At 46.1% G+C, this 115,343-nt stretch carries 96 protein-coding genes, 1 other RNA gene and 1 other annotated feature (2 of these 98 running past the window's edge); of the genes, 84 read left to right on the top strand and 13 right to left on the bottom strand.

Features of this window, described 5'->3' with window-relative positions; translation table 11 throughout:
* A protein-coding gene (pepF, locus tag ACYVD3_RS04185) for an oligoendopeptidase F (protein ID WP_460641248.1) crosses the window boundary here: on the top strand, positions 1-1,693 show its 3' portion. It extends 92 nt beyond the left edge of the window; the window shows 1,693 of its 1,785 coding nt (coding positions 93-1,785); its start codon lies off the left edge, out of view; it ends in the stop codon at positions 1,691-1,693.
* A gap of 34 nt (positions 1,694-1,727) precedes the next feature.
* Positions 1,728-2,501, top strand: a complete 774-nt coding sequence (locus ACYVD3_RS04190; RefSeq protein ID WP_460641249.1) for a nitroreductase family protein — start codon at positions 1,728-1,730, stop codon at positions 2,499-2,501.
* Between the two features lie 82 nt (positions 2,502-2,583).
* On the opposite strand, the gene ACYVD3_RS04195 is transcribed toward ACYVD3_RS04190, so the two are convergent.
* On the bottom strand, positions 2,584-2,997 hold the full coding sequence (locus ACYVD3_RS04195) for an Hsp20/alpha crystallin family protein (RefSeq protein WP_460641250.1): 414 nt from the start codon (positions 2,995-2,997) through the stop codon (positions 2,584-2,586).
* Between the two features lie 451 nt (positions 2,998-3,448).
* On the opposite strand from ACYVD3_RS04195, the gene ACYVD3_RS04200 reads away from it, so the two are divergent.
* The 30 genes from ACYVD3_RS04200 (at position 3,449) to rd (ending at position 37,447) form a co-directional block, all read left to right on the top strand.
* On the top strand, positions 3,449-4,105 hold the full coding sequence (locus tag ACYVD3_RS04200) for a YkgJ family cysteine cluster protein (protein WP_460641251.1): 657 nt from the start codon (positions 3,449-3,451) through the stop codon (positions 4,103-4,105).
* A gap of 54 nt (positions 4,106-4,159) precedes the next feature.
* Positions 4,160-5,077 carry an orotidine-5'-phosphate decarboxylase gene (pyrF, locus tag ACYVD3_RS04205; protein ID WP_460641252.1) on the top strand — a complete coding sequence of 306 codons (918 nt, stop codon included), beginning with the start codon at positions 4,160-4,162 and terminating at the stop codon, positions 5,075-5,077.
* A 10-nt stretch (positions 5,078-5,087) separates the two neighbouring features.
* Positions 5,088-5,864 (top strand): dihydroorotate dehydrogenase electron transfer subunit, encoded by a 777-nt coding sequence (locus ACYVD3_RS04210; protein ID WP_460641253.1) that lies wholly within the window; start codon positions 5,088-5,090, stop codon positions 5,862-5,864.
* Entirely contained in the window at positions 5,865-6,767 is a 903-nt protein-coding gene (locus tag ACYVD3_RS04215; RefSeq protein WP_460641254.1) for a dihydroorotate dehydrogenase, read from the top strand.
* A 31-nt stretch (positions 6,768-6,798) separates the two neighbouring features.
* Positions 6,799-7,476: an orotate phosphoribosyltransferase gene (pyrE, locus tag ACYVD3_RS04220; RefSeq protein WP_460641255.1), complete on the top strand. Its 678-nt coding sequence runs from the start codon at positions 6,799-6,801 to the stop codon at positions 7,474-7,476.
* 168 nt (positions 7,477-7,644) lie between these two features.
* A complete protein-coding gene (locus tag ACYVD3_RS04225; RefSeq protein WP_013272290.1) occupies positions 7,645-7,794 on the top strand; it encodes a hypothetical protein in 150 nt (49 codons plus the stop codon).
* Between the two features lie 82 nt (positions 7,795-7,876).
* Positions 7,877-8,374: a VanZ family protein gene (locus tag ACYVD3_RS04230; RefSeq protein WP_460641256.1), complete on the top strand. Its 498-nt coding sequence runs from the start codon at positions 7,877-7,879 to the stop codon at positions 8,372-8,374.
* Positions 8,343-8,663, top strand: coding sequence for a calcium:proton exchanger (locus ACYVD3_RS04235; protein ID WP_460641257.1), 321 nt, complete (start codon positions 8,343-8,345; stop codon positions 8,661-8,663). The genes ACYVD3_RS04230 and ACYVD3_RS04235 overlap by 32 nt, the downstream gene beginning before the upstream one ends.
* 5 nt (positions 8,664-8,668) lie before the next feature.
* A complete protein-coding gene (locus tag ACYVD3_RS04240; protein ID WP_460641258.1) occupies positions 8,669-10,744 on the top strand; it encodes an aminopeptidase in 2,076 nt (691 codons plus the stop codon).
* 222 nt (positions 10,745-10,966) lie between these two features.
* Positions 10,967-12,802, top strand: a complete 1,836-nt coding sequence (locus ACYVD3_RS04245; protein WP_460641259.1) for a methyl-accepting chemotaxis protein — start codon at positions 10,967-10,969, stop codon at positions 12,800-12,802.
* 246 nt (positions 12,803-13,048) lie between these two features.
* Positions 13,049-13,567, top strand: a complete 519-nt coding sequence (gene purE, locus ACYVD3_RS04250) for a 5-(carboxyamino)imidazole ribonucleotide mutase (protein WP_460641260.1) — start codon at positions 13,049-13,051, stop codon at positions 13,565-13,567.
* A gap of 23 nt (positions 13,568-13,590) precedes the next feature.
* On the top strand, positions 13,591-14,616 hold the full coding sequence (gene purM, locus ACYVD3_RS04255) for a phosphoribosylformylglycinamidine cyclo-ligase (RefSeq protein WP_460641261.1): 1,026 nt from the start codon (positions 13,591-13,593) through the stop codon (positions 14,614-14,616).
* The gene (gene purN / locus ACYVD3_RS04260) at positions 14,610-15,212 is read left to right on the top strand and encodes a phosphoribosylglycinamide formyltransferase (protein ID WP_460641262.1); all 603 of its coding nucleotides are present in this window, start codon (positions 14,610-14,612) and stop codon (positions 15,210-15,212) included. Before purM ends, purN begins: the two co-directional genes overlap by 7 nt.
* On the top strand, positions 15,209-16,483 hold the full coding sequence (gene purD / locus ACYVD3_RS04265; RefSeq protein ID WP_460641263.1) for a phosphoribosylamine--glycine ligase: 1,275 nt from the start codon (positions 15,209-15,211) through the stop codon (positions 16,481-16,483). The genes purN and purD overlap by 4 nt, the downstream gene beginning before the upstream one ends.
* Positions 16,484-16,821: 338 nt before the next feature.
* Complete coding sequence (locus ACYVD3_RS04270) at positions 16,822-19,518, top strand: GH36-type glycosyl hydrolase domain-containing protein (RefSeq protein WP_460641264.1); 2,697 nt, start codon at positions 16,822-16,824, stop codon at positions 19,516-19,518.
* 9 nt (positions 19,519-19,527) lie between these two features.
* A complete protein-coding gene (locus ACYVD3_RS04275) occupies positions 19,528-19,944 on the top strand; it encodes a cupin domain-containing protein (protein WP_460641265.1) in 417 nt (138 codons plus the stop codon).
* 59 nt (positions 19,945-20,003) lie between these two features.
* The gene (locus tag ACYVD3_RS04280) at positions 20,004-21,740 is read left to right on the top strand and encodes a cache domain-containing sensor histidine kinase (RefSeq protein WP_460641266.1); all 1,737 of its coding nucleotides are present in this window, start codon (positions 20,004-20,006) and stop codon (positions 21,738-21,740) included.
* The gene (locus tag ACYVD3_RS04285; RefSeq protein ID WP_460641267.1) at positions 21,715-23,283 is read left to right on the top strand and encodes a response regulator; all 1,569 of its coding nucleotides are present in this window, start codon (positions 21,715-21,717) and stop codon (positions 23,281-23,283) included. The genes ACYVD3_RS04280 and ACYVD3_RS04285 overlap by 26 nt, the downstream gene beginning before the upstream one ends.
* Before the next feature lie 104 nt (positions 23,284-23,387).
* Positions 23,388-24,698: an ABC transporter substrate-binding protein gene (locus ACYVD3_RS04290; RefSeq protein ID WP_460641268.1), complete on the top strand. Its 1,311-nt coding sequence runs from the start codon at positions 23,388-23,390 to the stop codon at positions 24,696-24,698.
* Positions 24,699-24,901: 203 nt separating this feature from the next.
* A complete protein-coding gene (locus ACYVD3_RS04295; protein WP_460641269.1) occupies positions 24,902-25,795 on the top strand; it encodes a carbohydrate ABC transporter permease in 894 nt (297 codons plus the stop codon).
* A 14-nt stretch (positions 25,796-25,809) separates the two neighbouring features.
* A complete protein-coding gene (locus tag ACYVD3_RS04300) occupies positions 25,810-26,631 on the top strand; it encodes a carbohydrate ABC transporter permease (protein WP_460641270.1) in 822 nt (273 codons plus the stop codon).
* 7 nt (positions 26,632-26,638) lie between these two features.
* The gene (locus tag ACYVD3_RS04305; RefSeq protein WP_460641271.1) at positions 26,639-29,749 is read left to right on the top strand and encodes a hypothetical protein; all 3,111 of its coding nucleotides are present in this window, start codon (positions 26,639-26,641) and stop codon (positions 29,747-29,749) included.
* A 146-nt stretch (positions 29,750-29,895) separates the two neighbouring features.
* Positions 29,896-30,261, top strand: coding sequence for a Na-translocating system protein MpsC family protein (locus ACYVD3_RS04310; protein ID WP_460641272.1), 366 nt, complete (start codon positions 29,896-29,898; stop codon positions 30,259-30,261).
* 368 nt (positions 30,262-30,629) lie between these two features.
* A complete protein-coding gene (locus tag ACYVD3_RS04315; protein ID WP_460641273.1) occupies positions 30,630-32,507 on the top strand; it encodes a DUF4914 family protein in 1,878 nt (625 codons plus the stop codon).
* A 140-nt stretch (positions 32,508-32,647) separates the two neighbouring features.
* A complete protein-coding gene (locus ACYVD3_RS04320) occupies positions 32,648-33,322 on the top strand; it encodes a GntR family transcriptional regulator (RefSeq protein ID WP_460641274.1) in 675 nt (224 codons plus the stop codon).
* Between the two features lie 275 nt (positions 33,323-33,597).
* Positions 33,598-34,680, top strand: coding sequence for a mannonate dehydratase (gene uxuA, locus ACYVD3_RS04325; protein WP_460641275.1), 1,083 nt, complete (start codon positions 33,598-33,600; stop codon positions 34,678-34,680).
* Positions 34,681-34,693: 13 nt separating this feature from the next.
* On the top strand, positions 34,694-36,307 hold the full coding sequence (locus ACYVD3_RS04330; protein WP_460641276.1) for a mannitol dehydrogenase family protein: 1,614 nt from the start codon (positions 34,694-34,696) through the stop codon (positions 36,305-36,307).
* Between the two features lie 103 nt (positions 36,308-36,410).
* Entirely contained in the window at positions 36,411-36,752 is a 342-nt protein-coding gene (locus ACYVD3_RS04335) for an arsenate reductase family protein (RefSeq protein WP_460641277.1), read from the top strand.
* Between the two features lie 36 nt (positions 36,753-36,788).
* A complete protein-coding gene (locus tag ACYVD3_RS04340; protein WP_460641278.1) occupies positions 36,789-37,133 on the top strand; it encodes a cupin domain-containing protein in 345 nt (114 codons plus the stop codon).
* 155 nt (positions 37,134-37,288) lie between these two features.
* Positions 37,289-37,447 (top strand): rubredoxin, encoded by a 159-nt coding sequence (gene rd / locus ACYVD3_RS04345; protein ID WP_460641279.1) that lies wholly within the window; start codon positions 37,289-37,291, stop codon positions 37,445-37,447.
* Between the two features lie 152 nt (positions 37,448-37,599).
* Here rd and ACYVD3_RS04350 read toward each other — a convergent pair whose 3' ends face one another.
* Both ACYVD3_RS04350 and ACYVD3_RS04355 read right to left on the bottom strand, forming a co-directional pair.
* On the bottom strand, positions 37,600-39,684 hold the full coding sequence (locus tag ACYVD3_RS04350) for a sodium-translocating pyrophosphatase (protein WP_460641280.1): 2,085 nt from the start codon (positions 39,682-39,684) through the stop codon (positions 37,600-37,602).
* A gap of 251 nt (positions 39,685-39,935) precedes the next feature.
* Entirely contained in the window at positions 39,936-40,901 is a 966-nt protein-coding gene (locus ACYVD3_RS04355) for an N-acetylmuramoyl-L-alanine amidase family protein (RefSeq protein WP_460641281.1), read from the bottom strand.
* A gap of 139 nt (positions 40,902-41,040) precedes the next feature.
* Here ACYVD3_RS04355 and ACYVD3_RS04360 point away from each other — a divergent pair, with 139 nt between their 5' ends.
* The 5 genes from ACYVD3_RS04360 (at position 41,041) to ssrA (ending at position 47,620) form a co-directional block, all read left to right on the top strand.
* Positions 41,041-42,003 carry a tRNA dihydrouridine synthase gene (locus ACYVD3_RS04360; RefSeq protein WP_460641282.1) on the top strand — a complete coding sequence of 321 codons (963 nt, stop codon included), beginning with the start codon at positions 41,041-41,043 and terminating at the stop codon, positions 42,001-42,003.
* Positions 42,004-42,289: 286 nt separating this feature from the next.
* On the top strand, positions 42,290-44,548 hold the full coding sequence (locus tag ACYVD3_RS04365; RefSeq protein WP_460641283.1) for a ribonucleoside-diphosphate reductase subunit alpha: 2,259 nt from the start codon (positions 42,290-42,292) through the stop codon (positions 44,546-44,548).
* A gap of 48 nt (positions 44,549-44,596) precedes the next feature.
* A complete protein-coding gene (locus tag ACYVD3_RS04370; RefSeq protein WP_460641284.1) occupies positions 44,597-45,640 on the top strand; it encodes a ribonucleotide-diphosphate reductase subunit beta in 1,044 nt (347 codons plus the stop codon).
* Between the two features lie 107 nt (positions 45,641-45,747).
* Positions 45,748-47,082 carry a H2O-forming NADH oxidase gene (gene nox / locus ACYVD3_RS04375; RefSeq protein WP_460641285.1) on the top strand — a complete coding sequence of 445 codons (1,335 nt, stop codon included), beginning with the start codon at positions 45,748-45,750 and terminating at the stop codon, positions 47,080-47,082.
* Between the two features lie 195 nt (positions 47,083-47,277).
* Positions 47,278-47,620: a transfer-messenger RNA gene (gene ssrA, locus ACYVD3_RS04380) on the top strand.
* A 169-nt stretch (positions 47,621-47,789) separates the two neighbouring features.
* Here the strand turns inward: ssrA and ACYVD3_RS04385 are convergent.
* Positions 47,790-49,322, bottom strand: a complete 1,533-nt coding sequence (locus ACYVD3_RS04385) for a S8 family peptidase (RefSeq protein ID WP_460641286.1) — start codon at positions 49,320-49,322, stop codon at positions 47,790-47,792.
* Positions 49,323-49,767: 445 nt separating this feature from the next.
* Between ACYVD3_RS04385 and ACYVD3_RS04390 the strand changes: the two genes are divergently transcribed.
* The 12 genes from ACYVD3_RS04390 (at position 49,768) to ACYVD3_RS04445 (ending at position 60,606) form a co-directional block, all read left to right on the top strand.
* Entirely contained in the window at positions 49,768-49,995 is a 228-nt protein-coding gene (locus tag ACYVD3_RS04390) for a hypothetical protein (RefSeq protein WP_460641287.1), read from the top strand.
* Positions 49,996-50,027: 32 nt separating this feature from the next.
* Positions 50,028-50,657, top strand: coding sequence for a hypothetical protein (locus ACYVD3_RS04395; RefSeq protein ID WP_460641288.1), 630 nt, complete (start codon positions 50,028-50,030; stop codon positions 50,655-50,657).
* Positions 50,658-50,892: 235 nt separating this feature from the next.
* Complete coding sequence (locus tag ACYVD3_RS04400; RefSeq protein ID WP_460641289.1) at positions 50,893-51,396, top strand: MarR family winged helix-turn-helix transcriptional regulator; 504 nt, start codon at positions 50,893-50,895, stop codon at positions 51,394-51,396.
* A 4-nt stretch (positions 51,397-51,400) separates the two neighbouring features.
* A complete protein-coding gene (locus tag ACYVD3_RS04405) occupies positions 51,401-53,140 on the top strand; it encodes an ABC transporter ATP-binding protein (RefSeq protein ID WP_460641290.1) in 1,740 nt (579 codons plus the stop codon).
* Positions 53,140-55,011, top strand: a complete 1,872-nt coding sequence (locus ACYVD3_RS04410; protein ID WP_460641291.1) for an ABC transporter ATP-binding protein — start codon at positions 53,140-53,142, stop codon at positions 55,009-55,011. The genes ACYVD3_RS04405 and ACYVD3_RS04410 overlap by 1 nt, the downstream gene beginning before the upstream one ends.
* Before the next feature lie 128 nt (positions 55,012-55,139).
* Positions 55,140-55,301 carry a hypothetical protein gene (locus ACYVD3_RS04415; RefSeq protein WP_460641292.1) on the top strand — a complete coding sequence of 54 codons (162 nt, stop codon included), beginning with the start codon at positions 55,140-55,142 and terminating at the stop codon, positions 55,299-55,301.
* A gap of 230 nt (positions 55,302-55,531) precedes the next feature.
* The gene (gene rsxC / locus ACYVD3_RS04420) at positions 55,532-56,854 is read left to right on the top strand and encodes an electron transport complex subunit RsxC (RefSeq protein ID WP_460641293.1); all 1,323 of its coding nucleotides are present in this window, start codon (positions 55,532-55,534) and stop codon (positions 56,852-56,854) included.
* A gap of 11 nt (positions 56,855-56,865) precedes the next feature.
* Positions 56,866-57,789 (top strand): RnfABCDGE type electron transport complex subunit D, encoded by a 924-nt coding sequence (locus ACYVD3_RS04425; RefSeq protein WP_460641294.1) that lies wholly within the window; start codon positions 56,866-56,868, stop codon positions 57,787-57,789.
* A 1-nt stretch (position 57,790) separates the two neighbouring features.
* The gene (locus ACYVD3_RS04430; protein WP_460641295.1) at positions 57,791-58,405 is read left to right on the top strand and encodes an RnfABCDGE type electron transport complex subunit G; all 615 of its coding nucleotides are present in this window, start codon (positions 57,791-57,793) and stop codon (positions 58,403-58,405) included.
* 11 nt (positions 58,406-58,416) lie between these two features.
* Entirely contained in the window at positions 58,417-59,211 is a 795-nt protein-coding gene (gene rsxE / locus ACYVD3_RS04435) for an electron transport complex subunit RsxE (protein WP_460641296.1), read from the top strand.
* A 12-nt stretch (positions 59,212-59,223) separates the two neighbouring features.
* Positions 59,224-59,802, top strand: a complete 579-nt coding sequence (rsxA, locus tag ACYVD3_RS04440; RefSeq protein WP_460641297.1) for an electron transport complex subunit RsxA — start codon at positions 59,224-59,226, stop codon at positions 59,800-59,802.
* Between the two features lie 15 nt (positions 59,803-59,817).
* Positions 59,818-60,606, top strand: a complete 789-nt coding sequence (locus ACYVD3_RS04445; protein WP_460641298.1) for an RnfABCDGE type electron transport complex subunit B — start codon at positions 59,818-59,820, stop codon at positions 60,604-60,606.
* A gap of 106 nt (positions 60,607-60,712) precedes the next feature.
* On the opposite strand, the gene uxaC is transcribed toward ACYVD3_RS04445, so the two are convergent.
* Together uxaC and ACYVD3_RS04455 are read right to left on the bottom strand one after the other, a co-directional pair.
* Positions 60,713-62,116, bottom strand: coding sequence for a glucuronate isomerase (uxaC, locus tag ACYVD3_RS04450; protein WP_460641299.1), 1,404 nt, complete (start codon positions 62,114-62,116; stop codon positions 60,713-60,715).
* Between the two features lie 29 nt (positions 62,117-62,145).
* Positions 62,146-63,147: a LacI family DNA-binding transcriptional regulator gene (locus ACYVD3_RS04455; protein ID WP_460641300.1), complete on the bottom strand. Its 1,002-nt coding sequence runs from the start codon at positions 63,145-63,147 to the stop codon at positions 62,146-62,148.
* A 215-nt stretch (positions 63,148-63,362) separates the two neighbouring features.
* Between ACYVD3_RS04455 and ACYVD3_RS04460 the strand changes: the two genes are divergently transcribed.
* The 9 genes from ACYVD3_RS04460 (at position 63,363) to ACYVD3_RS04500 (ending at position 73,832) form a co-directional block, all read left to right on the top strand.
* A complete protein-coding gene (locus ACYVD3_RS04460; RefSeq protein ID WP_460641301.1) occupies positions 63,363-64,124 on the top strand; it encodes an IclR family transcriptional regulator in 762 nt (253 codons plus the stop codon).
* Positions 64,125-64,234: 110 nt separating this feature from the next.
* Complete coding sequence (locus ACYVD3_RS04465) at positions 64,235-64,882, top strand: bifunctional 2-keto-4-hydroxyglutarate aldolase/2-keto-3-deoxy-6-phosphogluconate aldolase (RefSeq protein ID WP_460641379.1); 648 nt, start codon at positions 64,235-64,237, stop codon at positions 64,880-64,882.
* A 97-nt stretch (positions 64,883-64,979) separates the two neighbouring features.
* Complete coding sequence (locus ACYVD3_RS04470) at positions 64,980-66,011, top strand: PfkB family carbohydrate kinase (protein WP_460641302.1); 1,032 nt, start codon at positions 64,980-64,982, stop codon at positions 66,009-66,011.
* A 70-nt stretch (positions 66,012-66,081) separates the two neighbouring features.
* Entirely contained in the window at positions 66,082-67,107 is a 1,026-nt protein-coding gene (locus ACYVD3_RS04475; RefSeq protein ID WP_460641303.1) for a sugar kinase, read from the top strand.
* Positions 67,108-67,471: 364 nt separating this feature from the next.
* On the top strand, positions 67,472-68,788 hold the full coding sequence (locus ACYVD3_RS04480; protein ID WP_460641304.1) for an ABC transporter substrate-binding protein: 1,317 nt from the start codon (positions 67,472-67,474) through the stop codon (positions 68,786-68,788).
* Positions 68,789-68,927: 139 nt separating this feature from the next.
* The gene (locus ACYVD3_RS04485; RefSeq protein WP_460641305.1) at positions 68,928-69,851 is read left to right on the top strand and encodes a carbohydrate ABC transporter permease; all 924 of its coding nucleotides are present in this window, start codon (positions 68,928-68,930) and stop codon (positions 69,849-69,851) included.
* Positions 69,852-69,863: 12 nt separating this feature from the next.
* Positions 69,864-70,715, top strand: a complete 852-nt coding sequence (locus ACYVD3_RS04490) for a carbohydrate ABC transporter permease (protein WP_460641306.1) — start codon at positions 69,864-69,866, stop codon at positions 70,713-70,715.
* A 10-nt stretch (positions 70,716-70,725) separates the two neighbouring features.
* A complete protein-coding gene (locus ACYVD3_RS04495; RefSeq protein ID WP_460641307.1) occupies positions 70,726-71,859 on the top strand; it encodes a LacI family DNA-binding transcriptional regulator in 1,134 nt (377 codons plus the stop codon).
* A gap of 29 nt (positions 71,860-71,888) precedes the next feature.
* Positions 71,889-73,832: a glycoside hydrolase family 127 protein gene (locus tag ACYVD3_RS04500; RefSeq protein WP_460641308.1), complete on the top strand. Its 1,944-nt coding sequence runs from the start codon at positions 71,889-71,891 to the stop codon at positions 73,830-73,832.
* A gap of 71 nt (positions 73,833-73,903) precedes the next feature.
* Here the strand turns inward: ACYVD3_RS04500 and ACYVD3_RS04505 are convergent, their stop codons facing one another.
* From ACYVD3_RS04505 to ACYVD3_RS04515, 3 genes are all read right to left on the bottom strand, one after another.
* Positions 73,904-74,677 (bottom strand): ABC transporter ATP-binding protein, encoded by a 774-nt coding sequence (locus tag ACYVD3_RS04505; protein ID WP_460641309.1) that lies wholly within the window; start codon positions 74,675-74,677, stop codon positions 73,904-73,906.
* Positions 74,670-75,554: an ABC transporter permease gene (locus ACYVD3_RS04510; protein ID WP_460641310.1), complete on the bottom strand. Its 885-nt coding sequence runs from the start codon at positions 75,552-75,554 to the stop codon at positions 74,670-74,672. Before ACYVD3_RS04510 ends, ACYVD3_RS04505 begins: the two co-directional genes overlap by 8 nt.
* A gap of 122 nt (positions 75,555-75,676) precedes the next feature.
* The gene (locus ACYVD3_RS04515) at positions 75,677-76,771 is read right to left on the bottom strand and encodes an ABC transporter substrate-binding protein (RefSeq protein ID WP_460641311.1); all 1,095 of its coding nucleotides are present in this window, start codon (positions 76,769-76,771) and stop codon (positions 75,677-75,679) included.
* Between the two features lie 98 nt (positions 76,772-76,869).
* Positions 76,870-77,114: a binding site (T-box leader), on the bottom strand.
* Between the two features lie 333 nt (positions 77,115-77,447).
* Here ACYVD3_RS04515 and ACYVD3_RS04520 point away from each other — a divergent pair.
* A complete protein-coding gene (locus ACYVD3_RS04520; RefSeq protein ID WP_460641312.1) occupies positions 77,448-77,960 on the top strand; it encodes a cysteine hydrolase family protein in 513 nt (170 codons plus the stop codon).
* A 93-nt stretch (positions 77,961-78,053) separates the two neighbouring features.
* Here the strand turns inward: ACYVD3_RS04520 and aroA are convergent, their stop codons facing one another.
* From aroA to aroF, 3 genes are read right to left on the bottom strand one after another with little or no spacing between them, the layout of a single operon-like run.
* On the bottom strand, positions 78,054-79,331 hold the full coding sequence (aroA, locus tag ACYVD3_RS04525; RefSeq protein ID WP_460641313.1) for a 3-phosphoshikimate 1-carboxyvinyltransferase: 1,278 nt from the start codon (positions 79,329-79,331) through the stop codon (positions 78,054-78,056).
* Between the two features lie 14 nt (positions 79,332-79,345).
* Entirely contained in the window at positions 79,346-80,443 is a 1,098-nt protein-coding gene (locus ACYVD3_RS04530) for a prephenate dehydrogenase/arogenate dehydrogenase family protein (protein ID WP_460641314.1), read from the bottom strand.
* The gene (gene aroF / locus ACYVD3_RS04535) at positions 80,440-81,456 is read right to left on the bottom strand and encodes a 3-deoxy-7-phosphoheptulonate synthase (protein ID WP_460641315.1); all 1,017 of its coding nucleotides are present in this window, start codon (positions 81,454-81,456) and stop codon (positions 80,440-80,442) included. Before aroF ends, ACYVD3_RS04530 begins: the two co-directional genes overlap by 4 nt.
* 430 nt (positions 81,457-81,886) lie before the next feature.
* Here aroF and ACYVD3_RS04540 point away from each other — a divergent pair, with 430 nt between their 5' ends.
* The 17 genes from ACYVD3_RS04540 to ACYVD3_RS04620 all read left to right on the top strand — a co-directional run bounded on the left by ACYVD3_RS04540 (position 81,887) and on the right by ACYVD3_RS04620 (position 103,690).
* The gene (locus ACYVD3_RS04540; protein ID WP_460641316.1) at positions 81,887-82,873 is read left to right on the top strand and encodes a reverse transcriptase family protein; all 987 of its coding nucleotides are present in this window, start codon (positions 81,887-81,889) and stop codon (positions 82,871-82,873) included.
* On the top strand, positions 82,873-84,462 hold the full coding sequence (locus tag ACYVD3_RS04545) for a response regulator (protein WP_460641317.1): 1,590 nt from the start codon (positions 82,873-82,875) through the stop codon (positions 84,460-84,462). Before ACYVD3_RS04540 ends, ACYVD3_RS04545 begins: the two co-directional genes overlap by 1 nt.
* 15 nt (positions 84,463-84,477) lie before the next feature.
* A complete protein-coding gene (locus ACYVD3_RS04550) occupies positions 84,478-86,283 on the top strand; it encodes a sensor histidine kinase (protein ID WP_460641318.1) in 1,806 nt (601 codons plus the stop codon).
* Between the two features lie 201 nt (positions 86,284-86,484).
* Positions 86,485-87,912 (top strand): ABC transporter substrate-binding protein, encoded by a 1,428-nt coding sequence (locus tag ACYVD3_RS04555; RefSeq protein ID WP_460641319.1) that lies wholly within the window; start codon positions 86,485-86,487, stop codon positions 87,910-87,912.
* A gap of 73 nt (positions 87,913-87,985) precedes the next feature.
* On the top strand, positions 87,986-88,906 hold the full coding sequence (locus ACYVD3_RS04560) for a carbohydrate ABC transporter permease (protein ID WP_460641320.1): 921 nt from the start codon (positions 87,986-87,988) through the stop codon (positions 88,904-88,906).
* A gap of 10 nt (positions 88,907-88,916) precedes the next feature.
* Positions 88,917-89,783: a carbohydrate ABC transporter permease gene (locus ACYVD3_RS04565; RefSeq protein ID WP_460641321.1), complete on the top strand. Its 867-nt coding sequence runs from the start codon at positions 88,917-88,919 to the stop codon at positions 89,781-89,783.
* Between the two features lie 4 nt (positions 89,784-89,787).
* Complete coding sequence (locus tag ACYVD3_RS04570) at positions 89,788-92,226, top strand: hypothetical protein (protein WP_460641322.1); 2,439 nt, start codon at positions 89,788-89,790, stop codon at positions 92,224-92,226.
* A complete protein-coding gene (locus ACYVD3_RS04575) occupies positions 92,204-93,268 on the top strand; it encodes an acyltransferase domain-containing protein (protein ID WP_460641323.1) in 1,065 nt (354 codons plus the stop codon). The genes ACYVD3_RS04570 and ACYVD3_RS04575 overlap by 23 nt, the downstream gene beginning before the upstream one ends.
* Before the next feature lie 21 nt (positions 93,269-93,289).
* Positions 93,290-94,219, top strand: coding sequence for an N-acetylglucosamine kinase (locus ACYVD3_RS04580; RefSeq protein WP_460641324.1), 930 nt, complete (start codon positions 93,290-93,292; stop codon positions 94,217-94,219).
* Between the two features lie 47 nt (positions 94,220-94,266).
* Positions 94,267-94,626: a DUF7832 domain-containing protein gene (locus tag ACYVD3_RS04585; protein WP_460641380.1), complete on the top strand. Its 360-nt coding sequence runs from the start codon at positions 94,267-94,269 to the stop codon at positions 94,624-94,626.
* Between the two features lie 113 nt (positions 94,627-94,739).
* Positions 94,740-94,892, top strand: coding sequence for a hypothetical protein (locus ACYVD3_RS04590; protein WP_460641325.1), 153 nt, complete (start codon positions 94,740-94,742; stop codon positions 94,890-94,892).
* A gap of 82 nt (positions 94,893-94,974) precedes the next feature.
* Entirely contained in the window at positions 94,975-95,406 is a 432-nt protein-coding gene (locus ACYVD3_RS04595) for a hypothetical protein (RefSeq protein WP_460641326.1), read from the top strand.
* Positions 95,407-96,074: 668 nt separating this feature from the next.
* The gene (locus ACYVD3_RS04600) at positions 96,075-98,177 is read left to right on the top strand and encodes an elongation factor G (protein WP_460641327.1); all 2,103 of its coding nucleotides are present in this window, start codon (positions 96,075-96,077) and stop codon (positions 98,175-98,177) included.
* A gap of 486 nt (positions 98,178-98,663) precedes the next feature.
* A complete protein-coding gene (locus ACYVD3_RS04605) occupies positions 98,664-100,007 on the top strand; it encodes a citrate transporter (RefSeq protein WP_460641328.1) in 1,344 nt (447 codons plus the stop codon).
* Between the two features lie 130 nt (positions 100,008-100,137).
* Complete coding sequence (locus ACYVD3_RS04610; RefSeq protein WP_460641329.1) at positions 100,138-102,267, top strand: hydantoinase/oxoprolinase family protein; 2,130 nt, start codon at positions 100,138-100,140, stop codon at positions 102,265-102,267.
* A 16-nt stretch (positions 102,268-102,283) separates the two neighbouring features.
* Positions 102,284-102,931 (top strand): hypothetical protein, encoded by a 648-nt coding sequence (locus ACYVD3_RS04615; protein WP_460641330.1) that lies wholly within the window; start codon positions 102,284-102,286, stop codon positions 102,929-102,931.
* Between the two features lie 12 nt (positions 102,932-102,943).
* The gene (locus tag ACYVD3_RS04620; RefSeq protein WP_460641331.1) at positions 102,944-103,690 is read left to right on the top strand and encodes a GntR family transcriptional regulator; all 747 of its coding nucleotides are present in this window, start codon (positions 102,944-102,946) and stop codon (positions 103,688-103,690) included.
* Positions 103,691-103,714: 24 nt separating this feature from the next.
* Here ACYVD3_RS04620 and ACYVD3_RS04625 read toward each other — a convergent pair whose 3' ends face one another.
* The gene (locus ACYVD3_RS04625; RefSeq protein WP_460641332.1) at positions 103,715-105,670 is read right to left on the bottom strand and encodes a sigma 54-interacting transcriptional regulator; all 1,956 of its coding nucleotides are present in this window, start codon (positions 105,668-105,670) and stop codon (positions 103,715-103,717) included.
* A 233-nt stretch (positions 105,671-105,903) separates the two neighbouring features.
* On the opposite strand from ACYVD3_RS04625, the gene ACYVD3_RS04630 reads away from it, so the two are divergent.
* The 8 genes from ACYVD3_RS04630 to ACYVD3_RS04665 all read left to right on the top strand — a co-directional run.
* A complete protein-coding gene (locus ACYVD3_RS04630; protein ID WP_460641333.1) occupies positions 105,904-107,583 on the top strand; it encodes an ABC transporter substrate-binding protein in 1,680 nt (559 codons plus the stop codon).
* 89 nt (positions 107,584-107,672) lie between these two features.
* Positions 107,673-108,593: an ABC transporter permease gene (locus ACYVD3_RS04635; RefSeq protein ID WP_460641334.1), complete on the top strand. Its 921-nt coding sequence runs from the start codon at positions 107,673-107,675 to the stop codon at positions 108,591-108,593.
* Positions 108,594-108,608: 15 nt separating this feature from the next.
* Positions 108,609-109,487, top strand: coding sequence for an ABC transporter permease subunit (locus ACYVD3_RS04640; protein ID WP_460641335.1), 879 nt, complete (start codon positions 108,609-108,611; stop codon positions 109,485-109,487).
* A gap of 18 nt (positions 109,488-109,505) precedes the next feature.
* Positions 109,506-110,501 (top strand): ABC transporter ATP-binding protein, encoded by a 996-nt coding sequence (locus tag ACYVD3_RS04645; protein ID WP_460641336.1) that lies wholly within the window; start codon positions 109,506-109,508, stop codon positions 110,499-110,501.
* A complete protein-coding gene (locus ACYVD3_RS04650) occupies positions 110,498-111,487 on the top strand; it encodes an ABC transporter ATP-binding protein (protein WP_460641337.1) in 990 nt (329 codons plus the stop codon). Before ACYVD3_RS04645 ends, ACYVD3_RS04650 begins: the two co-directional genes overlap by 4 nt.
* A gap of 24 nt (positions 111,488-111,511) precedes the next feature.
* A complete protein-coding gene (locus ACYVD3_RS04655) occupies positions 111,512-112,600 on the top strand; it encodes a M42 family metallopeptidase (RefSeq protein ID WP_460641338.1) in 1,089 nt (362 codons plus the stop codon).
* 34 nt (positions 112,601-112,634) lie between these two features.
* Positions 112,635-113,372 (top strand): gamma-glutamyl-gamma-aminobutyrate hydrolase family protein, encoded by a 738-nt coding sequence (locus tag ACYVD3_RS04660; RefSeq protein ID WP_460641339.1) that lies wholly within the window; start codon positions 112,635-112,637, stop codon positions 113,370-113,372.
* Between the two features lie 575 nt (positions 113,373-113,947).
* A protein-coding gene (locus tag ACYVD3_RS04665) for a YjjI family glycine radical enzyme (RefSeq protein ID WP_460641340.1) crosses the window boundary here: on the top strand, positions 113,948-115,343 show its 5' portion. 101 nt of this gene lie beyond the right edge of the window; the window shows 1,396 of its 1,497 coding nt (coding positions 1-1,396); the start codon lies at positions 113,948-113,950; its stop codon lies off the right edge, out of view.

Raw genomic sequence — 115,343 nt, forward strand, 5'->3', positions numbered from 1 at the left:
AACAGAAAGCTCGCTTTCAGGTTATAAGCGTTACGAAGGACATCTGGCCGATTCCGGCGAGATGCTTTTTTCCTGCTTAAGGTTTGACGAGGAGATGTCCCTGAACATAGAAACATTGTTTGTCTACGGAAAACAGAAATCCGATGAAGATACGGGCAATGCCAGATATCAGGAATTTTCCTCCAGGGCAAAGTCCCTTTCTTATGAGGCGGCCGGGCTGTCCTCCTTTTTAGTACCGGAAATCCTGGCCATACCCCAGGAGACCCTTTCTGAGTACCGGAAGAATACGCCTGAGCTTAAGCGTTACGACAGGACCTTTGAAATTATCTTAAAGAAAAAGGCCCATACTCTGTCAGCCCCTATGGAAGCCCTGCTGGCAAAGTCCATGGAAGCCACCTCCGGCTCTTCGGAGATCTTTCATATGTTTAACAATGCTGATGTGAAATTCCCCGAAATCATGGATGAAAAGAATCAGCCCATAAGGATCACCCATGGAAATTATATTGCACTCATGGAAAAGCAGGACAGGAGTGTGAGAAAGTCCGCATTTGAAGCTCTGTACGGCGTCTACGGGCAGTTTGTCAATACCCTGGCAGCCACCTTTTCTTCCAATATAAAACAGGCGGCCTTTTATGCCAAGGCAAGAAATTATCTTTCAGCCAGAGCCCATTCCCTTGGGGAAAATGAGATTCCGGAGGACGTGTATGACAATCTTATAAAGGCGGTTCATGAGGAACTTCCCTTTCTCCATGAATATATATCCATCAGAAAAAAGGCCCTTGGAGTAGAAGAACTTCATATGTATGACCTTTATGTGCCCCTGGTTTCAAGGGAAGAACGTAAAATCACCTTTGAAGAAGCAAAGGCCATGGTTCTGGAAGGCCTTAGACCTTTGGGGGAAGAATATTTATCTCTTTTAAGAGAAGGGTTTGATAACCGGTGGATCGATGTATATGAGAATGAGGGAAAGCGCAGCGGTGCTTATTCCTGGGGAGTTTACGGGATCCATCCCTATGTGCTGTTAAACTTTAACGGGACATTGGACAGTGTTTTCACCCTGGCTCATGAGATGGGGCATGCCCTCCACAGTTGGTTTTCCGATAAAAACCAGACTTATGTTGATGCAGGCTACAAGATCTTTGTGGCAGAGGTGGCTTCTACCTGCAATGAAGCACTGCTCATCCGGCACTTATTGGAAATTACGTCAGATAAGAAGGAACGAGCCTATCTTGTAAATCATTTTATGGACAGTTTCCGGGGCACTCTTTACCGGCAGGCCATGTTTGCAGAATTTGAAGCGGAGACTCACCGCCGGGCAGGGGAAGGCGAGGTTCTTACCGGGGAAGTCCTTTGCAGGATATACCAGCGGCTGAATCAGGAATATTTTGGCCCGGATATGGTGGTTGATCCGGAAATCGGTTATGAATGGTCCAGGATCCCCCATTTTTATACACCGTTTTACGTATACCAGTACGCTACAGGTTTTTCGGCAGCCATTGCCATCAGCAGCAGGATTCTCAAAGGAGATGAGAATGCGGTCAAAGGCTATTATGAATTTTTAAGCGGCGGAAATTCCATGACTCCCATAGACCTTTTAAAGCTGTGCGGCGTTGACATGGGGACGGCAGAGCCGGTAAAGGATGCGTTGAAGGTATTTGCCGGACTTTTGGAGGAAATGAGCCGGCTTATTTAGGTCTGATTGTTGGATAGAGGAGAGGGGAGCAGGTATGAATCTGTATCAGATGATATTTAAAAGAAGATCCATCAGGAAATTTAAGAAGGAACCGGTGCCGGACCAGTTGATAAAGGACATTCTTTTTTTCGGGGAAAATGTACCAAGGCTTCATGGGGATATTCAGATCAAAATGGAGATAAGTGAAAATCTGGATGACCATCTGCCTGTCAAGGGGCTGTGGAAGGTGGAAGCTCCTTATTACCTGGTATTTTATTCCGAGGAAAAGGAAGGATATCTGGCAAATGCAGGATATGTAATGGAACATGTTCTTTTGTATATGACAGGAAAGGGGCTTGGAACCTGTTATCTGGGAAACACCAAGGTTCCGGAGCCTGGGCCGTCAGGAATGAAGCAGGTGATCGTAGTTGCCTTCGGCTATCCCAAGACCCTGCTTTACCGTGACCCTGCAACGGCCAAGCGGCTTCCTTTAAAGGAATTGTGCGTGTTTAAGGAAGAAGCCGGGGAATCCATGAAGAATATTTTAAGGGCTGTCCGCCTTGCTCCGTCGGCCATGAATACCCAGCCCTGGCGTTTTATCATATATCATGACAGAATTTATGTTTTTTCCTGCAGGGAATTTCTGCCGTCGTCTGCTCTTGCATCCATGCGGGAGATCGGCACAGGGATCATGCTTTCTCATCTGACCATTGCTGCGGAAGAAATGTGGATGAATGTGAAGCTGGAAGCAGAGAAAGCCATGGAGAAAAAGTCTTATAAAAGCGGTGCCTATGTGACTACGGCATTTTTTAATGAGTATAAAGTCTGATCAACTTCTTTTACTGGTACAGACAAAAAGGGAAGGTCCTCTATTTGAGACCTTCCCTTTTTGTCCATGTTCAACAGGTGTTTTATTCAATGGTGATGTAGTGGTTTTCCTCAATCTGCTTTGGAGCTTCTTTTGGTACGACCAGCTTTAAGATGCCGTTTTCAAAGGCCGCCTTGATATCTTCCTGCCTTAAGCCGGAGCCTACATAAAAGCTTCTTTTCACAGAGCCGCTGTAGCGTTCCCGGCGGATATAATTTTTCTGGTCCTTTACTTCGTTTTCGGAAACAGTGTCCGCGTAAATGGTCAGATATCCTTCTTTTAATTCGGCCCGTACATCTTCCTTTTTATATCCCGGAAGCTCCATTTCAATGACATAGCTGGTTCCGTCATCCTCAATGTCTGTCTTCATGAGAGCCTGTCTGTTGTGATAGGCATCCGTGAAAAATGGATCATTGAAAAATTCATCAAATAAGTTGTTTCTTCTGGTTAATAACATAAAAAGTTCCTCCTTTTTTGAATTATTTATATGCCACCGGTATTTCCGGTGTCTTTTTGTTTGTTATACATGTAATATAACACACGTTATCAGCACTGTCAAGAGGTGAGTGCTAATTTCTTATAAGTGATGAGCCGAAGGAATACACTTGCATATTCCTTTAACCAATGCCGCGTTAACGAATAAAAAAGAGAGAAATCCCCATTGAATGTGGGAACAAGAGATGGTAGAATAACCATGTTTGTTAAAAAGAAAGTTGAAAAAACACCCTGCGGGTATACCTTTACACCCGATAAAGCGGGGTGGGCACTGCCCAAAGAGCATGGGCGGAAATGAGGAAACACCCTGCGGGTATACCTTTATGCCCAAAGAGCATGGGCGGAAATGAGGAAACACCCTGCGGGTATACCTTTATGCCCAAAGAACATGGGCGGAAATGAGGAAATCATTCATGAAACGGGAAATCCATTGGAAAGAGATATCAGATGGAAAATTATATGGTTTAAACGATATGGTAAAGGCGGACTGCGGTGACTGCACGGGCTGTTCGGCCTGCTGCCAGGGGATGGGGCAGTCCGTCATCCTGGATCCCCTCGACTGCTTCCGGCTGACAGAAAATCTCCGCTGTACCCTGGAGGCGCTGCTGGATCATAATCTGGAGCTCAATGTGGTGGATGGGATCGTACTTCCCAATTTAAAAATGGGAGGAAAAGAGGAAAGGTGCGGGTTTCTGGATCATGAGGGACGATGCGGGATCCACAGCTTCCGTCCCGGTGTCTGCCGTCTGTTTCCCTTAGGGCGGATCTATGGAGAACAGGGGTTTCAATATTTTCTCCAGGTACATGAGTGCAGGCGGGAAAGCAGGGCTAAGGTAAAGGTGCGCAAATGGATCGATACCCCTGATGTAAAAAGGTATGAGAAGTTTGTGTCTGACTGGCATTTCTTCCTGAAGCGGCTGGAAGGAAAGATTGAGGAAAACGGGGACCAGATATATGCAAATAAGGTCAGCATGTATGTTTTAAAACAGTTCTATCTTACGCCTTATGACAGGGAGCAGGATTTTTACGATCAGTTTGGCAAAAGGCTTGAAGCCAGTTCCTTCTTATGATAGAATTGGAAAGAATAGAGAAAAACAAGGGCGAAGAGATCCAAGGAGGAAGCTATGATCAGGCAGTTAATAGACAAAATTCAGAAAACAAAGGCACCGATCTGTGTAGGTTTGGACCCGATGTTAAACTATATACCGGAGCATGTAACAAAGAGGGCGTTTGAAGAATTCGGTGAAACCTTAGAAGGCGCTGCGGAAGCTATCTGGCAGTTCAATAAAGAAATCGTTGATCATGTATATGATCTGATCCCATCCGTTAAGCCTCAGATCGCCATGTACGAGCAGTTTGGCATCGAAGGCCTGAAAGCGTATACAAAGACTGTAAACTATTGCCAGGAAAAGGGGCTTTTCGTCATTGGAGATGCTAAGAGAGGAGACATTGGTTCCACCTCAGCCGCTTATGCTGCGGCTCACATCGGCCATGTGAAGGTTGGAAACAAAAGCTTTTCTGCTTTCGGTACAGATTTCCTTACGGTCAATCCTTATTTGGGGACCGATGGCGTGAAGCCCTTTGTGGATGTGTGCAGGGAAGAGGACAAGGGCCTTTTCGTTCTGGTGAAAACCTCCAATCCTTCCAGCGGGGAATTCCAGGACAGGCTGATCGACGGAAGACCATTGTACGAGCTGGTTGCAGAAAAAGTGGTTGAATGGGGAGCGGACTCCATGGATGGCGTTTACAGCAATGTAGGGGCTGTTGTGGGAGCTACTTATCCGGAGATGAGCAGGATTCTCCGAAAGCTCATGCCCAACACCTATTTCCTGGTGCCTGGATACGGCGCCCAGGGGGGAACGGCAGAGGATTTAAAGCCCTGCTTTAATGAGGATGGCTTAGGAGCCATTGTAAACTCCTCCAGAGGAATCATTGCAGCTTATAAATCTGAAAGCTACGCCCGGTTTGGCGGGGAGCATTTCGGTGAAGCCTCCAGACAGGCGGTCATTGACATGGTTTCCGATATCAACAGGGTATTATAGGAGAGAGGTAATGGCAAAAGTTAAGGAAAACGCAGTGGTTGCAAGCCAGACATGGCTTGGCGATGATGTATACAGTATGTGGATCGAGACAAAAGAAATTACTGCCCAGGCAGCGCCGGGACAGTTTGTTGACTTATATACAAAGGATGGATCAAAGCTTATGCCCCGCCCTATCAGCATTTGCGAGATTGATAAGGAAAAGGGTCTTTTAAGGCTGGTATACCGGGTCGTTGGAGGGGGAACGGAAGAGTTTTCCCATTACAAGGCAGGGGACACCATTGAGATCCTGGGGCCCTTGGGCAATGGATTTCCACTGGAAGCCGGAGAAAAAGGGAAAAAAGCTTTTTTGATCGGCGGGGGAATCGGGATTCCTCCCATGCTGGAGCTGGCAAAGCATTTGCCTTGTCAGAAGCAGGTGATTCTTGGATACCGGGATGCCTTGTTTTTAAATGAAGAATTCTGTCCCTATGGGGATACCTATGTTGCCACTGAGGATGGAAGCGCCGGAACAAAGGGAAATGTCCTGGATGCCATCCGGGAGCATGGCTTAAAAGGGGATGTGATCTTTGCCTGCGGTCCTACTCCCATGCTTAAGGCGCTTAAGGCTTATGCTTTTGAAAATGAAATGGAATGTTATCTTTCTTTAGAGGAAAAGATGGCCTGCGGCATTGGGGCCTGCCTTGCCTGTGTCTGTAAAAGTTCCCAGGTAGATGAACATTCCATGGTCAATAACAAGCGTATCTGCAAGGATGGTCCGGTATTTAAGGCTGAGGAGGTAGAATTTTAGATGAATACGAAAGTGAATCTGGCCGGAGTGGAGCTTAAGAATCCGGTTATGACTGCTTCCGGCACCTTTGGTTCCGGTGAGGAATACAGCGAGATGATCAATTTGAATCATTTGGGAGCTGTGGTTACAAAGGGTGTGGCCAATGTGCCATGGCCTGGTAACCCGACGCCCAGAATCGCGGAAACCTACGGAGGCATGATCAATGCCATCGGCCTGCAGAATCCGGGAATGGAGGTCTTCATTAAGAGAGACATTCCGTTTTTAAAGCAGTACGATACGAAAATCATTGTCAATGTCTGCGGAAAGACCACAGAGGATTATATCCAAGTTGTGGAGAGGCTGGCAGATGAGCCGGTGGACATGCTGGAGATCAATATTTCCTGCCCCAACGTCAAAGAGGGAGGAATTGCCTTCGGGCAGGATCCAAAAGCAGTGGAAGCCATAACAAGGGAAGTGAAAAAGTATGCAAAGCAGCCGGTTATTATGAAGCTGAGTCCCAACGTAACGGACATTGGGGTAATGGCAAAGGCGGCTGAAGCCGGAGGCGCAGATGTGCTGTCCCTTATTAACACCTTAACCGGTATGAAAATCGACATTAACCGCCGCACCTTTGCGGTGGCCAATAAAACAGGAGGCTTATCAGGCCCGGCCATTAAGCCCATTGCGGTGCGCATGGTATATCAGGCGGCCAATGCGGTAAAACTTCCCATTATCGGCATGGGCGGAATTATGAATGCAGAGGATGCAGTGGAATTCATTCTGGCAGGAGCTACGGCTGTTTCCGTGGGAACGGCCAATTTCCGGAATCCCTATGCAGCGGAAGAGGTAGTCAGTGGCATAGAAGATTATATGAAGAAATATCAGATCGAAAACATCAGGGAACTGATAGGGGCTGTACGGTAATCCCATGATTTTGAATAGAGAGGATAAAAAAATGGAACAGTATAAGCAGGAATTTATTGAATTTATGGTGGACAGCAATGTCCTGAAATTTGGCGACTTCACACTGAAAAGCGGAAGAAAATCTCCGTTTTTTATGAACGCAGGCTCCTATGTGACAGGGGCACAGCTTAAAAAGCTGGGAGAATATTATGCAAAGGCCATCCACGATAATTTTGGGGATGATTTTGATGTCCTGTTTGGACCTGCTTATAAGGGGATCCCATTAAGCGTTGCCACTTCCATTGCCTTTCATGAGCTGTACGGAAAGGAAATCAAATACTGCTCAAACAGAAAAGAGGAGAAGGATCACGGCGGTGATGCAGGCATCCTTCTTGGAAGCCCCATTAAGGATGGAGACCGGGTTGTGATCATTGAGGATGTGACCACCTCGGGAAAATCCATTGAAGAGACCTTCCCCATCATCAAGGGCCAGGGAAATGTGGAGATCTTAGGACTTATGGTTTCCTTAAACCGTATGGAAAAGGGAAAAGGAGACAAGGGAGCCTTGGATGAGATTCAGGAAAAGTATGGGTTTAAAGCGGCTGCCATTGTTTCTATGGCAGAGGTCATTGAACATCTGCATAACAGGGAGTACGATGGAAAGGTTATGATCGATGATGCCATCAAAGGGGCAATTGACGCTTATTACCAAGTCTATGGCGTAAAATAGCCCCTTCCAGGGATACCTTTATACCCAAAGAGCATGGGCGGGAATAAGGAAACCCCTTCCAGGGATGCCTTTATGCCCAAAGAACATGGGCAGGAATAAAGAGACCCCTTCCAGGGATACCTTTATGCCCAAAATGCATGGGCAGGAATAAAGAGAGGAGAGTTTGATATGGAAAGAGTTTATAAGACGATGAGAAATATTGGAGCCTTAAACATTGCTGTTGGGATTGTAGTGACCGTGATCGGACTTGCAGCCGGAACCGTATCAATTATAAACGGAGCGCTTCTGCTGAAGAGAAAATCTGAAATCACATTTTAACTGTTATTATTGGAGAGGATGCTGCTAAAAGGGTGTGGCTTTATGCAGCCTCTCCCTTTTTCCGCGTATAGATGGAGCTGTTATGATTAAAAATACGACTAAACGGCAGAAAATGGGTTGGGTAATCTTCATATTTTACCTGATCTTTTTGGCATACTTTTTATTTTTTTCCGATTATTTTGGCAGGGGCAGCCATGCTCAGGAGGAATATGCATACAATCTGACCCCATTTAAGGAAATACGGCGTTTTATCATTTACCGCCATGTGGTTGGAATGGAGTCCTTTCTGCTGAATATCGTAGGCAATATTGTGGGCTTTATGCCCTGCGGTTTCTTTCTTCCTGTCATCAGCCGCAGGAGCCGCCGCTGGTTTAATACGGTGCTGTTAAGCTTTCTCTTCAGCTTAAGCATCGAGACCATCCAGCTTGTTTTCAAGGTTGGCAGCTTTGATGTGGATGACATGATACTGAATACACTGGGAGGTATCTTAGGGTACATCCTGTATAAAATCGTTCAGCACATAAGAGTAAGAGTTAGGAGGAAAAGGCGTGCAAAAGCAGAAAAGAGTGTCCTACATTAGAAAGTCCTTTGCAAAGCGAAGCTTTCTCTCTCTGGGACTTGCGATTGGGGCATTGGCCCTCGGGATCATCGGAATTGTCAGCTCTGTAATGGCAGAAGGCCAGGCACAGCTTAATGTGGCGGCCGTCTGCTTCTGCAGCCTGATGATTTCCGTTTTTTCACTGATTTACGGTGTCCTTTCTTTTTTTGAAAGGGAAAAAAAATACATACTGTCTAAGATTGGGATGGGGATCAGTTTGAGCCTGATCATTCTTTGGGCAGTTCTCATCATTATAGGAATAAAGGGGTAAAAATTATGGATTATCGAGTGATGTTTCAGCAGGAAAATGAGAATATTATGGAACGTTTTGAGCTGTCCATGGAACGGATCAGGCAGATGGCATCAGAGCGTACCGTGGAGGAACCGTACCGTGATTATTTTGCCAGGACGGCATCCTTTATCGGCATGATGGAGGAGTATCTCCGGTTCCTTGAGGCCGGAGATCAGAAGACCGCTTCTGCAGAGGTCTTAAAAGAATGGAACCAGAAGCTTTATCAGGATATTTTACCCGGCCATTATGAAGAAAGCTATGCAAACCCGGCGTATGCAGTATCAAAACTGGGAGAAGGTTACGGCCAGCTTCTTTCGTATTTGTATAAGGAGATACGGGGAGACATTGTTTTCGTCCATGAGTGGAGGCTTATTGATTTTACCATTTTAAATGAAACACTGATTGAAATTTACAATATGTTTGAAGAGGGAATCCCTGAGGTTTCCGCAATAAAAGAAGTGATTTACTGGTTTGTCAGCGATTATACGGATCATACAGTTACCTTCCGTGTCAGGGAAGGACTTGATCCCACCCTTTCTTTTGCCGTGGATATCATCCGGGAGAATGATTTAGGGGATCTTCGGTATTTGTATTATTTTGGAGAGTATATTTCCGACTCAGAGTTAAAAACTGCAGAGTTTTTAAACTCCCTTCCTGAGGAAACGGTGCGCCTTATGGCGGATACCTATACAGAAGGGTACCGCAAAGGCTTTGAGGTGATGGGAAGGGATTTAAAGAAAAAGAGTGCAGTGCAGATCCGCTATGAGCTGGGCTTTGAGCGTATGGTGAAGTATGCCATGGAGAATTTTGAGAAGCTTGGCCTTAAAGTGATCCTTTGCCGTGCGGCCGTCTGGATGGTCAACACCAATGCCGGCCGGAAATCCGGTTATTACAGCACATCTCCCAACAGGCAGTATAATTATGACCACCGTTATGATGATGCCCTTTATTTAAACAAAGCGTTTAAGGACCGGAAGGCAGCGGTTTTAAAGGTGGCTTATGAAACCTACAAAGAGCAGGCGGCAGCCTTTGCCGGTCCTGCGGTCCTTGAAACCTTTGGAAAAGAAGGCTTTGAGCCGGTAAATAAGCCGGAAGCCAACCGTCTGGATGTCAGACAGGAAAAGCTTTCAGCGGAAATGTCCAATGAGACCTCAAGAATCCTCAATCAGTATGTGCCTGGAGATGAGACCAGCTTTACCATCATTGCTTTCCCGGTGCCTGAAATCGGAGAGGATTTTGAAAAGATCTTCGAAGAAACCATTGCCATCAACACCCTGGATTACGAAAAATATAAGGCGATCCAGCAGGCGGTTATTGATGTTCTGGATGAGGCGGAATATGTGGAGGTGACTGGAAAAGGAAACAACAGGACCCGTCTTAAGGTGGCTCTTTATCCGCTGGCAGACAGGGATAAGGAAACAAAGTTTGAAAACTGTGTGGCTGATGTAAACATTCCCCTTGGAGAGGTGTTCACATCCCCAAGGCTTACAGGAACGGAAGGGACTCTGTCAGTCAGTTCCGTGTATATTACGGATTTCCAGTTTAAAGATCTTATCATGACTTTTGAAAATGGCATGATAAAAGATTATTCCTGCAGCAACTTTGAAGATCCGGATGAGGGAAAGGCGCTGGTAAAACAGGTAATCTTAAAGAACCACGACACCCTTCCCATGGGGGAATTTGCCATAGGCACCAATACTACGGCTTACGCCATGGCCAGAAAATTCGGAATCATTGATAAGCTTCCCATTTTGATCGTGGAAAAAATGGGACCTCATTTTGCAGTGGGCGACACCTGTTATAGCTGGGCGGAGGAAAGCCCGGTTTATAACCCCAACGGCAAAGAAGTGATCGCAAGAGATAATGAAGTATCCATGCTGAGGAAAGAGGATCCATCAAAGGCTTATTTTAGCTGTCATACGGATATAACCATTCCTTATGCGGAGCTGGATAAGATAGAGGCTGTCACGGCTTCGGGAAAACGGATATTGATCATTGACGACGGAAGGTTCATATTAAAAGGCACGGAGGAATTAAATATCCCTTTATCTGAGGATTAATTGCGAAAAAGTTTGAAAAAACGAAAAAATATGCAAATATTTGACAAATTATATGAAAATGCTTATATAATAAAAGTGCTTGCCGATAAAATATACGAAGGTTAAGGTTGAAAGAAAAACTTCTTTCAACCTTAAATTTATGAATCAGGCGGATATGCCTGCATATTCCGTTGATTCATTGGTATATAAAAATATGATAGATAAAGTGAATGGAGGACAAAGGTGAAGAGTTTAAAGATTGGTGTAAGAATTGGACTTGCTTTTGGAGCTATTCTGATGCTGTTTTTAATAGTTTCCACCATTTCTGTGGTAAGCTTAAGACAAAGCAACGGTAAATTTGTGGATTTTTTTAATAATGGACACCAGGTCAGTGTACAGGTTCTTGAGATGAGACGTGATATCCAGTCTGCGGCAAAGAATGTAGGGTATGCCACCATGAGCCTTGATTTAAAGACTACCGGAGGTTATGTGGATGCTGCGGAGGCAGATCTGGAGGATTTCCAGAAAAGAATGCAGTTCTTAAAGGAAAACTACCGGGGGGACCAGGCCCTGGTGAGCAGCGTTGAAAAAACCTTGAATGAAGCCCTGCCTTACAAGGACAAGGTGTTTGGCCTGGCAAGGGAAAATAAGACCAGACAGGCGGCGGATATATTCTTTGAATCATTAGACCCTTATTTCACCAAGGTTCAGGAAGATCTGGTCAGGATCAGTGATTCCGCCAATGAATATGCTGATGATAATTATGAGAACGCTCAGAAGCTGGTAGGGATCACCCAGACCACAGTGGTTGCTTTGCAGATCCTTGCCGTACTGGTTACCTTGGGCTTTTCCCTTTTCACCACCAGGAGCATCGTGGCACCTGTAAAAGAGATCGAAAAGGCGGCAGAGGAAATGTCAAAGGGAAGTCTCCATGTCCTTTTAAATTACCAGTCAAAGGATGAGCTTGGCTCCTTGGCCGACAGCATGCGGGCCACCATTTCCAATATTGGAAACATGATTGATGATATCAGCAGCCTGCTGGGAGCGCTGGCAATGGGTGATTTCCAGGTTGGCTCCAAGCACCGGGAACAGTATGTCCTGGATTATGAACCCATTCTTCTGGCTATGCGGGGAATCAGGAACAACTTAAGCGAAGCCCTTTTCCGCATTAACCAGTCGGCCGATCTGGTGGCCAATGGTTCGGAGCAGGTATCCTCCGGCGCCCAGGCATTGTCTCAGGGAGCTGCGGAACAGGCTTCTTCTATCCAGGAGCTTGCTGCTGCTGTTAGCGATATATCAAACCAGATAAACACCAATGCCCAAAATGCAAAAGAGGCACGTTTTAAGTCAGAAGAATCAGCCGGGAACGTATCAAAGAGCAATGAGAAAATGTCTGAAATGAACCGGGCTATGATGGAGATCAGCGATAAGTCCAATGAAATTGGAAAGATCATAAAGACCATTGAAGATATTGCTTTCCAGACCAATATCCTGGCATTGAATGCGGCTGTTGAGGCCGCCCGTGCCGGGGAAGCAGGAAAGGGCTTTGCGGTTGTGGCTGATGAAGTGCGTAATCTTGCAAGCAAATCAGGAGAAGCGGCAAAGAACACCACCCTGCTCATTGAGGAAAGCATGCAGGCGGTGGAAAACGGAACCAGGATTACCGCTGAGACGACACAGGCTATGCGGGCGGTTGTGGAAGGCAGCCAGCGGATTAATGCGATCATTGAGGAGATCGCATTGGCTTCTGACAAACAGGCAGTGGCAGTTGACCAGGTGGCTCAGGGAATTGACCAGATATCCTGTGTGGTTCAGACCAACTCTGCCACAGCGGAACAAAGCGCCGCAGCAAGTGAGGAGCTGTCAGGTCAGGCCCAGATCATGAAGGGACTTGTCCAGGGCTTTAAGCTTTATGACGGAGAGAAGGAAGAAAAGGCGCCTCAATCCAAAGCAAAAACAAGATCCAGGGATTTTCAGCCGGAAATTCAGGTTTACGGAGGAGACCAGGAGGACCCGGTTCTCACCATTGATCCTGTTTATTTTGAAGAGCAATCCTCATTTGGAGGCGGAAAGTATTAACCATACATAGTCAGGCGGGAGGGCCGGGAAAGAGGAAATTATCTTTCCGGTTTTCCCGCCCTTTTTGTATCCTTCTGGGGAGACATAAATTTTTAAAGAAAAACCATTGACGCAGCAGAAAAAAGCTAGTATTATATTGATAAGCGTGAGTTAATTAATATGCAATATTTATTAGTTAAACTAATAAATTCCATTACTGCAAATAATGAGTAATCACAACAAATAAAATCAAAAGGAGAATTTACTATGGCAAAGGTATCCATTGTTATGGGAAGTGATTCTGATATGCCTGTTATGGCTCAGGCGGCAGATGTTTTGAAAAAATTCGGGGTGGAGTTTGAAATGACTGTGATCTCTGCCCACAGGGAACCGGATATATTTTTCGAATATGCCAAAACGGCGGAAGCAAGAGGCGTGAAGGTCATCATTGCCGGGGCAGGCAAGGCAGCCCATCTTCCCGGAATGTGTGCCGCCCTGTTTTCCATGCCTGTGATCGGAATTCCCATGAAGACCTCAGATCTTGGCGGCGTGGATTCTCTTTATTCCATCGTTCAGATGCCTTCCGGAGTTCCGGTTGCCACTGTTGCCATTAACGGAGGAACCAATGCGGGGATCCTTGCGGCTAAGATTTTAGCAGTGAGTGATGAAGCACTTTTGGGAAAACTGAAGGAATACTCGGAAAATTTAAAAAATGAGATTGCACAAAAAGCGGAAAAGCTGGATCAGGTCGGTTATGAGGAATATTTATCCCAGATGAAGAAATGAGAAAGTCGGAGGCGAGGAGAAAAATGGATTATAAGAATGCCGGAGTGGACATTGAAGCCGGATACAGATCGGTGGAATTGATGAAAAAGCATGTGCAGGAAACCATGAGGCCGGAGGTTCTTGGAGGGATCGGAGGATTTTCAGGGGCATTTTCCATGTCAGCCTTTAAAAATATGGAAAAACCCACCTTGGTGTCAGGAACCGACGGAGTGGGCACAAAGCTGAAGCTTGCATTTTTAATGGACAGGCACGATACCATTGGAATCGACTGTGTGGCCATGTGTGTCAATGATATCGCCTGTGCTGGCGGTGAACCCTTATTCTTCCTGGACTATATTGCCTGCGGAAGGAATTACCCGGAAAAGATCGCTCAGATCGTAAGCGGTGTGGCAAATGGCTGCAAACAGGCCAATGCCGCCTTGATCGGCGGTGAGACAGCGGAGATGCCTGGGTTTTATCCGGAAGATGAGTACGATCTGGCTGGCTTTTCAGTAGGTGTGGTGGATGAGAAGGATCTTATCACCGGGGCTGACGTTAAGGAGGGGGATGTGCTCATTGGAATGGCTTCTTCCGGCATTCACAGCAATGGATTTTCCCTGGTGCGCAAGGTGTTTGACATGACAAAAGAAAGCCTGGACACTTATTATGAGGAATTGGGGAAAACTCTTGGCGAGGCGTTAATCACTCCTACCAAGATCTACGTAAATGCCTTAAAACGTGTAAAAGAAAGCGGAGCCGTGATCAAAGCCTGCAGCCACATCACAGGAGGCGGTTTTTATGAGAACATCCCCCGTATGCTTCCGGAAGGCATTCGTGGGGTGGTTGAAACCAGCAGCTATCAGGTGCCTGCCATCTTCCGTCTGCTGGCAAAAAAAGGCGCTATTGGGGAAGAAACCATGTACAATACCTATAATATGGGAATCGGAATGGTTCTTGCAGTGAGCCCGTCAGATGCGGATACAGTCATGGAGGCCATCCGCAAGGCAGGGGAGATTCCATACGTCATCGGCCGTACGGAAAGAGGAGAGAAGGGCGTGACTTTATGCTGAGAATCGGCGTGTTGGTTTCCGGCGGGGGAACCAATCTTCAGGCGGTTTTAGATGCCATAGACTGTGGAAAGATCACCAATGCGGAGGTAAAGGTGGTCATCAGCAATAACCGGAATGCTTATGCCCTGGAACGGGCCAGGAATCATGGGATTGAAGCTTTCTCCATTTCTCCCGGGGATTTCAAGGGGAGAGAGGAGTTTTACGAAGCCCTTCTTTTAAAGGTAGACCAATACTGCCTTGACTTAATCGTCCTTGCCGGATATTTGGTTACTGTTCCAGAGGCCATGATACAAAAGTACAGGAACCGTATCATCAACGTTCATCCTTCCCTCATCCCGTCTTTTTGCGGAAAGGGGTATTATGGACTTAAGGTCCATGAAGCTGCCCTGGCCAGGGGCGTGAAGGTTACGGGAGCTACGGTCCACTATGTGGATGATGGGATGGATACGGGGCCGATTCTTTTGCAGAAGGCAGTTGAGGTTCTGGAAGGAGATACGCCGGAGATTTTGCAGCGGCGTGTCATGGAAGAGGCGGAATGGCTGATCCTTCCAAAGGCCATACAGCTTATTGCAAACGGACAGGAGGAACCGGAATGAAGGTCTTGATCATAGGCGGCGGCGGGCGTGAGCATGCAATCGCATGGAAAATATCCCAAAGCCCTAAGGTTGACAAATTATATTGTGCCCCAGGAAATGCAGGAATCAGGGAAATTGCGGAATGCGTGGACATTGGTGTCATGGATTTTGACAGGCAGGTGGCTTTTGCCAGGGAGAAGGAGATCGATCTCACCGTCATAGGCCCGGATGATCCTCTGGTGGCAGGAGCGGTGGATGCCTTTGAGGCAGCAGGGCTTCGGGTGTTCGGTCCCCGGAAATCTGCGGCTTTGCTGGAAGGCTCCAAGTCATTTTCCAAGGATCTGATGAAGAAATACGGGATTCCCACAGCAGGATACCAAGTCTTTGATTCCCCGGAGGCAGCTTTATCCTATCTAAAGACAGCCCAAATGCCCATTGTTTTAAAGGCTGACGGCCTGGCTTTGGGAAAGGGAGTTTTAATATGCAGCACAAGGGAAGAGGCTGAAAACGGAGTGAAGGCTCTGATGCTTGATAAGCGCTTTGGCTCTGCAGGGGACCGGATCGTGGCGGAAGAATTCATGATTGGCCGGGAAGTATCGGTGCTTTCCTTTGTAGATGGAAAGACTGTTAAAATTATGACATCCGCCCAGGACCATAAGCGGGCAAAGGACGGGGACCAGGGCCTTAATACAGGAGGAATGGGAACCTTTTCTCCAAGTCCGTTTTATACGGAAGAGGTGGATGCGTTCTGTAAAGCCTATATTTATCAGGCCACTGTGGATGCCATGAAAGCAGAGGGCCGGGAATTTAAGGGAATCATATTCTTTGGACTGATGCTGACGGAAAAAGGCCCCAGGGTTTTGGAGTACAATGCCAGGTTCGGGGATCCTGAGACACAGGTGGTGCTTCCGCGGATGAAGAATGACATTGTGGAGGTTTTTGAAGCCTGCATTGACGGGACTTTGGACCAGATTGACCTGCAGTTTGAAGAAAACGCGGCGGTCTGTGTGGTCCTTGCGTCAGAGGGATATCCGGAGAAGTATGAAAAAGGATTTCCCATTGCAGGGCTGGAAGCATTTAAAGGCCAGGATGGATATTTTGCCTTTCATGCCGGAAGTAAATTGGATGGCAACGGAACTGTGGTGACCGACGGCGGAAGAGTGCTGGGAGTGACGGCAGTTGGCATGGATTTAAAAGAGGCCGGGGAACATGCCTATGAGGCGGTTAAATGGGTCTCTTTTGAGAATAAGTATATGAGGCGGGATATTGGCAAGGGGATTGAGGAAGGATAAAAAATCCCATGGTCAGATCGTTCTCAGAGTATGTTTGATGCAGAGCTTCATTGTGACGGGTAAGGGTTACCATCAGCAGATGATCTGCTGTGGGATATGGAAAAACAGTGACAGCAGGACAAAAACAGGCAGCGGCAGCCTGTTTTTGTCCTGTTTTTCATATAGCAGGAAATGTCTCTGGGATTCCCTGCTATATGAAAAAACCTTTGCTATGGATGCACACTTTCCCTGAGAAAGTAAAAAAAGTTACCTATTCAGCAAAATATTTAAATTCAGTAATCCATCCACTTGGGATATACTTTAAGAAACTTACCGGTATGAAAGGATGGGAAATTGGGATGAAATATGAATTTAAAGGAAATCAGGGCGATTTTTATATGGAAAATCCGGATCTGACCAGCTATTTATACTTTCCACTGGCAAATGAGTCCGGGGTAATGAGCTGCGTATCCCCTGATCTGGGAGGGGACAGCAAGATGGACCAGAATTCCTTTTTAATGCCTCCAGTCAGTTGCGAAAATCTACATAACGACAAATCCTCCAGAAATGTATGGTGCAGGATTGACGGCACCGTAGTATGGTCCCTGACCGGCCGTTCCTCCTGGCAGCAGGCCCAGATGTTTTCCGAAAACAAGGAGCCAATGGCTGTGGAAGCAGGCTTCATGCATCATAAGATCACAAGAACTTCAGAACAGATAGGAATAAAAGGTGAAATCAGCAGCGTTGTGCCGTCCACCGGAGAGAGTGTGGAGCTGATGAAGATCCAGATTGAAAATACCTCTTCCCAATATAAAAACTTTCAGGTAGTCACAGCCATTCCCCTCTATGCCCGTTCCGCGGATAACATCAGGGACCACCGGCATGTGACGGCGCTTCTCCATAGAATTAAGACAAAGTCTTCCGGAGTCATTGTGACGCCTGCCATGACCTTTGATGAACGGGGCCATAAGTGCAATCACCGGGCTTACGGCGTGTTTGGCGGCAGTGAATCCCAGGGGCCTGTGGGATATTATCCGGTTTTGGAGGATTACATCGGAGAAGGGGGCAGCCTTGAAAACCCAAAAGCCTTGCATGAAAACCCGCTAAAGCCTCAGAACGAGGATTTTGAGACCGGAGGCTATGAAGCCCTGGGAGGGCTTTGCTTTCAGGAATGCAGGGTGGGGCCTAAGGAAAAAATAACCTATGTTGTGGCTCTGGGCTATGGAAATACGGAAGAAGAGCTGATACAAAACTGCGGCCAATTTCTTAGTGAAAGGGCATTTGACAGATCCTGGGAACAGACCGCAGAATATTGGAACCACAAGGTGAACGTCAGATTTAAAACGGGCAATCCTGTTTTTGACCTCTGGATGCGGTGGGTAGGCTTTCAGCCCATGCTGCGGAGAATTTACGGCTGCTCCTTTTTGCCCCATCATGACTATGGGAAAGGCGGACGTGGATGGAGAGATTTGTGGCAGGACTGCCTGGCCCTGCTGATGATGAATCCGTCAGGAGTCCGACAGATGTTAATTGATAATTTCGGCGGAGTGCGGATGGATGGAACCAACGCCACGATCATCGGAAGCGGGCAGGGAGAGTTTATTGCAGATAGAAACAACATTACAAGAGTCTGGATGGATCATGGAGTCTGGCCTTTTTTGACTACGGAATTGTATATCCATCAGACCGGGGATCTTGGGATTTTGCTGGAAAACAACAGCTACTTTAAGGATATGCAGGTGTGCCGCGGGGAGGAAAAGGATCTCCAATGGAAAACAGAAGACGGGGAATTGCTGCGGGATGGCCGGGACCAGATTTATTCAGGAACAGTCCTGGAGCATCTTCTGGTCCAGAATCTCACATCCTTTTATGATGTGGGAGAACACAACCATATGAGGATCAGGGGCGCAGACTGGAACGATGCGCTGGATATGGCTTCCCAGAGGGGAGAGAGCGTGGCTTTTACCTGTATGTATGGATATAATTTAAAAGGTCTGGCCGGCTTTTTAGAAGCGCTGAAAGCCCAGGGAGCAGAGGAATTTGAAGTCGCCCAGGAAGTTAGGAACTTGCTGTCAGAGGACCGGGCTGTTTATGATGACATCAGGAGGAAGCAGGAAATACTCAACGGTTATTGCAGAAGCTGCTCTCACCGTGTTTCGGGAAAAAAGGTGATCATAAAGGGCGAGGAATTACAGGCGGATTTATTGGCAAAAGCCTCCTGGATTTATAATCATATAAGGGAAACGGAATGGATTGATTCCAAGGAAGGGTATGGCTGGTATAACGGATATTATGACAATTCCGGAAACAAAGTGGAGGGTGAAACAGAAGCAGGGGTGCGCATGATGCTCACCAGCCAGGTGTTTTCTCTCATGTCAGGAGTTGCAGCGGATCCCCAGGTCAAGGAGATTGTAAAGGCTTCCCATACCCTCCTGTACCGAAAGGAAATCGGAGGATACCGGCTGAATACGGATTTTAACGAGGTAAAAATGGATTTAGGCAGGATGTTTGGCTTTGCCTACGGACATAAGGAAAACGGGGCGGTATTCTCCCATATGGCCACTATGTTTGGAAATGCCTTGTATAAGCGAAATGCATCAAAGGAAGGGTACCATGCCCTCCTGTCCTTGTTTGACCATTGCAGCGATTCTGAAAAGAGCAGGATATACCCGGGAATTCCAGAATATGTGGATGCCAGGGGAAGAGGAGTGTATCACTATCTCACAGGGGCCGCCAGTTGGTATCTGGTTACGGTTGTCACTGAGATGTTTGGGATCAGAGGACATTATGGAGATCTGGTTTTTAAACCTCAGTTGTTAAAAGAACAGTTTGATGAGCACCATCAGGCCTGGGTATCCATGGTGTTTGCCGGAAAAAGTTTAAAGGTCATTTACAGGAATCCCCGGAATTTAGACCCGGATGCCTATGGGATAACCGGTGTTACGGTGAATGGAGTTCCCTGTCATCACCTTAATGGAGATTGGGGGATTGAAAGAGAGAAGCTTTTAAAATTACCGGACCAGGAGCTTCATACCATTACGGTTGAGCTGAATTAGGAGGGCAGAATGGAAAAAGAATTAATTGAAATCGTGAAGATCCAGCAAGAGGGATATACTCCTCTTGTTGATTATCAGACATGGAGAGTGGCCGTGCTGCGGCATTGCGATGACGTGAAAGTGGAACGTCTGGACTCCATGCAGAAACATCTGGAAACCGATGAGGTGTTTGTATTGCTGGAAGGAAACTGTGTGCTGATTTCAGGCGGGGACGGAGACCGGCCGGGAGAAGTGAAGTACGTAAGAATGGTAAGAAACCAGCTTTATAATGTGAAAAAAGGCGTCTGGCATACTCATGCCCTGGATGAGGAAGGAAGCGTCCTTATTATTGAGAACCAGGATACCTGTGATAAGAATTCATCTACAGAGATCTTAAGCAGGGAGCAGATCCAGATGATTCAAAAGCAGGTCTCCTTCTCTCTTTGACATTTTCCGGCGGAACCGCTAGAATAAAGGTATTAAAATCGTTTTAATGGGAGGCGGCTATGGCTGGTTTGAGGTTTTCGTGGAACAATATGAGGATCAAGACAAAAATCCTGATTACATATTTGACAATCTTATTATTATCCTTTGTGATCACCTTTTCCGTCATATCCGTCATTAACAGCTCCTATACGAAAAATGAGATTTTCAATGCGGGCACACAGACGGTCAGCGCCCTGAAAGGAAATCTGTCCCTGATCTTTGATAATGTGACCCAGTTTTCAAACCTGATTTATTTTGATAAAAATGTTCAGGAGGCATTGAGAAATGTTAATAATGCAGCCATTGACCCATCCATCCAGAGGACGATCAAGCAGAGCCTGGTCAATATGATCCTGTCGGGGGAGTATATTTCCAGCGTCCTGATCATGGATTCTTACCATAATGTATACAGCTCCTATAAAAAGACCCCCAAAGGCATTCACGGGGATAAGGCGCTGGAGTCTGAGTGGTACCGGCACCTTGGGGAACACAGGGGGAATGGGTTTTTCATGAAAGGCAGCGAGGGAGTCATTGAATTTTACGGAGATACCCCATACATAACCTATATCCGGGAAATCCGGGATGAAAATACATATAAGCCTTTGGCTGTCCTGCTGGTTACGGTCAATGAGGAAACCATACGCAATTACTTTAATGGGGTAAGCAAATCCCATGACAGCGACTTTTATATTTTAGGGGATCAGGATGAATACATTGTTGCTCCCCAAAACGACGGGCAGCTTTCAGGGGAGAACCGGCTGGTGATCACCCAGGATATCGGCATAGAAAACTGGAAGCTGGCCGGATCGTTTCAGATGGATAATATGACGGCCCTGGCGCCCTATTATTCCACGGTCATCCTTCTGATCATGTGCATCAATGTGGCCTTTGTATTTTTCTGTTCCATTATGCTTACCCGTTTTATCTTCCATCCTCTGTTAAAGGTGGAAAGCCATATGATGCTGGTGGAAACAGGGCAGTTTAACGAAATGGAAGTGGGTCCCCAGAAAAATGAAATCAATAATCTAAAGCGAGTATTTAACCATATGACAAGGTCCATCAAAAACCTGATTATAAAGGTAAAGGAAGAAGAACAGATCATTGCAAAGGGGGAACTTGACCTGCTCCAGGCCCAGATTAATCCCCATTTTCTGTATAACACCCTTGATGCGGTATCTGCCCTTGCCCTTATGCAGGATTATGACAATTGCTTTAAAATGACTCAGGCCTTAGGCAGCTTTTACAGGAACAGCTTAAACAGCGGAATGGATTTCATAACGGTAAAGGATGAGATCAGTTGTATAGAAAGCTATCTGACCATTTTAAATATCCGCTATGACAATGAAATAAAGCTGGAAGTGGATGTGGAAGAAAAGGAAAAGGAGTGCAGAATTTTAAAGCTGCTTTTACAGCCTTTGGTGGAAAATGCCGTCCACCATGGAATCAAGCCAAGGGAAGGAAAGGGCACCATTTCCATCAAGGTCTTTTCCGATGAGGATGAAATCATATTTCTGGTGTCCGATGACGGGGTGGGAATGAGTGAGGAAAAGATCGAAGAGATTATGGAAGGCAGGACAGTGACAGGCAAGTCTGGATTCGGCCTTTATAACCTGATGCAGCGGATTACTCTTTACCATGGAATCAAGCAGCCGGTTCTCATACACAGTGAAATCGGAAATGGTACGGAAATAGCAGTAAGAGTGAAGCGTATGGAAACGAAGGGGTTGGAACATGCAGATCAAAGTGCTGATTGTTGATGATGAAAAACTGGAACGTGTGCTGATCAAACGGGGATTTCCGTGGGAAGACCATGGATTTTCGGTCATTGGGGAGGCCTCTTCCGGCATGGAGGCATTGGAATTTATCAAGCACAGAAAGCCGGAGCTGGTATTGACCGATATCAGCATGCCTCATATGGATGGCTTAGAGCTTGCGGAACATATTTCGGCTCTTGATGAGAACGTTCATGTAATTATGATCACCGGATACCGGGAGTTTGAATATGCAAGGCGGGCAGTCAAACTGGGGGTGGAGGATTTTCTCTTAAAGCCGATTGATATGAATGAGCTGAAAGAAATCACCCTTAAGATCAAGGAAAAAATCAAAAAGGAAAAGACCCACCAGCAGGAAGTGGAGTTGCTGAAGCAGAGCGTTTCTGCCGACCAGGACATTTTAATGGAAAGCTTCTTTCAAAGGCTGGTGGAAAAACGGGCCGGTGAAGAGGAAGCGGCGAAAAAGCTCCTTGCCTATGGCTGTGAAGCGCTGCTGGAAGCGTGCTGCTGTCTTAACATCCACTTAAAGGAAGAAGCGGAAGGGGAAGGAGACGGCAGGCTCCATAAAAGGGCTATGGACCTCCTTGGGGATAATCCCATTGCAGGGACCATATCCTTTCTTCACTATATGAAAAATATCGTGCTGTTTTGTACCGGCGAAAGTTTAAATAACAGCGGAGAAATTGCCCGGCAGATCCATCTTAGGCTGGAGGAAAACCATATTGATTCCACCATTGGGATCAGCCGCATCCATGCGGGCCATGCCGGAATTGCAACGGCCTTTGCTGAGTCGGAAAATGCCCTCAGCGCATCGGTGCTGTTAGGGGGAAACCGGATCATCACTTATGAGGAATATCTTCGTGTTATGGAAAAAAATCCGGATAAGCTGGTGTTTGATTGGGAGGATTTCCTTTTTTCCCTTACCAACGGAATTTCCGACAGGGTATCTGCAGCAATGGAAGACTATATAAACGGGATCAGAAATTCCAGGGTAACAGAAGTAGAATATTTAAGGCTTATGACTATGGATTTAATGTCCAAGGCGGGCAACACCCTTAATAAGTATGGAGACAGCTTAGAGCAGCTCATAGGAGAAGAAAAGCTGTATGAATCCATACGGTCCATACAGACGGTGGAGGAATGCCGCCAGTTTTTAGAAGAATACATCCCTGTCATTTTAAACTATCACAACAGCAAAAAAGCAAAGCAGGGAAATAAGGTGGTAAACGAGGCCCTGGATTATATCAACAAAAACTTTTGTGATCCAGGCTTGTCTCTCAAAACGGTGGCCTCTGTGGTCTTTTCTAATGAAAGCTACTTAAGCAGGGTGTTTAAAAAAGAGGTGGGACAGAGCCTGATCGAATACGTTTTGAAAAAAAGGATAGAAGAGAGCATCCGCCTCCTTAATACGACGGATTTGAAAGTATATGAAATAGCGGAAAAAGTAGGGTTTCGGGATTCCCATTACTTTAGCATCTGCTTTAAAAAGCATGTAGGCGTAACTGTAAAGGAATTTAAGCAAAGATAGTAAAATTTCTAACCTTTTGGGTCAAAATATTAAATTGAGTAAAAACGGGAGTTTCAGTATACTAAGATCAGCATGAAACAAAGAAAACCCAGGAGGAGTTTGAGATGAAAAAAAGAATGTTAAAAAGGGTTTCAGCCGTGGTATTGACGGCAGCCCTGGCAGCAGGAATGACAGGGTGCGCAAGCAAAGGCAGCGCCTCTGTGGAAGGCGGTTCCGGATCTGGAAAGGTGGTATTAAATGTCTGGCACCAGTGGTCCAATGATACCAATGAATTGAAGAAAAAATATGACGAGGTGGTTTCTGCTTACATGGCGGAAAATCCCAATGTGGAAATCAGCAGCCAGACCCTGGATACGGAGGCCTATAAGACTAAAATCTCTGCAGAGTTTGCAGGAGATGCAAAGGGAATCGACGTTTTCTATTACTGGGGAGCCGGAACAGCAAGAAAGCTGGTCAATGCGGATAAATTGCTTCCTCTGGATCCTTATATCACAGATGAGGTCAAGGGGAAACTGCTGGAGGGATCTACGGCAGCCTTTGAATACAATGATAAAACCTATTCTCTGCCTTCCTTTTCCTGGTACATGACCTTATATTGCAATAAGGACTTGTTCGATCAGGCAGGTGCAGAGCTTCCGGATACCTATGACAAGCTGGTTTTAGCAGTTGAAAAGCTGTCAAAGCTTGACGGGGTAACACCTTTGGCCTCCGGGGCAAAGGATGGGTGGAATGCGGCATTTATCTATCAGGCACTGGCGCTGCGTACCGTGGGGGCAGAGGGAATCAATAAGATGCTCTCCGGAAAAGCTCCGTTTGAAGGAGATGGGTATGAAGAGGCTTCCAATAAAGTGCAGGAATTATATAAGATGGGTGCGTTTGGAGCAAATCCACTGGAGCAGAGCAATGATGACGCCAATGCAGCTTTTGGAACAGGAAGGGCTGCCATGAGGCTTATGGGAAGCTGGTTTGCAAACAGCATTTATTCAGATAAAACCGTTACCATCAAACCGGAAGATGTAGTGGCAATGAAAATCCCCATGATCACCGGCAAAGGAAATGAAACTGACTACTGCGGCGGCTTTGTAGAATCTTTCTGGGTAAATAAAAATACAAAGAACCCGGATGAAGCGGCAAAATTCGCAATCTACATAAATGAAAAAATGGGAGAGGCTGCTTACGAGACAGGAACAGGTTTCAGCGCCTGGAAAACAGAGGTGGATGAAAAAGGCTTGAATCCTCTCTTCATACAGATCAAGGATCTTCTTTCCCAAGGAAAGACTTCCGTTCTTGCCTGGGATACTTCACTGGATGCAGAACCTGCCACCATTCACAATGAACAGGTTCAGACACTGTTCGCTCCCAATGCTGACATCAGTGAGTTTATAAAAGAGCATGAAGCGGCTATCAATAAGTAAGTAAGAGCAAAGGGGTATCGCTTACGGAAACAGGCGATCCCCCTTTTTTGTCCAAATATTGTTATACCATGGGCAAAAATAAGGAAACACCCTACGGGTATACCTTTATGCCCAGAGACCATGGGCAAAAGTATGGAAACACCCTTCGGGTATACCTTTATGCCCAGAGACCATGGGCAGAAATAAGGAAAGGAAGATTGATCATGAATAAAATGTTGGGGAAAAAGAGTTATGTGGCCTGCTTTGTGCTGCCTGCGCTCATTCTGTTTGTCAGCTTTACTATTATACCGCTCTTTATTTCGGGAACCTACAGCCTTTTTCAGTACGACGGCATCGGGACAATGGAGTTTATCGGACTTGGAAATTATATAAGGATGTTCGGTGAGGACCGTTACTTTGTAAAAGCCATTTTAAATTCCCTCCTTTTAGTAGGTGCCTCCTTGTTCATTCAGTTGCCCATCTCCCTTTTTCTGGCCATGGTTCTGGCAAGGGGAGTAAAAGGAGAAAAATTTTTCAGAACCGTTTACTTTTTGCCGGTGGTAATATCCAGTATGGTAATCGGCCAGCTATGGATGAAGATGTTTAACAGCGAATACGGGCTTTTAAACCACTTGATCCGGGCCCTGGGAGCCTCTGATTTCAAATACTCCTGGCTTTCAAATCCCAAAACCGCATTTTTCTCCACCCTGGTTCCTGCTGTGTGGCAATACATCGGCTACCACTTATTGATCTTTTATGCGGGAATCAAGTCCATTTCCCAAGACTATTATGAGGCGGCCCAAATTGACGGAGCCAGTAAGTGGCAGGTGAATACCAGGATCACCCTGCCCTTGCTGGCTCCGGTGGTCAAGACCTGCGTCATATTTTCCATCACCGGCTCCTTAAGGGCTTTTGACCTTATTTACGTCATGACAGGAGGCGGGCCAAACCATGCCAGTGAAGTGCCCGCAACCCTGATGTACAATAATTTATTCCGCAGGGGCCTATATGGCTATGGAAGCGCACAGGCATTTTTTATTGTAGTGGAGTGTCTGCTTTTTACCTTTATAGTCAGCAGACTGTTTAAAAAAGCAGAAGAAAATGCATCTGCAATATAAATGGAGGCAGTCATATGAAAATGAAAAAAAAGATAAAATTTTTGCTGCTGTGCCTGATCGCACTGACTCAGATTTTTCCCTTATACTGGCTTTTAACCTTTTCCTTAAAAAGCAATGGAGAAATTTTTGGAGAAAACATCATAGGGATTCCCCAGGTCTGGAGATGGGAAAACTATGGAAATGCTTTTACCCAGACCAGCCTGATCCGGTATTTTTTAAACTCCGTATTCTATTCCATGGTAACTGTTGCCGTTGCCGGACTGCTGTCTGCCATGGCTGCTTATGCCATAGCCAGAATGAGATGGAAGCTTAAATCCCTGGTGTTCGGAGCCTTTGCATTGGGGATTATGATCCCGGCTCAGGCAGCCCTTCTGCCCCTGTTTCAGGTCCTTGACAAGACAGGATTAAAGGGAGGGTATCTGGGACTCCTCATTCCTTATATTGCAGGGGCGATTCCCATGAGCATTATGATATTAATCGGATTTTACAAAAGCATTCCCATGGAAATTGAAGAGGCTGCCTGCATTGACGGCTGTGGGATTTTCCGGTGCTTTGGAGCCATCATACTTCCCATCATCAAGCCGGCTCTTGCCACTGCCTCTATTTTCACCTTTTTAGGGACATGGAACGAGCTGATGCTGGCCAATACCTTTGTGGACAGCGACCGGTACCGGACTCTGCCAGTAGGAATTATGTCCTTTGCAGGCCAATATTCCACGGATTGGGGGCTTATCGGAGCGGGCATGGTAATTGCCACACTGCCCACCATTGTCATTTACTTTTTGCTAAGCAATCAGATCCAGGACAGTCTGGTTGCAGGCGCAGTGAAAGGATAGCAGGATAATGTTTGATTCAAAAGGAAGATTTATCATAGAAGATTATCACAGGAAGCCGGTATTTTCCAGCTTTTTGCCCGGGATCAGCGGGATTTACGGGATCCCTCTCTGGTGCTTTTATACCAACCGGGGTCAGGCAATTGCAAGCTTTGGGGTAGAAAACAAGAATCATTCCATTATGGAATTTTACCCGGCCCATCAGGCCTATCAGATGGTACGGAACATGGGCTTTCGCACCTTTATCAGACTGGGAAATGAAGTATACGAACCTTTCCGCCAGGATACCGTGAAAACCCGAATGTATGTGGGCATGAATGAGCTGGAGTTGGAAGAGATCAATGAAGAAAAAGGGTTAAAAACCAATGTTCTCTATTACACCCTTCCCGATGAAACAGTTGCCGGTCTGGTGAGAAGGGTTACCGTAAAAAACATCTCCAGGCAGCAGATGCGTCTGCAGGTCTTAGATGGAATGCCTGGAATCCTTCCTTATGGAATCGGGCTAAAAGAAATGAAGGAAATGGCCCAGACCATGAAAGCATGGATGCAGGTGGAGGACGTGGAAAAGAGGAGGCCTTATTACCGGGTGCGGTATAGCACCGGGGATTCGGCAGTGGTTTCCAGGGTGGAAAAAGGAAACTTTATGCTGTCCTGTTCAGAGTCCGGCCAATTGCTGCCCATGATCGCTGATCCTGAAGTTGTGTTTGAATATGATACGGCATTTGAACAGCCCATGGGATTGATCCGGCACAGCCTTGTGGAACTTATGGAAAAAAAGCAGATCACCCAAAATCTTGTGCCTTGCGGCTTTTCCGGCCTGATCAGGATTCTTTCTGCCGGGGAGGTCATGGAGTGGAACAGTGTGACAGGCCAGGCGTCAACCAAAAAGATCCTGGCAGACTATGGGTCACGGACCCTGGACAGGAACTATTTTCAGGATAAATACAACCTTGCGGCAGAAAAGACACGGGAACTGGGAAGCTTTATTGACACGAAAACCTCTGATCCGGTTTTTGACGCCTACTGTAAGCAGACCTATGTGGATAACGTACTGCGGGGCGGATTTCCCATAAAAACAGGAAAGGACGCTGTCTTTTACGTGTATTCCAGGAAGCATGGGGATATGGAGCGGGATTATAATGACTTTTCCATGATTCCGGAATATTACTCCCAGGGAAACGGAAATTTCAGGGATGTAAACCAGAACCGGAGAAGCGATGTTTTGTTCACGCCCTACGTGAAGGACCACAACATCAAGCTGTTTTTTAATCTGCTCCAGTTGGATGGATATAATCCGCTGGTGGTAAAGCAGGTTGCCTATGAGGCTCTCCGGACGGATAGGATACTGGAGCATGTGGAAGAGGGCGGCAAAAGCCTTATGAAAGCATTTTTTCAGAAAGAGTTTTCGCCGGGAAGCCTGTTTGCTTTTCTGGAACAGAATTCCATTTCCCTGGATTGCAGCCGGGAAGAATTCCTAAGTACGGTGGTGGACCACAGCACGGCAAGATTTCATGCTGATTTTGGCGAAGGATATTGGACTGATCACTGGACGTATCACCTTGATCTGATTGAGTCCTACCTATCCGTTTATCCTGAAATGGAAGAATACCTGCTGTTTTTTGATAAAAGCTACACGTATTATGAATCAAGGGCAGCAGTGAAGCCCCGGTGTGAGCGTTATGTGAAGACAAAACAGGGAATCAGGCAGTACCATGCCCTTTATGAGGACCGGAAAGAAGAGGTCTTAAAGGAAACCGTTTCCATTGATTATGGTAAGGGAACGGTTTATATCACAAACCTGATGACAAAGCTGGTGGTGCTGGCCGCCAATAAAACCGCTTCCTTAGACATGTCCGGTTTAGGCATAGAAATGGAAGCAGGTAAGCCGGGCTGGTATGATGCCTTAAACGGCCTGCCCGGCCTGTTGGGCTCCTCCATGGCGGAAACCTTTGAGCTGTACCGGCTGCTGAACTTTATGGAAAGCGCTCTGGATAGGTTTGAAGAAACGGTTACGGTACCGGCTGAACTGTATGATTTTATCAAAGGTCTGGATAAAACCTTTACCTGCTACGAAGAAGGCGGCAAGACCAAGCTGTGGGTATGGAATGAGTGCAACGGTTATAAGGAGCGCTACAGAGCGCTTACTGCCAAGGGGGTCCGGGGAAATGAGATCTCCATGTCCGGGGAGATTTTCAGGGGAATTCTTGGGAAGTGGATCTCCTACGTGGAAGAGGGCATAAAGTCAGCCTGTGGGAAAGACGGGAAGATTCCCACCTATTACACCCATCTGCTTGAGGGCTATGAAATGGATGGGAATCATATCATTCCTGAAAATCTGCGGGTCACCCCTTTGCCTTTATTTTTAGAAGGGTTTGTCCGGTATATGAAACTGCCGGCATCAAAGGAAGAAAAACAATTCCTTTATCAAAAGGTTAAGCAGACCGGGTTATACGATTCTAAATTAAATATGTACAAGGTCAACGAATCCCTGGAAAATGCCTCCTTTGAGATCGGAAGAGCAAAGGCATTTTCCCCGGGCTGGCTGGAAAATGAATCCATCTGGCTCCATATGGAATATAAGTATCTGCTGGAATTGCTCAAATCAAAATTATATGAGGAATTTTTCCGGGATTTTTACAATGCCTGCATTCCCTTTCTAAATGAAAATACATATGGAAGAAGTCTCCTGGAGAATTCCTCCTTTATCGTAAGTAGCGCAAATGCCGATGAGAAGCTTCATGGAAGAGGTTTTGTAGCGAGACTCAGCGGTTCCACAGCCGAATTCTTGCAGATGTGGCAGATCATGATGTTTGGAGAAAAGCCCTTCCGAATGGTGGGAGGACAGCTTTGCTGTTTTTTTGAGCCGGCGATTCCCGGGTATCTGATCCCGGAGGAGAAAACCGTGGAAGCCAGATTTTTAGGAAAAACAAAGGTGGTCTATAAGTTCTTCCAAAAGCAGGATATGGTTCCAGGTTCCTATCACATTGAAGGGATGGAGCTGGAATATTGGGATGGACAGACGGAAGTAGTGAAGGAAGCAGGTCTGTCTGGCGCTCCTGCCGTAAAACTGAGAAGTGGAATGGTGAAATCACTTGTTATAATGACTGGAAAGGCAAATTAACCCTCACAGGGTCCTATTATGGGATATTTTGGAAGTATTTCATATGAAACTTCTTAAAATAAGAAAAAGAAGAGGATTTGCGTTTATGAAAAAACCATTGACATGACCGGTTTTTCATGATATTGTATCTGACAGGTGATGCAAGTATGACAAAGGGTCAGTTAGAAGCCAGGATTAGTGAAATCGTCAGTAAATTTGAAGTTGAATATATGGGAAGAGGTCCAAAGACCATCCGTACCTATATTTTAAGTGACATGATCATTGTCAGATTAATAGGGTTTTTAAGCCCTTCTGAGAAAAAGTTGGCGGAAAGTTCACAGGGCGTTGAATTACTAAAAAAGGTCCGTATTTCATTATTTGAGGGTGGCAGAGAATATCTTGATAAATTATTAGCAGGTGTTATGGATGCCACAATTGTCAGTACTCACTCTGATATCAGTACGAAAACAGGTGAAAAAATCATTGTCATTACTGTTGATAGGAATTTAGAAGAGCTTTATACAGTTAAATAACACCGGAAGACGTCACAAAGTAGAAAAAACATTCTAAGTTGTAAGTAAGCCGATATCCATGAATTGGATATCGGCTTTATATATATCACGGAGGGAGGCGGTAAATGGAAAAAACACAGCAATGACGGGAAATCCCGGGGATTTACCCATTATAGCAGAAGGTATCCGGCATGAGACGGTAAAGGATTTTCTGGAAAACCACAGAATGATCCCATGCCTGGAATATTAAAATAGAAACTATGTAATACTTAATAAAATTGGGAAACAAAGGTTGAAGAAGATCATTATTAATTACATGGTTTGTGCCGCCCCATGTTCGGTGCAAACTTTAGATGTGCATAAGGGCGTGCGCAGGAACGGAGGAAAATATGCTGGAATCTTTACGTGATATGAATTTACCGGAGTATGTACAGGATATACTGGTTCAGTCAAAAGGTGTGGTCATTCCAAAGACAAGGGAAGATTTGCTGACGCTGGCAATGGGGAATGAAGAAAATTCTGAATTTCGCATTGAATATGAAGTAGAAGGCAAAGGCACAGTATTGGAAGCAACCGCTGCAAAGTGTAAAAACGGTGTTGTAGTCAATTATACAGACGACTATATGAGAAGGCGTGATCCGGACTGTCTGCTGATTGCAGATGAGAAGCCAACAGATAAACCCAGATACGAAGAGGTTTATCACTCTGATTTCCAGTCCCTGAGAGATGAAACCTTTGGCTGGCTGAAAAATCAGGAGTTGATTTTTTTCCCATTTAAGTCAGGCGGACTTGAATATGGATACGATTCCATCCTGATCGCACCGTTAAACGCAGGTTTTTTTGCTGCCGGACTTGCAGATTTACAGGGTTTTTTAAATATTGACGAGATTTCTTCTGATTTTAAGCCAAGAGCGGTAGTTTTCCTGGCGCCCCCATTCAGGCATACTCATTTTGACGGAAAGCAGATCGTGGTTCATAACCGTCTGGAGGAAATTCATGAAGTTTATTCCTATAATCTATATCCAGGCCCAAGTGCCAAAAAGGGTATTTACGGAGTTCTTCTCAATATCGGAGAAGAGGAAGGCTGGGTAACGGCTCACGCATCAACGGTAAAAGTGATTACCCCATATGACAATGAGATCGTCATCATGCACGAAGGCGCCTCCGGAGGCGGAAAAAGCGAAATGATTGAGGACATCCACAAGGAAATGGATGGCAGGGCCATATTGGGCAGAAATACGGTGACAGGTGAAAAGAATTACCTGGTATTAAATGAAACATGTGATCTGATACCGGTCACTGATGATATGGCATTATGTCATCCCAAAATGCAGAATGACAGCAAAAAGCTGGTTGTCAAGGATGCGGAATCCGCATGGTTTCTGCGGTTGGATAATATTAAATGCTACGGTACTTCCCCCCAATATGAAAAAATACTGATTCAGCCGGAAGAGCCCCTTATTTTCTTAAACATGCAGGCAGTGCCTGGCGCCACCTGCCTGGTTTGGGAACATACCCTGGATCAGAACGGAAAGCCTTGTCCCAATCCCCGTGTTATTTTACCGAGAAGGCTGGTTCCCAAGGCCATTGACATGCCAGTGGAAGTGGATGTGAGAAGTTTTGGCGTGCGGACCCCTGCCTGTACAAAGGAAAACCCCACCTACGGTATTCTTGGAATCCTCCACATACTGCCTCCGGCCCTGGCCTGGTTATGGCGTCTGGTTGCCCCCAGGGGATTCAACAATCCAAGCATTATCGATTCTCTGGAAATGACCAGTGAAGGAGTAGGCTCTTATTGGCCCTTTGCAACCGGTAAAATGGTGACTCAGGCAAATCTGCTTCTTGATCAGATTTTACATTCAACCAATACCCGGTATGTTCTGATCCCCAACCAGCACATCGGCGCCTATGAGGTGAGTTTTATGCCCCAGTGGGTTGCCAGGGAGTATATTGCACGCAGGGGCAGCGCTAAGTTTAAACCGGAGCATCTGGTAGAAGCCCGCTGTCCGCTTATGGGCTTTGGCCTTGATTCCTTAAAGATTGACGGCCAGTACATCAGAAGAGCATTTTTAAGACCGGAAACCCAGCAGGAGGTAGGAACCCAGGGGTACGATGCCGGAGCAAAAATATTGACAGAATTCTTTAAGCAGGAGCTGATGAAATATTATACGGATGATTTAAATCCATTAGGAAAGCAGATCATTGATATGTTTCTGGCAGGAGCCACTGTTAAGGAATATCTGGAAATCATTCCTATGAGATATTAAAATTACCCTTGCAGACAGATTTGTAGTGGCCCGGAGGCTTAAGCTTCCGGGCCACAGCGTACTTGTATACTAGTGCTTGACAATGACAGGGATTTCGCTTATTCTATGTATAAACAGAATTTGAGAAAAGAGGTCATGGTATGCGGTTGACAGAACGGTATTCCAAAGAGACAGGAAGGGAATATGCCCTCAGGATGTTAAAGGATAATATCATACATCTCGATCTGATTCCCGGAAGCATGCTGAGCGAAAATGAACTATCTTCAGAAATGCATTTGTCCCGGACCCCGGTGAGGGAGGCCTTGATTGAGCTGTCAAAGGTGAAAATCGTGGAAATCTACCCTCAAAAGGGAAGCGCGGTGGCTTTGATCGATTATAATCTGGTGGAAGAGGCTCGTTTTATGCGCAATGTCCTGGAATGTGCGGTGGTGGAGCTGGCCTGCAAGATGGCAGGGGAAGAAGCGGTCATGGAGCTGAGGGAAAATGTGAAGCTTCAGGAGTTTTACATGGAGAACCGTTCTCCTGAGCGGCTTCTTAATCTGGATGATGAATTTCACCGGCTGCTGTTTCACATAACCGGCAAAGACCAGGTTTATCAGCTCATGGACAGTATTACCATTCATTTTGACCGGATACGCAGCATGTCCCTGATGGCGGTAAAGGATTTGAAAACAATTTCCGACCATCAGGCCATCGTGGAGGCCATTGCTGCAAAAGACGGAGAAACAGCAAAAGAAGTGATGGAAAAGCATTTATCCAGATATAAAATCGATGAGGAAGCCTTACGGAAAGAATATCCCGGGTATTTCCGGTGATTTTATTTTGCGCCAGCAATAGGCCCAATGAAAAAAGCGGTAATAAAAGATGAAAAGGCATTTATCTTTTATTACCGCTTTTTTATGTGCAGATCTGGCAGGATCATTGAGAAATATCCGGTTTTTGTGCACAACATACAAAAAAAAAATAAATATTTATAGAAAGTGCTGATTGAACTACTAGTATACTAGATATATACTAAAAGCAGGATTAAAAAGCCATAATAATAGCATTGAAAAAAGAATTAGGAGCAAGGAAACGGAGGTATTACACCATGAAAATGATTATGCGTTGGTTTCCCTTTGGGGATGACAGCGTGACCCTTGACCAGATCCGCCAGACACCGGGAGTTTCCGGCGTGGCGACTTGTCTGCCCAAGGTGCCTGTGGGAGAAGTCTGGCCCCTGGAAACCTTAAAAGCCCTGAAAGAGGAGATCAAAGAGGCAGGCCTTGAGATGGAAGTCATCGAAAGCGTCAATATCCATGAGGATATAAAGAAAGGCCTTTCTACCAGAGACAAGTATATTGATGCTTATATTAAGACCTTGGAGCATTTAAGCATGGCAGGTGTTAAGTGTCTCTGCTATAATTTTATGCCGGTCATGGATTGGGCCCGGAGCGATCTTGCATTTCCGGCAGAAGACGGAAGTTATGTCATGGCTTACCGTCATGATGAAGTGCTTCAGATGAACCCGGAAAAGATGGCAAAGGCCATGGAGGGAAAAGCCAGAGGATTTTCCCTTCCAGGCTGGGAACCGGAGAGGCTTTATGCCATGGCCCTTGATATTGAGTTTTACCAGTCAATGACAAGGGAGCAGTATTGGGATAATATGAAATATTTTCTGGATGCAGTGGTTCCCTATGCGGAAAAGTATGACATTAAGATGGCAATTCATCCCGATGATCCGCCATGGCCTCTTTATGGGCTTCCAAAGGTCATTACCAACGCGGAAAATATCAGGACATTTCTTGCCTTAAACACCAGTCCCCATAATGGGCTGACCTTATGTACCGGCAGCCTGGGAAGCGATTTAAACAATGACCTTCCTGCCATGATGGGGGAGTTTGGAGCCATGAAGCGGATTCATTTCGCCCATATCAGGAATGTCCGTCATATTTCGGAAAAGGATTTTGATGAGGCTGCACATCTTTCTTCCTGCGGAGATTTAGATATGTTTGCCATTGTAGAGGCACTGTATGAGTCCGGCTTTGACGGATATATCCGGCCGGATCACGGCCGTATGATCTGGGGAGAACAGGCCCGTCCCGGATATGGTTTATACGACCGGGCCATTGGAGCAAATTATCTCTTAGGTCTTTGGGAAGCCATTGATAGAACCCATAAAAACAGAAAATAGGAGGCATGGATTAATGAAACTGAATCGGTCCTGTTTAACAAACCGGGAAGCCTGGGAAAAGGCTTCTGTAAAGCTGCCGGAATTTGACTGGGAAAAAATGACAGAGATCACGGACAAGTCGCCGAAATGGATCCATTTTGGGGCAGGGAATATTTTCCGTGGATTTATCGCAGTGCTGCAGCAGCGCCTGCTGGAGGGCGGCCTTGAGGAAAGCGGCATCATAGCGGCAGATACCTTTGATTATGATATTATTGATAAAATATATACTCCTTTTGACAATATGACCATGATGGTCAGCTTAAAACCGGACGGAACCATGGACCGGGAGGTGATTGCCAGTGTTGCCAGAGGCGTAAAGGCCGATGTGGGCAATGAAAAGGATTTCGGATATCTGGCGGAGGCTTTTAAAAATCCGTCTCTTCAGATGGTAAGCTTTACCATTACGGAAAAAGGATATGCCCTGGCAAACTTCCGGGGAGAGCTTTTTCCGGTGGTGGAAAAGGACATGGAAGAAGGACCGGAAAAAGCCTGTCATGCCATGAGCGTAGTAACTGCTCTTCTTCTTAAGCGGTATCTGGCAGGAGGCTTTCCTCTGGCATTGGTCAGCATGGACAATTGCAGCCATAACGGGGAGAAGTTAAAGGACAGCATCGTTTCCATTGCAGGAGCATGGACGAAAAAAGGGTATGCTCCCGAAAGCTTCCTTTCCTGGATTCTGGATGAAAATAAGGTATCCTTCCCCTGGTCCATGATCGACAAGATCACTCCCCGGCCTGCAGAGGTAGTGCAGAAGCTGCTGGAGGAGGACGGGATCGAAGACATGGCGCCTATCATCACCAGTAAAAATACGTATATTGCGCCCTTTGTCAATGCAGAGATTCCTCAGTATCTGGTAGTGGAGGACCGTTTTCCAAACGGACGCCCTGATCTTGAAAAGGCAGGGGTATACATGACGGACCGGGATACGGTAAATAAAACAGAGCGAATGAAGGTTACCACCTGCTTAAATCCCCTGCACACGGCCCTGGCGGTGTTTGGCTGCCTGCTGGGATATAACAGCATTGCCGCAGAAATGAGGGACGAGGATTTAACAGCTCTTGTGGAACGGATCGGCTATAGGGAAGGCCTTCCGGTGGTTACGGATCCTGGGATCTTAAGTCCGGAGGATTTTATCAGAGAGGTTATTGAATACCGTCTGCCCAATCCCTTTATCCCGGATGCTCCCCAGAGAATTGCAACCGATACCAGCCAGAAGATCCCCATCCGATTTGGAGAAACCATAAAGGCTTATCTGGCGGATGATACCCTTGATGTGCAGACTCTGACGGCTATCCCCCTCTCCATTGCCGGCTGGCTCCGTTATCTCCTGGGCGTGGATGATGAGGGAAATCCCATGGAAATCAGCAGCGATCCCATGCTTTCGGAATTAAAGGAACAGTTAAAGGGAATTAGGCTGGGAGAAAAACCTGATGGAGAGGAAGGGCTTGAAGAGATCCTGTCCAATCCCCTTCTTTTTGGAACGGATTTGGTTAAAGCGGGTCTGTCAGGAAAGATCGAAGCCATGCTTTATGAAATGCTTAAAGGTCCCGGAGCGGTGAGAAAGACTTTGCATCTATATGTAAAATAAGATTTTGAAAATGGGGAACCGCTGATTATGGATTGAAATCAGCGGTTCCCTGTGTTAAAATGGGCCTATCAAAAGGACAGTACCAGAAAGGCGGACAAGGCCCATGAACATACAGATTTTTGGAACCAAAAAGTGCTTTGACACCAGGAAGGCAGAGCGCTATTTCAAGGAACGGGGAATCAAGTACCAGTTTATTGATATGAAAGAAAAAGGAATGAGCAAAGGCGAGTACCAGGGTGTTAAGCAGGCCGTGGGAGGACTTGAGGCTATGCTTGATGAAAACTGCAGGGACCAGGAAACCCTGGCTCTTATCAGATACATTGCCGGTGAGGATAAGGATGAAAAGATCCTGGAGAACCAGCAGGTATTAAAAACCCCTATTGTCAGAAACGGAAGGCTGGCTGCGGTTGGATACCGGCCGGAGGTTTGGAAGAATTGGAACTAGAATTTTGATGTAAACAAAGAACAAGGAGAGAACGGAATGAGAAAACCAGAGAAAGATCAAAAATGGGTATTCAATCAGGAGATAGAAGGAGAACAGGCAGCAGAAGGTGTTGTCAGAAAGATTCTGGCATACTGTGATGGTTTGATGTGTGTGGAAAACAAGTTTGAGAAGGGGGCAGTGGGAAAACTTCACAGCCACCCTCATACCCAGATCACCTATGTTGCCAGCGGAAAGTTTGAGTTTACCATAGGAGATGAAACAAAGGTTGTAGAAACTGGAGACAGCCTTTTAAAGCAGGATGGAATTGTTCATGGCTGCCTATGTCTTGAAAAGGGGATCTTAGTGGATATTTTTACGCCTATGAGAGAAGATTTTCTATAAATAACAGGTTCTCAGAAGATGGAAAGGCTGAAAGAAGAAATCCTTCTTCCCTATCCACTGGGATATAAATATGGGACATGTGAAATAAATCTATTGATAAAAATGGTATAATATGCTATAAAGAAAGCACATTGAAATTAAAGGAGGTGATAGGGATGGGAAAGTATGTTTGTGAACCATGCGGATATGTGTACGATCCTGAAATCGGTGATCCAGATTCTGGCATTGAGCCAGGTACTGCATTTGAAGATTTACCCGAAGATTGGGTTTGCCCAGTTTGCGGAGTTGGTAAGGACATGTTTGTTGCGGAATAAGATTGCGGCATTTGCCGAATGAATATGCAGGCATATTCGTACGGTTCATTGCTTGCACAAATAAAAACCTTCAAGCCCGGCAGGTAATCTGCCGGGCTTGAAGGTTTTTTTCCAGTATCATGAATCATACTTGGGTGAGTATGCAGCTTTCATTATAATAAATGGAAGGTCAGAACAAGTGATGCAAATACAATGGAGACCATGGAAGTGAGTTTTATCAGAATGTTGATGGATGGCCCGGAAGTATCCTTGAAGGGATCGCCCACGGTGTCGCCTACTACAGCAGCTTTATGCTGGCTGCTCCCTTTTCCCCCATGTGCGCCCTGTTCAATATACTTCTTTGCATTGTCCCATGCTCCTCCGGAGTTAGCCATCATAACAGCAAGAACAAACCCCGTAACAGTATTGCCGGCAAGAAGAGCTGATACACCTTCCGGCCCTAATAAAAAGCCAATAGCAATTGGAATGACAACCGCTATCATGGCCGGTGCAATCATCAGCTTTTGAGCGGATCTTGTACACATATCAACGCAGGAAGCATAATCCGGTTCCGTTTTTCCTTCCATAATTCCAGCTATGGTCTTAAATTGACGGCGGACTTCCAATACAATGGATTGTGCGGCTCTGCCTACGGCATCCATGGTGAGTGCTGCGAATAAAAACGGTAATACACCGCCAATTAACAGTCCCACCAGTACTTTTGGATTGGTTATGGTGAGATCCAGATTTAATTCCGGTTGGATTTGATGTACTTTGTCAACATAGGAAGCGATCAGCGCAAGAGCGGTCAGGGCTGCGGAGCCGATGGCAAATCCTTTTCCTGTGGCAGCGGTGGTATTGCCAAGAGAGTCCAGGGCGTCTGTTCTCTGTCTTACGGAAGCATCCATATGTGTCATCTCGGCAATGCCGCCGGCATTATCAGCAATTGGTCCGTAAGCATCCGTAGCCAGTGTAATGCCTAAGGTGGACAACATTCCTACAGCAGATAAACCGATGCCATAAAGTCCAAGGTTAAAATCATTGGCACCACCGGAACAATAGTAACTTACAAGTACAGAAATACTTACAATGACGACCGGTGCAACAGTAGAAAGCATGCCAAGGGACAATCCGCTGATGATGACGGTTGCTGCTCCTGTTTCACTGGATTGTGCTAATTTTTTGGTTGGACTATATGAATCAGATGTGTAATATTCTGTGATCGCCCCGATTAAAACTCCTGCAATCAATCCTGAAAGAACAGCAGCATAAAGTCCCATTTGACCGGGAAGCAGCAGCTTTATGATGAAAAACGCTGCAATAATAATGATTGCCGCACTAATATAGGTACCGGTCCTAAGAGCCTTGAGAAGATTCTTCTGAGAGGCACCTTCCCCTGTCTTGACAAAAAAAGTACCAATGATGGAGGCTATAACACCCAGCGCCGCCAGCAGCATGGGGATGGACACGCCCTTGATCCCGTATCCTGCAGCAACGGCAAGAGCCGCTGTTGATACGATGGAACCTACATAGGATTCATAGAGATCAGCGCCCATTCCGGCTACGTCCCCTACATTATCCCCTACATTATCGGCAATAACAGCCGGATTACGGGGATCATCTTCGGGAATACCGGCTTCCACCTTACCCACAAGATCAGCTCCCACATCGGCAGCCTTGGTAAAAATACCGCCTCCAACCCTGGCGAAAAGGGCCATGCTGGATGCGCCCATTCCAAAGGTCAGCATATTCGCTGTTATTTCTGTAATCCGTTGGTCTGCTGGAAGATGATGAAAGGCTCCGTTTAAAATGAAATACCATATGGAAAGATCCAGAAGACCAAGTCCAACCACGGTAAATCCCATGACTGAACCGGCAGAGAATGCCACCTGGAGCCCCTTATTCAGACTTTTTGAAGCTGCTTCTGCAGTTCTGCAGTTAGCCATGGTTGCTGTCCGCATACCGATGAATCCGGACAGACCTGAGAAGAACCCACCCGTTAAAAATGCAAATGGGGTAAAAAAGCTTAAGAAACCGCTAAATGCCATAATTAATAAGATACAAAAAACTGCAATAAAAAATATAGCAACCCCTGAATACTGGCGTTTTAAGTAGGCGTTGGCCCCTTTTCTTACAGCTTCAGAGATCCGGGCCATTTCCGGGGTGCCCTCCGGTTGCTTTTTAACACGACGGTACATGATCCAAGCAAAAATAATCCCCAACAATGACCCCATTGATACAAAATAAATTGCATCCATTTACTCATACCTCCTAGTTTATTTTTGATGATTCCATTATAGTACAGTTTAATGTGAATTTCCAACAAAGATGCCGTTAATTTTCGTTAAAAAAAGTACGATTTGACCAATGGGAATCAATGGATTTGGGTAAGCTAAAAACCCCCTGATCCTCATGAGTGAGGGCAGGGGGTTTGAAGACGCCGGCAGTACTTTTTATGGACAAGTTTTTTGTTATGGATTCTAAACCCTGAGGCTTAGGCCGGCAGCTTTCAGCTCACGCCCGGTCCCTTGCTTTCAGAAACAGGAGGAAGGGTTGCAGTTCCTGCATTCTGGCTGTTGGTATCCTGGGGTGTCTGGGATTCCTGAGCTGTTTGATTTGCCTGGGCTGTCTGGGTAAATGTCGATTTTCCCGCTTTTTGCAGATATTCCATGATCCCTTTTGCATCGGCCTCTCCCAGTGCCTTATACTGTTCTTCCGTTGACAGGAACAGGGTCAAGTCGCTGGTGTGGTTTATAAAGCCGTGTTCAATGATAAAGCCTCGGATCCCGTACATTTGAGAATAGCGGGGAATGGCATAATAATCGGCCTGGCTTCCGTCAGGAAATAAGGTTCCGTTCTCTGAATCCCGGAGGAGCAGTCCCCGGTTGTGAAGCCCCAGAGTGTTTAACTGCTTTAAAATGGTATTGGCGGCTTCCTGGGACTGGAGGGCCAGGTCGTTGTTATAGCGGCCGGTCCTGGGAGCCATGGAGCTGGCTCCGTAAGCATTTTTCACCGTACCGTTCCCCAAAGCCGAGTCCACATGCTGGCTTACAAAAAGGTCCGCTTGCACAGAGGCGGCAAAGGCAGCCCGCTGATCCAGGGCGACAGTTGTTTCCACACTGTCCTTTGTTAAGTAAACCGTATAGTTGGAAAACTGTTCCAGATACTGCTTTGTGTAGGACGCGATCTTCATGGTGATCTCATCTTCATAATAGGTGACTCCGTTATATTCAAAGTGGCATCCGGAATAATGTCCGCCGGTTTTGCCGTGGCCAGGGTCCAGGACTACCACAAAGTTGGAGGTGCCTCGTACGCCTGGTCCGATTTGAGGGGCTGTTGTTTTGGTTACGGGAGGTGCAAAGGCCGGTCCGGTTTCTTCTTCTGCCCATGAGACGGAAGAGGAAGTGGCCGATATAAGGACGGCAAGTAAAAGGGCCTTTGCGGCTGCAGGAAATAAGTTCTTTAATTGTGTCATGATTGATCCTCCAGAATAATGGCATTTTATCTTGTATTATAACACTTCCCGGCAGATTCTGTAAATGGCCTTCTATGAATTTGTCAATTATTGTGGTAAAATGTACCGATATAAAATAACAGATAACGGAGACTAAAACATGAAGTATTATTTTGCCCCCATGGAGGGGATCACCGGCTATATTTACCGGAACGCTCATCATATGTTTTTTAATCAGATAGATGTGTATTTTACTCCTTTTATTGTGCCGACCCAGAACCGGAAGTTTACCTCCAGAGAGAAAAAAGATTTTCTGCCGGAGAATAACAAGGGATTTCATGTCATTCCTCAGATTCTCACCAATAAAGGAGATAATTTTATATGGGCGGCAAAGGAGTTGAAGCAATACGGATATGAGGTAGTGAATTTAAATTTAGGCTGCCCCTCTCCTACGGTGGTTTCCAAGGGCCGCGGATCAGGCTTTCTTGGGGAACCGGACTTACTGGAGGCTTTCTTTGACCAGATTTTTTCTGAGCTGGACATGAAAATTTCCGTAAAGACCAGGATCGGAATGAACAGTCCTGAGGAATTTGGAAGGCTTATGGAAATTTATAACAAATATCCCCTAGAGGAGCTGATTCTTCATCCCCGGGTCCAGAAGGACTTTTATAAGAATGAACCTAACTGGGAGGTTGTGAAAGAGGCGGTTTCCTTAAGTAAAAATCCTTTATGCTATAACGGAAACCTGTTTTCCGTGGAAGATTATAAGAAATTCACCACGTTCTTTCCCTCTGTAGACCGTGTCATGCTTGGGAGAGGGCTGGTGGCAAATCCAGGCCTTGCAGGGGAAATAAAGGGCAAAGGAAACATGGAAAAGGGACAGTTAAAGGCTTTTCATGATGAGGTTTTAAGAGGATACGAAGAGATCATCTCCGGGGACCGCAATGTCCTGTTTAAGATGAAGGAGGTGTGGGCGTATATGATCCAAATGTTTGAGGGCGGCGAAAAACATGGAAAAAAAATCCGTAAGTCCCAGCACCTTGGAGAGTACCGGGCAGCAGTGGACAGCCTGTTTGGTGAGCTGGATTTCAAGGAGTCCGGAGGGGCTTTTGACGGAAAATAAGAATAAAATCCATGCTTATAAGAAAAACATAAAATGATCATAAATTTTTTTAATGAATCAATTGGCATTTTAAGCTTGAACTCTTACTTTGTGAGGCTTCAGGCGTTTTTTTATGCTTCATTTCACGGCCTTTACTTTCGTGGTAAAAAAGAAGAAAATATTTAAGAAGCGAATATTTAGTATGTCAATGGTTGAAATTAACTATATGTTGTGGTATATTTTTACATGTGAGATTTAATAACAGTTATTGGTATTAATATAAATCGTGGAATGGCGGGAATTTTAAATGGATAAGAGAAACGGAAAACAGGAAATTCTGGAATACTTTGAAGAGGTGCCTGAGCTGGAGGGGGTTTTGGAAAAAATCCGGCAGGAGTGGGATTTTGCGCCATATGGTCTGGAACACCTCTCCGTAAAATTTACAGGATTCTGCAAGAAAAACATGAGCCTTGAAGATCGCCTTGGAGCGCTGATCCAGGCGGCGGCGGAGCTGACCACCCAGGAAGCGCCGGACTGGGAGTATATAGGAGCAAGGCTTCTCATGGTGGAGTTTAATATCCGGTTAAAGGCAGAACTTGGCCGGAGGCAGATTGGAAGCCTTTATGATAAAATATGTTATCTGACAGAGGAGAGGCTCTATGGAGATTACATCCTGGAAAATTATAAAAAGGAAGAAATCGACCGGTTTGAAAGGTATATGGATCAGACGAGAAACCATCTGTTCAATTATTCCGGGCTGGAGCTTCTGCTTAACCGGTATGTGATCCGCAGCCGTCAGAATGCGCCTTTGGAGACTCCCCAGGAAATGTTCCTGGGAATTGCCATGCATCTTGCCATGAAAGAGACCGTTGACCGGGAGTCCTGGGTGAAACGGTTTTACGACATGCTCAGCACCTTAAAGGTCACCATGGCAACCCCCACCCTTTCAAATGCCAGAAAGCCTTACCACCAGCTTTCCTCCTGCTTTATCGATACAGTACCGGACAGCCTGGATGGCATTTACCAGAGCATTGACAGCTTTGCAAAGGTGAGTAAATTCGGGGGAGGCATGGGCCTTTATTTTGGAAAGGTCCGTGCCGCAGGAAGCGACATCCGCGGCTTTAAAGGAGCGGCGGGAGGCGTGATCCGGTGGATCAAGCTGGCCAACGATACTGCCGTGGCAGTGGACCAGTTGGGAATGCGGCAGGGGGCTGTGGCGGTTTACTTAGATGTGTGGCACAAGGATCTGCCGGAATTTCTCACCCTTAGGACAAACAATGGAGATGACCGCATGAAGGCCCATGATGTTTTTCCTGCCGTCTGTTATCCCAACCTGTTCTGGAAGCAGGCAAAGGAAGACATAGAGGGGGACTGGTATTTAATGTGCCCTCATGAAATCCTGACAATAAAGGGCTGGGCATTGGAAGACTTTTATGGAACCCAGTGGGAGGAGCGTTATCTGGATTGTGTAAGTGACAGCCGCATCCACAAGCGGATCATCCCCATTAAAGATATCATCCGCCTGGTTTTAAAGAGCGCGGTGGAGACCGGGACGCCTTTTACCTTTAACCGGGATATCGTAAATGAAGCCAACCCCAACAGCCACTGCGGCATCATTTACTGTAGCAATCTTTGCACGGAAATTGCCCAGAATATGAGCGGTGTGGAACAAATAGAGCAGGAGATCCGCAGTGTGGATGGGGAAACGGTGGTGGTTACTGTGACAAAGCCGGGAGACTTTGTAGTTTGTAACCTGGCAAGCCTTTCCCTTGGAAAGATTGATTTAAAGGATACCCAAGAACTGGCGGAATTGACCAGATGCGCCATCCGGGCTTTGGACAATGTGATCGATTTAAACTTTTTCCCTGTGCCCTATGCAAAGGTCACCAACCTTCGCTACCGCCCGGTGGGGCTTGGAGTGAGCGGATATCACCACATGCTGGCAAAGAACGGGATCTCCTGGGAATCCCAGGAGCATCTGGAATTTTCCGACCGGGTGTTTGAGGCGATCAATTATGCTGCAATAGAGGCCAGTTGTGACTTTGCTAAGGAAAAAGGGAGATATGACCTGTATGAAGGCAGTGAATGGCAGACAGGAGCATATTTTGACAAGCGGGGATATTGCTCTGAAAGATGGAAGGGCCTTCGGGAAAAGGTGGCAGCCTGCGGCATGAGAAACGGCTGGCTCCTTGCCATAGCGCCTACCAGCAGCACCAGCATGATCGCCGGAACAACGGCCGGGCTGGACCCTGTTTTAAACCGGTATTATCTGGAGGAAAAAAAGAGCGGCCTGGTGCCCCGGGTGGCTCCGGATCTGTCGCCGGAGACATTCTGGAAGTATAAAAACGCCCATTACATTGACCAGAAATGGTCTGTGCGGGCGGCAGGCGTCCGCCAGCGCCATGTGGACCAGGCCCAGAGCATGAACCTTTATATCACCAATGACTATACTCTCCGCCAGGTGCTGGGGCTCTATATCCTGGCCTGGGAATGCGGTGTGAAAACCATTTATTACATCCGGTCCAAGAGCCTGGAAGTGGAAGAGTGCGAGGCCTGCTCCAGCTAAAGGGGCCTTCTTGAGAATAATAATACAGGAGAAAGTGAAAAGACCATTATGGAACAATTAAAAAAAAGGCCCCTTTTTCATCCCGATGGAGAGATTGAAGTAAGGAAACGGCGAATGATCAACGGCAACACCACAAACCTCAATGATTTTAACAACATGAAATATACCTGGGTCAGCGACTGGTACCGCCAGGCCATGAATAATTTCTGGATACCTGAAGAAATTAATCTAAGCAGGGACAGAAAGGATTATCCCTTATTAAGCCCCCAGGAGCGGAGAGCTTATGATAAGATATTGTCTTTCCTGGTGTTTCTAGACAGCATCCAGACCGCCAATCTGCCGGCTATTGGGGAATATGTGACCGCCAACGAGATCAATCTCTGCCTTTCCATTCAGACATTTCAGGAGGCAGTGCACAGCCAGAGCTACAGCTATATGCTGGACACCATCTGCGAACCTCAGACGCGGAATGAAGTACTCTATCAGTGGAAGAGCGATTCTCATCTTCTTGCCCGTAATACTTTTATCGGGGATTTATATAATGAATTTCAAAAGGATAAAAGCGCCTTTGCCTTTATGAAGACGGTTATGGCTAATTTTATTCTGGAAGGCGTGTATTTTTACAGCGGATTCATGTTCTTTTATAACCTGGGGCGAAATCATAAAATGATCGGCTCTTCCCAGGAGATCCGTTACATCAACCGGGACGAGAACACTCATTTGTGGCTGTTCCGCAATATCATTCTGGAACTGGAAAAGGAGGAGCCGGAGTTGTTTACCGGGGAACGGGTGGAGGTTTACCGGAGCATGATCAGGGAAGGCTGTGAGCAGGAGATCGCCTGGGGCTGTTATGCCATCGGAGATGAGGTACCCGGACTTACGAAGGAAATGATCACGGACTATATTATGTATCTGGGAAATTTACGGTGTGCAAGCCTTGGATGGGGCCATATTTATGAAGGTCATGACAGGGAGCCGGAAAGCATGACATGGGTCAACCAGTACAGCAATGCCAATTTGATCAAAACGGACTTTTTTGAAGCGAAAAGTACGGCCTATGCCAAGAGCAGTGCCCTGGTGGATGACCTGTAGCAGATAAAAATTTGCGGTATAAATAATTGATAAATTTCGATAATAATAATTGTTTTTATTTTAACAATGTGTTATAATAAGAAAAACAATTCTTAAGGAGGTTATTTATGGAACGCATTGTGGTAATCGGCGCAAACCATGCCGGAACGGCAGCAATCAATACAATTTTAGATACTTATAAAGACAAGGAAGTCATTATATTTGATTCCAATGACAACATCAGTTTTCTGGGCTGTGGTATGGCTCTTTGGATCGGGGATCAGATCCATTCCTCTGAAGGCCTGTTTTATTGCAGCAAAGATATCTTTGAAAAAAAGGGTGCGAAGGTCTATATGGAAACCAAAGTAGACCGCATTGATTATGATAAAAAGCTTGTTTACGCTGAGGGAAAGTATGGCCAGAGATACCAGCAGGAATATGATAAACTGATTCTTGCAACAGGTTCTCTTCCCATTTCTCCTGATATTGAGGGGAAAGAGCTGGACAACGTCCAATTTGTAAAGCTGTTTCAGAATGCCAAGGATGTCATTGATAAACTGCACAATGACTCTTTGAAAAATGTGGTTGTGGTAGGGGCAGGGTATATCGGCGTTGAATTGGCGGAAGCCTTTTGCCGTGTGGGGAAAAAGGTCACCCTGATCGACAACATGCATACCTGCCTGTCAGGCTATTATGACCAGGAATTTTCAGATATTATGTCCGAAAACCTGACGAGCCATGGCATTGAGCTGGTTTATGGGGAAACCGTGAAAAAGCTGGCTGGAAACGGCAAAGTGGAAAAAGTGGTCACCGACAAAAAGGAATACAGTGCCGATATGGTAGTGCTGGGGATCGGCTTTAAGCCTAACAATCAGTTGGGAAAGGACGAGCTGGAGTTATTCTGCAACGGAGCATATCTGGTTGACAAACGGCAGCAGACCAGCCAGCCTGATGTATATGCCATCGGCGACTGTGCAACTGTTTTTGACAATTCCATCCAGAAAACAAACTACATTGCCCTGGCAACCAATGCCGTGCGTTCCGGAATCGTGGCTGCCCATAACGTCTGCGGCACACCCCTGGAATCCATCGGCGTCCAGGGATCCAATGGGATCTGTATCTGGAACCTGAAAATGGTTTCAACAGGAATATCCTATGCAAAGGCCAAAAAGCTGGGGTATGATGCGGCGGCAGCGGATTATGAGGATACCCAGAAACCGGCCTTTATTGAGCATGATAATTACAAAGTGAAAATCAGGATTGTTTATGATAAGAAAACCCGGATCATCCTGGGGGCCCAGTTGTGCTCAGAATATGATATTTCCATGGCAATACACATGTTCTCCCTTGCGATCCAGGAGCAGGTCACCATTGACCGGTTAAAGCTGACGGATATTTTCTTCCTGCCTCATTTTAATCAGCCCTATAATTATTTTACGATGGCTGCGCTTCAGGCGAAATAGGCTGGATCAGGCGTTAAATCCAAGATCTGGAAAAAGAGAGTTTTTAAAGGAAAAAAGCAGGTGCCGGATCATTCCCGGCGGGGAATGGTCCGAAGGCATCATGTTGCAAGGTGATGTTGTCAGATAAAGGGCAGGTCTTGACAATTGGTTTCATTCATGTTAGTATGAGAATGCTCTCTTGGAGAGTACCAGTCAGGGGCAGTACTGGTTTCGACAGGGGCTATGAAGCTGGTGAAGCTATCCGCATGCGATGCGTTAAATGGCAAAAATAAATATAAACGCTAACAATAACGAATTAGCATTGGCTGCTTAATGCAGCTTGTCGGCCTTAAGGCACTCACACTTTAAGATCCCGGCATCGACGATGTGAGAAACGACGTGTGCAAAGCTTTGAGTATACGGACGTAATATGAAGCTACTGAAGCTGTCAGGGTGTTAGTTCCCGGTCAGTGGAGGGAATGTCAATAAACTGACTATGATAGTAGAAGAACAGGGGATTGGTTTTTGGACACGGGTTCAACTCCCGTCTGCTCCACTAAAAAAAGTCTGGTAGATACCAGGCTTTTTTGTTTGTGTTGCATTTCTTGTTGGGCAGATAATAAGTTAATTAGGAAACGTATTTACTAATGGCATGTGATTACTTTAATTCTGAAAAGAATGAAGAAATGGCGCAGCTTTTACGCCACGCCACACGTAAGCCTATTTATTTAAGGACTCAGTTGATTAAAAACCCCCATGACGCTGACCTGTCCGTAGCCCCATGTTGGATTTGGATATGAGAGGTAATTACTCCGATGGGCACCTCTTATGATCAGTTTATTAATATCCTTCCCGGTAATGGTGGTATAATGGCCCCGAAGAATGGCCCACTCCATGATCATGGCCTGTATTCCTGCAACGTGTGCGGCAGCGGCTCCGGTACCGGTTGCACTTCCATAGCCTTTGTCCGGTAATGGGCATGTAAGCTGAAATCCGGGAGCGGCAACATCGGGGAGGGGAAGTCCGATGGCAGAAAATCCTCTGCTTGATTCTATGAGAATGCTGTCATTATATTGATTATATGCAGTTACCGTAAGAGGATTATCGGCATTCCCCGGATTTGTAATGGTGACATCCGCTGTTGCCTCAAGAAAGTATGTATCGGTTGTTATGATGGGACCGGAAGGCAGCCATGCGTGAAAGACAGATGCACGCTTATCCATGTTTGTGACTCTGATCTTCCATAGGCCGCTTACCGCTTGTTTAAAACGTACCAAAATAAGCTGCATGCTGCTTTCTTCTTCCAGAATGATATTATTGATGTATAAGGTGGTAGAACCGTAAATAAATCTAAATTCCCGGCATTCATTAAATCTGGGAAGGATGATCTGGGTATTTTCGCCAAATGGCGTTGCAATGGAAAAAGACAGCCGGTATGGAGAATGGTTCCATAGCTCAAAAAAGAAATCCGGGTCTGATTGATCAATACGCAGTTCGAAATTTTTAGTATAATCCGGAGCTTCAAGAACCCCTTGATAATGTCTGCTGTTGCCCCCTTCATTTCCGGCACCCACGCATGCGGACATTCCATGATAGGTGGCTAAGTTGTTTATATAGGAAGGAAGGGTTCCCACTCCGCTGTGATCGCCCTGGCTGGATCCCACTCCAATGCATATAACAAGAGGACGATCCAGCTTTAAGGCTACGGAACGAAGGTATTCGATGCCCAGCATGATATCGGTTTCCAGATAGCAGTCAATATCATTTCTGACACAAAAAATTTGGCGGTTGTATGATTTGGCCTGTTTTAGCTTGACAATTACCAATTCTGCCTGAGAAGCCACTCCGCTGAAATCTTCCCTTAAGTCAGGGGATCCGGCAGCAATACCGGCCAGCATCGTGCCATGTCCATTCTCGTCAAAGGTTGGAACAATGGAAAGAGGATCATGGTCCATCAACGCATTGTTAATGGAATCTTTTCTGTATTCGCTGCCAAATGTAAAATTTTCCGGAGGCGTTCCGTCTGTTATGGCCTGATCCCATATGGAGTAAATCCGTGTGGAACCGTCGTTGTTAAGAAACGCCGGATGGCGATAATCGATTCCAGTGTCAACAAATCCAATGAGAACACCCTGGCCAAACAAAGAAAAATTAGGGTTGTATTGAAAGGATTTTACAGTGGATTTTTCCAGGCTATAGGTAGAATTAAGGGTGAAGATATGAGGAAATATTGTGTAAGGCTGGTTTCCGAGAAGGCACATACGGAACTCACTGGCAGGTGCATGAAGTACAGAGTATCTGTCGTTTATAAAAGTCAAATCGTATGTTTGCCCCAGGATTTTTGCAAATTCATTGTTGATTAACAGATCAATATAATTTTCATCTAATATTTTAATGTCTGACCTCCTATGCAACAAATTTCAGTTTTAATAAATATATGATTTCCTGTGAAGGAAAATGATAAATCGTCGATGGCCGGGTTTTATTGCGGTTTATGTGTTGAGACGAACAAACTGCACCCGGATAGCAGCACAGACCCCCTCTTTCACATCTTGTCTATGTGTCCCATATAATATAGTACATTAATAAAAAGAGGGGTGTAAAATATGTGTTGCTTTTTCGGAGGATGTAGGAATAACTGTAGATGCAATAACAACTGTTGGTGTAATAACAATTGCAACAATAATTGCGGCGGAAATGATAATTGTGAAGAAGAAAAAAGGAGAGCATACTGGGCTGGCTTCAGAGATGGGTGCAATGATCCCCGCTGCCGTTGGCGCAATGAAAATGAAAATTGCTAGAAATAGGAAAGCGGAGGTCTGGATAGAATTCAGGCCTTCGCTTTTACATAAATATCCGGGTGCAGGATTCCTATGGTCCGGTTATGAAAATAATACAGACACAATTTCCGGAGATGGGGCATATGCTGAATGATATGATAAAAGTGTCAAAGGAAATACAGGACAATGCGCAGGGAGAAAATGTGGCGAAATCGCTTTTCAGATGGAAAGCAGTATGATTATGGGGCCTTTAGGCCTCAGATAAAAGGGATATCCTGTTACAACAGGGCTGCGGAGTGTGAACCAAAGATTACAAGGCAGGTCTGGACAATGGCAAAGCGGGCGGGAATGGACATGGAAGGAATGGAAAACCGCATAAAATCCAGGGATTCGTATTTGAAAAAGATCCAAAGGAAATACGGCCCAGGCTGCCAGGTCTACGAGGTAAGGGACATATTAAGATATACTTATACGGCTTCCGCCGAAGAGCTTGCGGAGAAGACCTTAAAGGCCATGGAGCTTTATTGGGAATCAGGCTATGATACGGTTGAAATCAAAAATTACTGGCTTGACAGGCAGAGTCCTTATAAGGGGATCAACACCATCCTTCGTTCCCCTGACGGTCAGATTTTTGAATTACAGTACCATACGCCGGAGAGCTTTTCCATAAAGAGCGGGAAAATGCATGAATTATACGAAATGCAAAGGCCCATCAGGGATATGAGCAGCAAAGAGTACCGGGAGCTGTGGAATCAGATGCTTCAGCTATCCAATTCCGTAAAACTTCCCAAAGATATAGAAAAAGTGAAGCAATGAGAATGAGCTCCTGCTTATTCCATTAACCGCCATGAAAAATCCATAATCCTTATGGGTGCCATGGCGGAAAGTTTTTGTGACTGGGAATGGAAGAATAAAAATGGGTTATGATAGTAAGAAAATTCACAAAATTTTCAAAATTTACCGGGTTGTCAACTGGGACGTAAGGTGATATACTGCCATATAGTTAATTAGCTAATTATTAGCAGGCTAACAGAAAGGGGATAGTTTGTAAATGAAACCAATATGCCCGTTCCGGGATAAAGGATTAAATGGGAACCTTTCACCGACCCATGGCGTGATGGTAAGATATATGAGGATCATGAAGCTGCACCGCTGCATTCTGGATGAACGCTTAAGGGAGACAGGGGTATACCGCAGCCAGCACCAGATCCTTATGATGCTTTCCGAGCACTCCAATGCATCCCAAAAGGAGATCGCAGAACGCCTTTATGTGTCCACCGCAACCATCGCAGTATCGGTAAAGAAACTGGAAAAAGGGGGATACATCACCCGGGCCGTAGACCAGGAAGACAACCGGATGAATAAGCTTTGCCTGACAGAAAAGGGAAAACACATGGTGGAGCACAGCAGGGATTTTTTTCACAATGTGGAAGCGCGGATGTTCCATGATTTTTCCAAGGAAGAATTGGCTGTCATGGGGCAGTATCTGGACCGGATTTATGACAATTTATCTCAGATCCCTTTAGAAAAGAACATGACAGAAAGAGAGGATTGATAACTTGAAACGATATTGGAAATATATCAGGCCATATCTGGGAGCCTTTATCCTGGCTCCCCTCCTGATGCTGACAGAAGTATTAGGGGAAATCATGCTCCCCAAGCTGACCTCCATGATCATCAACAACGGAGTCGCCGGAAGGGACATAGGATACATTTTAAGTATGGGGGGGAGAATGCTTGCTATCGCCGTTGTTATGGCGGCAGGAGGAATCGGAGGCTCCTATTTTTCTTCCAAGGCTTCCATTTGCTTCAGCACGGATTTAAGAAAGGACGTGTTTCATAAAGTCCAGCAGTTTTCTTTTGAAAATATTGATGAGTTCAGCACAGGGTCCCTGGTCACCAGGCTGACCAACGATATCCAGCAGATTCAGAATGTGGTTATGCTGAGCCTGCGTCTGATGTTCCGGGCACCGGGTATGCTGATCGGAGGCCTTATTATGGCCTATATCATGAACCGTCAGTTAATGGTGGTGCTGCTGGCAGTGGTCCCCATACTCATCCTGACGATCTTCATCATTTTAAAGATGGCGTTTCCCCGTTTTGAGGCCATGCAGAAGAAGATCGACCGTTTAAATTCCGGGGTGCAGGAGGCTTTGACCAATGTGCGGGTGATCAAGTCCTTTGTCCGGGAAGATTATGAGGAAAAGAAATTTCAGGTCACTAACAGGGATTTAAAGGAAAGCAGCTTAAATGCCATGAAGATCGTCATAACCAGCATGCCTGTGATGATGCTTTCCATGAATTTCGCCACACTTGCCGTGGTATGGTATGGAGGGAATTTAATCATCGACGGAAAGATGCCGGTAGGTGATCTGACTGCCTTTACTACCTATATTGTCCAGATCCTCATGTCCCTGATGCTGCTGTCCATGGTATTTTTACAGGCTTCCCGCGCCATGGCTTCCTTAAGGCGTGTCAGAGAAGTCCTGGATACGGAAATCGATTTAACCGATGAACATGGGACGGAAAAATCTGCCCAGGTCACAAGGGGAAAGGTAGAATTCAGGAACGTTTCCTTCCAGTATGCAAAGGAAACCGATGAAATGGTTTTAAAGCACATTGATTTTACTGCAGAGCCTGGAGAGACCATTGGAATCATCGGTTCCACAGGAAGCGGAAAAACATCTCTCGTGCAGATGATCCCCCGCCTTTATGATGCGGATGAGGGACAAGTCCTGGTGGACGGCATTGACGTAAGAGATTATTCCATCAGGAACCTTCGAAAGGGAGTCGGGATGGTTTTGCAGAAGAATATCCTTTTTTCAGGAACCATTGAAGAGAATCTCCGGTGGGGAGACGAAGATGCAACCATAGAAGAAGTGGTCCTTATGGCAGAAAGCGCCCAGGCCGACGGCTTTGTTTCCGGTTTTAAGGATGGGTATGACACGGATCTGGGTCAGGGTGGTTCCAATGTATCCGGCGGACAGAAGCAAAGGCTTTGTATTGCCAGGGCCCTGTTAAAGAAACCGAAAATACTGATCCTGGATGACAGCACCTCTGCTGTGGATACGGCAACGGAAGCCCGTATCCGCCAATGCTTCCAGACCACCTTAAAGGACACCACCAAATTCATCATTGCCCAGAGGATCGGCTCCGTGGAAAGCGCGGATAAAATCATAGTCCTTGATGATGGACAGATCGCAGGCATTGGATCCCATGAAGAACTGCTGGAGTCCTGCGAAGCTTATCAGGAAATTTATTATTCCCAGAGAGAACGAGAAGAGGAGGCAGGTGCATAATGGATAAGCAGAAACAAATAGAAAGCTTAAAAAAGCGTTACGGCCGGTCTTCCCTGCCAGCCAAGAACCGGGGACCAATGGGCGGACGTGAAGGAAACCGGCAGATAAAAGGCGGTCTTCCGAAGAATACCAAGGCAACCATCTTCCGTCTGATGTCTTATTTAAATGAATACAAGGTTTTCATGGGAGCGGCGCTTTTCTGTGTCCTTGTGGGCACACTTGCCATGTTGGCCGGCTCTTATATGCTGCGTCCCATCATCAATCAGTATATTGCACCTCCAGGCGGCGGAAGGGGAAGCGTTACAGGACTTGCAAAAGGTCTTATTATAATGGGAATCGTTTATCTCATTGGTGTAATCGCCAACTATGCCCAATCCAGGATCATGCTGACGGTGGCGCAAAATGCCCTGCAAAAGATAAGGGATGACTTGTTTGGCAAGATCCAGGCCCTTCCTGTGAGGTTTTATGATACCAATAACACCGGAGACCTTATGAGCCGGTTCAGCAACGATGTGGATACCATCGGCCAGATGTTAAGCAATACCTTGATCCAGCTTTTTACCGGGGTATTAAGCATCATCGGCACTCTGGCGCTTATGATATATACTAATATATGGCTCACTCTGGTGACCATAATCATGATACCGGTGATGATGAAGGTGGGCGGCTTTGTGGCCTCCAGAAGCCAGAAGTTTTTCTCTGCCCAGCAAAGCTCCCTTGGAGCTGTCAACGGATATATAGAAGAAATCATCAGCGGCCAGAAGGTGGTGAAGGTGTTCTGTCATGAAGACGTGGCAGAGGAAGAATTTGAGATACTCAATGAGGATTTAAGGAACAACATGATTCATGCGCAGTTTTTCGGAGGAGTGATGATGCCGGTTATGGGAAATTTAAGCCAGTTGAACTACATCCTGACTGCATGCATCGGAGGGCTGCTTTGTGTGCTCCGGGGCTTTGATGTAGGCGGACTGACTGTGTTTTTAACCTTTTCCAGGCAGTTTAGCCGGCCCATTAACGAGATGTCCATGCAGGTGAGCAATGTTTTTTCCGCCCTTGCAGGAGCGGAACGGGTATTTGCCATTATGGATGAAGAACCGGAGCCGGCAGACGATGAAGACGCGGCAGAGTTAGAGCCTATGAACGGATTTGTAGAGCTTAAGAATGTAACCTTTGGCTATAATCCTGACAAGGTGATATTAAAGGATTTGAGCCTTTATGCAAAGCCTGGCCAGAAGATTGCCTTTGTAGGATCTACGGGAGCGGGAAAAACCACCATCACAAATTTATTAAACCGTTTTTATGATATCCAGAGCGGGGAAATTACCATTGACGAAGTGGATATCCGGCATATCAAGCGGGAAAACCTCCGGCATAACATTGCCATGGTCCTTCAGGACACCCATCTGTTTACTGGGACCGTTATGGAGAACATCCGTTACGGAAGGCTTGATGCAACAGATGAAGAGGTGATCCAGGCGGCAAAGACAGCTTCTGCCTATTCCTTTATTATGAGGCTTCCGGCCGGTTTTGATACGGTGCTGGAAGGTGACGGGGCCAACTTAAGCCAGGGGCAGAGGCAGCTTTTAAACATTGCCAGGGCAGCTATTTCACAAGCGCCGATTCTGATCCTGGATGAAGCGACCAGCTCCGTGGATACCAGAACAGAAAAGCATATTGAACGGGGGATGGACCGTCTTATGGCGGACCGGACCACATTTGTCATCGCCCACCGGTTGTCTACGGTACGCAATGCCAATGCCATCATGGTATTGGAAAACGGGGAGATCATTGAGCGGGGAGACCATGAGGATCTTCTGAAACAGAAAGGCAGATATTATCAGCTTTATAACGGGACAGTGGAACTGGATTAAACAAAGGCTACGGCCTGTATTCCCATAGGGGAGCATTGGAGTAAACGGCAGTCATGCAGTCATTCATGATTCCGTTTTCAAATGCTCCCTTTTTATTTATTAAAAATTCTAATAAATAAAGGGGGTAAGTGATAAAATTAATCGTTTGGAATGGAAGAGAAGTCTTTGAAAATTATGATATTTTAACAAAAATTTCACAAAGAAGAGTGTATGAAATTAAGAACACTGTCAAAAAAAGGTGGGTTATGGGGATTTACGAAAAAGGAACAGGATTAATTGTATTTATATGAAAACAAGACAAGGTCTTCTTTTGTAAGAGATGTTAATTATTTAACACAGGATAACAGCCTAAAACAAGGTTTCATTACTGATAAATAAAAAAAGTTGTATATAAAACACAGTATACAATATCTTTTATGCATTGTTTCGGTTTGGGAATTATGTTATACTGTTTCAGGAGGCAAAATGCTGAATTTTTGCCAGGAAAGACAAAGAATTGTATAGAAAGAAGGTTAGTTAAATGGGTCTGGCTACATTTAAAGGCGGCATTCACCCTTACGAGGGAAAAGAATTGTCGGAAAATAAACCTGTACAAGTGCTGCAGCCAAAAGGCGAGATGGTGTTCCCGCTGTCCCAGCATATCGGCGCACCGGCAAAGCCTTTGGTGGCAGCAGGTGATCAGGTGCTGGTTGGACAGAAGATCGGAGAGCCGGGAGGCTTTATTTCCGCCTGCGTGATCAGTTCCGTTTCAGGGACGGTAAAAACCATTGAGCCAAGGCTGGTTTCAGGCGGCTCTTTGGTCCTGTCGGTTATCATTGAAAACGACGGGAAGTATCAGACGGTAGAAGGATTTGGCAAAGAACGTGATCCAAAGACTTTGTCAAAGGAAGAGATCAGGAACCTTGTAAAAGAAGCTGGGGTAGTAGGACTTGGGGGTGCAGGATTTCCCAGCCATGTGAAGCTGACACCAAAAGACGAATCAAAGATTGATACGGTCATCGTCAATGGTGCGGAGTGTGAGCCGTACCTGACTTCCGATTACCGGATGCTGTTGGAAGAGCCGGAAAGTATCATTAAAGGACTTAATATAATCCTTCAATTGTTTGACAATGCAAAGGGAGTGATTGCCATTGAGAGCAACAAGCCGGAAGCCATTAAGCTGATGACAGAGCTTGTAAAGGATGAGCCAAGGATCACTGTCTGTCCTTTACAGACTAAATACCCTCAGGGCGGCGAGCGCACCCTTATTTATGCCGTAACAGGAAGGAAGATCAATTCCACCATGCTTCCGGCAGATGCAGGCTGTATGGTAGACAATGTGGATACGGTGATTTCCATTTATAATGCTGTTGCAAAGAGCATTCCTTTGATCCGCCGGATCATTACAGTGACAGGGGATGCCATAACCAATCCACAGAACTACAATGTGAGGATCGGGACCAGCTATACGGAGCTTTTAGAGGCTTCCGGCGGCTTTCGGACAGAGCCGGCAAAGGTGATCTCCGGAGGGCCGATGATGGGACAGGCTTTGTTCAACTTCAATATTCCCGTTACAAAAACCTCCTCTGCCCTTACCTGTCTGACAAAGGATGAGGTGGCGGAAAATGCGCCCAGCGCCTGTATCCGCTGCGGAAGATGCGTAAAGGTATGTCCGGGCAATATTGTTCCCCAGATGATTATGGAAGCGGCGGAACGGTCTGACATGGAGCGGTTTATAAAATTAAACGGCATGGAATGCTGCGAATGCGGCTGCTGTGCATATATCTGCCCTGCCAGAAGGCCTCTTACCCAGGCATTTAAAGAGATGCGCAAAGAAGTTGCGGCAAGCAGAAAGAAAGCGTAGGAGGAGGAAGCATGAGTAAATTGTTAAATGTATCATCATCGCCTCATACCAGGGATCAGGTCACAACACAGAATATTATGCTGGATGTTGCCATTGCCATGATTCCTGCAACTGCGTATGGTGTATATCAGTTTGGGTTAAAAGCGGCGCTGATTTTGTTTGTCAGCGTATTGTCCTGTGTTCTCAGTGAATACGTATTTGAATCCCTTATGGGAAAACCAGTTACAATAAGCGACGGAAGTGCCCTGGTGACCGGGCTGATCCTGGGCCTTAACATGCCTCCGGCGATCCCTCTGTGGATCCCATTTCTGGGCGGTGTATTCGCCATCATCGTGGTGAAGCAGCTCTATGGCGGCCTGGGCCAGAACTTCATGAACCCGGCTCTGGCGGCAAGATGCTTCCTGCTCATTTCTTTTGCAGGCAAGATGACCACTTTTACATACAATGATGCGGTTGCCGGCCCTACTCCTCTTGCCGCATTAAAGGCAGGAGAGGCAGTTGACTTAACAGCCATGTTTATTGGAAAGATTTCAGGAACCATCGGCGAGGTGTCTGTGATCGCCCTGCTTCTGGGTGCAGCCTATCTGTTGTTCAGAAGGGTGATTTCCATCCGGATCCCGGCTGCTTATCTCATCACCTTTGCCGTATTCGTATTTATTTTCGGCCGTCATGATCTCACCTATGTCCTGACTCATTTATGCGGCGGCGGCCTTATCTTCGGAGCCTTCTTCATGGCTACCGATTATGTGACCAGTCCTATCACTCCAAGGGGGCAGATCCTTTTCGGCATTCTTTTAGGCGTGCTGACCGGATTGTTCCGTCTTTTCGGAGGCTCTGCGGAAGGCGTTTCCTATGCAATCATCATCAGCAATATTCTGGTGCCTTTGATTGAGAAGATCTCTCTTCCGGTAGCATTTGGAAAGGAGGGAAAGTAAGATGAAAAGTGGCGGATATATGAAGGATGCGTTGATTTTATTTCTGATTACCCTGATTTCCGGTTTTTTGCTGGGCGGTGCTTATCAGATCACAAAGGAGCCCATTGCAAAGGCAACTGAGGCAGCGAATCAGGCAGCGTATAAAAAGGTATTTCCGGAAGCGACTGATTTTACATCGGATGATGAAATGAAGGCAGCCGTGGAAGCCTGCAACACAGAACTCCTTTCCCAGAATTTTGGAAAAGCAGCCGTGGACAATGCCCTTCGGGCAGTGGATGGAAGCGGGAATGTCATGGGATACGTGATCACTTCCCGTTCTGATGACAGTTACAGCGGTGTTGTGCAGATTTCCGTAGGAATTAAGGAAGACGGAACCATTAACGGCATTGAATTTCTGGCAATCAGTGATACTCCGGGACTGGGCTTAAAGGCCAAAGAACCGGCATTTAAGGGCCAGTATGCGGGAAAGAACAAGGAATCCCTGGCTGTTACCAAATCCGGCAATGCCGGTGACGGGGAGATCAATGCCATCAGCGGCGCAACTATTACATCAAGCGCGGTAACCAATGCAGTCAATGCCGCATTGTATTACGTGCATCACAGTATAGAACGGTAGGAGGTGGGAAGATGAACAACAAATGTATGGAACGTTTATTTAACGGTATTGTAAAAGAAAACCCGACCTTTATCCTGATGCTTGGCATGTGCCCGACTCTGGCTGTTACCACGTCAGCGGTGAACGGTGTGGGCATGGGGCTTTCCACTACCGTGGTGCTTTTATTTTCCAATATGCTTATTTCTGCCCTTCGTAAGATTATCCCGGACAGGGTGAGGATCCCGGCTTATATCGTTGTCGTTGCGACCCTGGTTACCATCGTGCAGCTTCTGTTAGAGGCCTATGTACCCAGCCTGTATTCTGCACTGGGCATTTATATCCCCCTGATCGTGGTAAACTGTATTATTTTAGGCCGCGCGGAATCCTATGCTTCCAAAAACGGCGTGATGGAATCTACCTTTGACGGAATCGGTATGGGCCTTGGCTTTACCATAGCCCTTACCTGCATCGGTCTTGTCCGTGAGCTGTTAGGCTCCGGCGCCGTGTTCGGATACACCATTATTCCGGAAGATTTCCATATTGCTATTTTTGTTCTTGCTCCGGGCGCGTTCTTTGTGCTGTCTATCTTAACGGCTCTTCAGAATAAGTTTAAGGCGCCTTCTGCAACCAACGGCTCTGCTCCTAAGTCTGAATTAGCATGCGGCGGCAACTGCACTTCCTGTACCGGTTCCTCCTGCATGTCCAATCATGAGGTTATTCAGGCCAGAAAGAAGCAGATGGAAGAGGAGACCCTGGCAGCAAAGAAGGCACAGGCAGCAAAAAAGGAAGCAGAAGCAAAAGCGGCAGCTTCCAGGAAAGATGAATAGGAGGATGGATAGATGAAAGAATTGTTATTGATTGCCATTGGTTCCGCATTGGTCAACAACGTAGTGCTCAGCCAGTTTCTCGGCCTTTGTCCATTCCTTGGAGTTTCCAAAAATGTGAAGACCTCTGCCGGCATGGGCGCAGCCGTTATTTTCGTAATTACCATTGCAGCATTTGCTACCAGCGTGATTTACAAGGGAGTCCTGGTAGGACTTCATCTGGAGTTTTTGCAGACCATCGTATTCATCCTGGTTATTGCGGCCCTGGTGCAGTTTGTAGAAATGTTTTTAAAGAAATCCATGCCTGCTCTTTATGAGGCGCTGGGAGTATATCTTCCTTTGATCACCACCAACTGTGCGGTTTTGGGCGTAGCCTTAACCAACGTGCAGAAGAGTTTTAACATTCTGGAAAGTGTTGTCAACGGTGTGGGTATTTCCGTAGGCTTTACCATTGCCATTGTTATGCTGGCGGGTGTCCGTGAGAGAATCGAATACAATGACGTTCCCCATTCTTTTAAGGGGTCCCCAATTGTCCTGATTACCTCCGGCCTGATGGCAATCGCATTTTTCGGATTTTCCGGATTAATTAAATAAGGAGGAGACGAAAGCATGGTAACAGGTATTCTATTAGCGGCAGCCATTGTGGGCGTCATCGGTATTTTAATCGGTGTGTTCCTTGGAATTGCCAGCGAAAAGTTTAAAGTAGAAGTAGATGAAAAAGAGATTCTTGTCCGTAACGAGCTTCCGGGAAATAACTGCGGCGGCTGCGGATACGCAGGCTGTGATGCCCTGGCTAAGGCCATTGCCTTAGGCCAGGCAGATGTTGGTGCCTGTCCCGTAGGCGGTGCGGCAGTAGCGGAACGGATTGGCGAAATCATGGGAGTTGCGGCCGGTACCGCGGAAAAGAAGATTGCATTTGTTAAATGCAAAGGCACCTGTGATAAGACAAGGGTCAAGTACAATTATTACGGAATTGACGACTGCCGGATGATCTCTGCGGTTCCCGGTTCAGGAGGAAAAGCCTGCGTTTATGGATGTATGGGGTACGGCTCCTGTGTGAAAGCCTGCGAATTTGACGCCATCCACGTGACAGACGGAGTGGCAGTGGTGGATAAGGAGAAGTGCGTAGCCTGCGGCAAATGTGTTTCTGCCTGTCCCAACAACCTGATCGACTTAGTTCCCTATAAGGCAAAGCATCTGGTTCAGTGCAATTCTCATGACAGGGGCAAGGACGTGAAGGCGAAATGTGATGTTGGCTGTATCGCTTGTATGCTGTGTACAAAGCAGTGTGAATTCGACGCCATTCACATGGATAATAATGTTGCGGTAATTGATTATGAAAAATGTACCAACTGCGGAAAATGCGCAGCAAAATGTCCTGTAAAGGTAATTCAGTAAACGAAAAAAGTGTCCGGTCTTTTTCAAAAAGACCGGACACTTTTTTCCTTAAAATACTGCCTGTCTTCAATGCGGCATGGGATACCGGCTGCCGCAGCTTCTGACATCAGATTTCAAAATTAAAATATTTTACCGTATTGTTATAGGAAATCCCCTCAATGATTTCTTTCAGGGCCTCCTGGTCATCTGGATACTCTCCGTTTTCCACCCATCCGCCGATGAGTTCACAAAGGATCCTGCGGAAGTATTCGTGTCTTGTATAGGATAAGAAGCTTCTGGAATCCGTAAGCATTCCAATGAAGTTTCCAAGGCATCCTAAGTTTGCCAGAGAGGTCATCTGTTCCGTCATGCCGGTCTTGTGATCGTTGAACCACCATGCGGAGCCCTGCTGGATCTTACCTGGGAACTTACTCTGGAAGCAGCCCAGAATGGTGCCGATGGAAGCATTGTCATTGGGATTTAAGGAGTAGATGATGGTCTTCGGTATCTCGTCGGTTGCACTTAATGCGTTTAAGAAATCAGCCATCTGTGCAGAAGGAGCGTAGTTGTTGATACAGTCAAAACCAGTGTCAGGACCTACCTTTTCAAACATCATGGCGTTGTTGTCACGCTTGCAGCCATAATGAAGCTGCATCACCCAGCCCATGCGGTTGTATTCCTTTGCAGCGAACACCATGAAGGCGGTCTTGTATTTCAACTCATCCTCCTTTGAAATGGTTTTGCAGTCAAGTCCCTTTGCAAAGATTGCATCAAGCTCCGCCTCATCGGCAGGGGCATACATGACATATTCAAGAGCATGGTCGGATACGCTGCAGCCCTGGCTTCCGAAAAATTCCATCCGGTTCTTTAAGGCTGTCTTTAAGGAAGCGAAATCCTTAATTTCCACGCCGCTTGCAGCAGATAATTTTGTCATATAGGCGGCAAAATCCGGCTTTTCAATGCTCATGGCCTTGTCAGGTCTCCAGGCGGGAAGGACTTTTGTTTCAAAGGTGGAGTCAGCGGCAATTTTCTGATGCCATTCCAGGGTATCGGCAGGATCGTCAGTGGTGCAGATCAGCTTGACATTGGACTGTCTGATGAGATTGCGCACACTCATGGAATCCTCATGAAGCTTTTCATTGCATAAATTCCATACCTCTTCCGCGGTATTGCCGTTTAAATGGCCGGTAAAGCCGAAATATCTCTGAAGTTCTAAGTGGCTCCAGTGATAGAGAGGATTGCCGATCAGCTTTGGCAGGGTCTCCGCCCACTTCTGGAATTTTTCACGGTCGGAAGCATCTCCGGTAATGTATCTTTCATCAACGCCGCAGGAGCGCATTTGACGCCATTTGTAATGGTCGCCCCCCAGCCATACCTGGGTGATGGTATCAAACTTACGGTCTTCGTAGATCTCCTGGGGATTGATATGGCAGTGATAATCTACGATGGGCATATTTTCCCCATAGGTGTGAAAAAGAGCTTTGGCTGAGTCGGTAGACAGTAAAAAGTCTTTGTCCATAAACTGTTTCATGTTAGAGAGTCCTCCTTGAATATGTGAAATTAGAAATTAGTAGTACCTCGTTTTATCAGTTCCGGGGTGATGGTGGTCTTCATTGGTACGTTACCCACCTCCAGCACCTTCATCAGGGTGTTTACAGTGGTGGTGCAAAGAGCCTCCACCTTGTTGTCCACGGAAGTGATTTCAGGAGTCGTGCACCTGGACAGGATGGAGTTGTTGTATCCGATGATGCTTAAATCCTGAGGGATCTTAAGCCCTGCCTTGTCTGCATATTTTACGGCTCCAACAGCCAGAATATCTTCAGAAGCCAGCACCGCATCAAAATGGACTCCGGAGCGGGAGAGCGTTTCCAACCGTTCCATGGCGGCATCTAAGTCCTTGCGGCAGAGCACCATTAGCTCTTCCCGGATCATAAAGCCCGCATCTTCTACGGCAGCCCGGTAGCCGGAAATCTTGCGTAAATTGCTGAAGGAACCTCCGGAATAGAGGTAAAGCACCGAGGAACGGCCGGAGTGGTAAAGCCGCAAGGTGGCATCGTAAACCGCGGCGTGGTCGTCACAAACCGTGCTGTAGATCTGTTCCCCGTTAAGACTTCCGTTGACCAGCATAAGGGGAAGATCCTTTGCCGCTTCTAAAAGATAGGCATTGTCCTTTGGCTTTGCTTCTATATAATGGGAACCGGTCAGTATGATGGCATCCACCCTCTTAGAGCGCAAAAGCTCCAGATATTTCTTTTTTGTTTCCGGAAGATAGCCGGTGCAGCAGAGGAGGGAATCATAACCGTTGCCTCTTAAGTCCTTTTCCAGATAATAGATGGCTTCCGCCAGCCATGGGTCGGAAGAATCTGCGCACATGATCCCGATAGTCTTCATCGTATTTAATCCCAGGCTTCTGGCAAATACATTAGGAGTATAGCCCAGCTCTTCCATAACGTCCAGAACCCGCTTTCTGGTCTTTTCGCTGACATTGGGATTCCCGTTGATGACACGGGAGACGGTGGCAATCGATACGTGAGCATGTTCGGAAACATCATAGATATTCAAAAACATCACCTCCGTAATTGTAAGTATTTACATACCCAATTTATTATACATAATTATGATAGATATTACAATCCCTGATTTATGGTTTTCAAAAAATATCCGAAAGAATCCCAGGTATTTTGTAAATGCTTACAAATGTTTCGTATATGCGAAATTCATCTTGCTTTTTTTTTGCTTTCAGGAGTATACTAGGACATAGAAATGGAGGCAAAACCATGAAACTAAACAGAACGACCCAAAGAACCGTGGAGATTTTAAAAATGATCTCCAGAACGCCCGAGGGGGCCACTTTAGATGATCTCTGCGAAAAGCTGGACCTGCCAAAGACCAGCGCCTATGATATCGTGACCACTCTTGCTGAAATGGGCATGGTGAATGTGACAAGGGGACAGAAGCAAAAATTTACCATAGGCTTAATGGCCTACCGTATCGGTGTTAATTATACCAATAATCTGGATTTTATCGGGATCATTGAGCCGTTGCTCAAAGCATTTTCAAAGGAAGTGGGGAAAACAGTCTTTTTTGGAATTCCGTCGGACCATCATGTGGTATACATATGTAAGTTCGAACCGGAGAACCCTATTATTACCACGGCCACCGTTGGTTCCAAAAATCCCATGTACTGCACCTCCCTTGGAAAGGTGATTCTTGCATACAGCGGTGAGGAGGCCAGAGAGCAGATCATCAGCCGGCTGAAATTCACCCAGTTCACGGAACGGACCATTAAAAACAGAGGACAGCTTCTGGAAGAGCTGAAAAAGGTCCGGGAAAGAGGCTATGCTTTTGATGCCAGGGAGATGGAGGAGCATATGCAGTGCGTGGGAGCGCCGGTTTTTGACCGGGATGGCAATGTGCTGGGGGCCATCAGCATCTCCAGCCTCTATAAGCCTTCTGATGATTATGAGGCTCTTGGAAACCTGGTTTCCCAAAAGGGCATGGAGGTTTCCCGTTTGTTAGGCTTTCTTGGAAAAATATAAGGAATACCTGTTGACAAAACGGCTGGAAACGATTAATATTTCAGGTATAGGAATCGTAAATATGAAATCAATTCGTATATGCGAAAATAAAGAAGGAGAGAAGAAGGATGATGAAAAAAGAACAGGTTTTATTAAAGATGAAAAAAGACTGTCTGGTTGCTGTTGTTCGGGCAAAGGACTTTGAGCAGGGCGAAAAGGTAGTTGACGCCATCATTGCAGGCGGCATTAATTTCATTGAAATCACTATGACTATGGATGAAGGAAATCCAATTGAATTCATCGCAAAAATGTCTGAAAAATATAGTAAAAATGCAGATGTGGTTATTGGAGCAGGAACTGTTCTTGATCCGGAAACAGCAAGAGCTGCAATCCTTGCAGGAGCCAATTACGTAGTAAGCCCCGGCTTAAACGTTGAGACCATCAAGCTGTGCAACCGCTACAGAGTGCCTATGCTTCCGGGAGTTATGACACCTACCGAAGCAATTACAGCCCTGGAGTGCGGCTGTGACGTGATCAAGATCTTCCCAGGCAACATCATGGGACCGGAAGCGATCAGCTCCTTTAAAGGCCCCCTTCCTCAGGGTGATTTCATGCCATCCGGCGGCGTTGACGTTGACAACGTGGATAAGTGGATCAAGGCCGGAGCTTATGCCGTTGGTACGGGCAGCAGCTTAACAAAGGGTGCTAAAACCGGTGATTTTGCTGCAGTTACAGCAAAGGCAAAGGAATTCGTTGAGGCAGTAGCCGCAGCAAGGTAAATGGCGGCGAAGCCGGCAGAGAAGGCCCCCTGGGGGGCGCAAATAAGAAAAGCTCATAATAAAAAATAATAATAGAATCTTAGGGAGAAAATAGAAAATGGCAAAACTTGTGACCATGGGCGAGATTATGTTAAGATTATCTACCCCAAATAATGAAAAATTTATCCAGGCAGATGAGTTTGATGTAAACTACGGCGGCGGCGAGGCTAACGTAGCTGTTTCCCTGGCAAACTATGGACATGACGTTCAGTTCGTGACAGCAGTTCCCAAGAACCCAATCGGCGAGTGTGCAGTAGCAGCTTTAAGAAAATACAACGTAGGAACAAAACACATCGCAAGATGCGGAGAAAGACTTGGTATTTACTTTTTAGAGACAGGCTCCGCCATGAGAGCGTCTGCAGTTGTATATGACAGGGCTCATTCCTCCATTGCAACGGCAACCGCAGCAAATTTTGACTTTGATGAGATCTTTAAGGATGCAGAATGGTTCCATTTTACAGGAATCACACCTGCAGTAAGTGATGAGGCGGCAGAGCTGACTGAGGCAGCTTTAAAGGCAGCCAAGGCTCACGGCGTAACGGTTTCCGTTGACTTAAACTTCCGTAAGAAATTATGGTCTTCTGAGAAGGCTCAGAGGGTTATGACAAACTTAATGCAGTACGTTGACGTGTGCATCGGCAACGAAGAGGATGCAGAAAAGGTTCTTGGCTTTAAGCCGGGCAACACCGATGTAACTTCCGGCGAGCTGGAATTACAGGGATATGTAGATATCTTCAACCAGATGATCGATAAGTTTAACTTCAAATATGTGATCAGCTCCTTACGTGAGAGTTTTTCTGCTTCTGACAATGGCTGGTCTGCATGCATCATGGATGGCGCAACCCGTGAATTCTACCACTCCAAAAAGTACCGCGTTACCCCTATTGTTGACCGTGTAGGCGGCGGTGATTCCTTTGCAGCAGGCGTGATCTGCGGCCTGGTTGACGGCAAGGACTTTAAGGGCGCTTTGGAATATGCTGTTGCAGCTTCCGCATTAAAGCACACCATTCCCGGAGACTTTAACCTGGTAACCAGAGAAGACGTGGAAACTCTGGCAGGCGGCGACGGTTCAGGACGTGTTCAGAGATAATCAATAAGATAACGAGAGGGAGTCATTGGGCAATGACTCCCTTTTTGAAAATGATGGAGGAAAGTTCAAGATGAGTGACAGACCTTTTGATTTACTGAGCCTGGGGGAACTGCTGTTACGCCTGTCTCCGGCAGGAGTGGAACGGCTTGTCCGGGGAGATTCCTTTCAAAAGCAGGTAGGCGGTGCGGAATTAAACGTTGCCGTGGGCGCTGCTCTTTTAGGGCTTCATACCGGAGTGGTTACCCAGCTTCCGTTTAATGATATAGGAAATTTTGTAAAGAATAAAGTCCGTTCCTATGGGATCAGTGATGACTATTTTGTCTATGACAGCAGCTTAAGCGCAAGGCTTGGGCTTTATTATTATGAATACGGAGCATATCCGAGGAAGCCAAAGGTCATTTACGACAGAAAGAACAGTTCCTTTGTTCAGATCAGCACTTCTTCTTTCCCGGAGGAAATGTATCAGGCGACCACCTGTTTCCACACCACAGGAATTACCCTTGCTTTGTGTGAGAATACCAGGAAAACAGCTGTTGATATGATCAAAAAGTTCAAGGAGTCAGGAACCATTATTTCCTTTGATGTGAATTTCCGGGGCAATCTCTGGACAGGAGAGGAAGCCAGAGAAAGTATTGAACAGATTTTACCTTATGTGGATATTTTCTTCTGCTCCGAAGAAACGGCCAGACTGACCTTTAAGAAGGAGGGGACTGTTAAGGAGATGATGAAGAGCTTTACGGAAGAATATCCGATTTCCGTTGTGGCTTCCACACAAAGGATCGTCCACAGCCCCAAAAGCCATACCTTTGGCTCTGTGATTTACGATGCTTCCAGAAAGGAATATTACGAGGAAGAACCCTACCATAACATTGATGTTGTGGACCGGATCGGGAGCGGAGACGCTTATATTGCAGGTGCCCTTTATGGTCTGTTAAGCAGCGGAGGCGACTGTATGAATGCAGTCCGGTACGGCAATGCCACAGCGGCCTTAAAGAATACCATACCCGGAGATCTTCCCACCTCTGATTTAAGCGAGGTCAATACTGTTATAAAAGACCACAACGACAAAGGCCCTCAGAGCGAGATGAGCAGATAAAATAAAAAAACAATACCGGAAGATGAGGCAGGATTCCTTGAAATCCTGCCTCATTTTCCTGTTAAGCCTGTAAATGACAACTTGCAGCATCAAAATACAAACCTTACCTTTACTTAAACCTTTAAGTATAAAAAATCACCAATAATAAAATATTTTTAGAATATTTAATTTAAATATTGACAAATAAATAAAAAGGATATATAGTAAAAATGTACATTATAGTGTATATTTTTTTATGAATTTAATTTAAACGTTTAAGTAGACAATGTTTGGCTGATAGATATTAATATCAATCGGCAAAAATTTAAAAAAATCACTTAAACGTTTAAATAAAAAATATTATAATATTATTGGAGGGTTTATTATGAGAAGGAAGAAATTACTGGCATTGCTTCTGTCAACAGCCGTGGTTTACGGCGCATTAGCCGGCTGTGGCGGCAAGGGACAGGAAAAGCCGGAAGGAACTGTGGCAGGGACTACCGGGTCAACGGCAGGGGAAAGCAGTAAGACGGACTCCGCCGGAACAGGGAATAAGGTGACCATTGCGGTCTGGAATGAGCCTAATAAAGATGAGACCCTTAATATGTATGTCCAGGCCGAAAAGGCAACGGGCATTGATGTGGAAGTAACAGTGATCCCGGAAAGTGATTATTCTTCTAAACTGAACCAGATGGTCTCAACAGGGAACGATTCCGTGGATATCTATGTGATCTGGGAAAATGATATTTCCAACTTTGCCCAGGTGGACGGAATCATTCCCCTTGATGATTATCTGGCCAAATCCACCATTAAAACAGATGATTTTATTGATGCAGTAGCAAAGCTGTCTGAAGGCCTGGGCGGCACCTATGGTTTGCCATGGTGTGCAGCTACGGAGCTGCTGTATTACAACCAGGATATGTTTGATGCGGCAGGCATTGCCTACCCCGCCAATGACTGGTCTTACGCAGATTATAAAGCAGCAGCAGAGAAGCTTACCAAGAAGGCAGCCGACGGCACTACAGAGGTGTATGGCAGTACTCTTCCCAACACCCAGACCTGGTGGGCGGGTATCGGCGGAGCAGGAGATCAGGTTTTTGACCCGGCCAAGGGACAGATGGTGATCGGTGACGGTGCCGTTTCTTTTGTTTCTGATATGGCACAACTGGTTAAAAACGGCACCATGCCTGAACCTTCTTCCGATACGGCAGATCTTTTTGCAGCCGGAAAAGCGGCTATGAGCTGGCAGGGAAGCTGGAATATAGGAACTTACGGCGGCGGGCTTGCCTTTAACTGGGATATTGCCTCTATTCCCACAGATAAACTGAAATATAACACTTTACATACCGGCTTTTACAGCATCAATGCAAAGAGCAAGAATCAGGATGGGGCTTTTAAAGTAATCGAATACCTGATGAGCGAAGAAGGGCAGGCCATTAACTCAAAGGCAAGCGGAAATCCTTCTGCAATCAAATCCATAGCAGAAAAAGGCGCCTGGAAGGTGGAAGGTGTTACTACAATCGAAAACTGGGAGGCAATAACAGACTCCTTAAAAGCAGGGGTATTCGGATATACATGCTTACCCTCCGGCGTAACGAATAATGCCATCAGTGAATTCAATTCTGCGGTATTGGGACAGAAAACTCCGGAAGATGCGGTGAAGAATGCTTCTCAGTATGCAAAAGAGACGATTGGCTATTAAGATTAGCTGTTAAGCTGCAAAAAGGCCAGATATAATAAGCTCCACGGATACAAAAGCGGCCGCAGACCAGCCTGAAATGGAAGGGAAGCGGCCGCAAACAGAGATTATTTGAGCCTTAAGCGAAAGGACTGAGAATGCTATGAAAAATGAGAAAATAAAGCCGGTGAAAAAGAAACGGCTTAAGAATCATCTGACTGCATATGCTTTTTGTGCTCCATGGTTTATAGGATTTATATGTTTTACCTTATTTCCCATCGTCTTTATGTTTGCGGTCAGTTTGACAAACCGGAAATTAAACGGCATTTCAAATTTTGTGGGATTGGCAAATTACGTTAATATGCTTCAAAGCCCAACCTTTTGGAATTCCATAAAAGTGACCCTGTTTTTTACCGTTGTCATGATGGCAGTTACTACGGTATGGGCAGTGCTCATGGCAATGCTGCTGAATTATAAACAGAAGTTAAACGGTGTCTTCCAGTTTTGTTATTTTCTTCCTTCCGTGATTCCCACGGTTGCACTGGCGTATACGTTCCGTACCATATTCGGAAAAGAGGCAGGCCTTTTAAATGCGGTGATTTCACAATTAGCTGCAAAGAATGTTACGGTGAACTGGCTGTATGATAAGCGTACCATTTATCTTGCCGTGTTTTTTATTACCCTGTTCACATACAACACCGGGCAGATGATGCTGATCTTCCGGTCAGGCTTAAATGATGTTCCCCGGGAACTTTACGAAGCCTGTGACATTGACGGAGCAAGTCCCCTTAAGAAGTTTTTTGGCGTGACCCTTCCCATGATCTCCCCCATTGTGCTGTTTAATGCGGTCATGGGCTGCATCAGCGCGTTAAACGGTTCCTTTGCACTGCTATACCCTTTGACAGGGGAAAGCGGGGACCCCAACGGAATGACCCAGGTTCTGAGCCTTTTGATCTATAAGGAGGCCTTCAGCAATATGAAGGTAGGATATGCATGTGCACTGTCAGTGGTTCTGTTTATGATCGCCTGCTGCTTTGGTATCGGTATATTTGCAGTATCAAAGAAGCTGGTCTATTATGAAAATTAAGGAGGAGAGGTCATGAATTCAGCAAAAGCAAAGAAAAAAACAGGCAGGATCCTTATATTTATTCTTAAGATCCTTGTTGCTGTTATCATGTTTTCTCCGATTGTATGGGTATTTTCAGGGGCTTTTAAAAATTTGACGGAGTTTACCACCTCTTCTGACATCATCCCTGAGGCTGCGACACTGGAAAACTTTAAATATATCTTCTTTCATTCCAATTATTATTTATATGTACGGAATACCGTTCTTTTAATGGCAGGAACAACCTTGGGAACTTTAATATCTTCATCTCTTGTAGCTTATCCTCTTGCCAGAATGGAATTTCCCGGGAAGAAACTGATATTTTCCTTGATCGTGGGAACTATGATGATCCCCAATATTGCCCTGATCATTCCCCAGTACATTATGTTTGGGAAGATCGGCTGGCTGGATTCTCTTCTCCCCATGATCATTCCGTCATTTTTTGCCTATCCCTATAATGTTTTTCTGTTCCGGCAGTTTTTCCGGTCCATACCAAAGGAGCTGGATGAGGCGGCTACCATTGACGGCTGCAGCAAGCTGGGAGTGTTTTTCAAAGTGCTGCTGCCCCTGTCCAAATCCACCTTCATTACAATCGGTGTGCTGTCCAGTGTATTCTGGTGGAATGAGCTGACCCAGCCGGTGTTCTATATTAACAGCGATAAGTGGAGAACACTGACCATTGCATTAATGACCACATTTATGTATACTTCTGGTAATGCATTTGTCATTAACTGGCCGTCAATTATGGCAGCGTCTTCCCTTATGATTTTGCCCCCCATGCTTCTTTATCTGTTTGGTTCCAGATTCCTGGTGGAGGGAATTAAAACCTCCGGCTTAAAAGGATAGGCGGAAATGGATGCTGGTTTTTCATGGGCAAAATCCTGCCATAGGGCGATGGTTTCAAGGAACGGAAAAGACTAATAAAGAGGGAGTATATGTTACCATGACTTTAAAAGAGATTGCTTCTATGGCCGGCGTATCCGTAGCAACGGTGTCATATGTGCTTAATAATACGGCTCAGATAAGTGAAGAAACAAGGAAACGGGTGGAAAAGATCATAAAAGAAACAGGATACCGGTCCAATATCCTGGCAAAGAGTCTTCGGACAAATGAATCCTTTCTGATCGGTGTGATTGTTGAGGATATTACGGTTTGGCATACGGCCCATATTATTGACGGGATCAATGAAATTGCTGAAGCAAGAGGATACAATACCATATTAAATAATTTAAGGCTTCTCAGCAAAATAGAATCCCAGTTTGAACATATTTCAAATTATCAGAAGGATATTGACAAGGCGGTAGATGTTTTAATTGGAATGCAGGTGGATGGCATTATTTATGTGGGCATGCATGACCGCAAAATAAGCCATGTGCTTCATGATATAAAAAAGCCGGTGGTATACTGTTACTGCTATACGGATGGGGAAGGGTCTTCCGTCCGTTACAGTAACGAGAAAACGGTTTACCAGATGACACAGATGCTGATTGGCAACGGTCATAAAGAGTTTGGAGTGATCAACGGGCTTAAGGAATCGGAGCCTGCTGCCCTCAGGTTCAAAGGCTTTAAACGGGCCCTGGACGAGGCAGGAATAGAACTGAAGCCTGAAAATATTGTATGCGGAAACTGGAAGTACCGGGAAGGAAAGGATGCGGCCGGAAAGCTTCTTAATAAAAAAGACTTTCCCACTGCCATTGTGGCAATGAATGATGATATGGCAGTGGGGGTTTATGACGCTGCCAGAGAGCTTGGACTTAAAATTCCTGATGATATATCGGTGACAGGCTTTGACAATGCAGATATTGTCCAGTATGTGACCCCAAGGATCACCACAGTGGAAAGGCCTCTTCAGGAAATGGGATACCGTTCCATGGAACTGCTGCTTGAAAGCATTCATGGAACCAGCGTAGGAGATGTAAACATCACCCTTCCCTGTGCCCTGATAGAAGGCGAGTCGGTAAAAAACCGGAACGAAACTGCGGATTTATGAAAAAAATAAATGCTGAGTGAGGAAAAGACATGGATGCTGGTAAGTTGACAACCGCGGATTTAAAAGACATTAGGATTAATGATCCATTCTGGAACAGATACATCGATCTGGTGGATGATGTTATTTTACCATTCCAATGGGAGCTGATCAATGATCATGTGGAAGGAGCCGAAAAGAGCTATTGCATCAGAAATTTCCGAATTGCCTGCGGTGATGAAAAGGGAGAGCATAAGGGCATGGTATTCCAGGATACGGATGTTGCCAAATGGCTGGAAGCCGCCGCCTATTCCCTTGCCAAAAAGAAAAATCCAAAACTGGAAGCCACAGCCGACAGCACCATTGATCTGATTGCCAGAGCCCAGTGTGAAGACGGATATTTGAATACATTTTATACGATTACAGGGAAAGAGCGGTGGTCTGACCTGTTTGAAGGCCACGAGCTTTATACTGCGGGACATATGATCGAGGCGGCGGTGGCATATTATGAAGCTACGGGCAAGAAGAAATTTCTGGATGTGGTATGCAGGTTTGCGGACTACATGTGTCAGGTGTTTGGAAGGGAAGAGGGGAAAGTCCATGGCTACCCGGGGCATCCGGAAGTGGAGCTGGCCCTGGTAAAGCTTTACCGGGTCACAAAAATGAAAAAATATCTGGAACTGGCTGATTTTTTTATACGGGCAAGAGGAGAACGGCCTTGTTATTTTTTAAACGAAGATTGCATAAAAAACCAGAATTTCATTTTCCCGGAGTTTAGGGATTTTGACCTGGATTATAACCAGTCCCATATGCCTCTGAAAGAACAGGAAACAGCGGAAGGCCATGCAGTGCGGGCGGTTTACTTATACAGCGCCATGGCTGACCTGGCCTATGAATACCAGGATGAAGAATTGCTGAAACAGTGTGAAATCCTTTGGAACAATATTGTGGAAAAAAGGATGTATGTCACCGGAAGCATTGGATCCGCATCCTATGGGGAGAGATTTACAACGGATTACGATCTGCCTAACAATTCCAATTATTCTGAATCCTGTGCCACCGTAGGGCTTGCCATGTTTTCCAACCGGATGTTCCGGATCACAAAAGATGGAAAATATACGGATATAGTAGAAAAGGCATTATACAATACCCTTTTGGCGGGAATTGCTCTGGATGGAAAGCATTTCTTCTATGTCAATCCCTTAGAGGTGGTTCCTGAGATAGCAGAGAAAAATCCGACCCTGCGCCATGTTAAAACCACAAGGCAGCTTTGGTTCGGCGTAGCCTGCTGTCCGCCTAATATTGCAAGGACCCTTGCTTCCCTTGGCAATTATATGTATGCCGCCGGCCAGAATACAGTTTACGTGAACTTATTTATCGGCAGCAGCATTGAAACCGGTCTGTCCTCCGGACGTGTGGGCCTTGCCCTCAGTTCCGATTATCCGGTAAAGGGCGATGTGGCATTGGAGGTCACTCCGGAAACAGACGGACAGGAGTTTACCATAGGGATCCGGAAGCCTTCCTACTCTGGCAGTGCAGAGGTAAGAGTAAACGGTGTGAAGGAAGCTATTTGCCTGGAAAAGGGGTACATATATCTGACCCGTAAATGGAAAGCAGGAGATAAAATCACAGTGGTTTTTGATGTTTCTTTCCGCTTTGTAAGATGTAATCCCAGGGTACGTGACAACATCGGAAAGGTCTGCCTGATGAAGGGACCTATGGTGTATTGCCTGGAGGAAGCTGATAACGGCAAGTATCTGGCATCAGACATCATTGACAGCTCGGTAAAGCCAAAGGAAGAGTTTGACGAATCATTGCTTGGCGGAACCCTGTGTGCCGGACTGGAAGGCATGCGCATTGACTATTCCAGGGCAGGAGATACCCTTTATGAGGAAGACCGGCCTTCCTATGTAAAAGACTGGTTTAAAGCCATTCCTTATTGCTGCTGGAATAACAGGGGCAAGGGGGAAATGCTTGTCTGGATCCGTGAAAAGTAAAACTGGAGCAATAGAAAAAGAAGACCCGGCCAGATCATCTGGCCGGATCTTCTTTTTCTTGGAACGATCCTCTAATTTCCGCATTCAATGCTGATTTCATTGAACTTCTCTAAAATATGCTCCACATCAATGCTGGACTTTTTTTCTCCTGTCTGATCGATGATGGCATTTCCCTGATGCATCATCAGCAGGCGGTTTCCGTATTCCACGGCATAGCGGAGATTATGGGTGACCATGATGGTGGTCAGATGCTTTTCTTTTACAATCTTGTCTGTCAGCTCCATAATGATCTCAGCAGTTTTTGGATCCAGGGCGGCCGTGTGTTCATCTAAGATCAGGAACTCAATGGGAGTCATGGTTGACATGAGAAGGGCCATGGCCTGCCTCTGGCCGCCGGAAAGAACACCCACCTTTACATGGAGCTTATCCTCCAAGCCAAGGCCCAGGAAACGAAGCTGTTCCCTGTAGTAGGAGATCCGCTGCTTGTTGGTTCCTGGAAGAAGGTTAAAGGGCTTTCCCTTGGCATCAGCCAGAGCCATATTTTCAAGGATGGTCATATTGGGGCATGTGCCCATGGCCGGGTTCTGGTAGACCCTTCCGATGCGGCGCTGGCGCTTATACTCCGGCATACCGGTGATATCAACGCCGCTGATCCGGATGGAACCGCTGTCTAAAGAAATGCTTCCGCAGATGATATTTAACAGGGATGTTTTTCCGGAGCCGTTGCTCCCTACCACAGATACGAATTGCCGGTCTTTAATGGTGAGATTAAAGTCCTGAAACAGGCACATTTCATTGACTGTTCCCTGATTATAATATTTATTGATGTTTTGAAGTTCAAGCATGATGTTTCACCTTCTTTTCCCTGCCGTTGCTGAGCACCAGTATGACCAGGAACAGCACTGACGTTATCATCTTTAAGTCTGATGCTTCCATACCAAGATAAATGGCAATTGACACGCAGGCCTTATAAAGAATGGAGCCGATGATGACTGCGGTGGTGGATTTTACAAACCCCATCCGTTTAAACAGGTTTGTGCCGATGATAACATTGGCAAGACCGATCACAATGGTACCGGTTCCCATACTGATTTCAAAAAAGCCTTTCTGTTGGCAGTATACGGAACCGGCCAGGGCGGCCAGACCGTTTGCGATGGCCAGGCCGATGACCTTTACCATGCCTTTGTCCTTGGCCAGGGAGGTGACAAGAGTCTCATTGTCACCTACGGCCCTTAATAAATAGCCGGAACGGGTCTTTAAATACTGGTCAAGCAAAAGCTTGACGGCCAACACGATGACAGCCAATATAAGTACAACGCTGATATCTGCAAGTTTTCCGGGAAACAGGCCGTTTACAAAGCTGTTTTCAAAAATGGAATCATTATTAAAAAACGGAACATTGGACTTTCCGGCTACCCGCAAGTTCACAGAATAGAGGGCAGTCATGACAATGATACCTGACAGAAGATCACGTACCTTTAATTTTACATGGATAAAGCCGGTGATGCATCCGGCCAGTGCGCCGATGGCAAAAGCGATAAAAAGCGTTGCCACCGGGTTGATTCCGGCCAGGATCAGGGTAACGGTGATTGCGCCTCCCAAAGGGAAGGTTCCATCCACGGAAAGATCTGGAAAATCCAAAATCTTATAGGTGATGTATACGCCCAGGGCCATAATGGCATAGACCAGGCCTTCTTCCAAAACGCCAAGTATGATTGACATGGTTTAACTTCCTCCAAATATATTCCTTTTGCATAACTTTCTTAGTGATGCTAAGCATAGTGCGGCTGAGCTTAGAAATTAGCCGTTCCACGAGCCTGCAGGCGTATGGGATTTTCTTTAAGTTATCGGGTGATATCTGTAAAAATTTCAGCGGCGGAGCCGGTAAGCTCTGACGGCAGGGTGATTCCCAGATTCTCAGCAACCTTTGAGTTACCGTAAAATGCGGCTTCCTTGATGATTTCAAAGTTTATTTCGCTTGCTTTTGCTTCGCCCTTTAATACCTTTGCAGCCATTTTTCCGGTCTGCTTGCCTAAGTCCACATAATCAAGGCCAATGGAAGCCAGACAGCCGATTTTTACCTGCTCAACTTCGCTGCCGAATACGGGGATGTTCTTCTTTCCTGCCTTATCAAGGATCAGTGGAAGAGAGCTTACTACGGTATTGTCCGTTAAATTGTTTAAGCAGTCAACCTTCTCTAAAATGCTGTCGGTTGCCAGAGGAATGTCGGCAGTTGCTGTAACAGGGCCTTCTACGATTTCAAAGCCGTAGGAGGCTGCAGCGGCCTTGTATTCCTTGATCGCTGTTTCTGAGTTCACTTCACTGGTGCTGTAGAGGATGCCGATGGTCTTGGCATCGGGAAGGATCTTGCGGATCATTTCCAACTGTTTTTCCACCGGAAGTTTGTCGCTGGTTCCGGTGATTTCTCCTGCAGGAGTCCCGTCTTCCTTTGCAAGGGCTGCGGCTACGGGATCCGTTACTGCCGTAAAGATTACGGGAATATCGGCTTTCTTTGCTCCGCTGTAGGCAGCCTGAGCCATTGGGGTTGCGATGGCGCAGATCAGATTCGCTTTTTTGGAAAGGAAGTTGTTTACGATCTGGCTTGCGGTACCTCCGTCAGCCTGGGCATTTTCATACATGACCGTTAAGTTTTTTCCTTCCTCGATCCCTTCTTCTGCAAGGCCCAGCAAAAAGCCTTCCCGGCAGTTGTCAAGGGAGCCGTGTTCCGCAAACTGGCCGATGCCGATGGTATAGGATTTGCCGTCTTTGGTGGTTTCACTCTTTGACTGATCCGCAGAACTTTCTGCTTCTGCACTGGAAGAGGTCTGGGAGGTGGAATTGTTATCAGCAGGTTTTTCAGGGGCTGCCTTGGAAGAACAGCCGGAGAGTGCGGCAGCCGCCAGGGCTGCAAGTAACAGAGTCTTAATTGATTTTTTCATAATATTTCCTCCTTAAAATGGTTTTTCGTTGACAGAACGAGTAAGTGGGCAAATTTCCTGATAAAATAAAAAAAAGTCCCAAGTACGCTAAAAAACGTACTTGAGACGAATTATACAATCCGCGGTGCCACTCAAATTGACTTTGCAAAAGTCCACTTTTCATATACTAACATATATGCCACGGGAAATAACGGTTGTGGTCTCCGTCAGCCCCTACTGAAACAATGGTTCGGGGCCGCCCTCAAAAGTCCATTCAGCGATCAGCTTTATACCGCACTCCCACCAACGGCGGCTCTCTGAAATATTGCCTGTAACGCTTACTCTTCTTTTTCAACGGTTTATTATTATTTCATTTAATCAGTATATTAATACGTCTGTATGGATTTGTCAACTGTTAATTTGAAAAAGCCAGAAATTTCCCGCCTGCCTGAAAGGAGTGGCAGCCGGTTTCCGCTCAATGCCTTTCTGTTGTTTTTCGCTTTCCCTGGGTTACAATGGGAGCAGGAGATGTTAGAAACTGCTTTGATTGGCTGAAACTGGAGAACCTGAATTATTTTATTATGATTTTGGAGAAGAACAAGATGGAAAACTAAAAATAAAAATATTAAAAAACAGTGGGCTTATGAGAGTGAATTGTGATAAACTATAAGTAATATTTAATATTGGAGGTCTATCCATGAAACGGTTATTGATCGTAGTAGACATGCAAAAGGATTTTATTGACGGCTCCCTGGGAACCCTTGAGGCGGTGTCCATTGTTTCTAAAGTAAAAAGAAAAATAGAGGAATATCAGGAAGCAGAAGATGAGGTGATCTTCACCCTGGATACCCACGAGGAAAATTATCTGGATTCTCAGGAGGGGAAAAAGCTTCCGGTGGTTCACTGCATCAGGGGAACCGCCGGCTGGGAACTTGATGAGTCCCTAAAAGAATTTCAGGGGAAACGTTTTGAAAAAAACACCTTTGGAAGTGCATCGCTTGGAGAGTATGTGAAGGAAAAAGAGTATGAATCCATTGAACTGGTGGGCTTATGTACGGACATCTGCGTGATTTCCAATGCCCTGCTGGTCAAAGCCTTTCTTCCGGAGACTCCGGTGCTGGTGGACTCTTCCTGCTGTGCCGGTGTGACTTTAAAGAGCCATGAGAATGCGCTGGAGGCCATGAAGATGTGCCAGATTCAGGTGTTGTAAAAGTTTTTACACATATTACCATAATAAAAAATGCCGGGATGAACTCAGGTTCTCCCAGCATTTTTTCAGTCATAAAATGATGACCGGTCCATTTCATTTCATCAATCTCTCCAGATCCTGATAAAATCCCGGATACGAAATATTCACGCATTCTGCACCCAAGATCTCGGTTTCCCCTTCTGCGCACAGCCCGGTCACAGCAAAGGTCATAGCGATCCGGTGATCCAGTCTGCTGTCTATGACAGCGCCGTGGAGAGGCTTTCCTCCTCTGATGATCATGCCATCTTCCGTTTCTGAAACATCGGCTCCCATGGCGGATAAGTTCTTTACCATGACTTCAATGCGGTTGGATTCCTTTACCTTTAATTCCGCCGCATCCTTAATAATGGTTTCCCCTTCTGCAAAGCATGCCATGGCAGCGATCATGGGAAGCTCGTCGATGAGGGTGGGAATGATGGCTCCTCCGATGGTAACGCCGTGGAGAGGACCGGATTTCACCAGAATATCCCCAGTAGGTTCCCCGGAATCCGTATTCACATCCAAAAGGGTGATATCAGCTCCCATTTCCTGGCATACATGAATGATCCCGTCCCGTGTAGGATTGATGCCCACTTGCTTTATCAGTATTTCCGAGCCTGGGACCATCAGGCCTGCAGCAATAAAGTAAGCCGCAGAAGAGATATCCCCCGGAACAAGGATTTTATTGCCGTAGAGTTCTTTTGCAGGACCAATGCAGGCGGTGGTTCCTTCTGTTTTCACATTGGCTCCAAAGTACTTCAGCATGATTTCAGAATGGTTTCTGGATACATAGGGCTCCGTTACTCTTGTTTCCCCTTCTGCGTACAGTCCGGCTAAAAGGATGCAGGATTTTATCTGGGCAGAGGCCACGGGGCTGGTATAATGGATGCCGTGAAGCTTTTTGCCGGTAATGGAAAGAGGGGCACAGCCATTTTCCTTTGCGCTCTTTATATCGGCCCCCATCATGGACAAGGGCTCCATAATGCGCTTCATGGGACGTTTCTGAATGGATTCGTCTCCAGTTATGGTTACGTCAAAATCCTGGGCAGCCAGAAGGCCGGAGATCAGGCGGGTGGTGGTTCCGCTGTTTCCGCAGTCTAAAATGGTTTCCGGTCTTTTTAAGCCCCGGAGCCCGTGTCCATGAACAATGACGGTGTCATGGCTGTTTTCAATCTGAATTCCCATTTTCCGGAAACAGTCAATGGTGGAAAGACAGTCGGCCCCTTGAAGAAAGTGGCTGATTTCTGTGGTTCCCTTTGCAATGGAACCAAACATCACGCTGCGGTGAGAGATGGATTTGTCACCTGGTATGGTTATTTCACCCTTTAAAGGGGAGGCTTTTTTGAATTTCATAAGGACCCTCTCTTTTAATTTGAAATTAAATCGTAGTGGTACCGTTCTAGCTGTTTCCATGCGTTGTCCATGGTCTCTTTGTCATAAAACGCAATCCTTAAGGTTCCCTCTCCGTGCTCCCGGTTGTGGTTAATGCCGATGTTCTTGATGCTGATGCCTTTCGCGGCCAGGATGACGGATAAAGTGGAGATAGCACCTACCTCGTCAGACATGTCCACCGTAAAGGAATAATCCGGGGCAATGGATCCTGGAACCTTTTCCGAAAAGGAGCTGCGGTAATTCCTGGAGGTTTCAAAAAGCTGGTAAATATATTGGTTGTCATTATCCTTAAGCTCATGGAGAATCTGGCTTAAGGAGGAGATATACCGTTCCAGGATCACGGAAAGATTCCCGCTGTTAGTCATGCAGATCTGTTCCCACATTTCCGGCGAGGAGGAGGCAATTCTTGTAATGTCTTTAAAGCCTCCGGCAGCAAGCCGTTTCATAATTCCTTCTTCATTATCGGAAGCCTTTACAAGGTTTACCAGGCTGGAAGCTATGATATGGGGCAGATGGCTGATTGTGGCGGTGATAAAATCATGTTCATGATAATCAAGGACAAGGGGAATGGAGCCGATCATGTTTGCGATCCGCACCAGACGGTTTACCTGTTCCTCTGTGGAAGCAGCGGTGGGGGTGATGATATAGTAGGCATTTTCAAGCAGATGGTCGGTGGAATTCTCATACCCGGTCTTTTCCGAACCGGCCATGGGGTGCCCTCCTACAAACTGGCTTTCCAGACACAGGCGGCTTACCTCTTGGTGGATATCCGCCTTGGTGCTGCCTACATCGGTGATGATTGCTCCCGGCTTTAAAAAGGGCTGGATTTCCGACAGATACTTTGCATTGTACTCCACAGGAGTACAGAGAAAGATAAGATCGCATTCCCGAAGCTCTTCCCCGATTCCATCCAGGATGACATCTACGATTCCTTCTTCTTTTGCCTGTAAAAGCCTGGAACGGGTGCGCATGTAGGCCATAATTTTTGTATTGGGTTCTTCACGCTTGATCCCTCTGGCAATAGAGCCGCCGATGAGACCAAGCCCGATAAAGGCAATGGAGGCATCACTCATGCAGATGTCCTCCCCGCAAGCTTGGCGTAAGGCTGTAATTCTTTTGTCAGCTTTTCGAATTGCTCAAAGGTCAGGGACTGAGGACCATCGGACAGGGCGCAGGATGGACATGGATGAACCTCCACGATCAGTCCGTCGGCGCCTACTGCTATGGCAGCCTTGGAAATGGGTTCAATATACGCCCGTACTCCGGTGGCGTGGCTTGGATCAATAATAATAGGAAGGTGGCTCTTTGAGCGGATAACCGGTACTGCGCTGATATCCAGGGTGTTTCTGGTAGCAGTCTCGTATGTACGGATGCCGCGTTCGCAAAGCACGATATTAGGGTTTCCTTCGGAAGCAATGTATTCCGCCGCGTTCAGCCATTCATCGATGGTAGCAGAGAGACCTCTCTTTAACAGGACAGGAATGCCTGCCTTTCCAGCTTCTTTTAAAAGCTCGAAATTCTGCATATTCCTTGCGCCGACCTGGATCATGTCCACATATTTTACGGCTGTTTCAAGGGCCCGCAGGCTTGTGATCTCGCAGACGATGTTAAGCCCGGTGGCTTCCCTGGCTTCCTTCATGTATTTCAGCCCTTCTTCTTCCAGGCCCTGGAATGCGTAAGGGGAAGTTCTGGGCTTATAGGCTCCGCCCCGAAGGAACTGGGCACCGGCTTTTTTTACAGCAAAAGCAGTTTCCAGGACCATATCGTGATTTTCAATGGCACAGGGTCCGGCCATCATGGTGAGGTACCCGGGACCGATTTTTGCGTTTCCAATGGTTATAACAGAATCTTCGGGATGAAATTTTTTATTTACCAGCTTGTAGGTTTCCGTTACGGCAACGATCTTATCAACGCCTTCCAGCATTTCGATGTTTGCACCCTGGAGCTTTGTCTTATCGCCTACAACGCCGACGATGGTCACTTCCGTCCCTTTTGATAAATGGGCCTGAAGTCCGTTTGATTCGATTAAGTCTTTTATTTTACCAACAGCTTCCTCGGAAGCATTAGGTTTCATAATGATGATCATATGTTTATTTCCCTTTCTTTTGCAAATATTTAATCCCCATTGTAATCCATTGAAGGGGACTTGTCAACGCTTTTACACGTTAAACTTTGACACTTTAACGTAAATTACTGCCAGAAAAGGATTTCCGGCATACTTTACACAGCAAAACAGTGGAATATTTGAAATCATTGTGTTAGAATATTTAGCATAACAGCAGAAGCAATAGCATATCCGCGAGTAATCGACCTCCGGCCGGGCAGCGAGTCGCTGCCGGGATTTTCATGGTATGGGAAAAGGCCGTAATCTGCTGCGAGGTACGTCCGCACATTGCATGTGCTTACGCCTGCGGCTTGTACATCTTCGCATCTTACGGCATCATGTTTGTATTGCTTCTGTTGTTTTTAAGGAGAATCAGGAAGAATTTCAGAAAATTACTGGTATGGAGGAGCCGATGTATCAGACAGATTTGTGGAAGTATTGCACATGGGAATATTGCAGGGACATGCTGTTATCTTTCCGGCTTCTGGGGAATACCAGATGGCCGGACCAGAAGGTAATGGCATGTCTTTATGGGTTCAGCAACCATACGGAAGGCCATTATCACACCGTCCATATTCCGAAGAAAGACGGAAGGTCCCGGAGGCTGCTGGTTCCGGATTATATGCTCAGGAGAATACAGAGGAACATCCTGCACCACATCCTGGACGGTTATAAGGTCTCCGGCTGTGCCACAGCCTACCGCAAAGGCGTAGGAGTGGTATCCAATGCCATGGTCCATACGGGAAAGAATGTAGTGGTGAAGCTGGATATAAAAGATTTTTTCGGGAGTATTTCATTTCCCATGGTACGAAATAACGCTTTTTCTGTCCGGTATTTTCCTCCGACAGTAGGAACCATGCTGACTGCCTTATGCTGCTGCAACGATTTTCTGCCTCAGGGGGCTCCCACTTCGCCTGCAATCTCCAACCTGGTTATGAAGCATTTTGATGAATCCATAAACAAATGGTGCGGGAACAAAGGCATCTCCTATACCAGATACTGCGATGATATGACCTTTTCCGGTGACTTCCCCCCGGGCCTGGTTATCAGAAAGGTCTCCGGCTTTTTAAATGCCATGGGCTTTGAACTGAATGAGACGAAGACCAGGATTTTGTACCGCAACGGGAGGCAGGCGGTCACGGGGATCGTGGTCAATGAAAAACCACAGGTTTCCAAAGATTACAGAAGGAAACTGCGGCAGGAGATTTATTACTGCCTGAAATATGGGGCAGGGTCCCATTTGGAGAGGACGGGAAGTGATGGACCGTTCCAGGAGAATCAGTATTTTCTTTCTCTTTTGGGAAGAATACAGTATGTCCTTTTGGTGAATCCTGAGGATCAGTGGTTTCGCGAAGCGGAGGAGAAGGTTTTGGCTGTACTTGGGAGGAAAGCAGAATAATGGATGCAAATAAAAATATAACCTTATTGATTGCGGACGATGAAGCGGCCATCCGCAACGGGCTGTCTACGGTTGTGCCCTGGGAGCAGTTTGGCATAACCATCGTGGGAACCGCAGAGGATGGCAGGGAGGCTTATGATATTATAAAGTCCTGCAATCCGGACATTGTCATTACGGATATCCGCATGCCGGGCATGGATGGACTGCAGCTTATGGAACGGGTAAAAAATGAAAAGCTGCAGACCAATTTCATTATTTTAAGCGGGTATGGGGATTTTAAATATGCACAAAAGGCCATTCAGCTTGGTGCTAAGAATTATTTCCTCAAGCCCATTAAGATTGATGAACTGGTGGCGGAGATCAGGCAGCAGAAAGAGGAGATCCTCCAATCCAACCATATTCATTCTTATTCCGCCTATTTAAATGTCAAGTCCGAGCCAAAGGAGAAATTTTTAAAGAGGCTGCTGAAGAACGAGTTTTATTCCTATGAAGAGATAGGGGATGAAATCAGGAGGCTGGAGCTTAAGCTAAATGACAGACCTTTCCGGGTCATGGTTTTTTCCATTGAGGGGAAAGAGGATGGGGAACAGGAGGATGAGTTCCAGCAGATCAATTATCTCATGGATATTGTGAGCGAAGAGCTTCAGGAAACCAGATATGAATTTCTGATTTCAAGCTCCAGCGAGCTTTTGACCATTATCCATACCCTGCACCCAGGAGATCTGCCGGTGAATTACCGTTTCCTTGCGGCCCGGTGCTTAAAACGGGTGAACCGGGATTCCACCATGGACTTAACTGTGGGAATCGGTAAGGAAGGAGCCGCACTTACAGACTGCTCCACCTCCTATAAGACTGCTCTCATGTGCCTGTCCTACAGCTTTTATGAGACAGAACAGAAGATCTTTGATGAGAGCATCCTGTGTACCACGCCGCCTCCTGCAGCAGCAAATCAGATGGATTATAATAATCTGATGTATTCTATTACCATGAATCAGACGGAGAAAATACGAAAATTCTGCCGGGAATATTTTTCCCAGCTTTTTTATGTACCCATGCCGCCGCCTAACTATATCCGTGGAATGTGTATTTATCTTATAACGGACATTCAGAAGGAACTGGGAAACGGGAAGGAATTTTCCCAGGCCGAGGTCATCCTTCCCATTAATACCATACGGACCTTTGAAGAGCTGAAGGCCTATATGGAAGATTTTTTGGTAGAGTGTGCCGGAAAGCAGGGATCCGGAGACAAGGGATCCAGGAACCAGATCATTCAGGCAGCGGAATATTACATCAAATCCCATATGGGAGAAAAGATTCTGGCAAAGGATGTGGCAAGACACGTAAACTTAAGTGATGTTTATTTTACCAGCTATTTTAAATTAAAGACGGGAATCAATTTCAGGGATTATGTGATCCGGATCAAAATGGAGCATGCCAAGGGCCTTATGGAGCGGATGCCGGATATGCCGGTGGCAGAAGTGGCTGCGGCAATCGGCTACGACGACTACCGTTCCTTCTACCGGGTATTCAAGCAGTATACGGGTGTCACTCCTTCTGATTACAACAGAAACAGCGGAAAAACACTGTAATTTGGAAAGGCAGATATGATAAAACGGTTAAAAGAAACGGTTTTTAAATTTATTGGGGACAGGAAGATCGCATCTAAAATCCGGATTTGCATGTTCAGTATCGACATCATGCTTACTATTTTTATATGCATTTTTGCCAGAGGATATTTTAACAAGCTCTATTATGAAGAGGTGGAAATGCAGATGCAGGACACCATGAATGTGATCTCGGAGTCCTTAAAAAACATGTATGATACCCTGCTTACCAATGTAAACAGCTTTGCTTCCACCCCTGCCATACAAAGGGTGGTTGTGAGCGGCCGGGATGAGAGCAACTATTTAAATCAGGAAGGGGTCCAGGTCCAGCTCATCAACCTTTTGAGCAGCAACAGCATCATTGAATCGGTGTTTATGGTCAACCGGGATGGGACCTGCCATACGGTATACGCTTACGGGGTGAGACCGGAGAAAAACCTTTCTGATTTCCTGGCTGATTATGGAACCATTGATGAGATCACCTGGCTTCCTAACTGCCAGAGCCCTTTTTTGCAGCAGCAGGACGTGATCCCCATTGTGATTCCCTTATCAACCCTGATCCCCGGTGATAATGTGGTGATCACCACAAAGGGAGAAGAAGTGGCCACCAGACTGGTGGTCTTATTAAATCTGCAGAAATTTCAAAGCAGGCTGTCCTTATCCAATGCCAATTATTTTGAACGCTCTTATTTTGTGGTGGATTCCAAGGGGAGTAACATCAGCCTTAAAAATCCCCAGTCCATGAGTATGGTGTTAGAAAGCCGGGATTTTATCCAGGGAGTAAAGGAAAATAATAAGGATACCCAGATCCGCCAGATTGCGGATTTGACGGATAATGTGGTTTATTCCCAGATGCTTGCGTTTTCGGACCTTCAGCTGATCAGCGTTCTTTCGAAAGAATCTTTAAACAGGAAGATCGCTGCCATGAATCAATTTATCGTCTTAATGGGCGGCGCCGGTCTGATATTTTCTGTGGTATTTTCCGCTCTTTTGTCTAAGTTTATTACCTCGCCTCTGGAGCGGCTTATGGAGAGCATCCGGCAGATCAAGGAGAATCAATACGACGAGCCATATGAAACAAAATACGATGATGAAATCGGACAACTGAATGCAGCGGTCAATTCCATGCACAGTACCATTCAGTCCCAAATCAGCCAGATCAAGGAAGATGAGCATGAGAAATACCAACTGGAGATACAGCTTCTGGCAGAACAGATTAATCCTCATCTGCTCTACAATACGCTGGAAGGCATCAACCTTGAAGTGCTGAACAACCACACTCTGGTGGCGTCATCCATGATCAATAACCTTGGGACCTTTATGCGGATCGGTTTGAATTATGGGGATGAGCTTATCATGGTCAGGAATGAAATCGCCCATGTGGAAGCTTACATCAATATCATGAACCACAGGACCAATAAGTCCATTTCCTTCCAGTCCTATGTGGAAGAGGAGCTTAGAGAGTACCGGATTCTCAAATTGATTTTACAGCCCCTGGTGGAAAACTCCATCAAGCATGGCTTTCGGGATGAGAAGTGGGGGGAGGCGGTGTGCATTCCTTCCATTGATGTTCGTTTTTACCGGAAAGAGGACTGGATCTACATTGAAGTCACCGATAATGGCTGCGGCATTGATATAGATAAAGCCCGTGACACCATTTACCGGAATGAACCGGCGGGCGGCCATCATATCGGGCTTCATAATGTTTATACAAGATTGAAAATCTATTACGGAGAAGTGGAGATGGATTTTCAGACCATTCCATATTACAGGAATAGTGTAGTGATCCGCATTCCCGGAAAATAAGAAGCATAAGTGAGGTATCCCCAATGCCGTTTAAAGGCCTGGAGGATGCCTCCTTTTATTTTCATTTGGCTTACTGCAGCGGTACAATGTTTAAAAGTGTTACATTAAACATGAAAAATGTCATGTCATAATAAAACTGAAATGGTTAAAATAATAGCATCAAGGCAAATACGTTATGATAAGTTTGGAAAGGAGAAAGTTATGAAAAAAAGAGCTTTAAGTTTTATGATGGCAGGAGTCCTGGCTGCTGCTGCACTTACGGGCTGTTCCGGTGGAGGAGGTACGGCCGGCACAACTGCAGCGCAGAATCAGGCAGAAGGGGAGGGCACAAAAGCCGCTTCAGCAGGGGAAACCGTGATTAAGGTCTGGACCAATGACCGTCATGACTCTGAGTACGTGGATCAGAAGATCAGCGAATTCAATGAGACCAATGACAAGGGCATCAAGATCGAGATGACTGTGGTAACAGACGATTACGCAAATATGCTTTCCATGGCATATTCTTCCGGCACGGCACCTGATATTGCAGGGATCAGTGCAGGCCAGAGCGGCTTTGATTTAAAGACCTTTGCAGATGCAAAAATCCTGGAGCCGTTAAATGATAGAATTACAGATGCTGATTATGAGAAGGTGACTGAGGCCAGCAAGCTTCAGTATGAAGGTATCGACATGATCGATGGCAATGTATACTGGATCCCTACAGGCATGAGAAGCGGTGTAAGAATGGAGTACAACAAGGCTTTGGTGGAAGCGGCAGGCGTTACCGAATTCCCGGATACCTTAGATGGTGTCATTGATCTGGCTAAGAAGGTAACAGAAAACGGCGGTGGGAAAAACTACGGCGTTGCCTTTACCTCAAGCGTTCCCTTCATCAGATGGATTGAAGGAACTTCTGAGACAAGCGGTATCTACCGTTATGATTATAAGAATGGTGAATTCAATTTTGACGGCTACAAACCGGTGATCGAAAAGAGCAACCAGTTCTTTAAGGATAACAGCGTTCTTCCGGGATCCGTATCCCAGGGCGTAGACGCCATGAGAGCACAGTTTGCAGAGGGCGCATTTGCTCTCTGGGGCAATGCATCTCAGGAAGCAGGCGTGTTTACCGACCAGTTCCCGGTTACTAAATTTGATTGGGGAGTATCCACCGTTCCGACTCTTGACGGAGAAGTAAAGGGCGCTTTAACCATTCAGCCTCAGAAGGGGTACATGATGCTTTCTTCTTCCAAGAATAAAGACGCTGCATGGGAAGTCATTAAGTTCTTTTCCAGCGAAGATTTCTTAAAGGGCTACCTAGAGGGCGGCTATTGCCTTCCGATCTCCGGCTATATGAGCGATGCCATCGATTCCTCTAAGACCGGCAGACTGGCGGATTTCAAATTACAGGATTACGAAAGCGTATATCCGGCAGTACCGGCCGTTGCTATCCAGGGTGATGATTATATAGCAACTCTCTGGAATGCGATCTTAGGCAATGTCAGCGCTGATGATGCGATCAAAGATTTAAACAAGAGATACAACGAGGCGCTTGACAATGATGTAAGCATGGGCAAGATTAAGAGACTTATCATCAAGGACTTTGACCCGATGCATCCAAATGCAGGAACCATTGAGTACTTAGACAAATAAGTGCAGAGAGCAGAGGGGCTGTTTTTAGACAAACTAAAAGCAGCCCCTGTTTTAAAGAAAGGTGATACGGCTCATGAAAGAAAAATTAAGCTTTGCGGAACGATTGAAACGGGCAGGCAGCAGAGGAGATTTTGCTTCCATTTTGATGCTGCTTCCGGCAGTGTTTTTGCTGGTGGTGATATCCATCTATCCTTTCTGCTGGCTTTTCCGATATATTTTCTATGATTACAACGGATTTACAGCTTATTATATAGGATTTAAAAACTTTACCAGAATGTTTCAGGATGTGGTTTTCTGGCGCAGCGTCCTTCATACCTTTGAATATGCTGTGATGAAGTTAATCATCATCCTACCCTTATCCCTGCTTCTTGCTGTTTTGCTGAACCAGAAGATCAAGGGAAGCGGAATCTTCCGGGGCATCTATTTCATGCCTACGGTCATAAGTTCCGCTGTTTACAGCCTGATATTCGGTTTTATTTTCGCAGTTTACAACGGCGTATTAAATGCTTATCTTCAGAAGCTTGGAATGATCCATTCCCCCATTGACTGGCTGGGAAGTGTGTCCATCGTTATGATTTCCATTATCATTGTGGCAGTATGGGGCGGCTTCGGAAACTATATGATTCTGTTTATGTCCGGCCTTTCCAGTATTTCAGAAGAAATATACGAAAGCTGCAAGATGGACGGGGCAAATGGGGTACAGTCCTTCTTTTATATCACACTGCCCATGCTGAGCCCTGTTTTAAAGGTGATTTTAATGCTGGCCATTACTACGGCACTGAAGGATTATGAATCCATCCTGGTACTTACCAATGGAGGGCCAAACAGCAGGTCAGAGGTAATGTTCACCTATATTTATAAGCTGATATTTGGTTCGCAGACGACGCCCCAGATCGGTTATGCAACCGTACTCAGCATTATGGCGGCTCTTATTATCGGCGTGATCACAGCCGTTTACATGTACCTTGCTAGAAAACTGGATGATGTGGTTTAAGGAGGCAGATATGGAAAAAACACATACCGTATATTCAAAAAAGACAAAAGCAATGCGAAGCCTTCTGTTCCTGCTTCTCCTGGTTATTTCGCTGATCACCCTTTACCCGGTCATCTATATTATACTGGGATCTTTTAAGGCGAATAATGAGCTGCTTTTGGGAGGCACCGACATTCTGCCTAAAACATTTATCTTTGACAACTACAAGCAGGCCTGGGAAAAGGCCAATTTCGCGGTCTATACTGTGAACAGCCTTATGATAAGCCTTGGTGTCATGGGATTGTCTATCCTGACAACGACCATGGCCGGATACGTGTTCGCAAGGAAAAAATTCAAAGGAAAAGAATTATTGTACAGCATTTTTGTGGCTTTTATGTTTGTCAACGTGGGCAGCGTCAGCTTAAGACCGCTGTTTGAACTTGCTGTAAAGGTGAAGATGAATACCTCTCTTCTAAGCATTATTCTGATTTCCACTGGCATGGGACAGGCAACCTACATTTTCCTGGTACGTGGATTTATGAATACCATTTCCAGGGAGCTTGATGAGGCGGCTAAATTAGATGGCTGTACTTTTTTCCAGATTTATTATAAAATAATATTACCACTTTTAAAACCGGTCATTGCGACCATTGGACTTCTTTCGTTCCGTACCGGCTGGAATGAATACATCATGCCGCTGGTGTTCACCATGTCCAACGACAAGCTCCGTCCTCTGACTGTCGGCGTTGTCATGTTAAAGAACAGCGGAGACGGAACGGCTGCATGGAACCTGATGTTTGCAGGCTCTACAATTTCAATCATACCGATCATAGTCATTTATATGTGCACCAGCCGCTACTTCATGAGCGGGTTGACCGCTGGCGCGGTAAAGGGATAAGAAGATGGAAAAATTACATTTAAACAGATCGGGCTTTCTTACCAATTACCTGGTATCCGGCCCAAGGGAAACGGATTTTATCAATCATGAAACCGATGACAACCAGCTGCGCTATGAGAAATATTTAAGATCATTGGTGGCAGACAAAAGCCTGGCCCTTCCGGAAGGGCCTGTGGCTTTGGGAGAAACCAGCCGTCTTGGTATGCCATGGAGATACTATTACCACTATGGAAACTGGTTTGTAGATGAGAGCACCTTTTATTCCACCCTTCAGAAAGTGGAGCTGGATGCGGTTACCGGAATCCTGGTTGAGAGGGATTTGACGGTAAAAGCCGTTGTATGGTCTTATGCCGCAGTGGATGTCTGGTGCAACGGGGAACTTATGTGCCACATGGACCCGCCGGTATACAAGCCCATCCGGAAAGAGACCATGGAGCTTCGGTTAAAGAAAGGCATCAACCAGATCTACATCAGCCTTCAGACTCTTGGCGTCCGGGATACCAGAACCTTATTCGGAATCCAGATCCTTGATCATACGGCGGATATTACCGTAGTTCTTCCGGATGGGGAAAAGACCGATGAACTGGTCCGTACTGAAAACTGGCTTAGTTCCCTCTGCATACGGGATTCTGTAATGACCTATGAAGGAAATGCTCCTCAAGGCACCTGGCTGGCCTATGACAGCCAGAGTCCTGATTTTGCTCAGGTTAAGAGCCGGAAAGAGTGGCAGGAGATCAGCAGCAGGGATAAAGTGGTCTTAGATGAAGAAAAGCCTGGAGTGATTTTAGTAAGCGTTAAGAAGGAACATGCCGTTCTCACAAGAAAGGTGGAGAACATTCTGGCGCAGAAGCCGGTGTATTCAGATGGAAAGAACTTTGAGGAAAACAGGGAGGCCATTTTCCGCAGGATTGGGAACGCGGAAAGCTTATCCAGAGGAGACAAGTTTGGCTTTTCCATTTCCAACATCCTTGCAAGGAAAGCCCTTGGCATGGAAGATGGAAGAGATATTGACCTGCTTTATGAGACCCTTGACCAGATCGAAAGCCGGTATGACTGCTCGGATTTCCTGGTGTGCGGCCTGATCCGGTATTTGAAAAATTATCCGGTGGATGAAAGCATGGCAAAACGGGGAAAGGAGGTACTTCTTAACTGGAGGTACTGGATGGACCAGAAAGGCTCCGATGCCATGTGCTTTTGGAGCGAGAATCATTCCCTGATGTTCTATACCTGTGCCATGAATGCAGGGGAAATGTATCCGGATGATTACTTCCCTCGCGCGGATATGACCGGAAGTGAACTTTCGAAAGCAGGCAGGGCCAAGGTGGAGCGCTGGCTGGAAGACGTGGAAGAACACGGCTTTGAAGAATTCTTAAGCACAGTTTATATGTGCGTTACCTTTGCCGCTCTGTTAAACGTCATTGATTATTCGGAACCGGAGATCTCTGCACGCGCTGTAAAAATTACGGACCGTCTTTTAGAAATGCTCTGCCGTCACACCTACGATGGGGTCATTATCGCTCCCATGGGACGTGTATACCGGGAAGTAGTCCATCCCTTTGAACAGGGGGCCCAGGCGCTGATGAATTTAATCAATCCAAAAGTTCCTTATTCCTTTGGAGAGGGCTGGCTGGGCTTTTATGCCAGCAGCAGATACCGGCTGCCGGCCGGTTTGATAAAGCTTATGGAAGAACCGGCAGATGAAAGCTATTCTACGGGAAATGCCCTGATCTGTCTGAAAAAGACTCCGGAATACTGTATGACCTCAGTTCAGTCCCCTAGACTGGATCCGGGATTTGAGCGGTGGATGAATTTAACTCTGGACCCGGATGCAGATCCTTCCACCTGTGAATACACTAAGTCCCTCAATGAAAGATTCCACGGAACCACCTGCTTTGAACCGGGAGTATACGGTTACCAGCAGCACATGTGGTATGCTGCGCTTGATAAGGAGACGGATCTGTTCACCAACCATCCGGGAGGTACTTGTGACTCCAGTTCCATGAGGCCGGGCTTCTGGTATGGTAATGGAGTGATGCCGGCTCTGGCTCAGAAAGGGAATCTTCTGGGAGCGGTTTACCACATACCCAAGGAGCATCCCATACATTTTACCCACGCCTATTTCCCGGCTCCAAAATTCCAGGAGGTCTTGATCCGGGATCATTGGCTTTTGGGCAGGCAGAAGAATGGATTTGCCGCTCTTTGGTGCAGCGGCGTGATGGAACCTGTCGATGACCAGCTTTTTGATTGTGAATACAGGACCTATGGAGATAATACGGCATACTTCTGCGTATGCGGCAGCAGCCATGAATTTAAATCCCTGGATGAGTTTGCGGTTTATGCGGATAGCTTGCGGCCGGAGTTTCATGAAAAGGACCGTACACTGACAGCAGGCGGGTTAATAGTGAGGTTTATGGAAAATCATGATAAGACACAATATATTTAGTGAAGATATTCAAAAGGCGGTTGCTTCTGCATCCGCAGTTTTCCGCAGTTATCCCTTTTTTATGAGCAATTACATATGGTGCAAGGAGCTTTTGCTGAAGAGGAAGGATCCGGAACACGCCGCAGAGGCGGTAGAACTGGGGATCCGGCATGCGAAGATGCTGGATTTGGATGCTTATTTGCTTCCGGTCGTTTATATAGACTGGATGCTGCCGGAGGCTTTTGAAGAATATAAAAATCAGGGGATCCCGGAATTGGTGTTTCTGGAGTCCATGAAGGATATTGAAATCTGGATCAAGGTTTACCGGAGATACCATGGGGACAAGGTGGGCCTTGATCAGATTGAGTGGGTATTCCGGTCTATTTCCGGAAAGGTGCGGCGGTTTGGCAGCCTGCAGTTTGAGGAGGTGACTTATGAATTTCCCTTCCTGATTTTTAAAAACAGGCAGACCGGCGAATATAAGGCTTTGGCATGTCCTGGCCTTAAGGTAGATCAGGATGGTTATTTTTCGGGAACCAATGGCAGAAATTATAACAGGGAGTCCGAAACTTCTGTAAGCGTTCTGAATGAAACGGTGACTGGTTTTTCGCCGGATCTTAAGCAGGGAGTGCTTAAGATGGAGAAAGCAGTAACGCTTGATTTGTCTGACTGGGAGCTTAAACTGGCTCCGGGAGAAAAGACGGCAGCAGTTCACATTCCGGAAGGGGCAGACCTTTCTCCCGATAAAATTGATTCTGCTTTGGAAACGGCAAAAGAATATTATACAGGTAGCCTTCTGGTCTGCGACAGCTGGCTTCTGGATCCACATCTGGAGTTCATCCTGCCGGAGAAAAGCCGGATCATAAGCTTTATGGAGCGTTTTTACAAAATGCCCTTAAAGGCGGAACGTCCCCAGATTTTGGAACGGGTCCTGGGGTTTAATTGTTCCATGGAAAAACTGGAAAATTACCCATGCAGCACCTCGCTGCAGATTTCGTTAAAAAAATATCTTCTGAAAGGGAAGGAGATGTTTACTACGGCAGGTTTCCTGCCGTGGAAATAAAACCATAAGGAGGAGGGTATCATGAAAGGATATTATGCAGGATTGGATATCGGTGGAACTAACGGGAGACTTAAAATCTGCGATCCTCATGGTGCCGTACTTGGAGAATTTACGGCACCGGGCTGCAGCCTTAATACAGATGGAGTGGAGAAAAGCCGGCTTCGATACCGGGATCTGGTGCTCCCGGCTTTTCATGAACTGAACCTGGCTCCTGGCTCCTGTCTGGGTATCTGTGTGGCGGCAAGCGGGATCGATTCTCCGTCGGATGAACATGACTGCAGGTCCAGCTTTGAAGAAATGGGGTTTCCTCATGAAAGGCTTTTGGTGCTCAATGACTGCGAGGTATTTCTCCACATGACGGAGGATCCGGCTCTGGTGGTCATATCAGGGACAGGTTCCGTATGCTTTGGGAGAGATAAAAAGGGAAACATACACCGGACAGGCGGCTGGAACCACATCATCAGCGATGAGGGAAGTGGGTTTGATATGGGCTTAAAAGTCTTAAAAGCAGTGGGAGATGAGCTGTCCGGACGAATCAAATGCCCTGTTCTCACGCCTCTTATTACAGAGAAAACAGGGCTTGATTCGCTGGAAAAAATAGATGATTTTATTAATGAAAACCTGATGGAAAAGTCTGAGATCGCCAGATTATCCCTGTTTGCATATGAGGCGGCGGCTCTGGGAGACCTTAAAGCCATTGGCATTCACCAGGAATGTGGGGAGGCTTTGTGGGGGCTCATTAGGGATACTGCGGTCAAGATGGAAGGAATGAGTGGGGCGGACAGGCTAAACCTCTGGCTCTGGGGCAGCGTTCTGGTTAAAAATAACATGATCCGGAATATGGTGGAAGAGAAAGTCCGGGAAGAGCTGCCGGGCACTGAGGTGGGGATACCGGCAATGAGTGCTCTGGATACGGCGCTTAAGGCCGCCATTTTCCAAATGATGTTTTAGCTGTTGAGTGCGGAGCAACGCACATTGCTTTTTTTCTAAGATGGTGTATTGAAAATGATTTTTTAAGTAAAACAGTATTTGATGATTATGCAGAAGAAGTCAAAAATGTTAAAATAGGAAATTTGAATTGCAGAGATTTCTTCATGCAAATGATGGATGGTGTTTTTACTTCTGAAGAACTTAACACCAAAGGTCAAAAATTTGCAAATGCATACTATAAATCTAACAAAACAAAGTTTGCTAAACAATTTGGATGGTATTTATCTGATTATGATGAACTTACATTCAACTATATAAAAGAGCCGTACACAAGGGATAACTGGTACTTTTTCTTTGAAAATTCGGAAGAAAACTATCTTTTAGTAAAAGCCGTTATTGATGAACGTTACAGAGAATTTCTTTCGTAGAAATTAAGCATAATGCGCAAGTGCTTAACCTTTACATTGGCAGGAGTTATACCATTAGTATTCAGCACATACATGTGAAAAGGTATGTGCTATTTTTATTGGAAATGCTATGTTTGGACAATCTTGTGCCAGAAGACCATGTTGTTGGAAAGCTAGAAAAAGCTATTGATTTAAGTTTCATATATGAACTTGTAATTGACCTTTATTCTCCATACGGCAAAGAAAGTATAGACTCCAATTTAAAAATAGTGTTCTTTTTTGCATGAATTTTAAAAATGAATTGTAATGATTTCAATATTTAAGTATAATTGGGTTATTAGTATTTTAAAATTGAAAGGAAGATATAATATGTATAAAAAATATATGGATATGCTTCATGAATACAATGTGAATTTGTTAGATGATGAAGAAATTGCTGTTGCTACAACATTAAGTTCATTTAATACAGAAAATGACGTATTTTTAGGATCACACCCTGACGTTATTGTAACAAATAAAAGATTAATTATGATTCATGGAGTTTTTGTTGGAATAACTGATATTTCTAATATTGTTAGTTTTACTAAAGAACAAAAGAAAGTTTTGTTTCTTAAAGGTGCATTTTATTATTTAATTATATTAAACAAAAAATTAGAAGTTGTTTCTGTAGTTTCGGAATCGGAATTTAACGGACAAAATGGAAAAAAACTAGAACCAACCAAATATCGTTTTTATTTTAAGCTAAATGATAAAGAAACAGCAATAAAATTTGAAGAGATTATTAATAATATAACCCGTTAAATGTGAATAGTACCAATTCTCCATTGTCCTAATTCTGTTGAAATATCAATAATAAAGGAAATATAATAAATACGAATAATACTCATTGAGATGCTTTTTGCGGAAGTGATGCCATAATAAATTAAAATAATAGAATAATTTATATTAAATACCCACAGTATTTTTGTAAAATAAAATGTGGGTATTTTTTGAAGCTTACTATTCAATGTTAATTCATCAATATAATTTATATAATAAAATGTATTGTAATATTTAAAAATATTAAAGTAGCAAAATTTAGAAAAACAAAAGATGATAAAGAAATATTAATAATCAGAAAATAATAGTCCTCTTATAGATAGTTCAGCAAAAAAAGAATAAAAATTAAAACTGCTTATTAGTGGAGACAAATAGTCCACAGTTAAAGACTAACAAAAAATCCGGTTTTTTTCATTATATCAGAACAAAGCACAAAAATATGGCAATGTTTATTTATTCTCTTCATATACATTGCTACAAGATACAATTTGGCTTTGTCTATAGTCTGAAGAGGGCATGGTTTCCCTCTTTTAGTGAATTGAGAAAATGTCCAAAAAATATTTGTGCAAATTGCACCTTTTACTTGCAATTATATGACATTTTTAGTAAAATATCCTTATAGACTTAAATACCGAACAGGAGGAATGTTTATGAACGTGTATGGAACCAATCAGATCCGTAACGTCGCCTTACTTGGGCACGGGGGCGCCGGTAAAACCACCCTGGCAGAGGCTATGGCGTTGATTACCGGAGCCATCAGCAGAATGGGAAAAGTTACCGATGGCAATACCATCAGCGATTATGACAAAGAAGAGATCAAGAGACAGTTCTCCATCTCTACGACCCTGATTCCTTTGGAGTATCAAGGTGAGGATGGACCGATCAAGATCAACCTGCTTGATACTCCCGGATATTTTGATTTTGTTGGCGAAGTTGAAGAGGCCATCAGCGTTGCAGATGCAGCGGTTATTGTTGTGAATTGTAAGGCAGGTATTGAAGTTGGAACATTAAAGGCATGGGAACTTTGCGAAAAGTACAAGCTGCCCAGACTTTTCTTTGTGACAAATATGGATGACGATCATGCAAGTTTCCGTGAATTGTTATTAAAGCTTGATAAAGAATTCGGAAGAAAGATAGCTCCGTTCCACCTCCCCATTCGTGAAAACGAAAAGTTCGTGGGTTTTGTTAATGTTGTAAAGATGGCAGGCCGTCGTTTTACGGTCAACAGTGATTATGAAGAATGTGAGATTCCTGAATATAGCCAGAAGAACCTGGGAATTGCCCGTGAAGCTCTCATGGAGGCCGTGGCAGAAACCAGCGAGGAATATATGGAGCGCTATTTCTCCGGTGATGAATTTACCATTGATGAGATTTCTGCTGCTCTTCGGGAACATGTGATAAAAGGAAATATCGTTCCGGTCATGCTGGGATCCGGAATCAACGCCCAGGGCGCCAAGATGGTGCTTCAGGCCATAGATAAGTATTTTCCATCCCCCGATTACTTTGAGTGCATCGGCGTGGATGTTTCCACAGGGGAGCGCTTTACAGCCAAATACAGTGATCACGTGTCCCTGTCTGCCCGTGTATTTAAGACCATTGTAGATCCGTTTATCGGAAAATACTCCCTGCTTAAGATTTGTACCGGCACCTTAAAGCCTGATTCCGCTATTTTTAATGTGAATAAGGACACCGAGGAAAAGATCGGAAAGCTTTATGTGTTAAGAGGAAAGGAAGCTATTGAGGTTTCGGAATTAAAAGCAGGAGATATCGGAGCGGTGTCCAAACTGAACGTGACCCAGACCGGTGATACCATTGCCCTTCGTTCTGCACCTATCGTTTACCATAAGCCTGAGATATCCACTCCATATACCTATATGCGGTATAAGACCAAGACAAAGGGGGATGATGATAAGGTTTCAACCGCTCTTGCAAAGCTGACGGAAGAGGATTGGACCTTAAAGGTGGTCAATGACACGGAGAACCGTCAGTCTCTCCTTTATGCCATTGGGGACCAGCAGCTTGAGGTGGTCGTAAGCAAGCTTTTAAACCGTTACAAGGTTGATGTGGAGCTGAGTAAGCCTAAATTTGCTTTCCGTGAGACTATCCGTAAGAAAGTGGAAGTTCAGGGCAAGTATAAAAAGCAGTCCGGCGGACACGGACAGTACGGTGACGTTAAGATGACCTTTGAGCCTTCCGGAGACTTGGAAACTCCTTATGTATTTGCTGAAAGTGTATTTGGTGGGGCTGTGCCGAGAAACTATTTCCCGGCAGTTGAAAAGGGGATTGCCGAGTGCGTCTTAAAAGGACCTCTTGCCGCTTATCCGGTAGTGGGATTAAAGGCTGTACTGACCGACGGTTCTTACCATCCCGTTGACTCCTCTGAACTTGCCTTTAAGATGGCTGCAACCATGGCCTTTAAGAAGGGATTTATGGATGCAAATCCGGTTCTCCTTGAACCAATCGCTTCCCTTAAGGTTACGGTTCCGGATAAATTTACCGGAGATGTTATGGGAGATTTAAACCGCAGAAGAGGCCGTGTTCTTGGTATGAACTCCAACCACAATGGTAAACAGATCATCGAGGCGGATGTTCCTATGTCTGAACTGTTTGGCTATAATACGGACCTGCGTTCCATGACCGGAGGCATCGGAACCTTTGAATATGAATTCAGCCGCTATGAACTGGCTCCGGGAGATGTGCAGAAGAGAGAAGTAGAAGAGCGGGCTTCCAAGATTGACAGGATGGAAGTTTAAATAAGCCGTAGCTTAAATAATTGACAAAGAGCCATAAATCCATTGCAGCACCTGCTTGTAAGGCGCTGCAATGGGTTTTTTTGTATTTGGGGGGAATAATGAGCCGGCCTTAGAAGACTGCTGTCCATTTAAAACTAAGCTAAATTGAAAAAATAAGGGAAAAGAATAGATTTCCCAAAGATCGGCACAATAAGATGAATGTGGTTTAAGAGAAAACAGAACTAATATATTAGTATAAAATCCGACATTAATTCTGTGTGTTCGACATTGTTAATATATATAATTAATGAGATGTAAAGTATAATATTTTGTATAAATTAAACAAAAAAATAACAAAAATATTGGTATAATACCCGTATACAATCTAATATTTTAGTACTAATATATTAGTATAAACGGCGGTTTGCCGCCGCTTAAGGGGTGGCGGAAAGCTTAAAGGGCTTTCTGCAGGTTTCTGTAAACTTTATTTTTTAAAGGAGGGTTCATATGAACGTCAATGTTATCATCGGAGTTATCATGATTCTGTCTTTCCTGGGTATGGTATGGTATTGTGTAAAAGGACTGAACCTTATGGTGGGATTTGCAGTCATGGCAACTTTCTGGACAGCGCTTGCGCTGGTGGGAAATTCCATTTCACCCAATTCCGCTATGGAAGGCAAGTCATTTATTGATGTACTGACCTACGTATATGCGGATGGTCCGGCCGGGTATGCAAAATCGATTCTGGTCAACGTGTTCTTCGGAGCGTTCTTCGGCAGAGTTCTGGTGGATACGGGAATCGCATCAACGCTGATCCGTAAGGTTGTTGAGCTGGGCGGTGACAAGCCGAGAATCACCATGGGATTGTTATGTATTGTTACAGCAATCATTTTTATGTCCATGACAGGAATCGGTCCTGTAATCTCCATTGCGGTTATCGTGCTTCCTATCATGCTGTCTCTCGGCGTACCGGCACCCATTGCCATGTTCAGCTTCATGGGATCCATTATGGCCGGTATCTTTGGCAATATTGTAAACTTCAAACAGTATCAGACGATTTATGCAGGCTTTAACCCGGCTGCAGAAAGCTATACTTACAATGATTATTTCCAGATGGGAGTTATCTGTATGGTAGTTTCCCTGGTGGTGGTGCTGATCGTAGCGAACCTTTCCATGAGCAAAAAAGCGGCTCATGCCTGGGCGGCAAAATCCTTTACCGTAAGTGACAATGCTCCGGCCATTTCCTGGATTTCCGTAATTCTTCCGGTTCTGGGTGTTGTAGTCTTTCAGATCCCCATCATCCTGGGATTCTGTCTGGCAGGTATTTTCGCACTGATCACTACAGGAAAGCTGAAAGGAACCTACTCCGATATCTGCCGGCTTTTTGCCAAGCTGTTTACCGATGGTTCCATTGATGTTGCTCCTATGATCGGCTTTTTGCTTACCCTGTCCATGTTCAACAACGCTGCCGCATATGCCTCACCGTATTTTACTGCTATTCTGGGAGGCTTTGTTCCAAGGAGCGCTCTTATCCTTGCCCTTATTTTTGCAATCCTGACTCCTCTGGGCTTCTTTAGAGGTCCTTTGAACCTTGTTGGATGCGGAACTGCAATTTTGGCAGTAGTCATTGCTGCGCTTCCGGATGCACCGGTTGCATTCTTATACCCCCTGTTTGCCATAACAACCATTGCACCCCAGCATCTGGATATCACCCAGTCCTGGGTAGCCTGGGGCTTTGGCTATACAAAGGTTTCGACGAAAGATTATATGAAGATGTCCATACCCACAGGATGGATCGTCGGCTTTATCTGCTGCATCCTTGCCTTTGTCCTTTATGGCGGTCTGATGTAAGTCACCACCCGCCACTTATGCCTTTCCGGCATTGAAATGGGGACTTACTTGATGAGGTTAAAATATGAAATAAATGCGGAACTGGCAGGGAATGCTGCCAGTTCCCTCTTTAGAAAGGAACGGTCATAAAATGGGAAGATCAGTAAGAATGGGCATTGATGTGGGAGGCACCCATACAAAGGCAGTTGCCATTGATAATGCAACCCATGAAATTATTGGGAAGTCCTCAGTAAAGACAACCCATGATGATCCCAGAGGCGTTGCGGCAGGAGTGGTTAAGTCCTTTCAAAATTGTCTGCACGAAAATCAAATCAGCCCGGAAGACGTAGTATTCGTCGCCCACTCCACAACACAGGCCACCAATGCCCTGATCGAGGGGGATGTGGCTGCGGTGGGAGTTATCGGCATGGCAAAGGGCGGCCTGGAAGGAATCCTTGCTAAAAAGCAGACCAGACTCGGGGATATTGATCTGGGAAATCAGAAGAAGATTAAAATTATCAATGATTTTTTGAATATAAAAAAACTGGATAAGTCCATAGTGGAAAAAACCATCGGCGAGATGCAGAAAGCAGGAGCAGAGGTATTTGTTTCTTCCATGGCTTTTGGCGTAGACGACGGAGGACCGGAGCAGGAGGTTTACGAGGCGGCCAGGGAAAGAGGCGTTCCCACTACCATGGCTTCTGACATTACCAAGCTTTACGGTCTTACCAGACGGACAAGAACCGCTGCCATTAACGCCTCCATCCTTCCAAAGATGCTGGATACGGCCAATTCTACGGAGGACTCCGTAAGAGAGGCCGGGGTTCATGTGCCGCTGATGATTATGAGAGGCGACGGCGGGGTAATGGAAATCTCTGAAATGAAAAAGCGCCCTGTTCTGACCATGCTGTCAGGTCCTGCTGCCTCTGTTATGGGCTCTCTCATGTATCTTCGTGCATCCAACGGCGTTTATTTTGAGGTGGGAGGAACCACCACCAACATCGGCGTCATCAAAAATGGCCGCCCTGCTATTGATTATTCCATTGTTGGCGGTCATCCTACCTATATCTCCTCTCTTGATGTGCGGGTTCTGGGCGTGGCCGGAGGGTCCATGGTGCGGGCGAATAAGCAGGGGGTTCTGGATGTGGGTCCCCGTTCCGCCCATATCGCAGGCCTGGATTATTCCGTGTTTACGGATCCGGTTAAAATCAAAGGGCCAAAGGTGGAGTTCTTCTCTCCCAAACCCGGTGATCCTGCCGATTATGTCCGGATCCGGATGGAGGACGGTTCTGCGGTTACTCTTACTAATTCCTGTGCGGCCAATGTGCTGGGACTGGTAAAGCCGGAGCATTTTTCCTACGGAAATGTAGAGGCAGCCAGAAAGGCCATGACGGCTCTGGCCGATTACTGCGGCACCACAGCGGAAGATATTGGGAAACAGATCATGGAAAAGGCCTATGCAAAAATTGAACCGGTCATATTGGAACTGGCTGAGAAATATAAGCTGGAAAAGGATCAGATTTCCCTGGTGGGCGTAGGCGGAGGAGCTGCTTCCCTGATTGTATATTTCAGCGAAAAGATGGGTGTCAAATATTCCATACCGGAAAATGCAGAGGTCATTTCCTCCATTGGCGTTGCTCTTTCCATGGTTCGGGATGTGGTGGAGCGTATTATACCATCTCCATCCAAGGAAGATATCCGTGCCATTAAGAATGAGGCTTTAAACAAAGCCATTGAATCCGGTGCAACGGCGGAATCGGTAGAAATCCACATTGAGATTGATTCTCAGACCTCCAAGGTAACGGCGATTGCAACCGGATCCACAGAGGTTAAGACTGCGGATCTTTTAAAGGAATGTGAGGAATCGGAAGTCAGGCACCTGGCGGCTCAGGATATGCGGATTGCAGATAAGGAAACAAAGCTTCTGGCAAGCTCGGATTACTTTTATATCTATGGGGAAAATGTGGAGGACGATTCTCCCGGTGCCATACGCATTGTTGATAAAAAGGGCTTTATTAAAGTTCAGAGAGGAAGAGGTATGTGCCGGAAGGTCAAAGCGGCAGATTACCAGGAATCGTTAAAGCAGCTTTGGGATGAGATGGCTGTTTACCAGACGGACCTGGTGATAAGGCCGGACTATTACATTTGTATGGGGGCCCGGGTTACGGATTTTGCGGCCCAGGATTTTGAACAACTGGAATTGCTGATTGATCTGGAGGTGTCATCTCTGGAGCCGGATGAAGAAATTATGATTGTAGGAGCCAACGTAAAACAGAATTAAATGTTTGGAGACGGATATGTCGGAAATGATATTGCGGGAAATGGCAGAAAGCCTTGGGCAGGTGGATGATCTGTCCTGGGGAATGTATGCATTCTCCAGGGACATCCTGGGGGATAAGGTCAGCGAAGAGGAAAAAAAGAGGATGATTGAACATGCGATCTGCTGCGGATATGAAATGGCAGATAAGGTCATGAGCAGTATGGGAACCTGGGATCCCTGGGAACTGGCAGAAAAATTGAACCTAAAGGTGGAGTATGGGGATAAGGGGCAGATAGCAGACCAGGTGTTATTTGCCCTTTTTACACCTCCTGACCGGATACAGATCATGAAGGAACCCATAGAGCTGGCGGCGGAATGTGGGCTGCCGGAAGGTCTGCTGACGATGGATCAAATCGAAAGGCTGATCCTGGGACATGAGATTTTTCATTACCTTGAGGAAGAAGATGAGGGGATCTACACCAGAAGGGAAACGGTGGTTCTGTGGAGATTGTTCGGCTACAAAAGTAAATCAACTGTCAGGGCCCTGTCCGAGATTGCCGGCATGTATTTTTCTAAGAAAATAAATGGATTTCTTTATTCACCATTTGCGCTTGATATACTTTTGTATTATAATTATAATTCAAACGAAGCCCTGAAGATGTACAGGGAAGTACTAAGTTATTAACAGGAGGCATTCATGGGCGGCACAGAAAACAACCAGGAAGATACCATTTATGATGTATTGAGATCCGATATACTGGATTTAAAGCTGCGCCCTGGAATGATATTCAGTATTAAGGACATAAGCGAGTCCTATGAGGTTGGTAGAACTCCGGTCAGGGATGCATTGATCAGCCTTTCCAAGGAGGGGCTTATTACATTTCTGCCCCAGCGTGGGACCATGATATCTAAGATTGATTATGATAAGGTCCGCAATGAGCGGTTTCTGAGGATTTGCGTGGAAGAAAATGTGATGCTGGAATTTATGGCGGTATGCAATTTAAAGGCGATCACCACATTGGAGATGTCTTTGGACAGACAGGAGCAGCTTGAAAAAAAGGAAGATATCCGGGGGTTTCTGGCAGAGGATATGTATTTTCATTCCATCTTCTACGATGGAGCCAACAAGGGATACTGCAATGATATTCTGGCTGCCAACTCCGGCCATTACAGAAGGATCCGGATGCTGGCCATGGCGGATTCCGGAATTGAACCTGGGGTTGTAAAGCAGCACAGAGAAATGGTGGATGCCATTCTTGCAAAGGATTCTGAACGGCTTCATGGGGTTTTAAACCATCATTTAAACCGTCTGGTCAGCAAGGAATGGCCCCTGGTATCCAAATATCCTGACTTGTTTGACCGTGAAAACAAAGAAATAAGGAGAGAGCCGGATGGGCTGGGCATTGATTTTCTGGTGGATACAAAACTGAAATATCATGCATAGCCCGGATCCGGTTTGAAATAACATTTAAAGCACAGTCATCCCCAGCTCTGTGATCTCGCATCCTCCTCTGGTGCGGTTGATTTTAATGAGGCCTTCGTCGGAAAGCTCCTTTAAAATGGAGCGCAGATTTCCCTCGCTTAAATCGTTTCCACGTTGGGCAAGGGCTTCCTTTATGCTGGAGCGGCCCATACGGGGAGAGGCGGCAATCAGGGACAGAATGGAGTTTTTAACGGCACTCTGTCCGGCCAGGGGCTTTTTCAGCCGCTTTCTGATGTAGGAGGGAAGCTGGGAGAGAATCAGGGGATGGGCTGCATAGTTGGTGAAAAAGAAACGGGTTAAGTTTAGGAGCTCCTGGACATTTCCGGGATAATCATAGCTTAATAAGAATTCCATCAGGCTGGGGGAAATGATATCCTTTAAGCGGAGGTTGGAATCGTGAAATAAGTTCTGAAAGAAATGTTCCATTAATACAGGAATGTCGTTCCTGCGTTCCCGCAAGGGGATGGTATCGATGGAAGCCGTGTTCAGCAGGAAGAACAGCTCTTCCCGGAACGTGCCCTTTAAGACATCTTCATAAAGGTCATGGCCGGCGGTTGCTATTATCCGGAAGTTGGAAGAAGGAGGGGACTGAAAGCCTCTGTTTTCCTGACTGCCGTGGGGAAGGACTCCGATGAGGAAATCCTGCATATCCAGGGAAAGGTGCTCTGCCCGGTCTATGAGCAGGGTGCCTTTCTCTGCAGAACTGAGAATTCCGGCCATCTGGGGGCTGGTTGTACCTGGAAGAACTGCAAAGGGCTGCTGCCTCCGGTTGGACGCCCGGTGAATGGCTTCGGCGATCATCTTTTTCTGGGTTCCGCTTTCTCCCTGGATCAGCACAGGGAAGTCATAGAGGGCCAGCCTCCTGGCATATTCCAGCATGTTTTTTACTGAAACCTGATTGGTCAGTATATTTGAAAAACCATTGCTTAACAGCCGGGCCTCTGAGTGGTCCGTCCGTCTGCTATGTAACTCCTTTTCCTGTTCCTGGGTAAGGAGTATTTTTTTGCTTGTAACCAGGTAAAGGGGAGGGTGGTTGGGAAGAGAAAGCTCCAGGATGCTTATGGACAAAGGGTTTCCGCTTTTGCTTTCCAACTGGTAATCTGCGCTTTGGCAGAACGGAAGGTCAGAATAGACGTCAGGAAGCAGGGCGGAAAAGGATTTTCCGCAGGCGTTTGCCTCCGGTGTCTCTAAATCCAGGGAGAACTGCCGGTTCAGCATGGTGATTTCCCCCTCCGAGGACATTAAGCAGATTCCTGCAGGCAGGTTTTGAATGACCGCCTGAAGGAGCTGGTGGGAAAAAATGTAATTGCTGTAATAGCTGCCGGTCAGCTTGGTGATCTGCAGGATGCGGTTGATGTAGCCCTGGGTGATCTGGTTGGAAAGGCTGGCCGGAAGATGGAAGCAGACACACAATTCGTTGATGGTTGAAATGTCTATGATACGGTTCCCGATGTTAATGACATTTTTTATATGAGCCGGCACAAGTTGTGGTTCCCCAACAGTGACAGCGTATTGTATGGTTTCATCAGATTCGCCGCAGCCCGGATAATAGGGGATAAACTGGTACTGAGTGATTCCGGCCTCACGAAACTGCCGGATAAGGGTGGGAATGGATTCGGAGGTATCGTTGACCAGATAAACCCTTTCTCCAGGAGGAAGGCGGATGATCTGATCTAAAAAGGCATGGTTGAACGTGCGGGTGCAGACAAACTGGGCCACACCGGCAGGGATGGTAAGGGGGAACTCATTGCGCACGTGGTCGCTGGAAAACAAGATGCACTGGTAGCCTGTGATCTGGGAGGGCGTATGGACCTGGTACAGATCAATGGTATCAAAAGAGATATATTTGCCTAATATGGAATGAAGATAGGATTGAAATTCTAAGCGTATGGCAGCGCTTATACATACGATTAAAGCGTGATATCTAGGTGATTTTTCCATGATGCTCCGGCCTCCTGTTGAAGTTATTGGGCATATTATATCAGTAAAGTTAATTTTAAACAACCTAAATGATTTATAATCTTAATTTCTAAAGAATCAGCCATGAGGAAGCCTGATATTTATTTGACAACTCATAAATGAAACATATAAAATGATGGAAAAGCAAGGAAGCTTAAGGAACAGCAGCTTATCTTGCTCTTTTTGTATATGTCAAAAAATAAGGAGGAAATGCGATGAAGAAAAGAAGATGGAAGCTGTTGACGGCTGCGGCCCTGGTAGTATCGATGACGGTACTTACAGCCTGCGGCTCTTCGTCAGGTACCCAGCAGAGTGCAGGAAAAGAAAGCTCGTCGGAAACCGCAGAAACCACTGCAGCGGCTGGGGCAGAGGGGGGATCTGTGTCACAGGATGCAGATATTACGGCGGCGGTGAGAGTTGACGTTACGACCATGGATCCCATGGACACCAGCGATACCCTTTCCGGCGGCATCCAGCGTATGATGATGGATGGGCTTTTTGGGTTTGACGATGATATGAAGATTTATCCCATGCTTGCCACCGGTTATGAAGCCAACGACAATGCCACAGAATTTACCATCACTTTGAGAGAAGGCATTTCTTTCACCGACGGCACTCCCTGGAATGCGGAAGCGGCCATGGCAAACTTTACCAAGTGGGGAGACAAAACTCTCGGTTTAAAACGTACCACCCTTCTCAGCAGTATTCTCGACCATGTGGATAAGGTTGACGATTATACCATTAAAGTAACTTTGGCAGAGCCTTTTGGAGCATTTATCAGTACGCTTGCCCATCCGGCCTGCGTGATGATGAGTCCGAAGCAGATTGAGGCAGGTCCGAATGTATGCGCACAGGCTCCGGTAGGGACAGGACAGTATAAGTTCGTTGAATGGGTTCCCGGCGATCATGTGAAGATAGAATTGAATAAGGACTGGTGGGGCTATGACGCAGATATCTGCGGCGGAACCGCTTTGGCTGACAATGACGCCGGATTTAAGTCCATAACCTTTAAGCCGGTTGGAGAGGATGCCACCCGTGTGGCAATGATCCAGTCCGGAGATGCACAGATTATCTGGCCTGCGCCTACGGAAAGTGTGGAGGTATTAAAGGCAGATCCCAATGTGACCGTAACCGACGGACAGAGCATTACCGTATGGTATTTTATGATGAACAACCAGAAGGCTCCTTTTAACGATGTAAAGGTACGCCAGGCGGTGAGCTATGCCATTAATAAGGAGGCTTATGTCCAGGTAGTCATGAACGGACTGGGCATACCGGCCACTTCCATTGAAGGAGCTGCGGTGCAGTATTATAAAAGCAATGATCCCCTTCCCTACGATCCTGGGAAAGCAAAAGAGCTGCTGGCAGAGGCAGGCTATCCCGATGGTTTCACCACTACCCTTATGTATGCCAATACCTCAGCCAATCAGAAAAAGGCAGAGTTTTACAAGCAGCAGCTTGCCGAGGCCGGCATTAATCTGGAACTGAACGGTATGGAAAATGCAATTTTGAATGAAAGAGTACAGGGAGCAACCGGTTCTGGCTCTGAGGTTGAAGTGGAATGTTTCCTCAGCGGCTGGTCCACTTCCACCGGCGATTCGGATTGGGGTATCAGACCTCTTCTGGCAAAGGAATCCCAGCCGCCTATGAGCTACAACATCTGCTATTATGAAAACGATGAATTGGAAAAATGCTTAAAGGATGCGCTCCAGAGTGCGGATGACACCATTCGTAAGGAAGCATATGCAAAAGCGCAGGATATTATATGGAACGATGTACCCTTGGTCTGTGTGGCAAATGATATCAATACCTGGATCACAGGCAGCAAGGTAACCGGCGTTAAGCTTTATCCGGACGGAGCCATTAATATGAAAAATGCGAAAATGTCCAAATAACCTGGCAAGGAAATATTCATGCGGCGGGGGTGTCCTGTTACCAGGGCGCCTTTTCCGTATGAACCATAGACCATAGGAGATGATAGAGAATGCTCAGATATACACTCCGGCGTGTGCTGGGAACGATCCCCACGTTGATTATTGTAATAACCTTTGTTTTTTTCTTTGTAAGACTGATTCCCGGTGATCCGGCACGCCTTGTGGCGGGAGAACAGGCGACCCAGAAGGATGTGGAAGCTGTCAGGGTCCAGTTGGGGCTGGATAAGCCGGTGGCAGTTCAGTATATTCATTATATTGAAGGGCTTTTAAAGGGGGATCTGGGCAATTCTCTGCGGACCAAGCGTCCTGTTTCAAGCGAAATAGCCGCCAGATATGGGAATACCCTTGCCCTTACCGTCCTAAGCCTTGTCTGGAGCACCATTGCCGGTGTGATCTTTGGCGTATGGTCCGGCAAAAACCGGGGGAAATGGCAGGATTATACGGGCATGACCGTAGCAGTTTCCGGAATTTCATTGCCATCATTCTGGGTGGGATTCCTCCTGATCATGGTATTTGCCGTAAAGCTTCGGTGGTTTCCCACTACAGGAGCCGGAGGTTTTAAGAACCTGGTGCTTCCCTCCATCACCCTGGGAATCAGCATTGCGGCGGTGATCGCACGGTTTACCAGGTCTTCCATCATAGAGGTTTTGAAAGAGGATTATATCAGGACAGCCAGGGCAAAAGGACTTAAGGAAAAGGCTGTGACCTGGAGGCACGCATTCCGCAATTCCATGATATCCGTGGTTACGGTGGTGGGGCTCCAATTCGGTTATCTTCTGGGCGGTTCTGTGGTTACGGAGGCGGTGTTCGCTTATCCGGGTCTTGGCTCCCTTTTGATCGAATCCGTCAATTACCGGGATTATCCGGCCATTCAGTCGCTGATCCTGATTTTTTCTCTGCAGTTTATCGTCATTAACCTGGTTGTAGACATCCTCTATGCGGTCCTCAACCCGGAAATCAAGCTGGGTTAAAGGAGGTTATCTAATATGGCTGAAAAAAATGAAATAAATGAAAAATCAGATATCAAAACTCCTGTATCCGAAATGGTGCGAAAGTTTAAGAAACAGAAGAATGCGGTGGCTGCGCTGATCTTTGTGCTGTTTTTGGTGTTCCTGGCTCTGCTGGGGCCGGTGCTTGCGCCTTATGGCATCAATGAATATGATTATTCTTCGATTCTTAAGGGACCCAGTGGGGCTCACCTTTTCGGCACCGACGAATTCGGGCGGGATTTATTTTCCAGGATCCTTAACGGGACCAGAATATCTCTTACCATAGGCCTGCTTGCAGTTACGGCAGGGGCGGTATGCGGCACAATTCTGGGACTCTTGGGCGGCTATTACGGAGGCCTGATTGATTCCGTGATCATGAGAATCTGCGACACTCTTTTTGCGTTTCCGGGAATCATTCTGGCTATTGCCATTGTAGCGATTCTGGGCAGCGGACTCTACAATGTGGTTATTGCCGTGGCTGTTTTTTCCACTCCCACCTTTGCAAGACTTGTAAGAGGAAGGACTCTGGCTCTTAAGAATACGGTGTTTGTCCATGCGGCCAGGAATTTAGGAGCATCGGATGCCAGGATTTTACTAAAACATATCCTTCCTGGGGCAGTACCGGACATTATTGTTCAGTACACCATGTCCGTCGGTTCTTCTATTTTAACGGCTTCCAGCTTAAGCTTTCTGGGAATGGGAGCACAGCCGCCAACGCCGGAATGGGGACTTTTGCTGTCCAACGGCCGGACCTACATGATGACCAGTGTCCATACAACCTTGTTTCCCGGCCTTGCCATCTTTCTTACGGTTTTGAGCTTTAACATTCTCGGTGACGGTCTGCGTGATGCCCTGGACCCCAAGCTTACGGATTAATGAGGAGGCGGTAACCATATGGAAGAAAAGAGAAACATACTTGAAATTAAGAACCTTCATACTTATTTTTATACGGACAGCGGAATCATAAAATCTGTGGATGGCGTAGATATTGAGCTGAAGGAAGGCGCCACCTTAGGGATCGTAGGTGAATCAGGAAGCGGTAAAAGCGTTACTGCTCTGTCTGTCATGAGTCTTTTAATGGGAACCAGAGGCAGGGTGGTGGAAGGAGAGATCATTCTTAACGGCAGGGATGTTGTGCGGATCAGAGAAGAAGAAAGAAGGAAATTAAGAGGAGGCAAGATTTCCATGATCTTCCAGGAGCCAATGACCAGCTTAAATCCGGTTATGAAAATCGGAAGGCAGATAACGGAATGCGTGCTTCAGCATGAAAATGTTTCCAGGGAGGAGGCCTATAAAAAGGCAGAGGATATGCTCCGTACGACCGGTGTTCCCAGAGTGGAGCGGATGATGAAGGAATATCCGTTCCAGCTTTCCGGGGGACAGCGCCAGCGGGTCATGATTGCTATGGCTCTCGTCTGCAAGCCTCAGGTGCTGATTGCCGACGAACCCACCACGGCTCTTGATGTAACCATACAGGCCCAGATCCTGGATCTGATGAACAACTTAAAAAAGGAAACCGGAACATCCATTCTGTTCATCACCCATGATTTAGGGGTGGTGGCGGAAACCTGCGATGAAGTGGCGGTCATGTACTGCGGACGGGTGGTGGAAAAGGGGGATGTAAGATCTATTTTTGCAGCACCCGCTCATCCCTATACCAGAGGTCTTCTGGCTTCCATACCAAAGCTCGGGGTTCCGGTTGACGAACTGGAATCCATCCCCGGCAATGTTCCCAATCCCAAGTTCATGCCAGAGGGCTGCAAGTTTGCGCCACGGTGTTCCCAGGCCTTTGACCGGTGCAGGAAAGAGGAGCCGGGATTTTATCAGATGGGCGGCGGCCATGTGAGCCGTTGCTGGCTTTGTGAAAGGAAGGGCGGTGAGGAGAGATGACAGAAAACCTCTTAAATGTTAAGGATATGAAGATTTATTATCCCGTTTCCAGCCGCAAATTCGGAAAAACCGAGTATGTAAAGGCAGTGGATGGCGTTTCCTTTGAGGTAAAAACGGGCGAGGTATTCGGCATCGTGGGAGAATCCGGCTGCGGAAAGTCCACTTTGGGGAGAGGAATCTGCATGCTGGAAGAACCGACCTCCGGGGAGATCATTCTTGACGGAGAAACTATTTCCGGCTATAACAGCAGGCAGATGCGTCCGGTGCGTAAAAAGGTCCAGATGGTATTTCAGGATCCCTATGCCTCACTGAATCCCAGGATGTCGGTGTTTGATATCATTGCGGAGCCTCTGGTCATTCACGGGCTGACGTCGTCAAAGGAAGAGCGGAGGGATAAGGTCCTGGGCCTTTTGCGGAAGGTAGGGCTGGATGATTATCATGCCAACCGGTATCCCCACGAGTTTTCCGGAGGGCAGCGGCAGAGGATCGGAATCGCCAGGGCACTGGCGGTAGAGCCCAGGCTTATAATCGCTGATGAGCCGGTATCGGCCCTGGATGTATCGATTCAGGCTCAGGTGCTAAACTTATTAAATCAGTTGAAAAAAGAATTTTCCCTTACCTATATTTTTGTGGCTCATGACTTAAATGTGGTGGAACACATCAGTGATCGGGTAGGGGTTATGTACCTTGGGAATTTCGTGGAGGCAGGGGCCAAAGAGAAGCTTTATAAAAATCCCCTCCATCCCTATACACAGGCGCTTTTATCGGCAGTACCGGTTCCTGATCCGGAAGTGAAACGGGAACGGGTCATTCTGGAAGGAAGCATTCCCTCCGCATTAAATCCGCCCGCCGGCTGCAAATTTCATACACGTTGTCCAAAGTGCATGGATATCTGCAGCATGAAAGCGCCGGAGCGGTATCAGGCGGATGAGGATCATTACGTTTACTGCCATTTATATGACGGTAAAACCGTTGAAAAAAGATAACAGAATTAAGAGGAGAAAGCAATTATGGATATGGAAATGTTTGGCAGATTATCGAATGCCTTTGGACCAAGCGGCTTTGAAGAAGATGTGGTGCAGACGGCAGCAGGGTATTTAGGCAGGTATCAGGTCGAAAACGACGCGATGAACAATTTGTATGCACGCATGCCTGGTGGGGAGCCAGGAAAGCCAGTGATCCAACTGGATGCCCATTTGGATGAATGCGGCTTTATGGTACAATGCATACACAGCAACGGCTGTCTGGGGATCCTGATGCTGGGAGGGTTTCATCTTACCAATGTCCCGGCCCATTCTGTGCTGGTGAAGACCAGGGACGGAAGGCTTGTAAAGGGCATCATTACCTCAAAGCCCGTACATTTCATGAACGACGGGGAACGCAGTTCCCAGAACCTTGATATAGAGAGCATTTATGTGGACATAGGAGCCTGCAGCCGGAAAGAGGCGGAAGAGGATTTCGGTATATCCGTGGGTGATCCCATGGTTCCTGATGTGTCCTTTTCCTACGATGGGGACCATGGGGTCTGCTTTGGTAAAGCTTTTGATAACCGGGCCGGCTGTGCTTGCATTATAGAAACCATGAACAAGCTTTACGCGGACAGAAAGGATCTTTTAGTGAATGTCGTAGGAGCTTTTGCTTCCCAGGAGGAAGTGGGAATGAGGGGAGCCACTGTCACAAGCCAGATTGTAAAACCGGATCTGGCCATTGTTTTCGAGGGCTCCCCCTCAGATGATTTCTTTTTTGATGCAGCCCTCACTCAGGGGAAAATGAAGGGAGGCGTGCAGATCCGCCGTATGGATAAGAGCTATATTTCCAATCCCGCCTTTGTGGAGTATGCCATAGAAATAGCCCAAAAGCTGGGAATCAAATATCAGGAGGCGGTCCGCAGGGGAGGAAGCACCAACGCAGGAAAACTCAGCCTGACGGGAAAGGCAGTTCCGGTACTTGTACTTGGCGTTCCTTCCAGATACATTCACACCCATTATAATTTCTGTGCAAAAGAGGATTTAGAAGCGGCCTCTCAGTTGGCGGCCGAAGTGATCCGGAGACTGGATCTCTCTGCCATCCGCCATATCTGCCGCCAGGATTTGCTGTAAGAGTTACTGTAAAAATGATAAAAGAGGTGATGATGTGAAAAAACCTGTGATCGGTATTATGGGTAATACATTTATGACAGAAGTGGGGATGTTTAACAGCATGGAACGGGTTTATGCCAACACTGCCTACGTGGAAGCGGTACTCAGAAACGGAGGCATTCCGGTTGTTATACCGGCATCTGGGATTCTGACCGGGCCGGGAGAGGCAATGGCATTTTGCGACGGCCTGCTGTTTCCCGGCGGCGAGGATCTTCACCCATGGTATTATGAGGAGGAGCCCCTGCCGGTTCTGGGGGAAATCAGGCCGGAGATCGACGAAGCGCTTTTTCAGGCGGGGCAGTATGCCATCACCCGGAGAATCCCCATGCTGGGAATATGCAAGGGGCATCAGTTCTTAAATGTTCTCATGGGAGGAAGCCTTTATCAGGACATTTCCCTGCGGGAGAAAGAGAGCCTGCAGCATATGCAGAAACGGAAAAGAAGCTATCTGACCCATCGGGTGGAGGTTTTAGAAGAAACAAGGCTTGCCTCTGCACTGGGGGCAGGAACGCTGGAAACCAATTCCATGCACCATCAGGCAGTGAAAAAGCTGGGACGCGGACTTAAGGCGTCCGCTTATGCGTCCGACGGAGTGATAGAGGCTTTGGAGGACGAGGAGGGGCTTATTATGGGGATTCAATGGCACCCGGAGAATTTAATTGATTCTGCTCCTGGGATGAACCGGCTGTTTTCTTTTTTTAACCAGCATTGTGTCAGGATGAAGAGTCAATAAGGACTGTAAGAACAAGATTTGAGGAAGTGTAAGAGAGATGAGGTAAGGCGTTCAAACATCATAAGGGCAGTTTTCCCTTTCAGATAGCCATAAAACTGGATGTGCTGATCGTATGTTCTAAATTCATTAGCTTTCTTTGCCATTGAAATCACCTTTTCGCTTCTAATAGTGGCTTAAACCCTTCTATTAAAAGCAGAAAGGTGATTTTTTGTATAACATCCTGTCTCGCACCCGCATAGCGGGTATTTTTTATTTTACATGGGTTCATTCCTCTTAAAAAGAGATAAACCCATGTTCAGCAGACCAAAGCTCATGACAAAATCAAAGACATTGGAATCAGATACCTGTGATTTTCATACCGAAAATGGCAATGACAATCTGCCTGTTAGCGTTTTTTACTAAAAAGAATCCTATAAAAATGTAACTAATGCACAAATCGAATAATATTTACGTGAAAAAGGACATGAGTCCTTTTGGTAATGAAAAATAATTGTTACAATGTGGATATTTCAAGAGCATAAGAGATATAAGTCCTTTTACCATGGACAGGGCTTGAAATGAGAGAGGTGGAATGCATGAATAAAATCTTAGACATTGTAACATCAAAGAGACTGACTTATGAACAGAAGGTCGTGGCTCTGGCCCATGCAGCAGAAAATAGTCTGGAGGTTCTCACCATACCGGAAAAGACACGCCGTTATATGGACATGGGGGCGATCTGCGATCTGGATGAGGGGCACGCACCATATCGTCCGAGGTACATAATGCCGGACTATGAAAAAGCGGTGAAAAACGGAAGTGAATTTTTGCAGTTGGAGGCGCCGGGGGACTTAGACGAAGTGCTGCAATTTTTGATGATTCTGTACCGTCATGTCCCATCCATCACCAGTTATCCCGTTTATCTCGGCAACATTGATAAGCTGATCGAGCCGTTTCTTGATGGGGTGACGGATGAGGAAGCGGAAAAGAAGCTTAAGCTGTTCCTTATTTATCTGGACAGGACCATAACCGATAGCTTCTGCCATGCCAATTTAGGGCCGGAAGAGACAAGGGCGGGAAGGTTGATTTTAAAGCTTGAAAAAGAGCTTCAGAATGCCGTTCCCAATTTCACATTGAAATATGACAGGGATATTACGCCGGATTCTTACGCAGAGCTTGCCCTTTACACCTCTTTGTACTGTGCCAACCCGGCTGTCTGCAACCATAAGATGCACAAGGATACTTATGGCGACTACGGAATATCAAGCTGCTATAATGTTCTTCCTGTAGGCGGAGGTTCCTACACGCTGGTAAGGATTGTGCTTCCAAAGCTGGCAGAAAAAGCGGAGAGCAAGGAACAGTTTTTATCGGAACTGTTGCCTGACTGCCTTGACTCCATGGGAAGCTATATGAATGAAAGAATTCGTTTCCTCGTAGAAGAATCCAATTTCTTTGAGACTTCTTTCCTCTCCAGGGAAGGTTTTATTTCCAGGGATAAGTTCCTTGCCATGTTCGGAGTTGTAGGGCTGGCGGAATGCACAAATGTGCTGATGAAATATCCGGAAAAGACATATGGCCACAATGAAGAAGCAGATGACCTGGCAGAGCAGATTATGGAAGTAATTGGGAATTATGCGGGAGCGGCCCAGGCACTTTATTCCCAGGTTTTTGATAATCATTTTGCACTTCATGCCCAGGTGGGGATCGATTCAGATCACGGGATTACCTCAGGAGTACGGATTCCCGTAGGGATGGAGCCGGAGCGCATGTACGACCATCTTCGCCACAGCGCCAGATTTCACAAGTTTTTCCCCACGGGCTGTGCGGATATCTTCTCCTTTGACCCCACAGGAAGAAATAATCCTGCTGCAATGCTGGATATCGTAAAGGGAGCGTTTTCTCTGGGAGACAAATATATAAGCTTTTACGCATCAGACAGCGATCTGGTCCGTATCACGGGATACTTGGTCAAACGGAGCGAGATGGAAAAAT

Source organism: Lacrimispora brassicae, from assembly GCF_054772055.1.

Bases quoted from the DNA above. Each gene is read 5' to 3' on its own strand.
- ACYVD3_RS04480 (WP_460641304.1), top strand. From the start codon at position 67,472: ATGAGAAGGAAGAAATTACTGGCATTGCTTCTGTCAACAGCCGTGGTT.
- uxaC (WP_460641299.1), bottom strand. From the start codon at position 62,116: ATGAAACAGTTTATGGACAAAGACTTTTTACTGTCTACCGACTCAGCC.
- ACYVD3_RS04195 (WP_460641250.1), bottom strand. From the start codon at position 2,997: ATGTTATTAACCAGAAGAAACAACTTATTTGATGAATTTTTCAATGAT.
- rsxE (WP_460641296.1), top strand. From the start codon at position 58,417: ATGAACAACAAATGTATGGAACGTTTATTTAACGGTATTGTAAAAGAA.
- ACYVD3_RS04225 (WP_013272290.1), top strand. From the start codon at position 7,645: ATGGAAAGAGTTTATAAGACGATGAGAAATATTGGAGCCTTAAACATT.
- ACYVD3_RS04485 (WP_460641305.1), top strand. From the start codon at position 68,928: ATGAAAAATGAGAAAATAAAGCCGGTGAAAAAGAAACGGCTTAAGAAT.
- ACYVD3_RS04340 (WP_460641278.1), top strand. From the start codon at position 36,789: ATGAGAAAACCAGAGAAAGATCAAAAATGGGTATTCAATCAGGAGATA.
- ACYVD3_RS04360 (WP_460641282.1), top strand. From the start codon at position 41,041: ATGAAGTATTATTTTGCCCCCATGGAGGGGATCACCGGCTATATTTAC.
- ACYVD3_RS04625 (WP_460641332.1), bottom strand. From the start codon at position 105,670: ATGGAAAAATCACCTAGATATCACGCTTTAATCGTATGTATAAGCGCT.
- ACYVD3_RS04490 (WP_460641306.1), top strand. From the start codon at position 69,864: ATGAATTCAGCAAAAGCAAAGAAAAAAACAGGCAGGATCCTTATATTT.
- pyrE (WP_460641255.1), top strand. From the start codon at position 6,799: ATGGAACAGTATAAGCAGGAATTTATTGAATTTATGGTGGACAGCAAT.
- ACYVD3_RS04645 (WP_460641336.1), top strand. From the start codon at position 109,506: ATGGAAGAAAAGAGAAACATACTTGAAATTAAGAACCTTCATACTTAT.
- ACYVD3_RS04575 (WP_460641323.1), top strand. From the start codon at position 92,204: ATGATAAGACACAATATATTTAGTGAAGATATTCAAAAGGCGGTTGCT.
- ACYVD3_RS04280 (WP_460641266.1), top strand. From the start codon at position 20,004: ATGGCTGGTTTGAGGTTTTCGTGGAACAATATGAGGATCAAGACAAAA.
- ACYVD3_RS04210 (WP_460641253.1), top strand. From the start codon at position 5,088: ATGGCAAAAGTTAAGGAAAACGCAGTGGTTGCAAGCCAGACATGGCTT.
- ACYVD3_RS04465 (WP_460641379.1), top strand. From the start codon at position 64,235: ATGAAAAAAGAACAGGTTTTATTAAAGATGAAAAAAGACTGTCTGGTT.
- ACYVD3_RS04520 (WP_460641312.1), top strand. From the start codon at position 77,448: ATGAAACGGTTATTGATCGTAGTAGACATGCAAAAGGATTTTATTGAC.
- ACYVD3_RS04615 (WP_460641330.1), top strand. From the start codon at position 102,284: ATGTCGGAAATGATATTGCGGGAAATGGCAGAAAGCCTTGGGCAGGTG.
- ACYVD3_RS04200 (WP_460641251.1), top strand. From the start codon at position 3,449: ATGAAACGGGAAATCCATTGGAAAGAGATATCAGATGGAAAATTATAT.
- ACYVD3_RS04400 (WP_460641289.1), top strand. From the start codon at position 50,893: ATGAAACCAATATGCCCGTTCCGGGATAAAGGATTAAATGGGAACCTT.
- ACYVD3_RS04635 (WP_460641334.1), top strand. From the start codon at position 107,673: ATGCTCAGATATACACTCCGGCGTGTGCTGGGAACGATCCCCACGTTG.
- ACYVD3_RS04510 (WP_460641310.1), bottom strand. From the start codon at position 75,554: ATGTCAATCATACTTGGCGTTTTGGAAGAAGGCCTGGTCTATGCCATT.
- uxuA (WP_460641275.1), top strand. From the start codon at position 33,598: ATGAAAATGATTATGCGTTGGTTTCCCTTTGGGGATGACAGCGTGACC.
- ACYVD3_RS04530 (WP_460641314.1), bottom strand. From the start codon at position 80,443: ATGAGTGATGCCTCCATTGCCTTTATCGGGCTTGGTCTCATCGGCGGC.
- ACYVD3_RS04190 (WP_460641249.1), top strand. From the start codon at position 1,728: ATGAATCTGTATCAGATGATATTTAAAAGAAGATCCATCAGGAAATTT.
- ACYVD3_RS04395 (WP_460641288.1), top strand. From the start codon at position 50,028: ATGCGCAGGGAGAAAATGTGGCGAAATCGCTTTTCAGATGGAAAGCAG.
- ACYVD3_RS04500 (WP_460641308.1), top strand. From the start codon at position 71,889: ATGGATGCTGGTAAGTTGACAACCGCGGATTTAAAAGACATTAGGATT.
- ACYVD3_RS04505 (WP_460641309.1), bottom strand. From the start codon at position 74,677: ATGCTTGAACTTCAAAACATCAATAAATATTATAATCAGGGAACAGTC.
- ACYVD3_RS04290 (WP_460641268.1), top strand. From the start codon at position 23,388: ATGAAAAAAAGAATGTTAAAAAGGGTTTCAGCCGTGGTATTGACGGCA.
- aroA (WP_460641313.1), bottom strand. From the start codon at position 79,331: ATGAAATTCAAAAAAGCCTCCCCTTTAAAGGGTGAAATAACCATACCA.
- ACYVD3_RS04445 (WP_460641298.1), top strand. From the start codon at position 59,818: ATGGTAACAGGTATTCTATTAGCGGCAGCCATTGTGGGCGTCATCGGT.
- ACYVD3_RS04355 (WP_460641281.1), bottom strand. From the start codon at position 40,901: ATGACACAATTAAAGAACTTATTTCCTGCAGCCGCAAAGGCCCTTTTA.
- ACYVD3_RS04515 (WP_460641311.1), bottom strand. From the start codon at position 76,771: ATGAAAAAATCAATTAAGACTCTGTTACTTGCAGCCCTGGCGGCTGCC.
- ACYVD3_RS04385 (WP_460641286.1), bottom strand. From the start codon at position 49,322: ATGTGCCTTCTCGGAAACCAGCCTTACACAATATTTCCTCATATCTTC.
- purD (WP_460641263.1), top strand. From the start codon at position 15,209: ATGAAGGTCTTGATCATAGGCGGCGGCGGGCGTGAGCATGCAATCGCA.
- ACYVD3_RS04240 (WP_460641258.1), top strand. From the start codon at position 8,669: ATGGATTATCGAGTGATGTTTCAGCAGGAAAATGAGAATATTATGGAA.
- ACYVD3_RS04270 (WP_460641264.1), top strand. From the start codon at position 16,822: ATGAAATATGAATTTAAAGGAAATCAGGGCGATTTTTATATGGAAAAT.
- ACYVD3_RS04335 (WP_460641277.1), top strand. From the start codon at position 36,411: ATGAACATACAGATTTTTGGAACCAAAAAGTGCTTTGACACCAGGAAG.
- ACYVD3_RS04555 (WP_460641319.1), top strand. From the start codon at position 86,485: ATGAAAAAAAGAGCTTTAAGTTTTATGATGGCAGGAGTCCTGGCTGCT.
- purM (WP_460641261.1), top strand. From the start codon at position 13,591: ATGGATTATAAGAATGCCGGAGTGGACATTGAAGCCGGATACAGATCG.
- ACYVD3_RS04350 (WP_460641280.1), bottom strand. From the start codon at position 39,684: ATGGATGCAATTTATTTTGTATCAATGGGGTCATTGTTGGGGATTATT.
- ACYVD3_RS04595 (WP_460641326.1), top strand. From the start codon at position 94,975: ATGTATAAAAAATATATGGATATGCTTCATGAATACAATGTGAATTTG.
- ACYVD3_RS04310 (WP_460641272.1), top strand. From the start codon at position 29,896: ATGACAAAGGGTCAGTTAGAAGCCAGGATTAGTGAAATCGTCAGTAAA.
- ACYVD3_RS04655 (WP_460641338.1), top strand. From the start codon at position 111,512: ATGGATATGGAAATGTTTGGCAGATTATCGAATGCCTTTGGACCAAGC.
- ACYVD3_RS04475 (WP_460641303.1), top strand. From the start codon at position 66,082: ATGAGTGACAGACCTTTTGATTTACTGAGCCTGGGGGAACTGCTGTTA.
- purN (WP_460641262.1), top strand. From the start codon at position 14,610: ATGCTGAGAATCGGCGTGTTGGTTTCCGGCGGGGGAACCAATCTTCAG.
- ACYVD3_RS04430 (WP_460641295.1), top strand. From the start codon at position 57,791: ATGAAAAGTGGCGGATATATGAAGGATGCGTTGATTTTATTTCTGATT.
- ACYVD3_RS04305 (WP_460641271.1), top strand. From the start codon at position 26,639: ATGTTTGATTCAAAAGGAAGATTTATCATAGAAGATTATCACAGGAAG.
- ACYVD3_RS04495 (WP_460641307.1), top strand. From the start codon at position 70,726: ATGCTGGTTTTTCATGGGCAAAATCCTGCCATAGGGCGATGGTTTCAA.
- purE (WP_460641260.1), top strand. From the start codon at position 13,049: ATGGCAAAGGTATCCATTGTTATGGGAAGTGATTCTGATATGCCTGTT.
- ACYVD3_RS04545 (WP_460641317.1), top strand. From the start codon at position 82,873: ATGGATGCAAATAAAAATATAACCTTATTGATTGCGGACGATGAAGCG.
- ACYVD3_RS04650 (WP_460641337.1), top strand. From the start codon at position 110,498: ATGACAGAAAACCTCTTAAATGTTAAGGATATGAAGATTTATTATCCC.
- nox (WP_460641285.1), top strand. From the start codon at position 45,748: ATGGAACGCATTGTGGTAATCGGCGCAAACCATGCCGGAACGGCAGCA.
- ACYVD3_RS04425 (WP_460641294.1), top strand. From the start codon at position 56,866: ATGAGTAAATTGTTAAATGTATCATCATCGCCTCATACCAGGGATCAG.
- ACYVD3_RS04330 (WP_460641276.1), top strand. From the start codon at position 34,694: ATGAAACTGAATCGGTCCTGTTTAACAAACCGGGAAGCCTGGGAAAAG.
- ACYVD3_RS04540 (WP_460641316.1), top strand. From the start codon at position 81,887: ATGTATCAGACAGATTTGTGGAAGTATTGCACATGGGAATATTGCAGG.
- pyrF (WP_460641252.1), top strand. From the start codon at position 4,160: ATGATCAGGCAGTTAATAGACAAAATTCAGAAAACAAAGGCACCGATC.
- ACYVD3_RS04565 (WP_460641321.1), top strand. From the start codon at position 88,917: ATGGAAAAAACACATACCGTATATTCAAAAAAGACAAAAGCAATGCGA.
- ACYVD3_RS04600 (WP_460641327.1), top strand. From the start codon at position 96,075: ATGAACGTGTATGGAACCAATCAGATCCGTAACGTCGCCTTACTTGGG.
- ACYVD3_RS04410 (WP_460641291.1), top strand. From the start codon at position 53,140: ATGGATAAGCAGAAACAAATAGAAAGCTTAAAAAAGCGTTACGGCCGG.
- rd (WP_460641279.1), top strand. From the start codon at position 37,289: ATGGGAAAGTATGTTTGTGAACCATGCGGATATGTGTACGATCCTGAA.
- ACYVD3_RS04580 (WP_460641324.1), top strand. From the start codon at position 93,290: ATGAAAGGATATTATGCAGGATTGGATATCGGTGGAACTAACGGGAGA.
- ACYVD3_RS04610 (WP_460641329.1), top strand. From the start codon at position 100,138: ATGGGAAGATCAGTAAGAATGGGCATTGATGTGGGAGGCACCCATACA.
- ACYVD3_RS04460 (WP_460641301.1), top strand. From the start codon at position 63,363: ATGAAACTAAACAGAACGACCCAAAGAACCGTGGAGATTTTAAAAATG.
- ACYVD3_RS04630 (WP_460641333.1), top strand. From the start codon at position 105,904: ATGAAGAAAAGAAGATGGAAGCTGTTGACGGCTGCGGCCCTGGTAGTA.
- ACYVD3_RS04285 (WP_460641267.1), top strand. From the start codon at position 21,715: ATGCAGATCAAAGTGCTGATTGTTGATGATGAAAAACTGGAACGTGTG.
- ACYVD3_RS04320 (WP_460641274.1), top strand. From the start codon at position 32,648: ATGCGGTTGACAGAACGGTATTCCAAAGAGACAGGAAGGGAATATGCC.
- ACYVD3_RS04230 (WP_460641256.1), top strand. From the start codon at position 7,877: ATGATTAAAAATACGACTAAACGGCAGAAAATGGGTTGGGTAATCTTC.
- ACYVD3_RS04295 (WP_460641269.1), top strand. From the start codon at position 24,902: ATGAATAAAATGTTGGGGAAAAAGAGTTATGTGGCCTGCTTTGTGCTG.
- ACYVD3_RS04470 (WP_460641302.1), top strand. From the start codon at position 64,980: ATGGCAAAACTTGTGACCATGGGCGAGATTATGTTAAGATTATCTACC.
- ACYVD3_RS04640 (WP_460641335.1), top strand. From the start codon at position 108,609: ATGGCTGAAAAAAATGAAATAAATGAAAAATCAGATATCAAAACTCCT.
- ACYVD3_RS04315 (WP_460641273.1), top strand. From the start codon at position 30,630: ATGCTGGAATCTTTACGTGATATGAATTTACCGGAGTATGTACAGGAT.
- ACYVD3_RS04550 (WP_460641318.1), top strand. From the start codon at position 84,478: ATGATAAAACGGTTAAAAGAAACGGTTTTTAAATTTATTGGGGACAGG.
- ACYVD3_RS04560 (WP_460641320.1), top strand. From the start codon at position 87,986: ATGAAAGAAAAATTAAGCTTTGCGGAACGATTGAAACGGGCAGGCAGC.
- ACYVD3_RS04275 (WP_460641265.1), top strand. From the start codon at position 19,528: ATGGAAAAAGAATTAATTGAAATCGTGAAGATCCAGCAAGAGGGATAT.
- aroF (WP_460641315.1), bottom strand. From the start codon at position 81,456: ATGATCATCATTATGAAACCTAATGCTTCCGAGGAAGCTGTTGGTAAA.
- ACYVD3_RS04570 (WP_460641322.1), top strand. From the start codon at position 89,788: ATGGAAAAATTACATTTAAACAGATCGGGCTTTCTTACCAATTACCTG.
- ACYVD3_RS04300 (WP_460641270.1), top strand. From the start codon at position 25,810: ATGAAAATGAAAAAAAAGATAAAATTTTTGCTGCTGTGCCTGATCGCA.
- ACYVD3_RS04605 (WP_460641328.1), top strand. From the start codon at position 98,664: ATGAACGTCAATGTTATCATCGGAGTTATCATGATTCTGTCTTTCCTG.
- ACYVD3_RS04370 (WP_460641284.1), top strand. From the start codon at position 44,597: ATGGAACAATTAAAAAAAAGGCCCCTTTTTCATCCCGATGGAGAGATT.
- rsxC (WP_460641293.1), top strand. From the start codon at position 55,532: ATGGGTCTGGCTACATTTAAAGGCGGCATTCACCCTTACGAGGGAAAA.
- ACYVD3_RS04365 (WP_460641283.1), top strand. From the start codon at position 42,290: ATGGATAAGAGAAACGGAAAACAGGAAATTCTGGAATACTTTGAAGAG.
- ACYVD3_RS04620 (WP_460641331.1), top strand. From the start codon at position 102,944: ATGGGCGGCACAGAAAACAACCAGGAAGATACCATTTATGATGTATTG.
- ACYVD3_RS04215 (WP_460641254.1), top strand. From the start codon at position 5,865: ATGAATACGAAAGTGAATCTGGCCGGAGTGGAGCTTAAGAATCCGGTT.
- rsxA (WP_460641297.1), top strand. From the start codon at position 59,224: ATGAAAGAATTGTTATTGATTGCCATTGGTTCCGCATTGGTCAACAAC.